This is a genomic window from Rhizobium sp. N621, assembly GCF_001664325.1.
In the GTDB taxonomy this organism is placed as follows: domain Bacteria; phylum Pseudomonadota; class Alphaproteobacteria; order Rhizobiales; family Rhizobiaceae; genus Rhizobium; species Rhizobium esperanzae.
This window is the reverse complement of sequence record NZ_CP013495.1, coordinates 683,151-797,756: the sequence shown is the minus strand read 5'-3', so window position 1 is coordinate 797,756 and position 114,606 is coordinate 683,151. Positions and strand designations below refer to the sequence as shown.

Sequence of the window (114,606 nt, the reverse complement as noted above, 5' to 3'; positions counted from 1 at the left end):
ACCGACCTTCTGGCGCGGGTTGAGCGAGCCATAGGGATTCTGGAAAACGATCTGCACCTGGCTGCGCAGGCTGCGGTCGCCGACCCGCGCCGGCTTGCCGTCGATCAGCAATTCGCCGGCCGTCGGATCCTCGATCATCGTGACCAGACGGGCAAGCGTCGACTTGCCGCAGCCGGATTCGCCGACGACGGCAAGGGTCTTGCCGGAATGGAGGCTGAAGCTGACGCCGTTCAGCGCCCTGACCGTGGCGTCGGCTTTGAAGAGACCGCGGTTGACGGTGTAGAAACGGGCGAGATCCCTGCCCTCGAGAACAGCGCCTGTCATACCAGGTCTCCTGCAGTTTCATTGGCCATGACGCCGGGGTGCCCGAGCGGCTTGCCGTCCTTCAAAGGATAGTTGCACAACGCCAGCCCAAGTTCCGGTCCCTGGCGCACCACACCGCGCTCGCATTCGACCGTTGCATAGCCGCAGCGCGGGGCGAAAAGACAGCCCGTCGGACGGCCGTGCTGGCCGGGAACGACACCGGCGATCGAGGGAAGACGCTGGCCGACCTGGGCGCGTTCCGGCAGGGCGGCGAGCAGGGCTGCCGTATAGGGGTGATGCGGATCGCGGAACAGCGCTTTCACCGGTTGCTCCTCGACCTTCTGGCCGGCATATTGCACCTGCACGCGCTCGGCGGTTTCGGCAACGACGCCCATGTCATGGGTGATCAGCACCAGCGCCATGCCCTGCTCCTTCTGCAGGCGCACGAGCAGATCGAGGATCTGCGCCTGGATCGTCACGTCGAGCGCCGTCGTCGGCTCGTCGGCGATGAGGAGCTTCGGATTGCAGGCGAGCGCCATGGCGATCATGACGCGCTGGCTCATGCCGCCCGACATCTGGTGCGGGAAGTTCGACAGGCGGTCCTCCGGCGCCGGAATGCCGACGAGGCTCAAGAGTTCGATCGAACGTTCACGGCGCTCCTTCCGGTTGAGGCCCATATGGACGCGTAGCGTCTCGCCGAGCTGGAAGCCGACCGTGAAGCACGGGTTCAGGCTCGACATCGGCTCCTGGAAAATCATCGCCATCTCCTTGCCGACGATCCGGCGGCGCCGGCGGGCGGAGATGCCGCGCAGATCCTGGCCGTCGAACTGCAGGCGGTCGGCGGTGATCCTGGCGGTCCAGGGCAGAAGACCCATCAGGGCCAGCATGGCAACGGATTTGCCCGAGCCGGATTCACCGACGACCGACAGGATTTCACCCTTGTCGCAAGTCAGCGATACGCCGTCGACGGCGCGGAAAAGACCGGATGACGTCTGGAATTCGACAGTCAGATTTTCGATTTCGAGGAGCGGCATCACGACCTCTTCAGTTTGGGGTCAAGCGCATCGCGCAGGCCATCGCCCATCAGGTTGATGGCAAGAACGGTGATGAGGATGGCAAGACCCGGAAATGTCACGACCCACCAGGCGCGCGAGATGAATTCGCGGGACTCGGCAAGCATGGTGCCCCATTCGGGTGTCGGGGGCTGAGCGCCCATACCGAGAAAGCCGAGGGCGGCGGCATCGAGGATCGCCGCCGAAAAGGCAAGCGTCGCCTGAACGATCAGGGGGCCGAGACAGTTCGGCAGGATCGTCTTGAACATCAAGCGGAGCGTTCCCGCGCCGGCGACGCGCGAGGCGATCACATATTCCTTCTCACGCTCGGAAATGACCGAGGCGCGGGTCAACCGCACGAAATGCGGTTGGTTAACCAGCGAAATCGCGATCATCGCATTGGTAAGGCCGGGACCCAGGACCGCCACCAGCACGAGCGCGAGCAGCAGCGACGGGAAGGCCAGGATGATGTCCATCAGGCGCATGATGGCGGTATCGATTCGGCCGCGGAAATAACCGGCGACGAGGCCGATCAGCACGCCGCATATGACTGAAAGCGTGACGACCACGACGCCGATGAAGAGCGAGAACCGCGCTCCATAGATCAGCCGCGAGAGGATATCGCGGCCGACGGCATCCGTCCCGAGCGGAAAGGAAGCGTGGCCTCCTTCCATCCAGGCCGGCACTGCCAAGAGCACTTCACGATTCTGCTCGTTCGGCGCATGCGGCGCAAAAACCGGTGCAAAGATCGCAACGGCGAGAATGATGACGAAAACAACGAGGCCGATGACGGCACCCTTGTTACGGGAGAAATAATGCCAGAATTCCGCAAGAGCGGATGGCTGGCCGGTTTTGACGGTGACCGTGCTCATGGACCGCTCCTAGTGACGAATGCGCGGATTGATGAAGCCGTAGAGGACGTCAACAATCAGATTGACCAGCATGATGACCCCGGCGATCAGGAGAAGGCCGCCCTGCACCACCGCGTAATCGCGCTTGAACACCGAATCGACCATCCATTTGCCGATGCCCGGCCAGGAGAAGATCGTCTCGGTGAGGATGGCGCCGGCAAGAAGGACACCGATCTGCAGGCCGATCGTGGTGATGACGGGGATCATTGCATTGCGCAGCGCATGCACGCCGACGACGCGCAGCGGCTTCAAACCTTTCGAGCGTGCGGTGCGGACATAGTCCTCGCCGAGAACCTCAAGCATGGCCGAGCGCGTCTGGCGGGCGATGACGGCGAGCGGGATGGTCGCCAGCACGATGGTCGGCAGAATGAGATAGCTGACGGCCGAGGCAAAGGCCCCTTTCTGACCTGACAGCAGGCTGTCGATCAGCATGAAGCCGGTCACCGGCTTGAAGAAATACATCAGGGAGATACGGCCGGAAACCGGCGTCCAGCCGAGATAGCCGGAGAAGAAGATGATGAGCAGCAGACCCCACCAGAAAATCGGCATGGAATAACCGACGAGGGCGACACCCATCACGCTCTGATCGAACCACGTGCCTCGCTTGACGGCGGCAAAGACGCCGGCGGGCACGCCGAGACAGACGGCAAGGATGATGGCGCAGAAGGACAGTTCCAGCGTTGCCGGAAACAATGTCAGGAATTCGCCGAGGACCGGCCGCTTGGTGACGATCGAGGTGCCGAGATCGCCCTGCAGCACTTTTCCGAGATAATCGAAATACTGCATATACATGGGCCGGTCGAAACCGAGATCGTGCATGATCTGGGCGTGCCGCTCCGGCGCCATGACGCGTTCACCCGAGAGCAGCATCACGGGATCTCCGGGCAGCAGGCGGATGAAAGAGAAGGCAATCAGGGAAACGCCGAGGAATGTCGGGATCAGCACCGCAAGGCGGCCGATGAAAAAACGCAACATGGCAGATGTCCAATAGTTTCCGGCGGTCAGGAGGGTCCTGACCGCCGGCTGTGCCCAGTACTACCGGGCATTTTTACATTATTCTTGTTATTCGGATACGTCGACGCCGTCGAAACGGTGAATGCCGAGCGGGTCCATCTTGAAGCCCGAGACTTTCTTGCTCATCGGAACGAAGACGAGCGAATGGTCGAGGGTCGCCCAAGGGCCTTCCTTCTTGAAGATCAGCTGCGCCTGCTCATAGGCCTTGGTGCGCTCGCCGACATCGGCCGTCATCTTGGCCTTCGTCATGAGGTCGTCGTATTCCTTGTTGCACCACTGGGCGCGGTTGTTGCCGCCGACGGCATCGCAGCCGAGCAGCGTATCCATGAAGTTGTCGGGATCGCCGTTGTCGCCGGTCCAGCCGAGGATGACGGCGCCATCGCGCTTCACGTCGGAGGAAAGCTTCAGGTACTCGGCCCACTCATGCGTGACGATCTCGACCTTGACCCCGACCTTGGCGAAATCGGCCTGGATCAGTTCGGCGGCGCGGCGTGCGTTCAGCATGTAGGGGCGCGACACCGGCATCGCCCAGACCTTCATGCTGAGATCCTTGACGCCGGCATCGGCGAGAGCCTTCTTGGCCGCATCCGGATCGTACTTGTCGTCCTGAACGGCGTCGTTATAGGACCACATGGTCGGCGGGATCGGGTTCTTGGCAACGGTGGCCGCGCCCTGGAAGACGGCGTCGACGATCGCCTGCTTGTTGATCGCCATGTTGAGCGCCCGGCGAACCTCCGGCTTGTCGAAGGGCGCCATCTGCGTGTTGTAGGCGAGGTAGCTGACATTGAGGCCAGCCTGCTCCTCGACAACGAGGTTCTTGTCCTTCTTCAGTTCAGGAACGTCGGCGGCATTCGGATAAGGAATCAGGTGGCACTCGCCGGCCTTCAGCTTCTGAGCGCGGACGGCGGCGTCAGAGGTGATGGCGAAAACCAGATCGTCGATCTTTTCCTTGCCCTTAAAATAGGTTTCGTTCGCCTTGTAGCGGATGACGGCATCCGGCTGATAGGCGACGAAGGTGTAGGGGCCGGTACCGAGCGGCTGCTGGTTCAGCTGCGCCATCTTGCCGTCGGCGGCCAGCTTGTCGGCATATTCCTTGGACATGATGGAAGCAAAGTCCATGGCGAGGTCGGCCAGGAACGGTGCTTCGGGATGGTTGAGCGTGAACTTCACCGTGAGGTCATCGACCTTCTCGACCGACTTGATCAGTTCCGGGAAGCCCATGCCGGCGGCGTATTCGTAAGAACCGCCCTCGACATACTTGTTCCACGGATTGTCGGACTTCAGCTGACGCTCGAAGGAGAAGACGACGTCGTCGGCGTTGAAATCGCGCGTCGGCGTGAAGAAGTCGGTGGTCTGGAACTTGACGCCGGGATGAAGTTTGAAAGTGTATTCCTTGCCGTCGTCCGAAACGCTCCAGCTGTCGGCCAAACCGGGTTCGATCTCGGTGCCGCCATGCTTGAATTCGACGAGGCGGCTGTAGACGGTGCGCGAGGACGCATCGAAGGTCGTGCCTGCCGTATAGAGGCTCGGGTCGAAGCCTTCCGGCGAACCCTCGGAGCAATAAACAAGGGTCTTGGACCAGGCCGACGTCGCCATGACCGAAATCAGGGCCGTCGCTGCCAGCATGACAGAGATCTTTTTCATAATATTGTTTCCCGGTTGTTCTTTTTTGATGTCTGGAGACCACAAAGGCATCCCGATCGACGGTCGATGGAACGACATTTATCTACTGAAAGCAACGGGCTACGGAGAAAATTTTTCCAGCTGGACAATTTTAGAAATTTTTCGTCAAAAATCAGCCTCATTCGGAAATTTTCGGATAAAAATGTCCGGCATTTCGTCGCATTTTGGATAATTGCGCCCTCTCAGCAGCGCATGCTGGACATTTCAGCATCCCTAAGCGCAACCAGAGGCCGCAAACAAAAACCGCGATTGCCGAGGCAACCGCGGTTTCATAAGTCAGACCTGTTTCTTGCAATCAGGCGGCGGGGGCAACGGCCGCCGGCTTGCGGTAGTGGTGCTCGCCGGTGATACCGAGGAGGAAATTGATCTGGGGGCGGGCCTTGACGAGGTCATCGATCGAATATTCGGAGAGCACGCCGAAGAAGGCGTTGAGCGCCTTGCGCAGCGCCGAGTTCAAGCCACAGCTGTCGACCAGCGGGCATTCGACCATGCCATCATCCTCGAAGCATTCGGCCATGGCAAAACTGTCTTCCGTGACCCGGACAACGTCGAAGAGCGTGATTTCGGCCGCCGGCTTGCCCAGGCGCACACCGCCGTTGCGGCCGCGGACCGTCTCCACCAGGCCGGCCTTGTTCAGCGGCTGGAGGATCTTGAAAAGAAAGAGTTCGGAAACCCCGTAGGCCTTGGCAATTTCCGGAATCCGGCTCAGCTGCCCTTCGTTGGCAGCACAATACATCAACATGCGAACCGCATAGTTGGTCTGCTTCGTCAACCGCATGCCGATCTCCTGACTCGTGCCTGTTCAGACGTATATAGGCGGTTTGACAGTTTTGAACAATTCCAAAATATGAAATTTGCATTCAGCTTATGAGGCCATTTGCCACAACGTCAATCCTGCTCCGTGGTCTTCCGGTTGTAGTCCAAAATGGCTGCCAACGCTCAAATGAAACGGGGGCCAAAGGGCCCCCGAATTGCAGGTCGAGTGATCGTCCAGATTACTTCATCGTCGGCATGACGAATTCTGCGCCGCTCTTGATGCCGGAAGGCCAGCGGGCGGTGACGGTCTTGGTCTTCGTCCAGAACTTGATCGAATCCGTGCCGTGCTGGTTGAGGTCGCCGAAGCTCGATGCCTTCCAGCCACCGAAAGAGTGGTAGGCGAGCGGAACCGGGATCGGAACGTTGACGCCGATCATGCCGATATTGATGCGCGAGGCAAAATCGCGGGCAGCATCGCCGTCGCGGGTGTAGATCGCGACGCCGTTGCCGTATTCGTGCTTCATCGGCAGCGACAGTGCTTCTTCATAGTTCTGGGCGCGAACGACGGAAAGGACAGGCCCGAAGATCTCGGTCTTGTAGATATCCATGTCCGGCGTGACGTGATCGAACAGGCAACCGCCGACGAAATAGCCGTCTTCATAGCCTTGGAGCTTGAAGTCGCGGCCGTCGACGACGAGCTTGGCGCCTTCCTCGATGCCGCGGTCGATCAAGCCGCGAACACGGTTATAGGCTTCCTTGGTGACGAGCGGGCCCATGTCGGCCTTCTCGTCTGTGTAAGGGCCGATGCGCAGCGATTCGATCTTCGGCGTCAGCTTCTCGACCAGGCGGTTGGCGGTCTCCTCGCCGACCGGAACGGCAACCGAGATCGCCATGCAGCGCTCGCCGGCCGAACCGTAGCCGGCGCCCATCAGCGCGTTGACGGCTTGGTCCATGTCGGCATCCGGCATGATGATCATGTGGTTCTTCGCGCCGCCGAAGCACTGGGCGCGTTTGCCGTTCATCGCCGCCGTGCCGTAGACGTAGCGGGCGATCGGCGTCGAGCCGACGAAGGAGACGGCGCCGATATCCGGATCGGTGAGGATGGCGTCGACGGCGCCCTTGTCGCCGTTGACGACATTGAGGATGCCGGCGGGAAGACCGGCTTCGATCATCAGTTCGGCAAGACGGATTGGCAGGGACGGATCACGCTCGGAGGGCTTCAGGATGAAGGCATTGCCGCAGGCGATCGCCGGCGCGAACATCCACATCGGGATCATGCCGGGGAAATTGAAAGGCGTGATGCCGGCGCCGATGCCGACCGGCTGGCGGATCGAATACATGTCGATCGCCGGACCCGCGCCCTCGGTGAATTCGCCCTTGGCGAGATGCGGGATGCCGCAGACGAATTCGCAGACTTCGAGGCCGCGAACGACGTCGCCCTTGGCGTCCTCGATCGTCTTGCCGTGTTCCTTCGAAATCAATTCGGCAAGTTCGTCCATATGCTTGTTCAGGAGCTCGACGAACTTGAAGAAGACGCGAGCGCGGCGCTGCGGGTTGGTGGCAGCCCATTTCGGCTGCGCGGCCTTGGCGTTCTCGACGGCGGCGCGAAGCTCCTCGACGCTGGCGAGGGCGACGGTCGCCTGCACTTCGCCGGTCGCCGGATTGTAGACGTTGCTCACGCGGCCGCTGGTGCCGGCGACCTGCTTGCCGCCGATGAAATGTCCGATCTCACGCATGGATGTTCCTCCTGTTTGGATGACCTACAATCGCACTTCAATTTGCACAAATCAATGCGTTGATATAAGCAACCGTTGTGCACGTTTTATAGTTTCTATGCAGGTGCTGCTGCTTCCAAACTTGGCGCGGCATGCGGACAAGTCAAACTCAGGGAGGGCCCATCGATGAGCCAAAATCCGGTCGTGCGAATGGCTGAGCTGGAGATCGCCGCCGAGAGGCTTGAAGCCTATCGCGCATTGCTTGCGGAGGAAATCGAGGCTTCGGTCGCTCTGGAAGACGGCGTCCTTTCGCTGAGCGCTGTTTCCATCCGCGAAGCTCCAAGCCGCGTTCGTATTCTCGAAGTCTACGCCGACCGGGAGGCCTATGAGGCGCACCTGCGGACACCGCATTTCCTCAAATATAAAAGCGAGACGGCCGGCATGGTGACGTCGCTGACGCTGATCGATGTCGACCCGATTGCAATGCGGACCAAGTGATGAACTGGGATGACGTTCGCATTTTCCTGGCCGTCGCCCGAACCGGACAGATCCTTGCCGCTTCGAAACGCCTGGGGCTTAACCACGCCACGCTTTCGCGCCGGCTGACGTCGCTCGAAGCGGCACTGAAGACGCGGCTCTTCGTCCGCCGCACGAACGGCTGCGAGCTGACGGCCGAAGGTGGCATCTTCCTTAATGCCGCCGAGCGGATGGAAACCGAAATGCTCGCGGCGCAGGCCAATCTCGGCCACACCGACACGGCGATCGCCGGGACGGTGCGCGTCGGCGCGCCCGATGGTTTCGGCGTCTCCTTTCTGGCACCCCGCATGGGCAGGCTGATCGAACGCCACCCGGAGCTGAAGATCCAGCTCGTGCCGGTGCCGCGCTCCTTCTCGCTGTCGCAGCGTGAGGCCGATATCGCCATCACGCTGGAACGTCCCGAACAGGGCCGGCTCGTCTCCTCCAAGCTGACGGACTATACGCTCGGCCTCTATGCCTCGCGCGACTACCTCGCCTCACACGGCAGACCGGGCGATGTCGAGGCGCTGAAGGCGCATCCGCGCATCGGCTATGTCGAGGATCTGATCTTCACCGCCTCGTTGAATTTCTCCGGCGAGGTAATGCGCAGCTGGGACGCCGGCTTCGAAATCTCGACGGCGATCGGCCAGACGGAGGCGGTGCGATCAGGCGCCGGCATCGGCATCCTGCACGATTATATCGCCCGGCAGTATACGGAGCTCGAGCGCATCCTGCCTGACATTTCGATCCGGCGCGCCTATTGGACGACCTATCACGAAACGGCGCGCGATCTCGTTCGCGTCAGAAGCGTCGTCGATTTCCTGCAGGAACTCGTCGGCGCCGAGCGCCACATCTTCCTTTAAGTCTCCGAAACGTGCTTGGCCGGCTCGTCGTTTTCATCCGGATTTGGAACAGGCGCCTCGTCCGGAAGCCGGTCCGGCTCCGGCTCGGTGATCGGCGGCACCGGTTTCCAGCCGGGTGCCGGCATCGGCGGCTGATCGGGAATGGGTTCGTTGGGCACGGACATGACCGCCTCCCTTTTATGTTTGCGATGTTTGTCGGGGCTATTTGTCCGACTTCAGCATCTCCGCGCGCAGCGGCATACTGTCGATAATGATGAAGAGCTCGCCACTGTTGATCGGCTCGCTGACCTTGAGCTTGACGGTGCCGTCCTTGCCGACAAGGAAGGCGGCGAATTCACCCGTCTCCGGCGCATCGAGATCGCAGCGGATCGCTTCGCCGTCGAGGCCATCGGCAGCGCCGAAAAGCGCCCGGACCTTGCCGCCCGAAACCTTCAGCACCACCATATCGCGTTCATCGAGCGCGCTGCGGTCGGCCAGCAGCTGGTTTTCCTGGTGCGCCGCGCGGGCATTGTCCCTGTCGGCGAAAAGAATGAAGACGCGATTCTTCCACTGGAATGCGGCCAGGCTTTCGATTGGCGAATAGCGCCGTTCGTCTCGTCGATCTTGGTCGCGCCGTAGAGCAGGGTTTTCGACATGCGTATTCTCCCGTCAGCTTGGAGAACGGTCCGAGATGGCACGGGTTCCATCTAATCGACAGGATCCTGGTTTTCGTGCCCTCACCTGCAGATTGCGCGCTGCACTTTTGCGCGACATGCGCTGATCCCGCTGCCGTGCCCACCGTTGATCGAACGAGCTACGCCCGCAACGACGTCCGTCAATATCCGCCGGAATTGACTCACGCCGTTACGTGTTCATCCTCTCCCCGGCAAAAATGTGCCGCGCGGTCCGAGCATAGATCAAGCGAACAAGAAGTCCCACGACTGCAGACTTGAAAGAGCGACATTCCTTAACGTTATGGTGTTGTCGGGATCGGCCATGATAACTGTATCATTCCCGGACTGCTCGCTTGCCGCAAAAAGCGATTCCCAATCGACGAAAATGTTGTGGTCGATCGAGATTGCGTCATGTGCGGAGCCGGTTGCCACGAAGTTGGTGATCGTATCGTGGCCCCAGTTCGACGAATAAACGAAGACATCGGCTGCCGCCCCCCCAGTGAGGGTATCGTTGCCGGCGCCACCCGTCAGTGTATTTGAACCACTGCCGCCGACGATAACGTTGTCTAGCGCATTCCCTGTTCCGGCAAAGGGCCCCGTTCCGATAAATGTGAGGTTCTCGACATTGGTCTCCAACGTGTAGGCGGCCAGTATCGTGCGAACCGTATCGGTCCCTGCGTCGGCGGCTTCGGTGACGATGTCGCCGGCATTATCGACGATGTAGGTGTCGTGGCCCGCACCACCGATCAAGGTGTCCGCACCTGCCGCGCCATTCAGCGTGTCATTGCCGGCGCCGCCGGTGATCGTGTTGGCGAGACCATTGCCGGCGCCGCTGAAGTTGGCCGATCCGGTATAGGTCAGGTTCTCGACATTGTTGCCGAGCGTATAGCCTGCCAGTGTCGTGCGAACCGTGTCGGTCCCTGCGTCGGCCGCTTCGGTGACCATGTCGCCGGCATTGTCGACGATATAGGTGTCGTCGCCTGTCCCGCCGATCAAACGATCGGCCCCGGCTCCACCATTCAGCGTATCGTTGCCGTCGCCGCCGGCAAGCGTATCGGCGGCAGCGCCACCCGTGATCGTGTTGTCGAGGCTATTGCCTATCCCGACAAAGGCTGCCGTGCCGATGTAGGTGAGATGTTCGACATCGCTGCCAAGCGTATAGCTTGCCAGGGTCGTGCGAACCGTGTCGGTCCCGGCGCTGGCGGCTTCGGTGACGATGTCGCCGGCATGATCGACGATATAGGTGTCGTCGCCCGCCCCGCCGATCAAGCGATCGGCACCGCCCCCACCATTCAGCGTATCGTTGCCGACGCCGCCGGAAAGCGTATCGGCGGCAGCGCCACCCGTGATCGTGTTGTCGAGATCATTGCCTGTTCCGACGAAGGCTGCCGTGCCGATATTGGTGAGGTTCTCGACGTCGCTGCCAAGTGTGTAGTTCGCCAGCGTCGTGCGAACCGTGTCGATCCCCTCATCGGCCGCTTCGGTGACGATGTCGCCGGCATCGTCGACGATGTAGGTGTCGTTGCCCGCACCGCCGATCAAGGTATCCGCATCTGCGCCGCCATTCAGCAGATCGTTGCCGGCGCCGCCGGTGATCGTGTTGGCGAACGCATTGCCGGTGCCGGTGAAGTTGGCGGATCCCGTATAGGTCAGGTTCTCGACATTGACCAATGCGGCGATCGAATAGGCTGCAAGCGCCGTGCGGATTTCGTCGGTGCCGGCGCCGACCGCCTCCTTGATCACGTCGCTGGCACTGTCGACCACATAGATGTCGTTGCCGGCACCACCGTCAAGCGTGTCGTTGCCGGCGCCGCCGTCCAGCGTGTCGTTGCCGGCGCCGCTGGTGATCGTGTTGGCGAGCGCATTGCCGGTGCCGGTGAAGCTGCCGGATCCCGTAAAGAGCAGGTTCTCGACATTCGCACCCAGTGTGTAGGCGGCCAGCGTCGTGCGAACCGTGTCGATACCGACGACGGCCGCTTCGGTGACGATGTCGCCGGCATTGTCGATGATATAGGTGTCGTTGCCCGCACCACCGATCAAGATGTCCGCACCAGCCGCGCCATCAAGCGTGTCATTGCCGGCGCCGCCGGTGATCGTATTGGCGAGGCTATTGCCTGTCCCGGCAAAGGCTGCCGTGCCGATAAAGCTCAGGTTCTCGACGTCGCTGCCAAGCGTATAGCTCGTCAGTGTCGTGCGAACCGTGTCGGCTCCCTCATCGGCGCTTTCAGTGACGATGTCGCCGGCATTGTCGACGATGTAGGTGTCGTCACCCTCACCGCCGATCAAGCTGTCCGTACCGGCCCCGCCATTCAGCGTGTCATTGCCGGCGTCGCCGGTGATCGTGTTGGCAAGCGCATTGCCGGTGCCGGTGAAGCTGGCGGATCCCGTGTAGGTCAGGTTCTCGACATTGACCAATGCGGCGATCGAATAGGCTTCAAGCGCCGTGCGGATTTCGTCGGTGCCGGCGCCGACCGCCTCCTTGATCACGTCGCTCGCACTGTCGACCACATAGATGTCGTTGCCAGCACCACCGTCAAGCGTGTCGTTGCCGGCGCCACCGTCCAGAAGATCGTTGCCGGCGCCGCCGGTGATCGTATTCGCGAGACCATTCCCAGTCCCAGCGAAATCACCGGTGCCGATGAAGATCAAGTTTTCGACATTATTGGTCAAAGCATAGGAAGAAAACGTCGTCTTGACCAGATCGGCTCCTTCATTCGGCCTTTCAGTGACGACGTCGCCAACGTTATCGACAAGATAGGTGTCGTTGCCCGCTCCGCCGAGCAGTATGTCTGCTCCGGCCTTCCCGTCCAGGGTGTCGGCACCTGCCGCACCCCGGATCGTATTGGCGAGGCTATTGCCCGTCCCGGTAAAGGCTGCCGTGCCGCTATAGGTGAGATTGTCGACATTGGCGGCCAGAGTGTAGCTTGCCAGCGCCGTTTGCACCGTATCGATGCCCTCATCGGCGTTTTCGGTGACGACGTCGGACGCGTTGTCAACAATGTAAGTGTCGTTGCCCGTCCCCCCGATCAGCGTGTCGGCGCCAGCCCCGCCATTCAGGGTGTCATCACCGGCACCGCCCGACAAAATATCGATGGCCGCGCCGCCGGTGATGGTGTTGTTGAGGTTGTTGCCAGTGCCGGCAAAAGAACCCGAGCCGATTTTCGTGAGGTTCTCGACGTTGGCGCTCAGTGTGTAGCTCGCAAGATACGTCTGAACCGTGTCAATGCCCTCGTCGACGTTCTCGATGATAGTGTCGCCGGCATAGTAAGCGACATAAATATCGTTGCCGGTCCCACCGATAAGCGTGTCAGCTCCCCAGCCACCGTCCAGAGTATCGTTGCCTGCCCCACCAGAGAGCGTATCGTCGCCTAACCCACTAGTGATTATATTGTCGAGGCTATTACCGGTACCAGTAAAATTGCCGTTAGCTACGAAGGATAGGTTCTCGACATTGGCGATGTCTGCAAGCGAATAAGTAGCAAGATCGGTCCGGATCTTGTCAGTGCCGCCGTCGACCGCCTCGACCACGATATCGCCGAGACTATCGACCTCATAGGTATCGTCGCCCGCGCCACCGATCAGCGTGTCGTCGCCGGCCTCCCCATCAAGCCAATCAGATCCCGTCCCGCCGGTGATCACATTGGCCGCCGCATTGCCTTCACCGATGAACGTGGTGGTGCCGGTGTAGGTCAGGTTTTCGACGTTGGTGCTGAGTGTATAAGAAAGCGTCGTCCGGACCGTATCCGTCCCCTCATTGGCATTCTCAATCACGGAGTCGCTGGCATTGTCGACGATGTAGATGTCGTCGCCGACCCCGCCCGACAGCTTGTCGATTCCGGTCCCGCCGTTGAGCGTATCATTACCGGAATCGCCGGTCAGGGAATCATTTCCGGCATTGCCCCAGAGCGTATTGTCCGCCTCGTTCCCCGTAACCGTATCGTTGCCGGAGCCGGCCTTAACATTCTCGATCAATGATGCAACATTGTCCTGATAAAGCAGGGCGTTGAAAATGTTGCCGCGGGCATAACCATTATTCGGACCTCCTCCCAGATCGGCCAACTGGCCCTGGGAAAAGACCGAGTACCCCCCTGCTCGCAAGTCGATTTTGAGGGCGGTGGTATAAGCGCTCAAATCATAGGTATCGATGCCGCCGCCGTCCCAGATTGTCGCGAAGATGCGGTTGGCAGCGGGCGTGATGGCCGCAACGCCGTTGACATAGGTGATGCCCTGGTTCGGATTCCATTTGTAGACGGTATCGCCACTGTTTGTGGTGTAGTCCGCACCATACATTTCCTGCAGGGCGGCGATGTCGAGCATCATGAAGGTTTGCGGCGCGCCATCATGCTCATACTTGTACCCACTCAAACTGTCCCCCACATACGTGTGGTAGGTCATGATCGTATATTCGAGCGAGTCGTAGGCGTTCGGAACGACCGTCGGATTGGTAACTTCCGATTCATGAGCATGTTTCAATCCGAGAGCGTGACCCAGCTCGTGCGCTAACGTATGGCCTGCATAATTGCCGAACCTCGGAAAGCGAAGATCATCTTCGGTGCCGGCATATTCCGTCCCGAACCAGACATCGCCTGCCGGCTCGCCGGCATCCGGAGTATAGGCCCATGCCGTCGGAGGCAGCCACGATTGAGCGAACCGCACCGTTGCGGTATCCGCACTTCCGGCCTCAAAGTTGGCGTTCGTAAATCCCTCTACGGAGAAGCCGTCGTTTGCCGCGCTCCCATAGGACTGCTCCATAAAGAACAAAGCGAGAGACTTCTGCTGCGACGAAATTGACGAGAAAGAATAGTTTTTCTCGCCACTATAGTCATACGATGACGGGGTCGTGGGAAACGCATAGGTTATCGTTCCGTCCCAGGCGGCGCCGCTGAAGAGCCCGTCAACTTTCTGATCCCCAGTCGAAATGACATTCTTCGTCGAAGTAATGAGGTCCGTCATAAAATCCCCGTCTGCCTATTCCATTTCGGCCGCGCTTAACGCCGATTTCCCTCTGCTCCATTTGAAGAGGAAATTCAACTAAAAGCTTTATTTCTGTTCGAGAAGGTTTTTGATCTTGGCGACTAGCGCTTATGAAGCGCTTCCTCCGCAACCTCTAACAAAGGCTAGAAGACATATTCGAGGATCCTGTGCTCTGCCCGTCCGAACCTTCGCAATTGCTCGCATGACGGCACTTAAATTGAAGTTACGGTCATCTGCTGAAATTTAATAAGGCTCCAGGCTATCGGGAAATCGAGGTCCGGATTGTTTCGGCGTCCCCGAACGTTGTCTCCGTCTCTCTTGCCGCGGGTCGGCTTCGCGGTTCGCATCTTTCGCAATTTTGTTTGCGTTGGTGGATCGTTCTGGATCGAGTGGCGGATTGTCGCAATGCGAACCTCGCTGCTGCTGCGTGCCGCATACGTAGCTCACCCAGCGGTATGGCACCATACGGACTGGTTGTGCTTCTCAAATGTTCGAGTTGATGTGGTAAATAAGCAGCAAATTCGCCGTCGGAAGCTTAGGCTCTCTTTAGGCGCCGCTCATTTTGCCTTCGGGATGTTGCTTGTTGTCAGGAGGCGCGGCTTTGTCTGCCATTCCACACGTAAAGCCCGCGCTTTTCAGCAAGACGCTCTGGCCTCGGTGCGGAAATCATTTCCAGATACGGTTAAACGTCGTACCGATGATGTTCGGCTAAATGAGGTTAGCTGAAATGATTTGCCTGACAGGGAGTTCGCGTGGAGAAATGGTACGGTTGGGGGGTCTCGAACCTCCGACCTCAGGTGCCACAAACCTGCGCTCTAACCAACTGAGCTACAACCGCATGAATCACGTTTGACGCGACGGGGGTCACATACGAGGACTTGAGGATGAATTCAAGTCCCATTCCTCGTCAATATACAAAAAGGCTGGACGCGAGGTCCAGCCTTTTGTTTCCGATCGGCATCGACCGATCAGGCGACCTTGAAGGACGCCATGGCCTTTTCGGCGGCTTCCTTGGAGGGCTTTGCGAGCTTTTCGGCAACCTGCTTGGTGGTTTCCTGCATCGACTTCGCCTGATCGACGGCAAGCTCGGCCTGCTTGCGCAGGAACGAGGTCTGCAGCTCGATGAATTCGGCGACGGACTTGACGCCGAGCAGTGCTTCCATGTGCGAGAGCGAGGTTTCGGCGTTGACGCGAAGGACGTCGATCGCCTTCAGGCCGATCTCGACGGTGCCGGCCTGCGCCGTCTGAACGGTGGCCTCGAGCGTCTTGCCGGCTTCTTCGCCAGCGGTCTTCAGCTTGGCATAGGCGTCTTTCGACTGCTGGGCGCCCTTTTCAGCGAATTCGCGGAAGGATTCAGCCAGCTTGGAGGGATCGAAAGAAGCGATTGAAAAAACGTCATCGGTCTTTATGGTAGCCATGGGTCGCATTCCTTTGGGCTAAGGCAGTTGCTGCCTGGGATCATCGAATGACATCTATATAGGGCATTCTATTGTGCATTGCAACATAAATTGTGCGGCGCACAAGTCGTTAACCCTTTCGGCTGAAAGCACCCCGCTGTTCTGGACCGGCATGCGACCTGCAGTTATTAATAAGCCGTTAATTTAGAAGGCCGACAGCGACAAGGTTCGATCATGCCCGCAGTCCAATATCCGTTCATCGATATCGCCGTGCATGCGCGGGTGCGGGAACGCTTTTCGCGCGGCGAAGCCATGGTGCTTTTTTCAGCCGATCTTGCCCGCCTGCTCTGGGCAAACGGCGCAGGTGCGGAGCTTTTCAGCCATTCAGCGGTCTATGACCTGCTCGATCAGGGCGTCGATCGCACCGACATCACCTTTCGGCAGCTGGAAACGGCGGCGCGTCAGCTCGCCGATATCGGCGACAACAGAAGCCTGATGATCCGCGTCGCCAAGGGCTTTCAGCGCGCGCAGGTGCAGGCGGCCGCCGAACTGATCCGGCTTTCATCGGGCGAGAACGCCATTCTGTTTTCCGTGCCGGTGTCGGCAAGGCCGCTGACGGCAGGCGCTGCGGCGGCCCAGATGCTGCAGGGACTCGATGATCCCGACACGCATATGGCTGTCATCGGCGCCAATGGCGAGGTGATCGCGGCCTCGCCGGGCTTTGCCTCGCTCGCCATATCAGGCGAGACCGCAAAGGCCTTGATCAACCTTGCAGGCGCACATCCCGACCGCCTGGTAAAGCGCCCGGTCGCCACCGGCAGGGGTTATCTTCCGGCCGCGGTCGGCAGGCTCAGCGACGAGCCGGCGCTCAATCTGCTTTTTGCCGTGGAAACCGCGATCGGTCATCTCGATCCGATCGATGCGCCCGTAGTCGACGAAGTCGATGCACCGCCGCAGACGGCTGACGCGCCGGCGGGGGAAGAAGGCACATCGTCATCCGAGCTTCCTCGGCAAGAGGCGGCTACGGCGACCGGCTTCGGCGAGATCGTCGATGCGGTCTCGGGGATCGAAGAGGTCGAGGAGACGCTGGAGGAGATCGCTGACGACCGGGAACATCCGGCAGAGGCGGCTCTCACATCCGCAGAGGCGGCGGTTGCCGACGAGAATCCGGCCGCAGACGAAGCGGCGGAGAACGACGGCGCGACCGAGAGCGGCATGGATGAGGCCGACCAGACGGCGGAAGCGACCGCGATGGCGGAGACACCTGCCGAGACCGGCCAACTGCCGTTCGATGAGGCGCCGGACGCCGTGCGCGAAGAGCCGGCCGTCGCAGCAATCGCAGCTTCCGACGCGCCCCCTGCCCCGTCGCTTGCGCCCGAGCCCGGGTTCGTCTTCAGGCCGAATAGCCGCGCCACCCGCTTCGTCTGGAAGATCGATGCGGAAGGCCGGTTCAACGAGGTCAGCCACGAATTTGCCGAGGCCGTCGGTCCGCATGCATCCGCCATCATCGGCTCCGCCTTCAGCGATATCGCCGCTCTCTTTAATCTCGACCCCGACGGCAAGATTTCCGAGGCCCTCGCGCGCCGCGACACATGGTCGGGCAAGACGATCCTCTGGCCGGTCGAAGGCACGAGCCTCGTCGTTCCGGTCGATCTCGCCGCACTGCCGACCTATACCCGCAACCGCGACTTCGACGGCTTCCGCGGCTTCGGCGTCGTCAGGCTTTCCGACGCGCAGGAAGATCCGCTGGCGCTCGGTCTGACGCTCGGCCCGAACGGCGTTGGCCATGATGCGGCAGGCCTCGGCCCGACGGCCGACGCTGTCAGCGAACCGGCACACGACATTGACGCCGCGCCCGAAGCGGTCCCGGCAGAAACGATCGCGGCGGACGCGATCGAGGACCACCCGCAGACCGAAGAGACGCCTTTCGAAGCGACCGGAGAAGAGGCCGGCTTCGAGCCGCCCGCCCGGGAGAGCGCCGCCGAAGAGATGCAGGAGAGCACCGGTGAAGCGCCGGCGGCCGATGCTGCAGACGAACCCCCGCCGCTTCGCATCGTGGAAACGCCCAATCGCCGTTCCACCGACAAGGTCGTACAGCTTCACAGCACAGGCGCCGCATTGACGGCCGCCGAACAGGCGAACTTCCGCGAAATCGCCAAGCGCCTGGAAGCCTTCGGCGCCCGCAGGGAAGAGCCCGACGCCCCGCCGACGGGCACTACCGCCACGGAAGCGGTGTCCTTTGAAGAAAGAGCGGCGCCCGAAGCCATCACCGGCGAAACGCCCGCCGCTACGGTCGACGCCGCTTCGGTCGAGGAGACGGCGCCGCAGGAGGCAATCTTCGAGAACGCGGTCGACCCGCTGCGCGAAGACGCCGCTGAAGAGCCCGACGCCATCGCCGAGGACGAGGCGACGGAAGGGCTCGAGGAGACGGTCAGCCAGATTGAGGTTCTCACAAGCTTCATCCCGCCGCGCGTGAAGATGATTGACGGGCTTTCGGCCGGAACGGTCGATCAATTGCCCGTCGCGGTGCTTATCCATGTCGGCGATGCGCTGATCCATGCCAATCCCGAATTCATGCGGCTGACGGGCTACCACTCGCTCGACGCGCTGCGTGAGGTCGGCGGTATCGAAGCCCTGCTGCAGCGCCGCGAACTTGAGGAAAAGGCAGCCGGTTCCGGCACCATGATGCTCGTCAAGGCCGACGACACGCTGATACCGGTGACTGCGCGGCTGCAATCGGTGCGCTGGGAAGATGCCAACGCCCTGATGCTGGCGCTGATGCCGGTGGAACGCAAGGAAGACGCCCGCGCCGAAACCGGCCGGTCGGAAGCGCGTCCGGAACGGATGGTCGAGAAGGTCGCCAAGCTTCAGGTCGAAGTGGAGGAATTGCGCTCGATCCTGGAAACGGCGACCGATGGCGTGGTCGTCATCGGCACCGAGGGTGATATCCGTTCGATGAACCGGTCGGCGAGCGCGCTGTTCAATTACGACGAGCAGGAGACGCGCGGTAAACCCTTCGTCATGCTGTTTGCCCATGAGAGCCAAAAAGCGGTCCTCGACTATCTGAACGGCCTTGCCGGCCACGGCGTGGCAAGCGTGCTGAACGACGGGCGCGAAGTGATCGGCCGCGAGGCCGGCGGCGGCTTCGTGCCGCTGTTCATGACGATGGGCCGGCTTACCTCCTCGAACGGCTATTGCGCCGTCATCCGCGATATCACCCAGTGGAAACGCACCGAGGACGAGTTGCGCAACGCCAAGGGCGCGGCTGAAACCGCCAACGCCCACAAGACCGATTTCCTCGCGCGCGTCAGCCATGAAATCCGCACGCCGCTCAACGCAATCATCGGCTTTTCCGACATGATGGCGGGTGAGCGCTTCGGTCCGATCGGCCATCCCCGTTACATCGAATATGCCAACGATATCGGCCGCTCCGGCCGGCACGTCCTCGATATTGTCAACGATCTCCTCGACATTTCGAAGATCGAGGCGGGCGAGATGGATCTTGACTTCGCCGCCGTCGGCCTCAACGAGGCGGTCTCGGAGGCCGTCGCCCTCGTCCAGCCGCAGGCGAACGGCCAGCGCGTCATCATCCGCACGGCGCTGTCGCATTCGGTGCCCGAGGTCGTAGCCGATCTGCGCTCGATCAAGCAGATCGCGCTCAACATCCTGTCGAACGCCATCCGCTTTACCCCGTCTGGCGGACAGATCGTCGTTTCCACCTCCTATGAGGTGAATGGCAGCGTGGTGTTGAGGGTCCGCGATACCGGCATCGGCATGACGCGCGCCGAACTCGATCATGCGATGAAGCCGTTCCGCCAGGTCTCCTCGACCCAGTCACGCCATCGCGGCGATGGCACCGGGCTCGGCCTGCCGCTGACCAAGGCGATGGTGGATGCCAATCGGGCGACATTCTCGATCAATTCGGCGCCGAACGAAGGCACGCTCGTCGAGATCACATTCCCGTCGCAGCGCGTGCTGGCAGGCTGATCCCTATCGACGGAGCGGAGCCGCCTGAAGGCTGATCCCTATCGACGGAGCGGAGCCGCCTGAAGGCTGGACGGCAGGCAAAAAAAAGGCAGCCAGAGGCTGCCTTGAATGGGTGCTGTTCAACAAGAGCTCAGTCGATCAACGTCATGTTTCGTAAGCCCGGAGGCTTCAGGCCGCCTCGTTCATGTGCGGCCCCCAAGTTGTTTCACCTTTGACAAAGGTTTCTTAACGAAATGTTTCCATGACAGGGCATTGCTGAATGGTGAAAGCTTGTGGTTTACGATTGTTTATCAGTCCCTCAGTTCGCTCAAATCAGCGAAGAGCCGCAGCGCTTCGGGGTTGGCGAGCGCCTCCTGGTTTTTCACCGGCCTGCCGTGAACCACCTCACGCACTGCAAGCTCGACGATCTTGCCGGATTTGGTGCGGGGTATATCGGCTACCGCGATGATCTTTGCCGGCACGTGGCGCGGCGACGCGCCGGTGCGAATACGCGTCTTGATCGCCTTGACGAGATCCTCGGTCAGCGTCACACCAGGGGCAAGGCGGACGAAGAGGATGACACGCACGTCGTCATCCCACTCCTGGCCGATGCACAGCGCCTCGGCCACCTCGTCCATCTGTTCCACCTGATTGTAGATCTCGGCCGTGCCGATGCGCACCCCGCCGGGGTTGAGCGTCGCATCCGAGCGGCCATGGATGACGAGGCCGCCATGCTCCGTCCATTCGGCAAAATCACCGTGGCACCAGACATTGTCGAACCGCTCGAAATAGGCGGCGCGATATTTGGCGCCATCTGGGTCGTTCCAGAACATGACAGGCATGGAGGGGAAGGCCTTGGTGCAGACGAGTTCGCCCTTCTCGCCGCGCACCGGCTTGCCGTCATCGTCCCAGACGTCGACCGCAAGGCCGAGACCAGGACCCTGGATCTCGCCGCGCCAGACCGGCTGCAGCGGATTGCCGAGCACGAAACAGGAAACGATATCGGTGCCGCCGGAGATCGAGGCGAGTTGCACGTCCTGCTTGATGCCCTCATAGACGAAGGTGAAACCCTCCGGTGACAGCGGCGAGCCGGTGGAGGTCATCAACCGAAGGCTTGAGAGATCGTGGCTTTTGCGCGGCGTCAGCCCGCTCTTACGCACCGCATCGATATATTTTGCCGAGGTGCCGAAAATCGCAAATTTTTCCGCCTCGGCATAGTCGAACAACACATTGCCGTCAGGTGCAAAGGGCGAGCCGTCGAACAGGCAGAGCGTGGCGCCGCTGGCGAGGCCGCTGACCAGCCAGTTCCACATCATCCAGCCGCAGGTGGTGAAGTAAAAGAGCTTCTCGCCCGCCTGCAGGCCGCAATGCAGACGGTGCTCCTTCAGATGCTGCAGCAGTGTGCCGCCGGCCGAATGCACGATGCATTTGGGTACACCCGTCGTGCCCGAGGAAAAGAGAATGTAGAGCGGATGGCCGAAAGCAAGCGGCGTGAATACGATCTCGCTGGCCTCATAGGGCGCAATGAAGGCCTCCAGCGTCGAAGCCTCTGATGTCTTGCCCGCCACCGCCTCGGCATCGCCGGCATAGTGGACGACGATCGTGGGGACACCGAGGCTTTTCGCCACTGCCGCAACCTTGGAGCCGACATCCTGCAGCTTGCCGGAGTACCAATAGGCGTCGCAGGCGATGAAGAGCCGGGGGCCGATCTGGCCGAAGCGATCGAGCACACCCTGCTCGCCGAAATCGGGAGAGCAGGATGACCAGATGGCGCCGATCGAGGCGGCGGCGAGCATGGCGGCGACGGTCTCCGGGATGTTCGGCATCATGGCGGCGATGCGGTCGCCCTTGCCGATGCCGAGTGCCGCGAAGGCCTGCTGCAGCCTCGAGACCAGCGCGCGCAACCGATCCCACGACCAACGGTCTTCGGCCTTGTCCTCGCCGCGGAAGATGATGGCGTCGGCCTCACCGCGGCCGGGCAGCAGGTTTTCGGCGAAATTCAGCGTCGCGTCGGGAAAAAAGCGGGCGCCGAGCATGCTGTCGCCGTCGACGAGGACCTCTGCGCCGCGCTCTCCCTTCACGCCGCAGAAATCCCAGACGGTCGACCAGAACTTCTCCCGCTCGGCAACCGACCAGGCATGCAGATCGTCGAAGCCCGAAAGCGAAAGCCCGAACTCGCCATTGCAGCGCTCGATGAAGGCATGGATCGGGCTTCTTGCGACCGCCTCGGCCGAGGGCACCCATAGTGGCTTATTATCCTGCATTCATTCCTCCTCCCCAATGCCGTCTTTATATCATGCTGCATTGCATTATAAAGTGCGCAACTGCCCGATCCCAAACCTAAACCGCTGGCATAAACCGGATTCATGCGACGCGGTCGGCTCTTCGTTTTATGATGTCATTGTCCCGGAACCGCTGCACGCTTCCGGGCGACATGCATTGGATTTGCATAGGCCGGATATTTCATATATCGGGCGAAATCAGCGCATAACCGGTAACCGGCGGAGATCATGGGTACGTCTAGACATCGCAGGTGGCGCAGGAAGATCGGGCCCGTTTCGCGCTGGCTTCCGGCCTTTGCCCGCATGTCGACACTGCTTCTGCTCATCGCGCTTGCACTGTTCGTGGCCCTCAGGGTCGCAGCGCCCTATCTCATCACGACCGGTTTCGTGCGCTCCGGCATCGAGGATGCGCTGTCGAAATGGACTGGCTACCATGCTGAGATCAAGGGCACTCCGGTTCTCGAATTCTGGCCGACGCCGCGCATCACGCTGAACCAGGTCACCATCCGCCAGCCGCGCGAAAGCGGCGACAAGCTGCTCGGCAGCATTGAAAGCCTGTCGGCGGATTTCAGCCTCATCGATGCGCTGAGAGGCCGGACGAGTTTCCACGAATTCCATCTGCTGCGGCCCAACCTGGCGCTGACGCGTGACGAGAATGGCCTGATAGACTGGAGTTACGCCGGCCTGCTTGCGCGCGCGATCAGCGGCGTGCGCTACGAAAACGGGGCTGAGATGCTCGATCCCGCTCTCGATGCCGAGATCGGTGCGGTGACCGTCGAGGACGGCACGCTTGCCGTCACCGATGTCAAGAGCGCCAAGACTTACAATTTCGACAGCGTCACAGCCGACATTGGCTGGCCACGGCTCTCCGGCGCGATCTCGGCTGTCGTGATCGCTCGTATCAACGGCGTGGACCTGAAGGTGGATTTCGCCTCGCGCCAGCCGCTGCTCGCCTTTGCCGGCAAGAGCGCCGAGACGCGGACATCGCTGACGTCAAACCTGCTGACGGCCCGTTTTCAAGGGATCGCCAGCATCGCCAGCCTTTCGGCGCTGTCCGGCAATATCGCCGTCAGCATTCCCGATGTGCCGGCGTTTCTGACATGGTCGGGCAGATCGCTCCCCGGCGTCGGCACGCTGAAGAGCGCCTCGCTGGAATCCGACATCATGTCGTCGGGCAGCGGGCTGCGTTTCAACGATCTCAGCCTGTCGCTGAACGAGGCGAGCGCCACTGGCGTGATGGACCTTTCGACCAGGGCCGGCAGACGGCCGAAGATCGGCGGCACGCTCGCCTTCGACCAGATGAACCTGAAGCCGTTCCTTGATGCTTTCGCCCTGAGATTGGCGGCCGGTGAGGCGGATGACATCTCCGCCGGCATCAGCGAACCGCTGCAGTTGCTCGACGTCGACGTCAGGCTTTCGGCGCGGCGCGCTGAGATGGGCCGCTTCGAGCTTTCCGATGTCGGCGCCAGCATGATCGTCACCGGCGGCGAGGCGAAGTTCGACATCGGTGACAGCGGCTTCGAAGGCGGCGAAATGACGGCGCATCTGGAGGCGACGCGGCGCGACTTCGACGGCGGCGGCAAACTGCAGCTGTCGATCCGCGATGCCGACTTCGCCGGCCTTGCCGAGCGTCTGCAGCTCAAAGGACCGCTGCCGCTTGCGACGGGATCGCTCGATCTCGACCTGCAGTCGTCGAAGGCGATTTGGACGGCCGGTCTTGCCGACGTCACCGGCAAACTGCATTTCTGGACGAGGGAAGGCACGATTGCCGGCGTTGACACCGGCGCGCTCAGGACGCAGGCCGCCGAAAAACCGTTCTTTCCGCTGAGTGCCGCAGCAGGCGGCGCCTTCGCCTTCAACCAAATGGACCTTCAAGCCGATTTCGCCAACGGCTCTGCCGAAATCCATGACGCCCATGTCATCGGGCCGACGCAGACGCTGGCGCTTTCCGGCGTGATCACCTATCAGTCGAACGGGCTGGCGCTTTCCGGTTCGCTGGAGGCAACCGATCCGGCCAAGGCGGCAGAGCTACCGCTTCTGCCGTTCTTCGTCGGCGGCTCATGGCCGAACCCGGTGATCTCGCCGGTTCCGCTTTTCGGCGGCACGCCCCACGCGCAATAAAGAGCCTTGCGCCCAATAGGACAGGGGCTCAGGCGCCGGCGGCGGCCGCCCGCTCGTCGCGCTCGCGCTGCACTTCGCGCCGCTTGGTGATCACGGATGCACAGATAACGCCGACCGCGACGATGGCGATCAGGATCGTGCAGATCGCATTGATCTCGGGCGTCACCCCAAGGCGCACCTGGCTATAGATCTTCATCGGCAGCGTGGTTGCGCCGGGGCCGGAGGTAAAGCTTGCAATCACGAGGTCGTCGAGCGACAGCGTGAAAGCCAGGATCCAGCCCGAAAACACCGCCGGCGAGATGATCGGCAGCGTGATCTCGAAAAAGGTCCGCACCGGCGGCGCGCCCAGATCCTGCGCGGCTTCCTCGATCGACTGATCGAAGCTCAAGAGCCGTGATTGCACGACGACGGCGACGAAGCACATGGTCAGCGTCGTATGCGCCAGCGTAATCGTCCAGAAGCCGCGGTCGAGGCCGATCGCCACGAAGAGCAGCAGCAGCGACAGACCGGTGATGACTTCAGGCATGACGAGGGGGGCATAGACCATGCCTGAGAAGAGCATGCGGCCGCCGAAGCGCGTGTAGCGCACCAGCGTCAGCGCCGCCATCGTGCCGAGGATAGTCGCGAAGGTGGCCGACAGCAGACCGACGCGGATCGTCACCCAGGCGGCGTCGAGCAGGGCCTGGTTCGAGAGCAGCGAGACATACCATTTGGTGGAGAAGCCGCCCCAGACGGTCACGAGCTTCGATTCGTTGAAGGAAAAGACCACCAGCAGCACGATCGGCAGGTAGAGGAAGGCAAAGCCGAGCACGACGGAGATGATGTTGAAACGGGTCCATCTCAGCACGGCTTACTTCCCCCGCTCTTCGGCCTTGGCCTGCGCATTCTGGAAGAAGACGATCGGGATCACCAGGATCATGAGCAGGATGGTTGCGACCGCCGAGGAGACCGGCCAGTCTCTGTTCGCGTTGAATTCGTTCCAGAGCGTCTTGCCGATCATCAGCGTCTGCGAACCGCCGAGAAGATCGGGAATGACGAATTCGCCGACGGCAGGGATGAAGACCAGCATGCAGCCGGCAACTACGCCGGGGATCGACAGCGGGAAGGTGACGCGCCAGAAGGCTTGAGTCGGCGTGCAGCCGAGATCCTGCGCTGCCTCGATCAGCGTGCCGTCCATCTTTTCGAGCGCCGAATAGAGCGGCAGCACCATGAAGGGCAGATAGGAATAGACGATGCCGATGTAGACGGCGGTGGTGGTATTAAGAATGATCAATGGGCTGTCGATCACATGCAGCGACAGGAGAAGCTGGTTCAGCAGCCCTTCGGGTTTCAGGATGGCGATCCAGGCGTAGACGCGGATCAGGAAGCTCGTCCAGAACGGCAGGATGACGAGCATCAAAAGCGTCGGGCGGATGCGCCGCGGGGCCTGCGCCATGCCATAGGCGATCGGATAGGCGATCAGCAGCATCAGGAAGGTCGAGACCGCCGCTATGATGACGCTCGAGAGATAAGCGTTGAAGTAGAGCGGGTCGTCTACGAGGTAGCTATAATTGTCGAAGGAGAAAGTCGCAACCTTGCTCCAGAAACCAGCCCAGCCGTCGGCAAAGGAGAAGACCGGCTCATAAGGCGGGATGGCGATCGCCGTCGTCGACAGGGAAATGCGAAAGACGATGAAGAACGGCGCCAGAAAGAAGAGCAGCAGCCAGGCATAGGGGATGATGATGACGAGGCGGTTGTAAAGGCGAGATGCGAAGGTTTCCATAGCCTCAATCCTTCAGCAGCACGCCGCCATTCTCATCGAACGAAACCCAGACGTCCTGATCATAGGTGAAAGGGTCTTCGACGGCACGCTGCGCGTTGAGGGAAGAGGCTCTGACGAATTTGCCGCTCGGCAGCTTGATGTGGAAAATGGTCATGTCGCCGAGATAGCCGATATCCCAGATCTCGCCCTTTGCGGCGTTGACCGAGGCGTTCGCAGGGGCGGTGCGCATCACCCGGATCTTCTCCGGACGAATGGCAAAACCGACCGTGCTGCCGATCGCCGGCGCCTCGGTGGCGGTAGTCCGGATGGTGAAGCCGCTTTCGACCGATATCTCGACCGCGCCGGTTGCCGACGTCGTCACCTTGCCGTCGAAGATGTTCACGTCGCCGATGAAATCGGCCACGAAGCGGGAATTCGGCGCCTCATAGATTTCGGCCGGCGTTGCCACCTGCACGACCTTGCCGTGGCTCATGACCGCGATGCGGTCGGCCATGGTCATCGCCTCTTCCTGATCGTGGGTGACCACAACGAAGGTGAGGCCGAGCGTCTGCTGCAGGTCCATCAGTTCGAACTGGGTTTCCTCGCGCAGCTTCTTGTCGAGCGCGCCGAGCGGTTCATCGAGCAGCAGCACTTTCGGGCGTTTGGCGAGCGAGCGGGCGAGCGCAACGCGCTGGCGCTGACCGCCGGAGAGCTGGTTCGGTTTGCGTGAGGCAAACTGCTCGAGCTTTACGAGCTTCAACATCTGCGTCACGCGCTCAGTCATTTCGTCCTTCGGCATGCCGTCCTGCCTAAGGCCAAAGGCGATATTCTTCTCGACGGTCATATGCGGGAAAAGCGCGTAAGACTGAAACATCATATTGACCGGCCGCTTGTAGGGCGGCGTGCCGGCGAGATCGGTGCCATCGAGGACGATTTCGCCCGAGGTCGGCTGCTCGAAGCCGGCGAGCATGCGCAGAAGCGTCGATTTTCCGCAGCCGGATGCGCCGAGCAGCGCGAAGAATTCGCGATGATAAATGTTCAGCGACAAATCATCGACGGCGGTGAAATTGCCGAAGCGCTTGGTGACATTCTTGAAGGCTATGAATGGTTTTGCAGACGGATCGGTCCAGGGTGCGAAGGCGCGGCGGATATTGCCCAAAGATTTCATAATATTCCCCGAGAATATAAGTTTCAGCCGGCCTCCGCCTAGAGCATGATGCCGAAAAGTGTGAGCGGTTTTCGGGCGACATCATGCTCTAACTCTTCAATTTAGAACAGGATTCAGGTTTTAGGCCGACCGGGCCTAAAATCATTCTGTTCTAGGCCGGCAATTGAAAGGCCCGGACGTTTCCGTCCGGGCCTGGTACCGACTTACTGGCCGGTCACGACCTTCGTCCAGATCCGCGTCGCCGTGCGCTGTGTCTTCGGGTCCCACGGCTTGACGGTGAAGAGGTTCTTCATCACCTCGTCCGTCGGATAGACGGCCGGATCTTCCAGCACTTCCTTGCTGACGAACTGCTGCGAGGCCTTGTTGCCGTTGGCATAGAAGGTGTGGTCGCTCGCCTTGGCGATCACCTCGGGCTTCATCAGGTAATTCAGGAATTCATGCGCTTCGGCCACATGCTTGGCATCGGCGGGGATCGCCATCATGTCGAACCACATCTGTGCGCCCTGCACGGGGATCGAATAATTGACCTCGACGCCGTTCTTGGCTTCGGCCGCGCGGTCGCGGGCCTGCAGCATGTCGCCGGAATAGCCGAAGGCGATGCAGATATCGCCATTGGCAAGGGCGTTGATATACTCGGAGGAGTGGAACTTGCGGATATAGGGGCGCACCGCCGCCAGCAATGCCTCGACCTTCTTGAAATCCTCGGCCTTGGTGGAGTTCGGATCGAGGCCGAGATAACGCAACGCCGTGGTCATCACGTCCTTCGGCGTGTCGAGCACGTAGATGCCGCAGTCCTTGAACTTTTCGGCGACCTTCGGGTCGAAAATCACTTCGAGACCGGGCTTGGCATCAGGCCCGAGGATTTCAGCGACCTTCTTGACGTTGTAGCCGATACCGTCGGTCCCCCACATGTAATCGACGGCATACTCGTTGCCGGGGTCATAGGAAGCGGTGCGCTGCTGGATCACGTCCCACATGTTGGAAAGGTTCGGCAGCTTCGACTTGTCGAGCTTCTGGAAGACACCCGCCTGGATCTGTCGCTGCAGGAAGTCGGCGGTGGGAACGACGACGTCATAACCGGTGCCACCGGCAAGCAGCTTGGTTTCCACCGTCTCGTTCGAATCGAATGTGTCGTAGACGACCTTGATGCCGGTTTCCTTGGTGAAATCGGCAAGAATGCTGTCGTCGATATAATCCGACCAGTTGTAGACGTTGACGACGCGCTCCTGCGCAACGGCCGGCGCGGCGGCAAGGAGCGCGGCGATGGCTGCGGCCGTCACGGTTGCGATGGTTGACCTCATGACTTCTCCTGTTTGTTCGAAGAGCCCGCATGCGCGGGCATCTCTTCCCTCTGGTTTGCCCGCAGACTAAGAAGGAATTTCTAACCCCACAAGCGCAAAAAAATGCGCCTTCAATCATTTCATGATTACTGGAAATCGAAGGCGCTGAGGCCCGCCACCATCTCGTCGAGCCCCAGCGGCCGCGTGACCGGTGGCTCGGCGCGGGAAAGGCAGCCGCGCCGCTCGCAAAGCCGGCAGGCCGGTCCGATCGCAACCGGATCGAGCGCCGCTGCCTGCCCGTAGACCACGCCGTCTGCAAGAGCGGCGTCGCAGCCGACCAGAATCGCGGTGCGTCTGATCCTTTCGCCGAATTCGACGCTCGGCCCCTCCAGGGTGCGGGCGACCGTCAGGAAGGATGCGCCATCCGGCATGACCACCGTCTCGGCGAGAATCTGGCCTGGCTGCAGGAAGGCGGCGTGGATATTGAGCTTCGGACAGCCGCCGCCGAAACGGGCCTGCGGAAAGCCCTGCGCGCCGGCTCGCCGCAGCCGGTGGCCGGCCGCGTCGATCTCGATGAGGAAGAAGGGGATGGTCGCCGCCCCGGGTCGCTGCAGCATCGTCAGACGCGTTGCCGCATGCCCGAAGGAGACGCCGAAACGCGCGCGAAGAATATCGATGTCGTAACGCGTCGCTTTGGCCGCCGACAGGAAGGCCTCGTAGGGCATTGCCAGCGCCAGGGCCGCAATGCGGGCAAGTTCGAAGCGGGCGATGCGGCGCGCCTCGGCGGAAGAAAGCGAGAGATCGTCGAGCTCGGCATCGATGGCCGGCAGCAAGGCAAGGCTCGCGACCTCGACTGAGATTTCGTGCGCACGATCGGCCGGCGACAGCCGTTCCGAAATGAAAAGCCGCATCGAATGACGATCGAAACGGCGGCGCAGATCCGGCATGACGTGCACCGGCAGGACGCGCACCGCAATGCCGCGTTCGGCGCGCAGCCAGTCCTTCAGCCCCGCCGCCATATCGAGGCCGCCGGGCAACGTCGCAGCAAAGGCTTCCGCCGCGGTCTCGATCCGTCCGAAATAGCCCGATCGGCGCTCCAGCGTCTCACGCAGCTCGTCCAGCGGCAGCCGGCCGGCGGCAACGGGCGCATGCCCTTCGGCCGCCATCAGCGCCGTCAGATCGGACAGCCGCGCAGCCTGTTCCCGATAGGCGCGATAAAGCTTGATCATGCCGCTCGCGGCATTCGGCGCCGCTTCGGCCACCTCCACCAATTCCTGGTCACCGGGCAGTTCACCTGAAAGCAGCGGGTCGGCGAAGATCTCCTTCAGCTGACCGAGGCTGCCGCCGGTCTGTCCCCGCAACTCCTCCAGATCGATCCGGTAAACGGCCGCGAGCTTCAGCAGCAGCTGCACCGTCAACGGCCGCTGGTTGCGCTCGATGAGGTTCAGGTAGGAAGGCGAAATCTCCAGCGCCTCGGCCATGGCGGTCTGCGTCAGCGCCAGCGCATTGCGGATGCGCCGCAGTTTAGGGCCTGCGAAAATTTTCCGTTCCGCCATGTCACACCTTTGACAAAGAACAGGAGCGCGCAATTTACAAACATTTACAAATTCACAGCGCCCCTCTGTCAATCCTCGTCATCTTAACCTCTTTCCGATCCAAAAATCAAAGGTTTTCCTGGCCATACCAGAGAAAATTGTCAATCTTGTCATTCACCAACACAGTGACGGTTTTCAGCGAGGAGAGCGGCATGACCGATTTTTACAAACTTGTCCGAAACGCACCAGCAGGCCGCTTCGACGGTATCGAAAGGCCCTATTCGGCCGCTGACGTGCAGCGGCTCAGAGGCTCGGTGGCGCTTAGCCATACGCTCGCCGAAATGGGGGCGGATCGCTTGTGGCAGCTCATTCATCAGGAAGACTTCGTCAATGCGCTCGGCGCGCTCTCCGGCAACCAGGCCATGCAGATGGTGCGCGCCGGGCTGAAGGCGATCTATCTCTCCGGCTGGCAGGTGGCGGCCGACGCCAATACCGCATCGGCGATGTATCCCGACCAGTCGCTTTATCCCGCCAATGCCGGGCCGGAACTTGCCAAGCGCATCAACCGCACGCTGCAGCGGGCCGATCAGATCGAGACCGCAGAGGGCAATGGCCTTTCCATCGAGACCTGGTTTGCCCCGATCGTTGCCGATGCGGAAGCCGGTTTCGGAGGACCGCTCAACGCCTTCGAGATCATGAAGGCCTACATCGAGGCGGGTGCGGCGGGCGTCCATTTCGAGGACCAGCTCGCTTCGGAGAAGAAATGCGGCCATCTCGGCGGCAAGGTGCTGATCCCGACGGCCGCCCATATCCGCAATCTCGACGCCGCCCGGCTTGCCGCCGACGTCATGGGCGTGGCGACGCTGGTCATCGCCCGCACCGATGCGGAAGCGGCAAAACTGCTGACCTCTGACATCGATGAGCGCGACCAGCCCTTCGTCGACTATGATGCCGGGCGTACGGTCGAAGGCTTCTACCAGGTCAGAAACGGCATCGAGCCCTGCATCGCCCGTGCCGTCGCCTATGCACCGCATTGCGACCTGATCTGGTGCGAGACCTCCAAGCCGGATCTGGAGCAGGCGCGGCGTTTTGCCGAGGGTGTGTACAAGGTCCATCCCGGCAAGCTGCTTGCCTATAATTGCTCGCCGTCGTTCAACTGGAAGAAGAACCTCGACGAGGCGACGATCGCGAAGTTCCAGCGCGAACTCGGCGCGATGGGCTACAAGTTCCAGTTCATCACGCTCGCCGGCTTCCACCAGCTGAATTACGGCATGTACGAGCTGGCGCGCGGCTACAAGCAGCGGCAGATGTCGGCCTATTCCGAGCTGCAGCAGGCCGAATTCGCCGCAGAGGCGAACGGCTATACCGCCACCAAGCATCAACGCGAGGTCGGCACCGGCTATTTCGACGCCGTGTCGCTCGCCATCACCGGCGGCCGGTCTTCGACCACGGCAATGCACGATTCAACCGAACATGCGCAGTTCAAACCGGCTGCGGAATGAGCAGAAGAGGAGGATAAGATCATGGCATCCATCGCACGCGTCCGGGAACGGGCCGAGGAGCAGGCATCGAGCATGAGCGAGGATCAGCAGACGACGATCCGCATGCTCGCCAACGACCTGCATCGGCTGAACCAATCCGTCATGAAGGCCGTCGAGGCCGGGGTTTCGGTCGAACTGGTGCGCTCGGCCCGTCACCACGGCGGCGACGGCAACTGGGGCGACCTGTTGATCCCGGTCGTCGTCACCAACCGGCACTGACAAAATAGGCGGCAGCCCGGGCACACCGCTCTGTCTGCCCTCGATCACAGCGTCCGCGCCTCGAAAGAATGCGCGGGCGCCTTTCAGTCTTCCGCCGTCGGCCTCAGCCGCGGCTCGGTCGCTTGCCGGCGAAGAGATCGGCATAGCTTCGGATGAGCTTGGTCATGCGGTCGGCGACAGTGCGGATCTCCGGACGGTGCCGGTCTTCGGCATTCATGACGATCCATTGACGGTGACGCAGTTCCGGCAATTCGCCGCCCTGGCGCTGCAATTCAGGATGAAGATCGCCGACGAAACAGGGAAGCACTGTTTTGCCGGCGCCGGCCCGCACCAGGTCCGGCAGTGAACGCGGCCGATTGACGGTGGCGACAATTCCGGCCGCAGCGTAGCTATGCGGCCAGCGCAGATAGGCCGAGATCGCCTCCTCCTCGCCGACCGCTATCCAGCGCTCGTCCGGCTCGGCGGCGTTGCGCCTGCTATAAACCGCATAGGCCACCTCCCCGAGCTGGCGGGCGGCAAGGTTGCCCTCCTCCGGCTCGAAGGCACGAATGCCGATATCGCTCTCGCGATAGGCAAGGCTTGCCCGCGCCTCGCCGATGGTGAGTGAAATGGCGAAGGCATCGCCCGGCATGCGGATTGCGGCGAAATTCTCCGTCAACAGCCAGGCGACCCAGGTGCCGGCGGTGATCCTGACCGTCGTGCCGCCCTCACCCGATTGCCGCCAGGCTTCCACCTTGCGTGCGGCGGCTTCCATCTCCTGAAGGTGATCGAGCAGCGCCTGGCCATCCCCAGTCAGGCGATATCCCGTCTGGCTGCGCGAAAACAATGCGCGGCCGACCTCCTGTTCGAGATCGAGCATGCGCCGGCCGATGGTCGCGGGGCTGAGCCCGCTTGCGGCACTGGCTCCCGTCAAGCCGCCGAGCCGGGCGACCTGCAGGAAAAGCTGATAGGAATCCCAGTTCGCGTTTTTCATCGGTGAAAAACATAGCTGGATTCTTCCCGTTTATGAAGAGAACTTTGAAGCCTAAATGAAGCGATGTCTAACACAGAAAGGACATCGCCATGATCGACATGATCACCATCGCCGGCGTCCACGGATACCGGCACTCCGGCAAGCCAAGCGGCTCCAAGGCAGATGAAGACCGGTTCTATGCCGAGTTCGGAGACAGCGGCATCGTTCGCTTCGCCGCCTGGCTGACCTCGCTCGACCTCATGCTCAAGCGCGCAGTGTCAAAAGCAAGGCGCCGCAAAGATGCGGCTCAATCCTGCGGCAGTCGCGGCCGGGTTCCTCAGGCGACTTTCCTTGCGCCGCGGTGAGCGGCGGCGGGCTCGGCGCCAATGCGGAAGCGTTCGATCAGCGCCATCAGCGTATCGGCCTCGCCGGCAAGCAGGCGGCTTGCCTGCGTCGTCTCGGCAACCATCGACGCGTTCTTCTGGGTCATCTGATCCATGGCGTTCACGGAACCATTGACTTCTTGCAGCGCGGCCGACTGATCACGGCTCGCGGTGGCGATGGTCTCGACATGGCCGCTGATCGCGATGATCTCCTGGCTGATCGAGGCAAGAACGCTGCCGGTCTTCTGAACGAGTTCCGAGCCGACCGTCACCGCACGGCTCGACGTCTCGATCAGTGACTTGATCTCGCGCGCCGCATCGGCCGAACGTTGGGCGAGCTCGCGGACTTCCTGGGCGACGACGGCAAAGCCCTTGCCGGCCTCGCCGGCCCGCGCCGCCTCGATGCCGGCATTCAGCGCCAGAAGATTGGTCTGGAAGGCGATGTCGTCGATCACCTCGATGATCTGTTCGATCCGCTGCGAGGCTCCTTCGATACGCTCCATGGCGGCGACGGCATCGCCGACGACGGTGCCGGAATTGTCGGCCGTCTTCTTGGTTGCGGCCACGACATTGTTGGCTTCGCGGGCACGCTCGGCGGAGGAGCGAACCGTAACAGTAATCTCCTCTACCGCGGCGGCAGTCTCCTCCAGGCTCGCCGCCTGCGCCTCGGTGCGCTTCGACAGCTCACCGGCCGATGCCGAAACGGCGCCGCTGTTGCGCTGGATCGTCGAGGCGCTGTCGCGGATGCCGGAGAGCGTATCCTGGAGCCGCAGCAGCGATGCGTTGAAATCGACGCGCAGTTGTTCCAGCCGGCCGATAAAGGGCGTGCCGATCGTTTGCGAGACATCACCCTGGGACAGGCGCCCGAGACCGGCTGCAAGCTGGCTGACGGCAAAATCGATCTGGCTGTCGAGCGAGCGCTTGTCGGCATCGTTGCGGGCGCGTTCGGCATCACTCAAGGCACGCTGTTCGGCCGCCTGCGTCTCCAGATCGCGCCTGGCGCGGGCGCTGTCGCGGAAGAGCGCCAGGGCCCGGCCGATTTCACCGAACTCATTCTGCTTCTCGGCGCATGGAATATCTCCCTCGAGATTACCCGAGGAGATCGAGTGGACGCTCGCGGTCAGCGCCTGCAGAGGCCGCACCGACAGGCGGATCGTATAATAGGCGAGAACGCCGACGAGCAGCATGACAATGAGGCCGACGCCGAGAACCAGCATCTGCAGCTCATTCAGGCGTTCGTAGTAGACTTCCATCGGGATGCCGATGAAGAGAAGGCCGACATTGGCGTTCGATGCGCTCTTGATCGGGAAATAACCGGTCATGAAGTTGCGGCCGAAAAGTTGCGCCGGACCATAATAGGCCTCGCCCTTGGCGAGAACCGGCTGGGCGGGATGATCGGCGGCGAGCTTGGTGCCGACCGCGCGCTCACCGTTTTCCTTCTTGAGATTGGTCGAGATGCGGACATAGTCGCCGCCCTGCTTCTGGAAGATCGTCGCTACGCCTGCAATCGATTGCGCCGTGCGGTCGACCAGTGAATGGTCGGCAAGGGCCGGAATGGCGTCTTCGGTGACGGCTGCGAGCTGATTGTCCTTCATCTCGATCTTTGCCGCCTGATCGGCAGCACCGTAGAGGACGGCCATCGCGCGGGTCGCGTCCCTGGCGTCGGAGACGGCCCCGCCCATCACATGGCGGCTCAGATTGTAATAGGTCACGCCGACGATGGCGGCCGTGCTGATCGCCAGCAGAAACAGCGTGATCGCAACGATCTGGCGGACGATAGATGTAGAGAAAAGGCGCAGCATCGAAACCTCCGGCGGCAACGAGGCTAAATTAAAGGAAAAGCATTAAGGAAAATTTTCCGTAAATCTGGTCCTCTGGCGGCGTCGAATGACCAAGGCAGAAATAGCCAAGATCTTGAGCCTACCGCATGACGAGATCGAAAAAATGCTGTTTGGCCTGGCTGCCGGAACGATCAACAGCCTGCTAAACTGAGCGCCCTCGATTGGTCTGATCGCTGATGCCTGAAGGCCTTCTCCTTGCTTCAATATCAACAAAACAAAACCCGCCGAGAATATCGACGGGTTTGTCAATGGTCCGAGCGCCGGAAAAACGGGCCGTTTGAAGCGTCGCCAATCAGGCGGCGCGGTAGACCTGGGCTTCGGCCGCCTCGCCGTGGATCTTGAACTGCTGGATGAGGTGGCGCAGCGCGTCGGCCTCGTCGGCCAGTTCGCGGCTGGCAGCGGTCGTCTCCTCGACCATGGCGGCGTTCTTCTGCGTCATCTGGTCCATCTGATTGACCGTCGAGTTGACGCTCTGCAGCGCGTTGGACTGGTCGTGGCTGGCGCGGGCGATCATCTCGACATGCTGGCTGATCGTGACGATCTGGGCGCTGATCTTCGCGAGCACCGTGCCGGTTTCCTGGACGAATTGCGAGCCGGAGCTGACCTCGTTGGTCGACTTGTTGATCAGACCCTTGATCTCCTGCGCGGCGGCGGCGGAGCGCTGGGCAAGTTCGCGGACTTCCATGGCGACGACCGCGAAGCCCTTGCCGGCCTCGCCGGCGCGCGCCGCTTCGATGCCGGCGTTGAGCGCCAGCAAATTGGTCTGGAAGGCAATCTCGTCGATGACGCCGATGATCTGCTCGATCTGACGCGAGGCTTCCTCGATGCGGCCCATGGCGTCGATCGCATTGCTGACGACGACGGCGGAATCGTCGGCGCTGCGCTTGGCCTGGCGGACGATCTGGTCGGCATCCTTGGCGCGTTCGGCCGACGAGCGGACGGTGACGGTGATCTGATCGACGGCAGCCGCGGTCTCTTCGAGCGAAGCGGCCTGCTGTTCCGTGCGCTTGGAAAGATCCTCGGCCGACCGGGCCATCTGGTTGCCGTTGCCCTGGATCAATTCGACGTTGTCGCGGATCTGGCTCATCGTCGCCTGCAGGCGCAGCATCGAACCGTTGAAATCCTGACGCAGCTGTTCGAGACGCCCAATGAAGGGCGTTTCGATCGTCGTCGAGATATCGCCCTGCGACATACGCTCGAGGCCGGCCGCAAGCGCGTTGACCGCGAATTCGATCTGGCGGTCCATCTCGCGCTTTTCGGCATCGTTGCGCTGGCGCTCGTGTTCGGCGGCAGCGCGCTCTTCATCGCTCTGTTCCTCGATGCGGATCTTCGAGATGGCATTTTCCTTGAAGATGCCAAGCGCCCGGGCCATGTCGCCGATTTCGTCGTGGCGCTGCTCGCCTGTTATGCTGGTATCCAGCGCGCCTTCGGCGATGCGGCGCATGGCGCCGGTGATCTGACTGATCGGGCGCTGCAGCGTCAGTACCAGGGCGATGCCGCCGAGGATCGACAGAAGGATGCCGAGGCCGGTGGTCATGACGGAGATGCTGTTTGCCTGGGTGCGCTCGGTGCCAGCCGTCTGCTTCTGCAGTTCGGCGAAATCGGTGAGCTTCTTCCAGATCCCATCGAGCTCCTGTCGCGCCGCGGCATAGGCGGTCACGCGCTCGCCGATCGTATCGACGATCTTCGAACCGCCGCCGGAGATGGCATCGAGCGCCGGCTTGATCGCGTCCGATATGCCTTCGGCAAAGCCCATACCCTTGGCGCTGGTGGTCAGCACCTCCATGTCCTTGCCGAGCGTGCCGGTCTGCTGCTGCAGACGGACGAGATTTTCCTTGCTTGAATTGGCGAGGAAATCGGAAAGGACGATCTGCAGCGCATAGACGGAGTTTTCCAGACGCCGGGTATCCTGAAGGACGGAATTGGTCTGGGCGATGCGGCCTTCAAGTTCGGCGAAACGCTGTGTCGCCTCACGCATCTTCTGCGTCGCGGTCAGCTGCGTATAGGTCGAGGTCTGGCGGAAGCGGGACACGAGACGACCGAGCTCGGTGATGTTTTCCTCCGTCGGGCTGGGCATCTCAGCGATCGTCTTGATGCTGTCGATCGTCGCAGCCAGCGAGTCGATGACATTCTTCTGGTTGGTCGGAACCGAGATGGCGATCAGGCGCTGAGATTTCATGATCTCCGGCAGCTGTTCCTTGATGTAGGCGATCTTTTCCTCAGGCGTCTGCGGCTTGCTGTAACCGCTGGCGACGCTGCCGAGGAAATCGCCGCCCTTCAGCAGACGGTCGGCCGTGCGCAGGGTGATGGTGGCGGCACCTTCGTCGCGCTGAAGCGCGGTCTGCAGTTCATCGGCCTGATAGGAGACCGTGAAGCGGGTGCTGATCAGGCTCTTCTGCGCTGCGTCGATCTGCTCGTGCAGTTTCTGCTCCTGCTCGTGCAGCGTCCAGAGCTTGTCGACGACGCCCGAAATATCCTTGGTGCGGCGCGATGCCTCGGCAAGGCTGTCACGGCCGGCGGCCTCTTCTCCGACCTGATCCAGCGTCTGGTCGAGCACGCCCTGCTGGGTCTTCAGATCCGACAGCAGCTGGTCGCGCGCCTGCGGGCTCGTGATGCGCAGGAAATCGTCCATCGAACCGTAGAGATCCTTGAACCCGCTCAGCGACTGCAGCACGCTGTTGGATATTTCCATGCGGCCCTGGAGAAGCCCGGATGCGTAAAGGCCGGTCAAGCCCACTGCCGAAATGGTGACGACAAAGGGCAGAACGAAGATCAAAACCTTGGTCTTGATCCTGAAACGGGAAAGAATCTTGTCAATCAACATGGCGTTCCGGGCCTTTCATACACTACTCCTCCCGCGGGCAGCCATAAGGCGCGCCAGCCGAGTGCACATCGAACTATTCTATTTCCATCGGGGAACCTGGAGGCCAGGCGGCAGTCATTGCCGGTTCATGTTCCAAGCAGACTTGGAAACGCCCAAATAATCGCGGCGATTGTGTCAGATTAGATATTAATTTTCAGATAAGCGGCAATGGTGACTTAAGCCAAGATGGTGAAATAATTGCAAATTATACGCCGCGCGGCCGCAGTGTCGCGATCGGGAGCCGGCAAGTTTGCTTTCAGACGGGCGGGCAGGATCAGATGAGGTGGGCGAGCAGCAGCGCCAGGCTGGCGGCAGTCGCGCCGGCTGCAAGCATCAGATATCGCAGGGTGGTCGTGCGGGCGTCGGGTTTTGTCTGGGCGATTGCGATGGCGCGGGCGCGTCGTGCGTTTCTATTCATGCTCGAAACCTCACTCTTATGACACAACAGTCCAACAAAAAGGCCTGCCGGTAAAGCTTAATTTGGGGAAAGCTTTGTGAGCCGGCAATTGAGACAGGATGGCGCACCTCTCTTAAGAAGTCTTGAATCGTTATACCGGATATTTCTATGCGCATTCGCCAGCGGCAAAACCGGAGGCCCAGGCCCATTGGAAATTATAGCCGCCGAGCCAGCCGGTGACGTCGACGCATTCACCGACGAAATAAAGGCCGGGAACGGTCTTTGTTTCCATGCTGCGGGAATCGAGCGCTGCCGTATCGATGCCGCCGAGCGTCACTTCGGCGGTACGATAACCTTCTGAGCCGGACGGTTTGACGATCCAGGTCTGGGCGCTGGCGGCCAGCCGCTGCAGCGCCTTGTCGGGCAGATCGGCCATGTTGCCGGCGATCTTTTCACGCTCGACGAGAAACTGGGCCAGCCGCTTCGGCAGGATATCGCCGAGAGCTGTCTGGGCCGACTGGCGGCCATTCAGCTGCTTTGCCGCCTTCAAATGCGCTGATATGTCGATATCCGGCTCGACCGCAACGACGATTTCATCGCCCTCCCGCCAGTAGGAGGAGATCTGCAGGATGGCGGGGCCGCTTAAGCCCCGATGGGTAAACAGCAGCGCTTCGCGGAAGGCGGTGCGGCCATGGCGGATTTCGGCCAGAGCCGAAATGCCGGCAAGCGGCGCAATGCTTGCGAGCAGGCCGGGATCGAGCGTCAGCGGCACGAGGCCGGGGCGGGTTTCGAGCACGGCCAGGCCGAACTGCTCGGCAAGGCGATAGGCAAAGCCGGTGGCGCCCATCTTCGGGATCGATTTACCACCGGTTGCCACGATGAGAGAGGATGCCTCGAAGACGCCTTCGCCCGTGGAGACGCGGAAGTCCGCCTCCCTCCGTTCGACGCCGGATATTTCGGTGCCGAGATGCAGCGCCGCGCCGGCCGCGCCCATCTCATCGAGCAGCATGCGGATGACGTCCTTGGCGCTGTCGTCGCAGAAAAGCTGGCCGAGCGTCTTTTCGTGCCAGGCAATGCCGTGTCGGTCGACCATGGCGATGAAATCGGCGGGCGTGAAACGGGCGAGCGCCGACTTGCAGAAATGCGGATTGGCGGACAGGAAATTCTTCGGTTCGGCATGGATATTGGTGAAATTGCAGCGGCCGCCGCCCGATATGCGGATCTTCTCGCCAGGCGCCTTCGCATGGTCGAGGACCACGACCGAGCGGCCGCGTTTGCCCGCGCGAATGGCCGCCATCATGCCGGCGGCTCCGGCGCCGATGACGATGACGTCGCTCTTGTGCTGCAAACTCTTTTCCCCGATCCAACCGGCGTCTTCTTTTCCATCGAAGGGTGAAAGTCAACATTCTCAACCTCTCGCCAATTGGCAAACTCCGGCTATGATGGCGCCACGATCAACCAAACCGGTGTGTCATGTCCCCAAAAAAGACGACGCTGAAGCCTGCCAGAAACGTACCCGCCTCGACCAAAACACCTCCGGACCCCGGATCCCTGCGCGGCGTTGCGAACTGGAAGGAAGCAGCGCAGTGGCTGAGGGCCAGGGGCATCGAAGACATCGAATGCATTACGCCGGACCTTGCCGGCGTTCCGCGCGGCAAGATGATGCCGAGTTCCAAATTCACCTCGAACACCTCGCTGGCCCTGCCTTCGGCGATCTACCGGCATACGATTTCGGGCGAATATCCCGAGGAGACGGAAAGCTTCCGTTACGAGCCGCGCGACAGCGACCTGAAGCTGATGCCCGATCTTTCGACGCTGTCGGTCGTGCCCTGGGAAAGCGATCCGACGGCGCAGGTGATCTGCGACATTGTCGATTCGGACGGGGGTGAAGTGCCCTATACGCCACGCAACGTCTTGAAGCGGATCATGAGCCTCTATCACGACCGCGGCTGGAAGCCGATCGTGGCGCCGGAGATCGAGTTCTATCTCGTCGCTAAGAATGACGACCCCGACTATCCGCTGCATCCGCCGAAAGGCCGGTCCGGCCGCTCCATCCTCGGCGGCCAGGGCTATTCGATCGCCGGCATCAACGAATTCGACGAACTGATCGATGACATCTACCATTTTTCCGAAAAGCAGGGGCTGGAGATCGATACGCTGATCCACGAGGAAGGGCCGGCGCAGCTCGAGATCAACCTGCGTCACGGCAATCCGATCGAGCTTGCCGACCAGGTGTTCCTGTTCAAGCGCACGATCCGGGAAGCGGCGCTGAAACACGACATCTACGCGACCTTCATGGCCAAGCCGATGCAGGGACAGCCGGGCTCGGCGATGCACATCCACCAGTCGGTAGTCAATATCGAGACCGGCAGGAACGTCTTCTCCAATGCGGACGGATCGGCGTCGAAGGAATTCTTCCATTTCATCGGCGGCATGCAGAAATTCGTGCCGAGCGCGATGGCGATGCTGGCGCCCTATGTGAATTCCTATCGGCGCCTGCAGCCCGACATGTCCTGCCCGGTCAACAACGCCTGGGGCTACGACAACCGGACGACAGCCTTCCGCGTCCCGGTTTCCGATCCGCAGGCGCGGCGGGTGGAAAACCGGCTGCCGAGCTCGGATGCCAATCCGTATCTCGCGCTCGCCGCATCGCTTGCCGCCGGCCTGCTCGGCATCATGAGGCAGATCGAGCCGACGGCGCCGACCGAGGATTCGGCCAATGAGGGCTCGATCGACCTGCCGCGCGGCCTGCTGGAAGCCGTGGCGCTGATGGAGGACGAGCCCGCCTTCGAAGAGGTGTTCGGCAAGCAGTTCATCGGCCTTTACGCCGGCGTCAAGCGCGGTGAGTTCGAGACCTTCATGCAGGTGATCAGTCCCTGGGAGCGGGAGTTTCTTCTGCTCAACGTGTGAGCGATATCATGGCATCGCAGGAGATGTGGCAGAGCCCGATTGCGCCCGGGCTATCCTGGTATCAGGCAAGCGTCGGGGAGCGGCCGACCTACGCCGCTCTCGACGGCTCGAGGACATGTGACGTCGCCATTGTCGGCGGTGGCTATACCGGCCTGCAGGCCGCCTATAATCTCGCCAAATCAGGCGTTTCCGTCGTGCTGATCGAAGCCTGGCGCTTCGGAGACGGAGCGTCGGGGCGCAATGGCGGCCAGCTCGGCACCGGCCAGCGATGGTGGCCGGAAGAGCTTGAGGAAAAGATCGGCTACGAACGCTCGAAGGCGCTGTTCGATGTCGCCGAGGCGGCCAAGCGCCATCTTCTCGATTTTGCCCGGGAACATCAGATCGAGATCGATTATGTGCCCGGTCAGCTCAACGTCGCGCACAAGGCAAGCTACGAACGCGACTATCGTGAGAATGCCGAAATCGCCGCTGAGCGTTACGACTATCCGCATTTGAGCTTCATGGATGAGAAGGAAACACAGGAGCGGCTCGGCTCGAAGCGTTTCCGCTGCGGCGTGCGCGATGTCGGCACCGGCCATATTCATCCGCTGAAGCTGCTCATCGGGCTGGCGCGGGTGGCCTCCAACGCCGGCGCTTCCATCTTCGAGATGACCCCGGCAAAGGCGATCCGCCAAAGCGGCGGCAAGGTGACGATCGAAACCGAAAAGGGCACGATCACCGCCGACCGGGCGCTGATCGCCTGCAACGGCCATATCGGCAATCTGGAGCCGGTGACGGCAAGCCATGTCATGCCGATCCGCTCCTTCATCGGCGCCACCGTTCCGCTCGACGGCTATCCCGATGTGCTGCCGGGAGGCGAAGCCGTCGCCGATTCGCGCTTCGTCGTGCGTTATTTCCGTAAATTCGAAGGCCGTCTGCTGTTCGGCGGACGCGAGGCCTATACCGCCGACAATCCGCGAGACATTTCTCAGCATATCCGCCGGCAGATCAGAGAAATCTATCCCAACCTGAAAGACATCGAGATCACCCATGCCTGGGGCGGCAGCGTCGGCATCACCATGCCGCGCCAGCTTTTCGTGCGCGAGGTGATGCCTGGTGTCACTTCGATCGGCGGTTATTCCGGCCATGGCGTCATGCTGTCAAACTACTGTGGCAAGCTCTATGCGGAAACGGTGCTTGGCAAATCCGGCGATCTCGATCTGTTCAAATCGCTCGATATTCCCGCCTTTCCCGGTGGAGCCCGGATGCGGGCGCCGTTGCTTTTCCTCGCCTTGTCGTGGTTTGCGCTTCGCGACAAGTTTTAGTCCGATTGCGGATTTCCTCTCATTGAAATTCGCTCTAAAACCGGTGCCTGACAGATTCATTGCACTGCACACTGGCTTTTTTAAATCGATTAGATTAAAAGGGCCGCCAACCAGCCTGATTGAGAGACAAGCTCATGAGCAGCCAGATCATTCCCGTTGAGCCTTTTGATTATGTCGTCTTCGGCGGCAGCGGCGACCTTGCCGAGCGGAAGCTTTTGCCTGCGCTCTATCATCGCCAGATCGAGGGTCAGTTCACGGAACCGACCCGTATCATCGGCGCCTCGCGCAGCCCGCTTTCGCATGAGGAATATCGCAAGTTCGCCAAGGACGCGTTGAAGGAACACCTGAAGAAAGCCGAATACGACGACTCGGAAGTCGAGAAGTTCTGTGCCCGCCTTTACTACGTTTCGGTCGACGCCCGCACGGACACGGGCTGGGATCAGCTGAAGAAACTGCTCGACGAAAGCAAGGACCGGGTGCGCGCCTTCTATCTGGCGGTAGCACCCGGTATCTTCGGCGACATTTCGCAAAAGATCCACGATCACAAGCTGATCACCAGGTCGACCCGCATCGTTGTCGAAAAGCCGATCGGCCGCGACCTCGCCTCGGCGCTGCAGCTCAACGACACGATCGGCCGCGCCTTCAAGGAAGAGCAGATCTTCCGCATCGACCACTATCTCGGCAAGGAGACGGTGCAGAACCTGATGGCGCTGCGTTTCGCCAATGCGCTTTACGAGCCGCTGTGGAACGCCAACTATATCGATCATGTGCAGATCACCGTGGCGGAATCGGTCGGCCTCGAAGGTCGCGCCGGCTATTACGATACGGCCGGCGCGCTGCGCGACATGGTGCAGAACCACATTCTGCAGCTGCTCTGCCTGACGGCGATGGAAGTACCCTCGTCGATGGATTCGGAAGCCGTTCGCGACGAGAAGCTGAAGGTGCTGCGCGCCCTGAAGCCGCTCGATGCCTCCAATGTCGAGCAGGCGACGGTGCGCGGCCAGTATCGCGCTGGCGCTTCGGGCAGCGGCCCGGTCAAGGGTTATCTCGAAGAGCTGGAAGGCGGCGTCTCGAACACCGAGACTTTCGTCGCCATCAAGGCCGAGATCAATAACTGGCGCTGGGCGGGCGTTCCCTTCTATATCAGAACCGGCAAGCGGCTTACCGGACGCATGTCGGAGATCGTCATCACCTTCAAGCCGATCCCGCATGCGATCTTCGACCAGGCGGCCGGACGCATCGTCGCCAACCAGCTGATCATCCGACTGCAGCCGGATGAGGGCGTCAAGCAGTCGCTGATGATCAAGGATCCGGGTCCGGGCGGCATGCGGCTGCGCAACGTATCGCTCGACATGAGCTTCGCCCAGGCTTTCAATGTCCGCAATCCGGACGCCTACGAGCGCCTGCTGATGGACGTGATCCGTTCCAACCAGACCCTGTTCATGCGCCGCGACGAAGTCGAAGCGGCATGGAAATGGGTGGACCCGATCCTCAAAGGTTGGGAAACGACCGGCCAGCAGGTGCAGGGCTATACGGCCGGCACCTGGGGCCCGAGCCAGGCTATCGCGCTGATCGAGCGCGACGGCCGCACCTGGCATGACGACATCTAGGACGACATCGATGGCATCGACCCTGCATTCCTTCGCCAGTGCCGCAGACCTCGCCGGCAGCCTCGCCGATAAGGTCGCCGATACGCTTTCGGCGGCAATCGCCGCGCGCGGTGCGGCGTCCATCGCCGTTTCCGGCGGTTCGACGCCGAAGGCCTTCTTCCAGGCGCTTTCGACCCGCGACATCGCCTGGGACAAGGTGACGATCACGCTGGTGGACGAACGTTTTGTTCCGGCGGATAATGCCCGCTCGAACCATCTGCTGGTCGATGCCAATCTCTTGCAGAACAAGGCGAAGGCGGCGCGTTTCGTGCCGCTTTACCAGCCGGCAGCCTCGGTCGAGGAGGCCGCACGGCTTGCGACGGAAAAAAGCGCCGAGATCGGCATCCCCTTCGACGTCGTCATCCTCGGCATGGGCGGCGACGGCCACACGGCCTCGTTCTTCCCCGGCGGCAGCAATCTTGCCCGGGCGCTCGACGCGTCGACGCCGCGCAGCGTCATCACCATGGAAGCGGAAGGAGCCGGCGAGCCGCGCCTGACCTTCACCTTCTCCAGTCTTCAGGATGCCGCACTCCTGGTGCTCCATATCGAGGGCGAAGGCAAAAAAGACGTTCTCGCCAAGGCGGAAGGCAGCGGTGACGAGGCAGAAATGCCGATCCGCGCCGTTCTGCGCCGGGCCACTTCCCCGGTCGAGATCTACTGGGCTCCCTGATCGGCCCCAGACCCGGATCCGGATTTCAGGCCGGAGCCGCCGAAAGAGATAGAGACAACGAACAAGGCAGGGATTTTCCATGTCCGCTCATGCACGCATTTCTGCGATCACCGATCGCATCGTCGAACGCTCGAAGCCGACCCGCGAGCGCTACCTGGAACGCCTGCGCGCCGCGGCTTCCAACGGTGTGCAGCGTTCGGTGCTCGGCTGTGCCAACCTCGCCCACGGCTTCGCGATCTGTTCCCCCGCCGATAAAGACGCGCTCGCCGGCGATCGCATCCCCAATCTCGGCATCATCACCGCCTATAACGACATGCTCTCGGCCCACCAGCCGTTCGAGACCTATCCGGCGATCATTCGTGAGGCGGCCGCCGAGGCCGGCGGCGTCGCCCAGGTCGCCGGCGGCGTGCCCGCCATGTGCGACGGCGTCACCCAGGGGCAGCCGGGCATGGAGCTGTCGCTCTTCTCGCGCGACCTGATCGCCATGGCCGCAGGCGTCGGCCTGTCGCACAATATGTTCGATGCCGCCCTCTTCCTCGGCGTCTGCGACAAGATCGTGCCGGGCCTCGTCATCGCCGCACTTTCGTTCGGACATCTTCCGTCGATCTTCGTTCCCGCCGGGCCGATGACGACAGGCCTGCCGAACGACGAGAAGTCGCGCGTGCGCCAGCTCTTTGCCGAGGGCAAGGTCGGGCGCGCCGAACTCCTGGAGGCGGAATCGAAATCCTATCACGGGCCTGGCACCTGCACCTTCTACGGCACGGCCAACTCGAACCAGATGCTGATGGAGATCATGGGCTTCCACATGCCGGGCTCCTCCTTCATCAATCCCGGTACGCCGCTGCGGGAAGCGCTGACGCGCGAAGCCGCCAAGCGAGCCTTAGCGATCACCGCGCTCGGCAACGAATTCACGCCGGCCGGCGAGATGATCGACGAGCGCTCGATCGTCAACGGCGTCGTCGGCCTGCATGCGACCGGCGGCTCGACCAACCACACGCTGCACCTCGTCGCCATGGCGCGGGCAGCCGGCATCCAGCTCACCTGGCAGGACATCGCCGAACTCTCGGAAATCGTGCCGCTGCTTGCCCGCGTCTATCCGAACGGGCTTGCCGACGTGAATCATTTCCAGGCGGCCGGCGGCATGGGTTTCCTCATCAAGGAACTCCTGAAGCACGGGCTGGTGCATGACGACGTCAGAACCGTCTTCGGCCAGGGCCTTGAAGCCTATACGGTCGATGCCCGGCTCAGCGAGAACCGCACGGTGCTGCGCGAACCGTCGCCGGATAAGAGCCACGATCCGAAGGTGCTTTCCAGCATCGAGACGCCGTTCCAGGCGAATGGCGGGCTGAAGATGCTGCGCGGCAATCTCGGCAAGGCGGTCATCAAAATCTCGGCCGTCAAGCCGGAGCGCCATATCATCGAGGCGCCGGCGATCGTCTTTCACAGCCAGCAGGAACTGCAGGACGCCTTCAAGGAAGGCAAGCTCAACCGCGATTTCGTCGCCGTCGTTCGCTTCCAGGGGCCGAAGGCGAACGGCATGCCGGAGCTGCACAAGCTGACGCCGCCGCTCGGCGTGCTGCAGGACCGCGGCTTCCGCGTGGCGCTCCTGACCGACGGGCGCATGTCCGGCGCATCCGGCAAGGTGCCGGCGGCGATCCACGTCACGCCGGAAGCGGTCGATGGCGGCCCGATCGCCCGCATCCGGGACGGCGACATCATTCGCCTCGACGCGATCAAGGGCACGCTCGAAGTGCTGGTCGACGCAGCCGACATGGCCGAGCGCGAGCCGGTGAGCATCGATCTTTCCGACAATGAATTCGGCATGGGCCGTGAACTCTTTGCACCTTTCCGCCGCGCCGTCGGCGCTTCCGATCAGGGCGCCAGCGTGCTCTTCCACTGAGCGCAAACCAGTTTGAATAAACAAAACCCGCGGGGCGCCTGAAGCATCCCGCGGGTTTTTCTATGACCGGTCCGAGACTAACCGTCAGGCGCGGATATCGAGGACGTAATCCTTGTGCGCGGGGTGCGTGCTGTAGACGAAGATCTTGTTCAGCTCCTTCTGCGTCAGCAGGCGCAGGAAGCGAACCTCGATCGTATTGTTGGCGTTGACCTTCATCAGCAGGCAGCCGACCTTGGTAATGCGGGCATCCGGAATATCCAGATAGAACTGCTTCGGCAGGCTGAACTGGGTCAGGATTGCGAGAGTCGCGCTGCTCATCGAGATACGGACAATATCGCAGCGGCGCGAAGCCGCGTGCATGACGCCCTTTTCCGTATATTCGATGCGCGCGGCGTTCATTGTGTCCTCCATCTTGAACCGCGCCTCGCGGTCATACATGAAGGATTCTTCCTTGCTCAGGAAATGAGATCTTGGCTGTGACGGATTGGAAGCGGCCACTTGCTTATCCCCCTCATAAATTGACGAGGAAAAAGTAGCAGCCGATCTTTAACAGAACGTGAGAATTCGGTCCGCCAAGTATAATTCTGGGGATGATTACCCCAAAAATGGCGATCTCATTTCCGGTAGGTGTGGCCGCTCGCATCGAAGAGATGCAGCTTCTGCCGGTCGGCGGCAAAGCGCATCCTCTGGCCCTTATGGACATCATAAATGCCGGGCAGCTTGACGACGATCGGCTCGCCGGGGACCAGGCCTTCGATGTAAAGCAGCGTCACCTCGCCGAGCGCTTCGACGATCGAGACCTCGCCCTCGAAAACATAGTCGGCGCCGTCGGCGATCCTCAGATCTTCGGGACGGACGCCGAAGCTCGCCTGCCTGCCCTTCTCGGAGGCATCGGTCGCCACGTCTAATGTCACCGACATGCCGCCGGTCAGCGTCACGGTCGTCTGGCTGCCGGTCCCGGCGATCGTCGCGGGAATGATGTTCATGGCGGGCGAGCCGATGAATTTCGCAACGAAGAGGTTAGCCGGGCGTTCGTAGAGCTCCAGCGGCGCGCCGACCTGCTCGATATTGCCGGCCGACAGGACGACGATGCGGTCGGCGAGCGTCATCGCCTCGACCTGATCGTGGGTGACGTAGATCATCGTCGTATCGGCCATCTGCTCGTTGAGACGGGCAATTTCAATACGGGTGGCGACGCGCAGCGCGGCATCGAGGTTGGACAGCGGCTCGTCGAACAGGAAGACCTTGGGATCGCGGCAAATGGCGCGGCCGATCGCCACGCGCTGGCGCTGGCCGCCGGAGAGCGCCTTCGGGAGGCGGTCGAGATATTTGGTCAACTGCAGGCTCTCGGCCGCCGCGCGGACGCGGCGGTCGATCTCCTGCTTGCTTTCGCCGGCGATCTTCATGCCGAAGGCCATGTTGTCGTAGACGGTCATGTGAGGATAGAGCGCGTAGGACTGGAAGACCATGGCGATGCCGCGCTTCGAGGGCGGCACGTCATTGACGAGCTGGCCGTCAATATACATCTCGCCGCCGGTAATCGCCTCGAGACCGGCGATCATGCGCAGAAGCGTGGACTTGCCGCAGCCGGACGGACCGACGAAGACGATGAATTCGCCCTGCTTGATATCGAGGTCGATACCATGGAGAACATCCACGGAACCGTAGGATTTGCGGATGTCCTTCAGTGTCAGTCCAGTCATTTGTCACTCCCCTCCTGATCCTTAGGCGAGACGGGCGAAATACGCCCCCCAGGCCGGAATATCGATCTTGTCGCCATAGTTGTTGCTGGTAAAGCCATGGCCCGTCAATGCCTGCCATTCTCCCGCAGGCAGAGTGACGCCGGTCTCGGCCGGGCTCATGTTGAAGACGCAGAGCAGCTTCTCATCGGCGTATTCGCGGGTGAAGACCAGGCTGTCGCCCTGCGCCTCCTCGAATTCGATCTCACCCTTGGCAAAGGCCGGGTGCAGCTTGCGGAAGGCAATGAAGCGGCGATAGTGCTCGAGCACCGAAGTCTCGTCGCCATGCTGGACGTTGACGGCGCGCAGGATGTGCTCGACCGGCACCGGCAGCCAGGGCTTGACGGTTGAAAAACCGCCCTGGGCGACGTGGCTGTCCCAGACCATCGGCGTACGGCAGCCGTCGCGGCCCTTGAACTCCGGCCAGAACTGGATGCCATAGGGATCCTGCAGATCCTGATAGGCGAGATCGGCTTCCGTCAGAGCCAGTTCCTCGCCCTGATAGAGGCAGACGGAACCGCGTAGCGTCAAGAGCAGCGAGGCATAGAGCTTGGCGAAGGCGTCGTGATCGGCGACCAGCCCACCCCAGCGGCTGACGTGACGCATGACGTCGTGATTGGAGAAGGCCCAGCAGGCCCAGCCATCGGGGGCGGCAGCTTCGAAATCCTCCATCACCTCCTCGACGCGCTCCGGCGTCAGCGGATCGGGCGCCAGGAATTCGAAGGCATAACACATGTGCATCTTGTCGTTGCCGGAGGTATATTCGCCGACGATTTCGAGGCCGCGCTGGCTGTCGCCCACCTCGCCGACGGCGGCGATCGCCGGGAATTCCTCAAGCACCGCACGAAAGCGCTTCAGGAAGGCAAGGTTCTCCGGCCGGTTCTTGTCGTAGATATGCTCCTGGAAATTATAAGGATTGACCGCAGGCGCCGTCGATGCGTTGCGCCGCTCGGGTGCGAGCGCCGGATTGTCGCGCAAGAGCGGGTCGTGGAAATAGAAATTGATGGTGTCGAGGCGGAAGCCGTCGACGCCGCGGTTGAGCCAGAAGCGCACGACATCGAGCAGACGGTCCTGTACTTCCGGATTATGCAGGTTCATATCCGGCTGCGAGGTCAGGAAATTGTGCAGGTAATATTGCATGCGCGTCGGATCCCACGCCCATGCGGAACCGCCGAAGATCGACAGCCAGTTGTTCGGCGGCGAGCCGTCGGGTTTGGCGTCGGCCCAGACATACCAGTCGGCCTTGGCATTGGTCTTGCTGGAACGGCTCTGCACGAACCAGGGGTGCTGGTCGGAGCTGTGGGAGATGACGAGGTCGATCATCACCCGGACGCCGAGGCGATGGGCTTCTGAGATCATCGTATCGAAATCCACCAGCGTGCCGAAGATCGAATCGACATTCTCGTAATCGGAAACGTCGTAACCGAAATCGCGCATCGGCGAGGTGAAAAACGGCGAGATCCAGATCGCGTCAACGCCGAGGCTTGCCACATGCGGCAGGCGGGCGGTGATGCCCTTGAGGTCGCCGATGCCGTCGCCGTTCGAATCTTGGTAGGAACGCGGATAGATCTGATAGATCACCGCGCCGCGCCACCAGTCCTTGTCGGCGGTCAAGATCGATTGGGAAGCCACGTTCATGAGATATCCTGTTCGTCACATTTCGGGGGATTGTCAGCCGCCCTTGACCGAACCCGCCAGCAGACCACGCACCAGATAACGCTGCAGTCCGAAGAAGACCAGCAGCGGCACGACGATAGTGACGAAGGCCGACGCCGTCAAAATCTCCCAATTGCCGCCGCGCGAGCCGAGCAGCGCGTTCAGCCTGCCGGTCAGCACGAGGTGATCCTGGTCGGTGCCGAGGAAGACCATGGCGACGAGCAGGTCGTTCCATACCCACAGGAACTGGAAAATGGCGAAGGAGGCGAGTGCCGGGAAGGACAAGGGCAAAACGATACGAACGAAGATCTCGAAGTCGCTTGCGCCGTCGACGCGGGCGGATTCGATGATCTCCTTCGGCAGGCCGGCGATATAGGCCCGCAGAAGAAAAATGGCCAGCGGCATGCCGAAGGCGGTATGCGCGAACCAGATACCGGGATAGGTCTTCGACGGCTGGCCGAGCATATTGCCGATCTCGTTGTAGAGGCGAAGCAGCGGAATCAGGGACATCTGCAGCGGCACGACGATGAGGCCGACGACGAGCGCAATCAGCAGCCCGCGGCCGGGAAACTCCATCCAGCTCAAGGCATAGGCGGCAAAAGCGGCAATCAGGATCGGGATGATCGTTGCCGGGATCGTCACCGTCAGCGAATTGATGAAGGACTGACCGATGCCTTCGCCGGTCAGAACCGTCTTGTAGTTCTGCAGCGTGAACTCCGGTGGCGCGGAGACGGACACGTACATGCGCCGCGGCCGCTCGTCAGGCGAAAAGGCCGTGTTCTTCATGTAGCGATAGCTGCCGTCGCTGTTGATCTGCAGGCTCTCGCCATCGCCGAGATCGGCGGTCTCACCGGCTTCAAAAGCGGCCGGCTGCTGTACGCGGTTGCCGAAGGCCTTTACGGAGCGGCCGGTCTGCCCTTCCAGTACATTGCCTGAAATGACGTAAGTGGCGCCTTCCTGCTGTTGCTGATCCGGCGTGCCCAGGCGGACGGCGATGGTCTGGGTCGAGCCGGCAAAGGCCGTCCACCAGCCGGAGACGACGATCTGGTCCTTGTCGCGCAGCGCGCTGACGAAGATGCCGAGCGTCGGGATCAGCCAGATGATGACGATCAGCAGAACGGCAAGGTGAACGAAGAGACGGGCGGGGCCGATCTTGAAGTAGCTTCCGACAGCGGTCATCTCAATGGCCCTTCAGTTCGCGGTTGGCGCGGCGCACGTTCCAGATCATGATCGGCGTGACGGCGAGCATGATGATGATGGCGATGACGGCGCTTCGGCCGGAATCGCCGCCGCCGCGGAACAGCCAGTTGAACATCAGGTTCGCCAGCACCATCGTCTGCCACTGGCCGTTGGTCATGGTCAGCACGATGTCGAAGACCTTGAGGACGAGGATGGTGATCGTCGTCCAGACGACGGCGATGGTGCCCCAGACCTGCGGCACCATGATGCGCCAGAAGATCTGCCAGCCATTGGCGCCGTCGATGACGGCGGCCTCGATCGTCTCCTCGGGGATGCCGCGTAGCGCCGCCGACAGGATAACCATGGCAAAACCGGTCTGGATCCAGATCAGGATGATCATCAAGAAGAAATTGTTCCAGAAGGGTACCGAAATCCAGACTTCGGGCGTGCCGCCGAACAACTGGACGATTGCGTTCAACAGGCCGATCTGGACGTCGTTACCGCCGCGATATTCATAGATGAATTTCCAGATGACCGAGGCGCCGACGAAAGAGATCGCCATCGGCATGAAGACGATGCTCTTGGCAATATTGCCCCACCAGATGCGATCGGTCATCACGGCGATGACCAGGCCGAAGAAGGTGCAGGCGGCCGGTACGACGGCGAGCCAGAGGATGTTGTTGAAGATCGACTGGCGGAATTCGCGGTCGCCGATCGCCCATTTGTAATTGGCCACGCCGACGAATTGCTGGCCGGTGCGGTCGTAGAAGGAGAGAATGAAGGTGGCGACGACGGGGTAGACGAGATAGACGAAAAGCAGGAAGAGCGCCGGGCCGAGAAACAGCCATGGCCGGATGACCGCGCGCCGGTTGAGATTGCGCGAGGCGGCGCGGATGTCGCCATCCTTGACCGGCAGAGCGAAGTCCAGGATCTTGTTCGAAAAATAGAAATAGGCCGAGCACGCGACAACGGCGGCGACCACGACGCCCAAAGCGGACACTATCTGCAACAGCATTACGTCCCTCCCCTGCTTCCCCTGATCTTATTCCGGCCGGTTTTCATTCTGACGGGTCAAGGCCGATCACCGGCAATATGCTTAGTCACAATATACCCGCGATGGCCGGGCTCTTTGCGAACCCGGCCAGTCATGCAGGCCATGCCGCCGGCAAACCGGCGGCATATCTGAACGATTACTTGATGCCGTCCCAGGCGCTCTGGATTTCGCCGGCAGCTTCTTCTGCGGACTTGCCGCCGACGAAATCGACCATGCCCGTCCAGAAGGCGCCGGCGCCGATTTTGCCCGGCATCAGGTCGGAACCGTCAAAGCGGAAGGTGGTGGCGGACGTCAGGATCTCGCCTTCCTTCTTCATCTGCGGATTGGCATAGGCGTCGGTGCTGACGCCCTTGTACGGCGTCAGGAAGCTCGACTGCGCCATCCAGACCTCATGCGCGATCGGGGTCTTCAGGAAGTCGATGAAGGCACGGGCCGCCTTCGAATCCTTGGTGATCGAGACGAGCGTGCCGGCGCCGAGAACCGGCTTGCCGAGGTCGGCATGCGAGGCGTAGGTCGGCATATAGAAGAAGTCGGCATCCTGGCCGAGCTTCGTGCCTTCGGGGAAGAAGGACGGGATGAACGAGGCCTGATGGTGCATGTAGCACTTCGGCGGAACGGCGAAGAGGCCCTTCGGGCTGTCGCGGAAATCGGTCGAAGCCACGGCCGCGACGCCGCCATCGACGTATTTCTCGTTCTTGGCGAACTTGCCGAACTCGTCGATCGCGGCAACGACGGCCGGATCGGTGAACTTCAGCTCGTTGGTCGTCCACTTGTCGTAGGCTTCCGGCGGCTGGGTACGCAGCATGATGTCTTCGACCCAGTCGGTCGCCGGCCAGCCGGTGGCGCCGCCGGAACCGAGACCGATGCACCAGGGAACGCCGCCGTCCTTGACGATCTGATCGGTCAGGGCATGCAACTCTTCCATGGTCGTCGGGATCTTGTAACCAGCTTCCTCGAAGTTCTCCGGCACATACCAGACAAGCGACTTGACGTCAGCCTTGTAAGGGAAGGCGTAGAAGGCTTCCTTGCCGTCCTTGCCCTTGTAGGTGCCGTAACCGACCCAACTGTCGCCGGCGCCGTAATTGTCCTTGATCCACTTGGAATTGTCGTCGCCGAGCGGCGTCAGGAAGCCCTTGCCGGCGAGATCGGCCAGAAGGCCCGGCTGCGGCAGAACGGCGATATTCGGGGGCGAGCCCGCCTGCGTGTCGATGACAATCTGCTGTTCGTAGTTTTCCGAAGAGGAGTATTTCGCGTCGATGCCGGTCGCTTCGGTGAAATAGGCGAGAACGCTCCTGAAGAACGCCTCGTCCTCGCCGCGCCACGGCCCGAAGATCGTCAGCGGCTGACCCTTCAGATCCGCGTGCGCGGCCTTGAATTCGTCATAGCTCTTCCAGTTGAACTTGGAATCCTGTCCCGGGGCAAATTTCAGATCGGCCGCGGACGCAGCACCGGCAAACAGCGCCGCAACGGCAACGCCCATCAAAAATGACTTTTTCATGTGATCAACCTCCCATCACAATCCCAACCGCGCCGAATTCCTCGCAAAAAGAAATTTCAAAGCGCTTTGACACCCAACTCATTTCACTTTCAGTGGAACGGAGTCAAGTCATTTCACGAAAATCCCCTGTGAGCTGGGGGAATATCGCGGCGCCGCGGCGCCTACCGGGGAAATATGGAGCGATTTTTCTTGAGTCAAGCGCGCGAGATGATACATAATTAAAAGCGCTTTGGACGCCATTTGGAGGCAGGAGGCCTTTTAGAGCGGCTGACGGCGGGCCGGGAGGAAGCATAGCAGGTGAATCTCAAACAGCTATCGGAATTGCTTGGGCTTTCGCAGACGACGGTAAGCCGGGCGCTCAACGGCTATCCCGAGGTCAACGAAGCGACCCGGGAGCGCGTGCTTCAGGCCGTCAAAGAAACCGGGTACCGGCCGAACAAGGCTGCCCAGCGGCTTGCGACCGGCAAGGCAGGCTCCATCGGCCTCGTCATGCCGACGGCGCCTGGCCATCAGTCCGATGTGCATTTCGGCGAATTTCTGGCCGGACTCGGCGAGGAGGCCGTGCGCCACGATTTCCATTTCGTCATCATGCCTTCCGATCCGGATGACGAGGTGGCGGCGCTCCGGCGGCTTGCGATCAGCGGCAATGTCGACGCGCTGTTCATTGCCTATATGCGCGGTCACGACCCGCGGCTCGCCATGCTGAAATCGCTCTCCATGCCCTATGTCGTGCACGGCCGCTCCTTCGGCGCGGAGCCGGATTATCCCTATCTTGACATCGACAATGAAGGGGCCTTCTACGACGCGACGCGGCTCTTGCTGCAGCTCGGCCATACGCGTTTTGCCTTGATGAACGGACCGATGCATCTCGATTTCGCCATCCGCAGAAGGAACGGCGTCATCTCAGCCCTTGCCGAACGCGGCCTCACGCTCGAGGAGGACTGCATGAGCCACGCGCTGATGACAGACGAACAGGGCCTGCTGGCGATGGAACGGTTCCTGCACCTGCCGGAACGGCCGACGGCGATCCTCTGCTCCAGCACGGTGATGGCGCTCGGGGCGATCCGCGCGGTTAACCAGGCGGGATTGCGGCTCGGCGAGGATATTTCGCTGATCGCCCATGACGACGTGCTGCCGCTCTTGAAGCCGGAAAACTTCTCGGTGCCGCTGACGACGACACGCTCCTCGCTGCGGGCGGCGGGTGTGCGCATCGCCCAGCGGCTGATCGGCACGGTGAAGCAGGCCGGCCCCTTCCCCGAACAGGAGCTGTGGAAAACCGAACTGATCGTCAGGGCCTCGACCGGGCCTGCCCCGCAGCAATCATAATCAGAACTGCGGCGGCGTTTGCCCTGCAGCGCGATGAGCGGCGATGACGGTGTTGGCCATCAGCATGGCGATGGTCATCGGACCGACGCCGCCGGGAACGGGGGTAATGGTGCTGGCGATCTCGGAGACTTCGCGGAAGGCGACGTCGCCGACCAGCCGGGTCTTGCCCTCGCCCTTCTCAGGAGCCGGCACACGATTGATGCCGACGTCGATGACCGTCGCCCCTGGCTTCACCCAATCGGCCTTGACCATCTCCGGCCGGCCGACGGCGGCGACCAGAATATCGGCATTGCGGCAGACCTCGGCGAGGTTCTTGGTTCTGGAGTGAGCCATCGTCACCGTCGCATTGGCATTGAGCAGCAATTGCGCCATCGGCTTGCCGAACAGGTTGGAACGGCCGATGACGACAGCATTGAGCCCGGAGAGATCCTCGCCGTGGGTGCGGCGGACGAAGACCATGGCGCCGGCCGGCGTGCACGAGACCAGACCGGTCTTCAGGTCGCCGGTGGCGAGCTTGCCGGCATTGACGACGCTGAGGCCGTCGACATCCTTTTCCGGCAGGATCGACTGGATGATCGGTTCGCTGTCGAGCGGCTTCGGCAAGGGCAATTGCACCAGGATTCCGTGGATCGACGGATCGGCGTTGAGGGTGGCGACGAGGCCTGCCAGTTCCTCCTGCGTCGTTTCGGCCGGCAGCGTGTGCTGCACGGATTTGAAACCGCATTCCTTGGCCATCCGGCTCTTGGAGCCGACATAGGCGTGGCTTGCCGGATCGTCGCCGACGATGATGACCGCAAGGCCGGTCGTGACGCCGCTCGCCTTTTCCAGCGCTGCCGTCGCACTCTTGACCGTCTGAATTACCGATGCAGCTACGTTCTTGCCGTCGATTACTGTCGCCACGCGTCTCTCCGCCCTGTTTCGCGTCAATCTATGGATAGTTGACGAGCGTCAAATGCCCGCTAACGCCCTATCCTGTCGGAAAGCGGCAAGGCAATATCAAATTTGCAAGGAAATGTTCGTTCAGCGCCGCGGTTGCCGCGTTTCCATCACGTGAACACGAAGCCGATCCCGCAGGCCCGAGATTTCGGAGCGCAGCAGCTCGATCTCGTCGACCGCCGCCGGGGCCGGCACGGGCGATGGCGGCGGAGAAGCAACGGGCGGAGACGCCAGCAATTCCGTTGCCGGAGACGCGACGGATTTGCGCAAAGACAGCAGGAAAGCCAGGGCAAGACCGATTGCCAGGCCTGTGGCGGCGCCGGCAAGCGCGCGGCCGGTCAGACCGTCCGTTGCCGATATCGCCGACGCCAGCGGCGGCTTCAGCGTGGTCATATGACCGTCGTCGGCTGCCCCCGATGCGGACGCCGCCTCTTCCAGCCGCGAGCGCGCAGCATTCGCCTTCTCGCGCAGCTCGGTCAGCCGCGACAGATCGACGCCGGTATCCCGGCTTTGGGCGATCAGAGTGTTGCGGCGATCGTTCAGGCCCTTGCGCGCATCGACCGCGGCCTTGGCGGCGGCATTGGCAGCCTGGGCGAGCCGGGCAAGCTCCTTGCCCATATTCTCCTTGAGGCCGTCGGTTTCGGCCTGCTGCTGCAGCAGGCGCGGATGGCGGGGCCCGAGTTCGGCGGAAAGCTGGGCAAGCGCCGTCCTGGCGAGGGCATATTTGTCGCGCCAGTCCTGCAACGCGGGCGAAATCATATCGGAGGAGAGCGAACCATCGAGCACATCGGCAAGTTTTGCGGCCTTGAGCTGGTCGGCCTTCGCCTTGGCGGCAAGGATGCTCTCCTCGGCCTCTTTCAGATCGGCATCGAGCCGGTCGATCTGGCGGCGAAGTTCGATTGCCACCTTGACGTTGCCTTCGCCGCTCTTTGCCGTGAAGGCGGCAAGCTCCGCCTGAGCCTCGTCATAGGCCTTGCGCAAAACCGCGTCGGATTCGGGGTTGCCGCCTCGTGCGTCTCCGCCCGCTGCCTCGGCAAGCCTTGCGGCGATGCGGGTGGATTTGGCACCGTCGCCGGTCGTCACCCGCACCCGGATCGTGCCGGCGGCCGCATCGGGCACGATCTCGACTGCATGTTTCAGCGCCGCCTCGGCGCGCGAGGTCGGATCGGCGGCAGTACCGGTCGCCGAGAGAAGATCGAACACAACGGCGAACGCATTGGCGCCCGTGCCGACGAATTCGGGATCGCGATCAAGCTTCAGGGTGGCGACCGTCGACGCAACCACGCGCGCCGACACCAGTCCCTTCGCCGCAGCCTGCGTGAGAGCGGCGCGGCTTGCGGCGTCCGTTTTCACGGCAAGCGTCGTTTCGGCGCGGTAGAGGGCAGGCGCAGCCTGCATCAGCATCGGCAGACCGGCGCCCAGGATCGTTGCGGCAGCGACCGTTGCCGCAAAGCCGGCCTTTCCCGCGCGGCGTTCCGGCGCTGCCGGCCGGGGCTCGAGCGGTTCCTGATGAATTACGGTGAGCGGTTCGACCGAAATCGCCGGGACGCCGGCGGAAGCCACCGGCTCCTCATATCGCGCTGGTTCCGGCGGAAGACGGTGACCGACATCATTGGCAGCCCGGAGGCGGTTGCCGAGAATGGTTTCGATGCGGTCGACGAGCGGCGCCTCGGGCACCGCCTTCATGCGCTGCTCTTCCAGCACACGGCCGATGGCGCGCAGCAGGTCGGCTTCGGGCGGGGCGATATCCGGTCCGCTCAATCGGGGCTGCCGATAGGGATCGTCATCTGCGCGCGGCCTTGCGGCTACCCGATCAAGAAAACTGATTCTGGCCCTGCTATCGTACATTGCGCCACATCTCATGCACATGTTGGCCAAATTCGCTCATCCGCAGGAAAGCAGATGATTAAGCCACTCTAAATTTTCATGGCAAAGAAATGGTTAACCGCCGCCGGCAAGAATTGCGGTCCGTTCCTCGATAGGCTGCTTACGCGTCGAACCGCGGACGCTGCAGGCTCAACTCGCCTTCCTACGGTCGACCGGCGGCTGCACGACGCTGCGGGGCTCTTCCGGTTGGCCGAGAATTCTTTCGCGCCGGCGGAAGCGGTAGCGCAGGACATGAAATAGGAAGACCGGAATGCCGACGATGTAGCGCCGCCAGAGGCGTGCGGGCTCCTGTATCAGGCGATAGGCCCATTCCAGACGCATCATCCGCACGGTCTTCGGCGCTCGCGGCACGGCGCCGGAAATGAAGTCGAAGAGAGCGCCCACCGTCAGCACCAGGCGCGCATGGTCGGCACGGATATTGTCGTGAACCCATTTCTCCTGCAGCGGCGTTCCCATGCCGACGATCAGAATGTCGAGTTTCTGGCGCTCGACCTCCAAGATGACATCAGTGGAGTCGACCTTGTCGAAAAAGCCGTCGGAAATAACGACAAATTCATGCCAGGGCGTGTGCTTGCGGAAATTTTCCGCCGCCGCCTCGATGACCGAGCGCTTGCCGCCGATCAGGCCGATGCGGCGTGGGGCCTCCATGAAGGTGAGGAAGGCCGGTACGAAATCCGTGCCGTTCAAGTTGGCGGGAAACGGCGCGCCATGGGCGATCTTTGAAGCGATGTTGAGGCCGATGCCATCAGGCAGCACCAGATTGTGCGACATGATCCGGTAATATTCATCGTCCCGCAGCGCCGTCAGCATGTTATGGGCGTTGACGAAGCAAACCACGGTCTGACCGACGGGAATGGAGGCGAGCTCGTTGATGAAAACGAGGGCATCGTCCCAGCCGAGGTCGCAGACCGGCAGATCGAAGATCGTCCGCCGGGACGCAAGCACCGCGAAGTTTGCAATCAAATTCATTCCTACCTCCTGCCGAGGGTGCGTCATGTGCCCGACATCCCGGAAAATAAGCCCATATTCCGCACCCCGGAGGTCTCGAAAGGACCGGTCGCGTCACGCATGGAACAACCTCGCCCCGATCGCGGAAACGACGCATGCCAAGCTGTGCCACCTGATATAACAGGACGGTTTCAAACAACCCTTAGGAAAATTCTTTGGATTTTGATGCTCGTATAAGTAGTTTATTAACCAAAGGCGGCCCAACGACAAACGGCGCCCGAAGGCGCCGTTGCTGCATCGATAATCCGTTGTTTCAATGGGCGGCCGGGGCCGGTGCTCCCTCGGCTGGTGCGCCTTCGATGATCTTGACCGGTGCGCCGAGCTTCTTCGGTTGACCGGCAGAGTTTTCCTTAACCTCTTCCTTGGAGAGATAATCGAGCTGCTCCAGCATCACGTCGGCGACATACTCGCCGCCGAGGCGCTCGTTCATGCCCTTCCTGATCTCCTCGCGAAAGGCTTTCGGGTCGAAAGATTTGATGTGGGCAAGATCGACCATCTTGTTGCCGACGAGCAGGCTGAAAAGTTCGTCGGTCGTCATCTCGGTCAGCGGCAACGTCACGCCCTTCAGCATGTCCTTGTTCATCATGAAGGAAATGCGGCCGAGAAAATAACCGGTGATCGCACCGTCGCCGATGACCGGCACAGTGATCGTTTCGCCCTTCACCAGTTCGAGCGCGCTCTGCTTGGAATCCGTTGCCGCGGGTGCCGGCGCCGTCGCCAGGTACACCGAAAAATAGACCGATGCCAGGGTGATGGCGCAAACCCAGATACCGGTGAGGACGAGCTTGACCATCAGTTTCCACGCGCGGCGAATTGTTCCTGGGAATAGGTGCCGTCGGCGTCGGCGTCCTGAACCGCATTCTTCAGGAGGTCGGCCACGGCACGAACCGCTTCGAGATGCGCCTCGACACGCCGGGCGTTCAGAACCAGCTTCTTTTTCAGGCCGTGCAGCTGATCGAGATGGGCAGCGGCAAGCTCGGCCGGATCGGTATCGCGGAAAAGCATCGACAGCTCGTAGAGGCAACGGCTCTTATGGGCGTTGGAGACCTTGAGGTCGAACTGCGGATCGTTGCCGATCCGGGTGTTCTCATTGTCGATGATCATCTCGAGGCGTCCGAGAACGGATTTGATCCTGTATTCGTTCGAAACTATTTCCATTGTGCCCTCGGTTATGTGTCGCTTAGAGCATGATGCCGAAAAGTGTGCGTGGTTTTCGGACGACATCATGCTCTAACTAATAATTGAGAACAGGATTCAGATTTTAGGCCAACAGGCCCAAATCATCCTGTTCTATCGGTCTTGGAGTCGGCGGTCGGCGTGCCGAAAGTCCTGCGCTGGAAGTCATCGATCATGCTGAGCGCAGTGTTGCGGTCGCGATCATCGGTCGCGGCATTGACGATCTTGCCTTCCTGGCGGCGCAGCTGCTCGCTGTACATCTGCTTGGCGATGCCGATGCCATCGCCCTTGGCCATGGTGTTGCCGAGCTGCTCGGCCATCATGCCCTTCCAGATATCGCCGGTCGCGCCCTTGCCGTAGACGTCCTCGCTCTCGCTCGGCAGCATCGACTTGACGAAGTTCTGCAGCACCATGGCCTCGAACTTCCGGTAGCTTTCCGGAACCTCCTCGGTCTTGGTGCGGTTCTGGATGTTGGAGAGGCCGCTCTTCTGGCCGACATGATCGAGAACGTCGACCGTATTGGAGAAGCCCTTGCCATTCTCGGCGAGGCTCGTCGCGGCAAAGGCCGCACGATTTGCCTTCAATTTTTCCTGGGCTGCTTGAACCTCCATGGGGTCGGCAGCTTTGACCACGTCCAGGACCAGATCACTGGGGGGCGAAATAGCCACGTTACAATCCTCTGAATTAAGATCGCAACGATTATGGTTTTTGAAGCTTGCTGGAGGCTGGCGTTGCGAATTGCTGATCGATTACATCGTAAACGGCATTGTCGTCGGCCTCGCGGCGCTCGGCGTCCAAGGCCTCTTTCATGCCCTCTTCCAGCCGATCGGCCTTGGCGCGTTCGCGCGACAGCCGCATCTCGTGGATCTGCTGCATGCCGGTCAGCTGCTGATCCTTGATGGTGAGCCTGCCGAATCGATCGGCATAATTCTGTGAGAAAGCGTGGTGGACGGGATCCATCGAGCCGAGCGCGACGATGACGTCGTCCATCGCCGCATTGACCTCGATGCGTTGACGGCTGGTTTCGGCGAGATCGTTTTCCGCCATCCTTTCGATATGCCGCTGCACCGACAGGAGGCGCTTGAGCTTCTGGGAACGGCTCTTCTCGATCATGACAGCCTCATCGCCCGATGTAGATCGAACTGAAAGCCTGGCCGAACTGGCTGATCAGCGCCGCAATCGAGATGTAAAGCAGGAAGAGCCCGCCCATCAGGAGATAGGGCGTGGAAATGAAATAGACCGGGATCTGCGGCGCCAGCTTGTTGATGAAGCCGATCGAGACGTTAAAGATCATGCCGTAGATCAGAAAGGGGCTCGACAGCCGCAGCATGATGTAGGTCGTCTGCTCGAGCGTGTCGGTGAAGGAAATCAGCGTCGCTCGCATCTGCGTCAATCCGCCGAAGGGCATGGTCGTGTAGGAATCGATCAGCGCGCGGAAGACGATGTGATGGAAATCCATGATGAAGAGAATCATGATGCCGGCAAAGGTGATGAAGGCGGAAAGGCTGGTCTCGGGCGTGTCTTCGATGACATCGGCCGAACCCGGTTGGGTATAACCGACCATCATGGCGAGGATCGTCGCGGCGAATTGCATGCCGAGCGTATAGAGCCTGGCCAGCATGCCGTACATCACGCCGATCAGTGATTCGCTGAAGATCAGGCCGATATAGGTTCCTGATCCCGTGTGGACGGCGGGATAAACAGTGTCCCAGAGCAGCGGCATGACGGCGATCGACAGCGCGAGAGCAATGAAGACGCGCAGCTGCTCGGGCACGCGCGCCGAGGAAAAACCCGGAAGAACCAGCACACAGCCGCCGATCCGGCAGAAAACCAGAAACAGCGCAAGAACCGTCCCTTGCGGGTCTGTTATCATGAAATCGAGCCCAAAATCTTTATCTCGATGCCCTTGGCCAATTCGACATGCGACAGGACCGGGAGCGTGGCGAACAGCCGTTCGATGATCATGCGCACATAGGAGCGTGTTTCCGGCGACGTGACAAGGGCGAATGGCAGGCCGCGGTCCATGAACTCACGGATAACTTTGCTGGCCTGCTCGCTGAACTCCTCCAGGCTGCGCGGATCGATGTCGAATTCGATTACCTCGCCCTTGGCATCGCGCTTCAGCGCCTGGTGGAAGGCGAGATCCCACTTGCTGCCGAGCCTGAGCACACGCAGGACCCCATTGTCGGCGAGATCGCCGCAGAGCTGCTGGGCCATGCGGATGCGGACATGCTCGACGATCTGCTCGGTCTTCCTGACATGCGGGGCGAGCTCGGCCACCGCTTCGAGGATGAGATGCAGGTTGCGGATCGACACGCGCTCGGCAAGCAGGAGCTTGAGCACCGCCTGCAGGCCGGAATAGGACATGTGCGACGAGCAGATCTCGTCGGCGAGCTTCTTGTATTCCGGGTCGAGGCGATCGATTAGCACCTTGACGTCCTTATAGGACAGAAGCTGAGGCAGGTTGTTGCGAATGACCTCGCTCATGTGGGTCAGCACCACCGAGACGTTGTCGATCGGCTGGAAACCCTCACGTTTCAGATCGTCGGCGAAGTTTTCGAGGATCGAGACCGCCGGCATGCCGAAAGCGGGTTCGCGGATTTCATCACCCGGAATGCTGGGCTTGCGACCGGCGCCGGTGACGACCAGGACTTCCCCGACACGCAGCAGATTGGATGCGACCGTCGTGCCGTGGATGCGGATCTGATAGGATTTCTCGGCGATGGCGATGTCGTCCGTGACCTTGATTTCCGGCACGACGAAACCGTATTGGGTGGCGAACTTCTTGCGCATCTTGCCGACGCGGAACGCCAGTTCCTGGTGAGCGCCGAGCAGGCGGGTCGAGACCATCTTGCCGAGCGCGAGCTCGATTTCGGAGGTGCGCAGCACTGACTTGACCGAATCCTTCTCCAGCTCCTTGCTCTGGACGACCTTCTTTTCCTCCTGTTCGCGGCGAAGCTTGTTTTCAGCCTCGACCTGCCGCGGAATGAACCAGGCGCCGAAGGCGAGAAGACCGCCGAGGACGGTGAAGGGAATGGTAGGCAGGCCCGGCATCAGCCCGAGAACGAACATCAAGACGGCCGAGACGGAGAGCGCGCGGGGATAGCCGCTCAGCTGGTTGACGACGGCCTGGTCGGTGGAGCCGGTCGTGCCGCCGCGCGACACCAGAAGGCCGGCCGCGAGCGAAACGATGAGGGCCGGCATCTGCGAGACGAGGCCGTCGCCGACGGAGAGCTTGACGAAAACGTCGGCCGCTTCGCCGATCGGCATACCGTGGCGGAAATAGCCGATGATGATGCCGCCGAAGACGTTGATCGCGGTGATGATGAGACCGGCGACGGCATCGCCGCGCACGAATTTCGACGCACCGTCCATCGCGCCGAAGAAGGAACTTTCCTCCTCGAGCTCCTTGCGCCGGCGCTGGGCTTCCTTTTCGTCGATAATGCCGGCCGAGAGATCCGCATCGATCGACATCTGCTTGCCAGGGATGGCGTCCAGGGTGAAACGCGCGCCGACTTCGGCGATACGCGTGGCACCCTTGGTGATGACGATGAAGTTGATGGTGATGAGGATCAGGAAGACGATCAGACCGATAACGAAGTCGCCGGACATGACGAGACTGGCGAAACCGGCAATGACGCCGCCGGCCGCATCGTGGCCCTCGTTGCCGTGGGACAGGATGACGCGGGTCGTCGCGATGTTGAGCGCCAACCGTGTCATCGTCGCGATCAGCAGAATGGTCGGAAAGGACGAGAAGTCGAGCGGCTTCTGGATCCACAGCGCGACCATCAGGATCAGCACCGAGAAGGCGATCGAGAAGGCCAGCCCCATATCGATCAGGAACGGCGGGATCGGCAGGAAGAGAATGCAGATGATGCCGATGATGCCGAGGGCAAAACCGATATCGCGCAGGCTCGGGGCGACTTTCGGAAGGGGAAGTGCAGGTGGTTGCGCCATGACGATTCCGTCTCTTCATGAGAGGAGGCGGACATGGGTCCGCCCAATTCGGATCGAGAATTAAATGGCGAAGCTTGCGCGAAGGTGGCTGAGAAGCGGTTCAGCTTTTCGTGGAGGCGTAGAACCGCTGCGCACTTTTGCAGGAATGCTCTAGAAGCCGGACTGGATGCGCGAAAAGACGAGATTGGTGAAAATGGAGATCTGCGAGCCGACGAAGGGGGCAGTGATTCCGACCACGACGAGCACCGCGACGATCTTCGGCACGAAGGTCAGTGTCGCTTCCTGCACCTGGGTCAGCGCCTGGATCAAGGCAATGACGAGACCCACCACCATCGCGGCGAGAACCGCCGGACCGGAGGCAATCAGGACCGTCCAGATTGCGGCCTGGAACAGATCCAATGCGTCAGCTTCATTCATCTGAAGGCAACCTCATATCGCCTCGAAGCAGCCCCGCCATAACAGGGCTGCGATTGATCTGGTTTGTCGGGCGCGCTGGCAGCCCCTTGCGTCAGGAGCTGCTGCTCGGCGCCTCGTCGGCAACAGTGATTCCCGCCTGCACGAGTATCTTATCGCCATCCGTGGTCGTCGCAATGATGCCGTCGGAATAAACTTTGACGGAATCGATGACGCCTTTGACGGTGCCGTCGGCGCTTTCCATATATTTGCCGACATAGCTGCTGGCCTGGGTCAGGCTCGAGCTTGCCAGAAGCGTATCCAGTTTGGTGTTGGTCTGGATCGTCTGCTCGACCTGCGAGAAGGTCGCAAGCTGAGCGACCTGCTCGCTTGCATCCATCGGATCGGTCGGATCCTGGTTCTTCATCTGCGCGATGAGCAGCTGAAGGAAATTGTCGTAGTTCAGCGTCGCCTTGCTCTGAGACGAGCTCGAGCTCGTCGAGGTCGAACTCGTCACGCTTGACGTTGCGTCTACCGCCATGGTGCGATCTCCCTGCGAATCTGCTCGACCATCGTTGGCGGCAGTTCGTGATTGTTGAGGATATTGTCTTCGATCGCGTAAAGACCGCGGATCGCCTTCAAGGCATCGAAGGCGCGGCCGGTCGACACAAGCGCGTCGATCCGCTTCAGCTCAGCGAGGATCTCTTCGTTCTTGAAGCAGGTGAGCAGCATGGTGATCGACTTGCGGAACATCGCCGTCGAGTGGTCCTTGCCCTCGGGATTGATGAGGATCATCTGCGCGATGAAATAGAGCTGGCGCAGGGGCGTCGTTGCGCCTTCCGGCTGGAGAACGTGATTCTCGAGAAGGAACGTCACATCGTTCAGGAATTCCAGCGCGACCTTGCGGTCGACACGCAGGACGGCGCCGTTGATGAAGATTCTTTCTCCGGCTTTCAGAGAAATTCGAAGTGTACTTTTCATTTAAGTCCATCCCTGATGATGGTGGTAACGTCGATGATGCCCTGGTAGTTATTAGACAGACGTTTTCTGATCCTGTCGCATTCCTTCAATATCCAGATCGCAATCGAGATGAGGTTGGCCCTGAGCTGGATGTCCAGCTGGTTTTCCGGATGTTTCAGATCCTCGATAAAGCTGATCCACACCCGGCGCGTATAAAACAGGGCTTCGATGGCTTCCCGACCGTATTTTTCCTTGTCGCGCGCCAACGCCAGCAGTTCTATGGACCGGTCAAGAACCTGCCATTCCCGCTCTTTCGCGTCGGCCACCGAGTCCTGCATGACTTCGGCATACGAGAACTGATACATTCATGCATCCTTCTTTATATTGCGCGCCTTTGCTCATCAAAGGTAGTTCACGAGACTCAACTGCTGGATCTTCGAGACGATCGTGTAAGCGGTTTCAAGCTGCGTTTCCAAAGTCTTGACGAGAGTCGAGGCTTCGTACGGGTCGACGCCCTGAAGATCGACCAGCTTATTCTTGATAATGTTCGACTGGGCATCGAGAGCGTCGTTGGACTTCTTGACGCGCTCCTGGGAGAGGCCGAGCTGGCTTGCCTGTGTCACCAGACCGCTTGTGGCCTTGGCCGTGTAGCTGATGGCCTGCTTGGACACCGTCGTCATTGCATCGGTGCTGAGGTCCTGCCCGAGCAGCGCGGTGGTCATGACCGAGGCAAGCGCCATATAACGCATGCCTTCGGAATTGGCATTGGTCGAGGATTCGATCACTTCCGAGTTGCTGATGCGGCTCGTCATGTTCTGGCTCGATGCCTGCGACCAGCCGGTCGTCGTGTTGGTCCAGTTCGCTTCGCTGAACATCGGCTCGACCGTCGACGTGATGAAGGTCTCCATTTCATCGCCGGTGAGGTCGCTGACGCCCTTGCCGAGGCCGGTCGCATAAGTGTTCAGCGCAGTCACGATGGCGGCGCTCGTAGCGGTCGTCTTGTCGGTGAGCGGCTGGACGTCGGTATTAATGCCGGAAAACAGATATTCCCCGTTCACCATGGTGTTGGCCGTGTCCATCATGGTCGAAAGTGCGCTGGTCGCCGACTGAATGGCGACGGTGATACTGCCCGGGTCGTGGCTGCCCTGCAGCGCCGTCAGCTTCGAAACGAGGCCGTCGCCGACGTCCTTCATCTTGGAAAGGCCGAGCTGCGAGGATTCCATGCGTGCGCTGACAAGCGAATTGCTTGATTTGATCGAGTCTATCCTGTCGGTCTCGCGGGTGAAATCCACGCTTCTGGCCGCATTGCCACCGAGCGAGACGCCGATATCCGCATAGACTCCCGTCGTCGCTTCCATCGTCGCCTTCGTCATCTGGTTCTGCGCCTGACGGATCGTCAACCGCATCGCATTCTGAATGGCCGAACTTGAAATAAATGAGCTCTTCATGGCTTAACTCGCGATATCCAGCAATGACTTCAACATTTCGTCTACGGCGTTCAGAATCTTGGTCGCCGCTTTGTAGGACTGCTCGATATCGAGGAGCAGCGTCAGCTCCTCGTCGAGATTGACGCCGGTCTCATTGGAATAGGCTTCGTCGGAGCGGGACAGTGCCGCCGAGGTGTTTTCGGCCGCCGTCGTTGCGTTGCTGCGGTACTGCTCGAGCCAGCCGAGGGAATTCGTGGCATATTCCATGATGCTGACGTTGGAATCGATGCCCGTTGTGGCGTCGAAACCGACCGTGGTTCCCGTTGGGTCGAAATCCATGTCGGATGTCAGCGCCGTATAGAGGCGATCGAGTTCGTCCGTATAACCGCTGACACCTGACGTGTTCTTGACGACGCCGGTGACGTTGATGCCGCCATCGCGCAGGCGCATCGGGTCGCCGCCCTGCGAGGTGATCACACGGGTGCTGACTGTGATGGTCGACGCCATGCCGGCAACCGCGGTCGTGCCGGTATCGACCGTGCCGCCGCTCCAGGTGAAGAGGCCGGGCACATAGGCCGGGGTGCCCGACGTGTTGTCTTCCTTGAAGAGCGAGACCAGGCCGCGGGCGATTTCGTCGAGCTGCTTCTGAAAATTGGGAGCGATCTCGTCGCGGACCTGCAGGAGCGATTGAAGGCTCCCCTGCCCGGTCGTCGTCGATCCGCTGCCACGCGGAAGCGCGACGCCGTCGACATAGACCGAATTGCCGACCGTTGTGGCGGTATAGACATCCTGGGACTTGAACGTCACCTTGCGCGGGATCGTCTCGAAGAGGATCGTCCCGTCAGACGTGCTCAGCACCATGTCGTTATTGTCGCGCGTCGTCGCGCTGACGCCGACAATCTGCGAAATCTGCTTCAGGACTTTCTCGCGTTCATCGAGGGCGCCGGATGCATCCGCACCTGTGGCTGTCGCGGTCTTGACCGCATTGTTGGCCTTTTCGAACTCGCTGAGAAGCGTATTCAGCGTATCGACCGCGGTGGCGATTTCCTTGTCGGCGTTGGCGCGAACATCCTGGACGGATTGCGAGGCATTGTTTAGCGAGTTGGCGACGTCCTGGGCGGCGGTGATAGCCCCCTGGGCGGCGACGGTGCTGCCCGGCGAGGTTCTGAAAGCCTGCAGTTTCTGCTGGAAAACGCCGAGATAGGTGGAGGGCGACGTTTCGTAGTCGTTGCCGCCCATGATCGATTTGAGATCTTCAAGGCCGCTCAGCAGGGTCTGCTGAGCGCTGTCCTGAGAGGACGACTTCAGATACTGGCGCAGCAGGGCGTCTTCCTGAGCCCGATCGATCTTGACGACCTGCGCGCCGTTCAGGGACGTGGTAAGCATTGCCTGCCGGCGCACGTAGTCCTTGTTGCCGGCGTTCGAGATATTGTTCGATACGACGCTGCTCTGAGTGCCGGTATTGTTGAATATGCTCTGCGCGGTATTAAGTGCGGACGTGAGCGACATGGCTTACCCGTTACCTTACTTATCTCTTGAGGTTGACGAGGACGTCCATGATGTCGGACCCCGTCTGGAACACTTTCGAATTGGCGGTGTAGCTGCGCTGCGCTTCGATCATCTCGGTCAGTTCGCCGGCAAGATCGACGTTCGAGCCTTCGAGAGCGCCCGACTTGATCGTGCCGAGGCCGTTGGTCTGCGGGAAGCCGGTGACGGTGACGCCCGACTGGCCGTTGGCGCTGTAGACGTTGCCACTCATCAGCGTCAACTTGTCCGGACTTGCGACATTGGCGAGCGGAATGCGATAGAGCGGCTTGGTGCTGCCGTCTTCATACTTGGCGTAGACGATGCCATCGCCGTCGATGGTGACGTCCTTGACCGGGCTTGCTGCCTGACCGTTCGGCGTACCGGTGCCGGCAAAGGCGGCGCCGAGCTGGGTGAAGCCCGAGAGATCCATGTCGATTGACAGGCCAGTCACCGGATCGGCGATCGTAACGGCACCCGTCGAGTTGGTGACCTTGCCGGTGGAGTCAAAGTCGAGCGTGGTCAAGCCGACGGTGCCGCCGGACGTGGTGTAGGGGAAGGAGGTCGTGCCGCCAGTCGCCGCATCGGCGTTGCGGAAGATCGCAACCTCCCAGGTGCTGGCGGTACCGGTCGCCGGCGGCGGCGTGATAACCGAGGTCTTGGTGAAGTAGAAGTCGTACATCACCTTGTTGCCGAGAGTGTCGTAGGCAACCATCGAGAACTTCTTGGTATCGGTTGTCGGGGTGCCGGTAGCGCCGTTGTCGCTCGGAAGCGTCGCAGGAGCGACCGGAGCAACGTTAGCGTTGGAATCGAGGTTGCCCTCGAAGACGCCCGAGGTCGAAGCGATGGCGGTCAACCCTTTCTGATTGACGTTAACAGGAACGAGACCATCGAAGCCGTTGACGACGACGGCAGGAGCGCCGGAGTCATAGGAATAGCCCATCAGCTGGAAGCCGGCAGCGTTGACGAGATTGCCTTCATCGTCCTTCTGGAAGTCGCCGGCGCGGGTCAGGACCGGCGTGCCGTCGGCACCTTGGACGATGAAGAAGCCGTCGCCCGAGATCGCAAGATCGGTGGTCGACGTGGTGTAGGAAATATCACCTTGTTCGGAGACGGCCTGGCGCACGGAGGTCTGAACGCCGCCGGAATTGTAGTTGCCGCCCGAGGAGGGAAGAACCAACGAGGAGAAGCTCGTCGATACGGCCTTGTAACCGGTCGTGTTCACGTTGGCGATGTTGTCGGAGACGGTGCTGAGGCGGTTTGCCTGCGCGTTCATGCCCGACACTGCCGTCTTCATGCTGCCGAAAATGCTCATCTGAAAACCTCGTTTTACCTGTTAAAGTCGAGAGTATTTGTCGGGCCTTGCGTGAAGCTGTCTGTCATGGCGAGCAGCAGGGCCAATATCGAGGTTCAGCCGGGCGCTGCCACCCGGCCGGAAAAATCAGGCCCAGTCGATGCAGTAGCCGAGGAAGCGCTTGGAATCGACCGGATCGACGCCGAGCTTCTTGCGCAGCTTCTTGCGCAGCTTCGAGATGTGGCTTTCGACGACGTTCTCCTCGACCTCCTCATCGAAGATGCCGTAAATGGCGTTGAAGATCTGGGTCTTGGTGACCCGGCGACCGCGGTTGGCGATCAAATATTCGAGGATGCGGCGCTCGCGCCGGGGAAGCGCAAAGACCTCGCCGTTGATCTCGGGGTCACGGCCATCCGAGAAGACGCGGATGCCACCGATATCGGTGTAGTTGGCGATCGCCTTCAGCCGGCGCCGGATCGCGGCCGCTCTGGCGAGAATTTCGCGCGGATGGACCGGTTTGCGCACTACGTCGTCGACGCCGCAATCGAACAGCGCAAGGGTGTTTTCGAGCGAGGGCTGGTCGCTGACCGCGATCACCGGCGCCATCGAGCGGTCCCGGATCGCCCGGGGCAGTTCGAAGCTGCGCTGGCCCTGCCCGATCAGGAAGGCCTCGACCGCCGCAATATCCGAATCCGCGGCGGTCTGCACCCACTCGCCGAATTCCGATGGATCAAAGCCGGTGGAGGGAATGCCCTCCCGGCCAAACAGGGATGTGTATCCGTCTTTTACGAGCTCACGCTCATCAACCACTACGATCATTCGTCCGCCTCCGAATCAGTGTGGCACTTCGATGATCTATGGGTACGAATCGCACGAATCGGCGACAACTCGTTAAAGTGAATGGCGGAAATTAATAATTGATTAAGGTCTGCGTGGCGATTTGATCTACATGTAGTGGCTGCGCCTGAATATCCACACAAAAGTTTCGTGGAAAAGTTAACGAGCAGTTAAATGTGACTTGCACACCGATTTGGCGCCGGATTCCTGCCACATTATGACACAGTTTCGTCATAATTCGGCACTTCCCTCTTTGGTTGAATTAATTTTGGCAGAAGTTACTCGCATTGGGAGTCCACTTGCCATAACCGGTGGCCACCAAATTGGCGATGACGCGGCAGACATATTGCTTCTGCGCCGGGTTGTTGTTCGGCCCTGCATGGTATCTCGCTACCGCCATCGTCCACGTCTCATGACGGTCATGCAGGTTGCGAAGAAACTTCGCCGCATATTCGACGTTGCGATGCGGATCGAACATATCTTCGGCGGAGGCGAAATTCTCGCCGTGATAATAATGATTGATCTGCATGCAGCCGATGTCGATGAGCTTCGCCCCGCTTCTGCGGGCGACATCGAACTGCCTCATCGCATCCTCTTCCGAAGGCGGAAAAATCGCCCTGCCTTCGACGTTCATGGCAAACGGATAGAGTGAGCCCTTGCGACCGGTCTCCGTCAGACCGACCGAATAAAGGATGCCTTCCGGGATACCGTATTTGACCGCAGCCGACTGGATTTCGCGTTCGCAGGCACCGGTGGAAGCGGCCCCCTCAGAGGTAAACGCCGCCAGCGCCGCTGCTGCGAGCACCGCCAGCAGAGACGTCTTCGATACCGGTCTCGCCTGCGCCATTGAAGCCTCCATCCATCCGCTGCGCCATCTGATTGTGGCGCTCGCGCGCCTCGCCGCCCTGCCCTTGCTGAGGGAGCGACTGCTGCTGGGAGGCCTGCCCCTGGCTGCCGGCCTGGTTGCCGGCGTCGGCTCGCTCGACAGGGGCCATGCTGATGGTGACGTTGTCGACCGCATAGCCCTGGCTGCGAAGCGCTTCGAGAATCTTGCCGTGATCTTCCTTCAGCTGCCGGTAGGCGGCGCCGGTTTCGACCTTGAGGTCGACGTTCAGAGCGTCGCCGGCCAGGCGCATGGTCGCCGTCACCAGGCCGAGATCGATCGGGTTCATCTGGATCTTCAGCGTATTGACCACCTTGCCGGTGCTCGTCCATTCCGCCGCGTTGGAGAGCGCCGAACTCGGCTGCATGGCGCGCGCCCATTCGGAATCACCGGCGAGAGCGGCGGTGACCACAGCGGAATTGGTATTCTGCGCCAGGCCGATATAGCGGCGCGATTCGAGGACCGAGACGTTCTCGAGATCGGTCTTCTTCGCACCGTCCTTGGACCCGGCCTGTTCCGCGCCGAGGTGAACGTCCATCGACACGCCGCGGCCATCGGCGCGGCTGATCCGGAACGTCCGGCCGTCGGCGGCTTCGGTGGTCTCGGTGCCGGGAACCTTGATATCATCAGCCTTGACGCTTTCGACATTGCCGCTGACGACCGCCAGGGCGTCGGATGCGTGCCCGCTCGTTTTGGCGTCGATACCAGTGGCAGTCTTCTCGGCAGATCCGGCCTCGCCGGTCTTGGTGACGGCTTGATGGGCGGCTGCGGCGGCCGGCAAAGCGACCGTGCCATCGGCGGGCTCCTGCTTCAGCAGGCCGAGCACATCGGAAACGCCGCCGTCCTCGGCCTCACCATCCGAATCCGCATCTGTTTTCGAGATGTCCGTCTTGACGCGCTTGACGCCCTTGGCCGCCTGCGCGGCCTCGTCGGCGGACTGATCCTTGGCATCGGGCTTGCCGACGCCGGCCGGCAATTTGAGCCCATCCTTCGCAGGCTTTGCGGCGACCTTTTCGACATTGGCGACCGTTTCCGGCTGCACCTCGGCCTGTGCCTGCAGCGCGGCGTTGCCGAGATCGATCAGCGGTTTGGCGCTGCTGCGGCTGCGGATCGTCCGCGCCACTTTCGCTGTATCGCCATCGGCGACACCCTGATCCGGCTGTGCATCGTCGGGCGCGTCGTCGCCGGCGCTGCCGCCTGTTTTGGCAAGCACATCGGAGAAGCCGCCCTGCTGACCGGCGGGATCGCCCTTTCCAGCCTTAGCGGATTTCGCGGCCGCAGCCGCCTCCGCACCAGAGGCTCCGCCCGAGACGCTCAGATCCATCATTGTTCGTTGCCTTCCTGCGCCAGAAGACCATCGATCTCGTCGAGCTTGGATCGGCTGGTCGTCACAAATGCGTTGAATGAGGAGTCGGTATCCTGGCTCTGGCCAGTCGATGCCACACCTCCCGGAACAGGCTCGGGAGGCGCGCCTGGCGTCCCCGGTTGCGTGGCTATCGCCGCAGCCTTTTCAGAAGTGATTTCTTGATGAGAAGTGTTAGGATTCGATGCTTGCGTCAAGCTTGCCGGATCCGGCGCACGCAGGATCTGCTCGGCAACGGACCGCGCCGCGGCCTGCAGCGCCTGATCCCGCGGCGAAAGCGTTTCGCCGTCGATGCCGCTGACATTCTTCGCCGCCTGGTCGATATCGTCCGTGGGAAGGCCGGCCATGCCGCCATAAAAATCCGCGAGCGGGCCGAAGGCATTGTCGGTGCCCGCGCCAAGCAACTGCACATGTTCGACCGCCATGCGCGCCAGCTCCGGCTTGCCCGCTATCGCGGCGGCGCGGGCGATGCGCAGATAGACCTCGCGCTGGCGCGGGGCATCCATGAAGGAGAGGATATCGACGACATCCTGCGGTTTCACGTCGTGATCATGGGCGACGACAAGCTTGACGAAAAGATCGGCGAACTGGCTGGCATAGGGCGAATGCAGGAAGCGTCTGGCATAACGCTGCGAATAGGCGAGTCCCTTGTCGAGCATTCCCTTGTCGACGCAGATGGCGAGGGAACGGCGCAAGGCCGCCTCCTCGACGATCGTGCCCGGCGCGGCAAGACGTGCCTGGTCGTAGAGATCAAGCGCATCTGTCGGTTTCGTGGCGATCATCACGTTGCCGCCGATCAGCGCCAGATATGGACCGATCTTCTTGTCGCGATATTCCCTGGCGGTTTCCTCCAGTGTCTTGGCGACGAGCAGCCCCTTGCCGGTCAGATATTTGCGCAGCACATCGGTGACGCGATTGTCGAAATAGCCGTTGACGTCATGGGCGATCAGATATTCGAGCGTCTGTGGATTGCCGCCGCTCATCGTATAGATCAGCGCCGCATCGACATTGCGGTCGTCATCGAAGATCTTTGTGTCGGCCGTCCGCAGCCGCTCGTCGATGGTGCCCAGCATGAAGCGCTGCATTTCGCCGGCCGAATGATCGCCGGCGACGACGGAATCCTGCACGAACTGCAGCGACCGCAGCATCTTGTACGGCGCAAGATCGTCCGGATCCTGCGCTTTGCCCGCGGCAGGCGAAAGCATCGCCAGGCCCAGGGCCATAAATCCGACGTAGCGATGCTGCCGACGCGCCATCCGACTATCCCTATTCCGCCTGCACCAGGATCTCGATCCGTCGGTTGGCCGCGTTGAACGGGTCGGCGGGGAGCTTCAGCCGACGATCGGCGAAACCGGAGACCTGAGAGACGCGCGTCTCGTCCAACCCGCCGCGCACGAGCATGTAATAGGCGCTCTGGGCGCGATCCATCGAAAGCCGCCAGTTCTCGTTCTGCCCACCCTTGTATTGGCGCCCGTCCGTGTGGCCGCGGATGGCGACCGCGCCCCCCCTCTCCTTCAGGATCGTCCCGATCTTTTCCATGGCGAGCACCATCCCCTGGCGCGGAACAGCCGAACCGATATTGAACATCGAATCGTCGTTCTGGTCGGAGATGCTGACCAGCAGGCCACCTTCGGCTGCCGTCACTGTCAGGCCTTCGGCGAGCTTGCCGGCAACACCGCCGATCTGTTGCGCGATCTGCGCCTGAAGCTGTTCAGCTTCCTTCTGCTGCTGCTCGGCCCCAGCTGCGCTCTTGTCGGCTTCCTTCTGATGCTCGGCATCCTTCCGCGCTTCCGGCTTCTTCTCCTCGGGCGCTTTGCCATTCGTCGCCTTGCCGTCGTTGGCCTCGGCGGCGCCGGTCGTTTCCCTGGTCTCCTTGGCTTCTTTGGCGGGGGCTTCCTTAGCGGGCTTCTGATCGGTCGCCAAAGGCACCGGCTTCATATCCTCGGCCTTGGCGATCTCCGTCGTCTCGCTCTCGGTCGCCTGCTGTTCGCTCTTGCCGGGCGGCAGGGGTTTTCCGGCCGTTGTCACCTCGACCTGCTTTGTCCAGAAATCCGGATCGAAGGGATCGCGATAGGCTTGCCCGCCATCGGCGCCGGTGGCAGGGCCGGAATCGGCGGCGCCGCCATCGCCCTTGGCGCTGACATTGGCCTGCTGGCCGACCTCCTGGGCGATCTCGGCGAGAACCGAATAGGGATTCTCGAAGAAATCGGCCTCGGAATAATTGGTCTGGTCGCCTGAGGTCGATGTCTGGTCGTCACCATCGGCGGCCGACTTGCCCTCGGTCGGATTATCTTCCTTCTGTTTCGACTTTTCTTTCTTCTCCTCGCCTTCGGCATGGTCGACAGGCTTCTTCAGGCCTTTCTCGGTCGGCTTTTCGTCGGCGAGCTTGATCGGATTGAAATAGGTCGCGACCGCGGCCTTGGTCTCCTCGTTGGCGGCGTTGACCAGCCACATGACCAGGAAGAATGCCATCATCGCCGTCATGAAGTCGGCATAGGCAATTTTCCACGCACCGCCATGGGCACCATCGTGATCACCGCCGCCATGCCGCTTGACGATAATGATCTCGTTTCTGCCGTGGTGATGGTTTTCGCCGTCGCTCATTCGAGAACTTTCTTCAAGCTGGCCGCCCAGGCGGACATACGGGTGACGATGACGGATTCACCGATTTCGACGGCTAGATCGACATCGTCGGCCTCGATGTGCCGAACCGCCGCGGCATGTTCGCCGAGCTCGGCTTTCAATATGCCGAAGAGGCTGATCGGCCCCCTGACGACGATCGGTCCGGCCGCGCCTTCGAGAATCGCTTCACGCAGCAAAGCGGCGAGACTTTCGGCAGCCTTGGCCGCAAGCGCTTCCGTCATGACGGGCGCAATGGCCGTGGCTGCGCCGGCGCTGACCAGCTGAGCGACTTCTTCGGCGATATCGAGGACGCGGGATGCAATGACCGCCGCCGCCTCCACTTCGTAGCGAATCTTCAGTTCCTCGAGCGCGCGCGCATGGGCCTCTGCCAGAGCGCGCGCCTCACTTTCGTATCTCTCGGTCAAATCAGCGGTCGCCGCGGCATGGCCTTGCGCATAGGCCTCGCGCCGCTCCGCCTCGATGTCGACCGGTGGTTCGCTCGGTGTCTCCGGAAAAACATCTCCGGCCAAATCGTCGATATCGATGATCGGCGCTGACGGCTTCGGTTCGCCGAAGTCCTTCAAATACCGAGAAAGCGAAATGCTCATAGAAACCATCCAGCGTCCGGGAGACGTGCGACATGCCCGCCCCCGTTCAAAATGACCTTGCGCGCGACATGTCCTTCGCAGCGAACAAGGGCTTGACCTTGCGCCGGCACGATTTTCGGACGATGCCTTCATGCCGGAAACTAGGAAGTCAAACTTGCGCGAGGATGAATGGCGCCGCCGCCATCGGTGATCGCGCTCAGCTCTACTCCAGCAGAATGAGGATCTTGCTTGCAGCCGTGTTGAGGATCGAGATCGCTTCGACGGCCATCTGCTTTTGGGTTTCAATCGCCTTCTGGCGGATCGAAGCCTCATCCATATCGGTATCGACGAGCGCGCCGACGCTCTTGTCGATCGAATCCGACAGATCGGCCGCGTAGTCGATCTGATCGTCGATACGCGTCTTCATAACACCGATGGAGGCGGCCGTCGTCGTCAGCGAGGAGAACAGCGCGTCGGTCACATCGAGCATATCGACAAGCTGGGCGTCGGTAGTGTTCTCGTCGATCGCGATCTCGCTGCCAGTCGCCGGCGTGGTCGAACCGGCGTCCAGCAGGTAATAGTTCCGCGGTCCGGTGCCGCTGTTGTTGATCGCCTGGGCATCAATCGCCTTGGTGAACAGGCCACCGCTCGCATTGTTCTTGTCGATGAGGATGGTCTGCGACGAAGGGAAGTCGATCGTCTGGGCCTGGTATTCGCCCGTCGAGGCCCGCACGAAGCCGGAAATGACCGACCATGTCGGCGGCGCGGCCTTGTCACTGTTGAGCAACCAGTTCTCGCCTGCAAACGACGTCGATTCGACGACGCTCTTCAGCTGCTCCTTATATTCGCTGATCTCGGCATTGATCTTGTCCTTGTCGGTGCCGGGCTCTCTTGCCGCAACCAGCTTGGCGCGGATCTGGCTGACGAGATCGATCGCCGAATTCATCGCCGTGTAGGTCGCATCCACCTTGGCAGCGCCGAGACCGAGCGCATCGCCGATCGTGCCGAGATTGGTGCTGTCCGAGCGCATGACGGTGGCGACCGACCAGTAGGAGGCATCGTCTGCCGCCGTCTCGATCCGATAGCCCGAAGAAACTTGCTGCTGGGTCTGACTGGCTTCTTTGTTGATGCTGCGCAGCACCGCAAGTGCATTCACCGCGGCCGCGCTGGTAATCTTAACGGTCATCGACAGGTCTCGGAATAAGATGAAAAGGGCAGGCCGGATTGCCGGCGGCGACAAAAGTGGCCTCATGCCTCCGGCGAAATTTTCACCGGCGCGTCGCAAAAGCAAATCAACTCAAGACGACGTTAACTCGATATCAACTTGTTGGGCAAGAGCGGCGGCTCGAGTGCGACACGCGGATTGACTCGCAAGTCAAGCTATTGATATGAAACCAAGAACCGCGCCGTTTCGGGCGCGGTCCGGAAGGTTTCCTGCTTGCGGCCGAACGGCGGCGCAAGATTCGGGCCAGCTTCAGCGGCTGATTTAGCTGCGGAACAGCGTCAGGATGTTCTGGGCGCTGGAGTTGGCGATCGACAGCGACTGGATCGCCAGCTGCTGCTGGGTTTGCAACGCCGTCAGCTTGCTCGATTCCTCTTCCATGTCAGCATCGACGAGGCGGCCGACGCCCGAGTCGATCGAATCGCTGAGCGCTCCGACGAAGTTTTCCTGCAATTCGATACGGGTGGAAATCGAACCGAGCTGCGAGGCAGCCTTGGTCATTGCTTCAAGGCCGGCCTCAATTGACGTCAGCGCCATGGAGATCTCCGCCGAACCGAAGGTGCTGATGTCCATAGAGTAGATCGAACCGATCGTGCCGTAGGACGTGCCGATGATGCCGGAGGTCGTCTCGATCGAACCAACCGAGTTCATGCCAAAGAGAACGTTGCCCACAGATGTCGTGTCCAGGACGTAGTCCGTCGTCTTGACCGAAACATTGCCGTTGCCATCGCGGACGAAAGTGGAAACGACGCTCTTGGTGCCATCAGCGCCGGCCACCCAGTTTTCGCCGGAGAAAGACGCCGATTGCGCAATGCTCAGGAGCTGCTGCTGCAGTTGGCCGATTTCTTCCTGGACCTTGGTCTTGTCCACACCCTTTTCCGTCGCGGCGACGATCTTCGCCTTGATCTCGCTGATCACGTCGATGGCGCTGTCCATGGCGGAGTAAGCCGTATCGACCTTTGCGGCGCCGAGGCCGAGAGCGTCGGAAACGGCGGAGAGAGCCTTGTTATCCGAGCGCATGGTGGTTGCGATCGACCAGTAAGCGGCGTTGTCGGACGCCTTTTCGACGCGGTAACCCGATGATACGCGGTTCTGCGTGCCTTCCAGACTATCGTTGATTCCGCGGAGAGTCTGAAGAGCGGCCATGGCCGCAACGTTCGTCAAAATGCTGGTCATGAAATGATTGCCCCTCGTTGGCAAATGGGAAAAAGGGACATTCCGGAATGTTACCGGGAACGGGGATCAGCCTCATGCCTGTTAACCGCTTCTTCAATTTGGTTAACTCGCCGTCTCGTTGGCCTGAGAAGACAGCATTATGGTTAATCAACAGTTAACGAAAACAAAAAAGCCGCGCTCCATCGAAGCGCGGCTCGATTCCGAGATGCCCGCCGGAGGCCGGCGGGCCGATGTTTTCGGCTGACTATTAGCCGCGGAACAGCGTGAGAATGGTCTGCGAAGAGGAGTTCGCGATCGACAGCGACTGGACGGCCAGCTGCTGCTGGGTCTGCAAGGCGCTGAGCTTGGAGGATTCTTCTTCCATGTCGGCGTCGACGAGACGGCCGACACCTGAGTCGATCGAGTCGCTGAGCGCGGAGACGAAGTTTTCCTGCAGTTCGATGCGCTTGGAGATCGAGCCGAGCGCGGCGCCGGCGCTGGTCATGGCCTTCAGAGCCGATTCGACGTTGGTCAGCGCGTTCTGGATATCACCGAGGGTGAAGTTGGTGATGTCCATCGCGTAGACGGAACCGACCGTACCGTTCGAGGTGCCGAGGATACCCGTGGAGGTTTCAACCGCGCCGTTGCTCATGCCGAACAGAACGTTGCCCAGCGAACCGCTCGAGAGAACGTAGTCGGTCATCACCACCGAAACAGCGTTGGAGCCGTCGCGGACGAAGGAGGCGACGACGTTCTTGGTGCCGTCGGCGCCGGCAACCCAGTTTTCACCGGAGAAGGAAGCCGACTGAGCGATGCTCAGGAGCTGCTGCTGCAGCTGACCGATTTCTTCCTGGACCTTTGACTTGTCGACGCCGTTTTCAGTCGCGGCAACGAGCTTGGCCTTGATGTCGCCGACCACGTCGATGGCGCTGTCCATGGCGGAATAAGCGGTGTCGACCTTGGCGGCGCCGAGGCCGAGGGCGTCGGAAACAGCGGACAGAGCCTTGTTGTCCGAACGCATCGTGGTAGCGATCGACCAGTAGGCAGCGTTGTCGGCAGCCTTGCCGACGCGATAACCGGACGACACGTGCGACTGCGTTGTCTGGAGACCCTGATTGATGCCGCGGAGAGTCTGGAGAGCTGCCATTGCAGCGTTATTGGTATTGATGCTCGTCATAGTTTGCTTGCCCCTTGTTGGCAGATTTTAAGAAGGGACATTCCGGATTTTCGACCGGCCCACAGCGATCAGCATCATGCCTGTTAACCATCTCTGTTAGGGTTAACTCGCCGTTTCGATGGGCCTAGAAAACAGCAAGATGGTTAAGGAAAGCTAAATCGAAATTGAAAATAACGTAAAAATATCTGACACTTAGAAAGATTTTCATTAACCTTATATTAAAACATTTCGCGGCCGGGAATGACCCGGCCGCGAAACTTGGAAGCCTGTAATGACCGGTCTTAGCGGAACAGCGACAGGATGTTCTGCGAAGAGGAGTTCGCGATCGACAGCGACTGGATCGCCAGCTGCTGCTGGGTCTGCAAGGCGCTGAGCTTGGAGGATTCTTCTTCCATGTCGGCGTCGACGAGACGGCCGACACCGGAGTCGATCGAGTCGCTGAGCGCGTTGACGAAGTCGTCCTGGTTGTCGATGCGCTTGGAGAGCGAGCCGAGAGCAGCGCCGGCGCTGGTCATCGCCTTCAGAGCCGTTTCAACGTTGGTCAGAGCCGTCTGGATCTGGCCGGAGGTGAAGTTGGTGATGTCCATCGAGTAGATCGAGCCGACCGTACCAGTCGAAGTACCGAGGATACCCGTGGAGGTTTCGACGATGCCGCCGCTCATGCCGAACAGGACGTTGCCTGTGGTGCTGCTATCCAGAGCGTAGTCGGTCGTGGTAACCGAAACAGCGTTGGAGCCGTCACGGACGAAGGACGAAACGACGCTCACGGTACCCGTAGCCCCGGCAACCCAGTTTTCGCCGTTGAAGGAAGCCGACTGAGCGATGCTCAGGAGCTGCTGCTGCAGCTGACCGATTTCTTCCTGGACCTTGGCTTTGTCGACGCCGTTTTCAGTCGCGGCGACCAGTTTGGCCTTGATGTCGCCGACGACGTCGATGGCGCTGTCCATTGCGGTGTAAGCGGTATCGACCTTGGCAGCACCCATGCCGAGTGCGTCGGAAACGGCGGAGAGAGCCTTGTTGTCCGAACGCATGGTCGTTGCGATCGACCAGTAAGCAGCGTTGTCGGAGGCCTTTTCAACGCGGTAACCGGATGAAACGTGGTTCTGCGTCTGGTTGAGGCCCTTGTTCACGCTGCGCAGCGTCTGAAGAGCGGCCTGTGCGGAAGAATTCGTGTTAATGCTTGTCATAAATCTGTCCCCTGGAAACTAGATACAAAAAGGAGGACATACCGGACTGTAATACCGGCGATGACGGACCAGCTTCATGCTACTCGGCGCCTGCTTGTTTGGCCCAAACCCGTCATGTCCAGGGCAATCTCGCAGCCAATGCTTGCCAACTTCTTAAAGATGAGGGTCCCGCGCCTGCTCCTCGAACCGCATAGTTAATGCCCCCTCACGCGTCGTAGTTAATGCCTGCTGAATACACCATTCAGATTCGCCGCGGGCGGCAAGGGTTCTCTCCGAAAAGCGGACTTCCCCGGGGCAGACCTTCATTAACCCACCGGTTTCAAGCAAGCTTCGAATGCCAGTGTGGCAGATGCCGGGATCGCATCATCGGATCGATTCTCCATTCGGGGAGGACTGTCCGTGCGCGTCTCGGCGACCGACAGTCATGCCAGAACATTTCCTCACGGAGTTGGGTTTTGAACAGCAAAGTTTCGTTCTCTGCGGCGTCCAGGGATTACCAGATGGGCCGCTACACACAGTCCCTGGCAACGCTCAACCAGCTCATGGATATCCAGCAGGACGGCAAGACCTATGCTCTGCTGGCCAAGAATCTCGTGCAGCTCGGGTTCAAGGCCGATGCCGCGAAAGCATATGGGCTTGCTGCCGGCTGTGAGGGACCGAATTCCTACGAATACGCCAAGCAGGCGGCCAAGCTGCATTACGAGACCGGCAACGAGGACGAGGCGCTGCTGATCGCGATGCGAAATCTGACCAAGGCTCAGGAAGACGCCGAGCTTGCCTTCATCATCACCGCGATCTACCTGAAACGGCAGCAACGGGATATTATCCGCCCGTTCAAGACAGTGCTCTCGCAGAGCTCCAATCCGGATCACTTGCGCTTGGCGGCCATGCTCCTGAGCGACGACCTGAACGACGCAACCAACCAGAACCTGTCGCGCAACCTCTTCAAGCGTTTTCCCGGAAATCTGGCAATCCGTTTCCTCTATCTCGTCTTCGCCCGCGAATTCAATGATTTCGAAGAGGCCGCCAAACATCAGGCAGTGATCGATGATGGCCTCGCAAAGGGCGACGTCGAAATCCTGCGCAAGGACAACCCGTTCTATCACCTACACTGGTGCGGCAACGAGAATTTCAATCGGTATGCCACGATCGGAACCACACCGCTCAATCCCGAACGGGTGGCCTTCCGCCGCAACCAGCCGCACACGTGGTCTGACAAGATCCGGATCGGCTACATGTCCTCGGACTTCTGGGACCGCCATGCGACAATGAAGCTGTTGCAGCGCATCCTGGAACTGCACGACAAGGACCGGTTCGAGGTGGTGCTCTTCTGCCACACAGGCCCCGAATACCTGAAGCACAACGACACCGACCGCAGCCGCTGGGGCAGGATCGTCGACGTTCACGGCTTCTCCGACCAGGCGATGCTGGAAGCGGTGCGAGAGCATAATATCGATATCATGGTCGATCTGAAGGGTCATACGTCAGGCAGCCGCGCGACGGCTTTCAACCTGCCGCTCGCACCGGTGCATGTCGGATGGCTCGGTTTTCCCGGAAGCACCGTCAACATCGATCTCGACTATGTCATCGGCGACCACTCCGTGCTCCCGGATATCGCCAAGCCGTTCTACCACGAGAAATTCTGCCGGCTGCCGGAAAGTTACCAGCCGAACGATCCGATGCATCGTCCGAAGCCGCGTCCGGTCACCCGCGAGGAGCTCGGCCTGCCGGAAGAGGCCTTCATCTTCGCCTCCTTCAACGGCAACCGCAAGATCACGCCTGATGTGGTCAACAGCTGGTGCCGGATCCTCAAACGGGCGCCGAACAGCGTGCTGTGGCTGATGGCCAATTCGCCGCGCAACCAGGCGAACCTGCTGAAACATTTTCAGACCGCCGGCATTTCGCCCAAGCGCATCATCTTCTGCCCGCGCGCGCCCTACGAAGACCACATCAGCCGCCAGCAAGCGGCCGATCTCGGCATCGACACCTTCCCGGTCAACGGCCACACCACCACTTCGGAGCAGCTCTGGGGCGGCCTGCCGGTTTTGACCGTCAAGGGCACCAACTTCGCCTCGCGCGTCAGCGAAAGCCTGCTCAGGGCGATCGATCTGCCTGATCTCGTCGCCGCCGACCTCCAGGCTTATGAGGACCTTGCCGTCGAACTGGCGCAGAACCCGGGACGGATCGCCGAATACAAGGCACACCTCAAGGAGAGGCGCTATATCGCGCCGCTCTTCGACGCCGAACGCTTCTGCCATCACCTCGAACAGGCCTATGAAATCATGGCAGAGCGCGCCAAGCAGGGTCTCGCACCCGACCACATGGATATTGCGGCGCTGCCGCCGCGCACGGCACCGTTCGCGGCCGAGTGATGTTTTCCGAGACGGAATACCCGCTGAAGCGATCCTATTCGCCTCAGCGGGTATTTACCTCTTTGCGATCAGTTCACGCCCGATGCGTTTCGGCGGCTCTCTGCGCAGAACGATGGCCGTCGTGACCGAGCCATAGCGCGCAATGGCATCGACGATGCTTTCAAGGTCGCCCGGCGTGGGAACAATGACTTTCAGGTGAAAACAATCCTCTCCTGTCAGCCTTAGAACCTCAATGATCTGCGGCATCTCGGAAAATTGCTTCAAGCATGTCTTGATATGCTCGTGCGTGGTGCGCAGGCGAATGACGGCCATCATACCAAGCCCAACTGCGGCGGGGTCGACGACGGCTCTGTACGCCTCGATGATGCCGCGTTCTTCAAGCCGTTTGAGACGCTCCGACGTGGCCGGCTGGGAAAGACCGACTTTCCTTCCGAGCTCGGAGACGCTGATGCGTCCATCATCCTGCAAGACTTCGATGATGGCGATGTCGGTTGGATCAAGATCTGGACTACTATCGATGCGCTTTGCCATCAACCTTCAATCTATCGGATTATCCGGTACTTTTCCGATAGATGCCAATTTGGTTCGCAGGTGTAAACCGCCATACTTCCGCTGAAACGAAGAAGAGGCGAGATATGACCGAATTCATTCATTTGCCGGGCATCGGCAATTCCGGAAACACACACTGGCAGAGCCTTTGGGAGAATGCCAATCCAGCCATACGCCGTTTTGCACCGACGAGCTGGGATCAGCCGGATCTTTCCGACTGGATCGAAGCCTTGGAGCAAGCGGTGCGCAGAGCGAAAACGCCACCTGTTCTCGTGGCGCATAGCCTCTCCTGCCTGCTTGTAGCACATTGGCATCAGCGGACCCCTTTGCCGATCAAGGGAGCGTTCCTCGCCGCCGTGCCAGACCCTCTTTCTCCGAGCTTTCCTGCGGACGCTGCAGGCTTTGCAGATGTGCCGCAAGCGCAGTTCGGCTTTCGATCGCTGATCGTCGCAAGCACCAGCGATCCCTATGGTTCGCTGCCCTACGCCGAAACGCGAGCAAAGCAATGGGGTAGCGAGTTGAAAATCATCGGCGCTGCCGGCCACATCAATGGCCAAAGCGATCTGGGTGACTGGCCGGAAGGTCTGGCATTGCTGATGGATTTCGTGAGCCGCGCGTAGCAGGCACCGCTCGATCGAGGAACCGAGGTTCCTCATCGCCGCAGCCGATCAGCTGAACGAGCGTACCAGGCTGCCGACGAGCAGGTTCCAGCCGTCGATCAGTACGAAGAAGAGAATCTTGAAAGGCAGCGAGATCGAAGTCGGCGGCAGCATCATCATGCCCATCGCCATGGTGATGGTTGCGACGATGAGGTCGATGACGAGGAACGGCAGCACGACGAGAAAGCCGATCTCGAAACCGCGGCGGATCTCGGAAATCATGAAGGCCGGGATCAGCACGCGGTAGTCGATCGGATCTGATGTCTGGATATTCTGGCCGCGTTCACGCGCCAGATCGACGAAGAGCGCCAGATCCTTGTCGCGGGTATTGGCCGCCATGAAGGTGCGGAAGGGTTCGGCGATGCGCTGGACCGCCTCAGTCTCGTTGATCTGGTTGGCAAGCAGCGGCTGCACGCCGTTCTGCCAAGCCTGATCGAAGGTCGGCGACATGACGTAGAAGGTCATGAACAGCGACAGCGACAGGAGGATCATGTTGGAAGGCGTCGAGGAGAGGCCCATCCCTGAACGCAGGATCGAGAAGGCGATGACGAAGCGCGGGAAGCTCGTCACCATGATCAGGATGCCCGGCGCGACCGAAAGAACGGTCAGCAGGCCGAAGGTGCGGATGATCCAGGCGGCAACGGAGCCATCGACCGGCACATTCAATAAATCGGTCGGCAGCTGCTGTGCCACCGCCAGTTCCGGTACCGCCATCATGGCGGCAAGGAAAACTATGAAACGAATCATTCGATGACAAAGGTCCTGAACATGACCTTCGATACCCGCCCTTGCGAGCGCAGGTCAACACGTTCCTGGATGTCATCCTTGAGATATTGAAAGCCCCGCGGCCCCTCGATCTGCTGCAGGGAAACCGTTCTGATATAGGCGAGGATATCCTGGTGAATGTCCTCGGCGACCTTGACGTCGGGCGGCCCGTTGAACAGCAGCGCGACTTCGAGTCGGACCCAGTTTTCCGAAGGGTAGGCGAGGTTCGATGTAATCGGCTCGAGCTGGACGACGTTGTTGGCCTCGGTCGAGATGCGCGCCAGACCTTCCTCGGCCTTCTTCTTGGCATCGGCTTCCTTGGCCTGCTCCACCTCCTTGGCGCCCTTGATTTCGGGCGCGACGATCGTGCCGACCGCCCAGCCGCCGCCGGCGCCGAGGAGCGTCAGGACGGCGATGCCGATGATCGTCACCAGCGGGCCGGATTTCTTCTTCGATTGACCTGCGCTTACGTCTTCGTCTGCCATCGTCGTTCGGCCTCAAAGCGGCGAGAAAAGATCGACGGCCTGCTGGCCGCGCGGAGGCTGCTGCACTTCCATCAAGCGACCGCGGCCGCCATAGGAGATGCGGGCTTCGGCGATCTTGTCGTAGGAGATCTGGTTGTCGGCGTTGACGTCCTGCGGACGCACGATACCGGCGACGTTCAGGATGCGCAGCTCCTGGTTCAGACGGACTTCCTGCGAACCCGAGATGACGAGGTTACCGTTTTCGAGAATGCCGGTGACGACGGCCGCAACGAGAAGGGTGAGCTTGTCGGTGCGCTCGATCTTGCCCTTGCCGTCGGTGCTGGTGTCGGAGCCATAGGTCAGATCGGTCTTGGATTCGGGCGTCCAGCCGAAGATCTGAGCATTGACGTCCCAGTTCATGCCGCTCGAATTTTTGCGGCTGCGGTTGGTCTCGTTGTCGAAGGAGGCCTTGTCGTTGATCTGGATGTCGACGGTCAGGATGTCGCCGACGTTCAACGCGCGTGCATCCTTGAAGAGCGCGGCCTGCGAATCGCTCCAGAGCGAATAGCCCTGCGCCACGGCGCGCGGCTGCTTCGGATAGAGCGCCATCTGCGGGGTCTGGCCGTAGGCGAGGCCGCTGCCGATCGGGCTCATGGCGGGCGCACGGCCGATCTCGCTGACTGCCGTCGGGGACTGGCAGCCCGCAAGGAGTGCGAGGGCGGCGATCGCGGCCGGGAAACGCATATTCATGAAGGATCCTTCGACGTATTGGGATCGGACGCACTGGCGATGACGCTGGCGATGGCCGCGGCCTTCTTCGAGTCCATCTCGTTGAGGATGAGGCTCGACTGGCGCGGGCCGAGCCGCATGATCACGGCCGACGCCACTTCGATGTTCATATCCTGCAGCTGCAGTGCTGCCGCATCCGGCTTCATCTTCTTGTAGATATCGGTGAGGCCGGCTTCCGCCTGCTTCAGGAAATCGTCGCGCCGCTTCAGCCAGTCCTGATATTCGGCCTTGCGCCTGTCCATCTCTTCCATGCGAGCGTCGATGTCGGCGCGGAGCCTTTCCAGCTCCTGTTTCTGCAGCAGGTAGCGCTGGTCGCGGGCGGGATCGGCGATGTTGGTGCAGAATTGCTTGATCTCGTCCTGAGACGTGATGTCTCCCTCCGGATGCTCCTGTGCGAAGGCGCCCGGGATCGACAGAAGGACGAGGCCGGCTGCCGGCAGCGCCAGGCGGCGCAGCAGCTGCAGCACGGTCATGTCAAGATTGAGGATCGTCATCATTGCAGCACAAGCTCCGCCTGCAGGGCGCCCGCCGACTTGATGCCCTGGAGAATGGCGATGATCCCATCCGGTTTCACGCCGATATTGTTGAGGCCGGCGACAAGGGTCCTGAGGTCGGGACCGTCGATGATGGCAACGCGCCCACCGGTTTGCTCAGCCGCGATATCGGTCTGCGGCTGGACGGCGGTCCGCCCGCGCGAGAAGGGTTCGGGCTGGATGATCTGCGGCGTCTCGGTGACCTGAACCGTCAGAGTGCCGTAGCTGACGGCAACCGGCGAGACGCGGACATCGGAGCCGATGACGATCGTTCCGGTGCGCTCGTTGATAACAACCTTGGCCGGCGTATCGGTTTCGACGATGAGGTTTTCGACGTCGGCCATCAGCCGGGTGAGATCGGCCGTGCGCGGTTTCTGGATCACCACTTCCTGCGAATCCTTGGCTTCGGCGACCGGGCCGCCGAAGCGCGCGGAGGCATAGCCATTGACGATGTCGGCAATGCGGATGGCCGTCGAGAAGTCGGGATTGCGCAGCTGCAGGACGAGATTGACCGAATCCTTGAAGTGGGATGGCAGTTCGCGTTCGATGATCGCGCCGCCGGGCACGCGGCCGGCGGTGGTGACGCCTTCGGTCACCGTCGCCGCCTGGCCCTGCGCCTGAAAGCCGGAGACGATAACGGAGCCCTGGGCGACAGCGTAGATCTGGCCGTCGGCGCCGGAAAGCGAGGTCATGACGAGCGTGCCGCCACGCAACGAGGTCGCATCGCCGAGCGAGCTCACCGTAACATCGAGACGGCTGCCGGGGCTTGCGAAGGGCGGCAGGTTGGCGGTGACCATCACGGCCGCGGTGTTCTTCGCGTTGGACTGGCCGCCCTGTGTCGAGATACCGAGATTCTGGAGCATTGCCCGCATCGACTGCTCGGTGAAGGGCGAGGAACGGAAGCCGTCGCCGGTTCCCTGCAGGCCGACGATGAGGCCGTACCCGATCAGCTGGTTATCGCGGCCGGCCTGAAGCGAAGCGATATCCTTGATGCGGGACGTCAGCGCCCAGGCGGGCGCCACCTCGGCCAAACTCATGGCGACGACCGCAACAAAGGTGACGATACGGAAGAACAATTTCATTTCGCCCTCACATGGATCGTGCCGTCCGCAAGCACCGTGCCGCTGACGATGACGCCGGAATCCATATTACGTGCACGGACCACCTGCCCCGTCGCACCGTCTTCGAGCGGCGTGCCGGCGGCGGAGATCGTCATTGCGCCGAGAGAGAAGACCAGGCGGATCGAAGAGCCGCGCGTCACCGTATAGGGCTCGCGCAGAGCTGAAACCGAGATCGTGCGGCCCGGCAACAGCGTGCGTTTGGAAACCAGACCTTCGACCTGCGAAATCGATTTGGCATAATCACCGGCGAGGTTGGGGTTGGTGACCTCGACCTCCTGAAGCTGGCTGCCCGACAATGTGTCGCCGGGGTAGATGATCGTCGTCGGGACGACGGCATAACCCATGCCGGCATCCGCGTTCACGGGCAAGATGATGCCCGCGAGTGCGATCGTGGCTGCCGCCACCCATCCTGAGATGTGTCCTGCCCGGCAAAACATCATGTTTCGGCCCTTCCCTTTACTTCAGGTTCTTGCTGACGATGGAGGCCATTTCATCAGCTGTCGTGATCACCTTGGAATTCATTTCGTAAGCACGCTGAGCCGATATCAGCTCGGTGATTTCCTTCACCGGGTCGACGTTCGAGGATTCCAGATAACCCTGCTTCATATAGGCAAAGCCTTCCTCGTCAGGGTTGCCGACGACCGCCTCGCCCGAGGCCGGCGTTTCCTGGAAGAGATTGTCGCCAATCGGCTGAAGACCGGCTTCATTGACGAAATCGGCAAGCGTCAGCTGTCCAAGAACGGTCGGATCGGTCTGGCCCGGCAGCTTGGCCGAGACCTCGCCGGAGCGGCTGATGGTCAGTTCGGTCGAACCCTGAGGGATGGTGATACCAGGCAGGACCTCATAGCCGTCGATGGTGACGAGCTGGCCCTGGTCATTCTTGTTGAAAGCGCCGGCCCGGGTATAGAGCGTGGTGCCATCGGTCGACTGGATCTGGAAGAAGCCCTTGCCGATCAGCGCCACGTCGAGGTCGTTGCCGGTCTGCGTCAGTTCGCCCTGGAGATGCAGATTGCGGACCGCGGAGGTCTGGACGCCGAGGCCGATATTGGCGCCTTCAGGAACAACGGCCTGGTTGGCCCGGTTGGCGACGCCCTTGGCGCGTTCGGTCTGGTAGAGAAGGTCGGTGAACTCGGCGCGGGCCCGCTTGAAGCCTGTCGTGTTGATGTTCGCAATATTGTTGGCGATGACTTCCAGATTGGTCTGCTGGGCATCCATGCCCGTTGCTGCGATGGCGAGCGCTCTCATGTGTTCGTCCTCAAATCAGTTACATCTGCATCTTGGTGACTTCGAGAAAGGCCGAAACGACCTTGTCGCGGATGGCAATCGCCGTCTGCAGCGTCTGCTCGGCCTGGAGCATGGAATCGACGACTTCACGGGTCGTCGCCGTGCCCTTGATGCCGGCGAAGGACATGCTTTCGGCACCCTTCAGGCTGCTGACCGCATCGGACGCCATGCCGCCCAGGACCGAGGCGAAGCTCAGGCCATTGGCAGCACCTGCGGTGCCCGGCATGGTCGTTGCGGCGGACGAGGCGGAATTTTCGGTGTCGACGGCGCCGAGTGCGCGGGTCATCGAAAGATTGCTGACATTCTGGACGCTGCTGATCATTGATTATTGGCTCTTCAGAAGATCGATCGTGGACGAGATGAGGTCGCGGGTCTGCTTGATGGTCTGCAGATTGGCATCATAGGAGCGATTGGCTTCACGCATGTCGGCCATCTCGACCAGGATGTTGACGTTCGGCAATTTGACGACGCCCTTGGCGTCCGCCGCCGGATTGCTGGGGTCGAACTCGGTGCTGAAGTCGCCTTCGTCGACGCCGACCTTCTTGACGTTGACGGTCTCGACACCGCTGGTGCGATCCATCTGCTGGCCGAAGGTGATCGTCTTGCGGCGATAGGGGTCGGCGCCGGGCGTGTCACCGGTCGAGCGGGCGTTGGCAATGTTTTCCGAGACGATGCGCAGGCGCGTCGATTGCGCCTCGAGCCCCGAACCGGCGATTTTCATAGCTGCGGAAAGCGGATCCATGACAATTACTTCCTGACGGTCATCAGCATCATGCGGTTGAAGGAGCTGACCAGCGAGGTGTTCAGATCGTACTGGCGCTTGATGTCACCCGACTTGGAAAGCTCCTCGGCCAAACCGACGGTGTTGCCGGATTCTTGAATGCCGATCTCCTGGTCGAGGGCCGCTTCCTTGACGTCGATATCGCCGCTGTCGCTGAAATCGTTGCCGCTGAAGTGCGCCGGATTGGTGCGCGCCATGGTGATGTCGGATCTGTCCAGCACGGCATCGAAGGGCGTGACGTCCTTGGCGCGGAATTTCGGCGTATTGGCATTCGCGATGTTGCCGGCAACAACCTGCTGACGGATCGTCAGCCATTCCGCCTGTCGCGAAGCCAAGTCGAAAAGTTGGATCGGTTGCATGAGAACTCTCCGTTTTTACTATCCGGAACCTAGAGCGGTAATCTTGCGTGGGACTTACGGGAATTCGGGCTTCGAGGCGCTTCGCCGAAGGCCGCCATAGAAAAGGGCTCCTGCCGGTTTGTGGCGGAGCCCCTCTTGTCTTCGGCCTTTGCGAAGAGGTTCAATCGTTCTTGTAGATATCGCCCTTGGAGGTGATGATCACCCATTTGCCCTCGCGCTGCTCGATCATCGCCAGGCGGCTTTCGTCGGGCAGGACCGAGCCGATGCGCACCACATACATGCCCGAGGGATCCTCGATCAGCGCCCGGCCGTTGGACACGTGCAGAAGGCGGAAGGAAGACTTGCCCGGGAAAGGCTGGTCTTCCAGCATCGCGCCGCCGTCACGCTGCTTGCCGAGATCGGAGACCGTCGCCGTCGTCAGCGGATCGACCGGCGGAGCCTTCTTGGTCGCCTCGTTCTTGTTGACCATGGCCAGCGGTGAGACGCTGAAGACGTTGCGGGCGGGCCAATCCGGCAGTTCGCGCGAATTGCTGCTGGTGGCGACATTGATGCCGAACTTGTCCGCATTGAAGAAAACGTACCAGGGGAAAAAGGCGGAGGCGCCGGCAAGCGCCAGGCCGGCGAAGGTGAGAAACCGATCCAGAGTGGCGGTCTTCTTGCGCTGCGTCAGGGAAGCGATGCGTTCATCGTCGAAATCAGCCACGACTATCTCCTCTGCATGGGTGCGCCCTGATTGCCCATGCCGGCCGCAGCCTTGAGCGCGCCGGCGAGATCGGCAAAAGCATCGACCGAGTCGCGATCGCCTGGGGACTGTTTCAGGACGTCGTAAATGATGGGGACCTGCTTGACCGCCATGTCGAGATCGGGATCGGCGCCCTGGCGATAACCGCCGATCAGCCGCAGGTCCCTCGTTTCCTCAAAGCGGTGGATCAATACCTTCAAGCGCGACACCAGCTTTTCCTGATCCGGCGTCCAGGCCTTGCGGGCAAGACGCGAGATCGAGGCGAGCGGATCGATCGGAGGATAGCGCCCTTCTTCGGCGAGACTGCGCTGCAGGACGATATGGCCGTCGAGAATGCCGCGCGTCGAATCGGCGATCGGGTCGTTGTGGTTGTCGCCATCGACGAGGATCGAGATGATGGCGGTGATCGTGCCAGCGCCCTCCGGGCCAGGACCGGCGCGTTCGAGCAGGCGCGGCAGCTCGGTGAAGACAGAGGCGGGATAGCCGCGGGCGATCGGCGGTTCGCCGGAGGCGGTGGCCACCTCGCGGATCGCATGGGCAAAACGGGTGACGCTGTCGACGATAAAGAGCACGTTCTCGCCCTTGTCGCGGAAATGCTCGGCAATGGTGACCGCCGTCAGCGGCGCCATCTTGCGCAGCATCGGGCTTTCGTCGCTGGTCGCGACGACGGCAATCGCCTTCTTCATATTGCTGCCGAGCGTATCCTCGATGAACTCGCGCACCTCGCGGCCGCGTTCGCCGACGAGCGCGATCACCACCTTGTCGAAGGCATCGGCGCGGGCAAGCATGGACAGAAGCGTCGACTTGCCGACGCCGGAGCCGGCAAAGATGCCGAGACGCTGGCCGAGGCAAAGCGGAGAGAAGATATCGATCGCGCGTACGCCGGTCTTGAAGCCCGTCGCCACGCGCTGGCGCGTCATCGAGGGTGGCGCGGTGTTGGAAATCGAGCGACGATCGAGTCCCGCGGCGATCGGACCCAGCCCGTCGATCGGCTCACAAAGCGAATTGACCGTGCGCCCGCACCAGCTGTCGGACGGCGAAATGCGGAAGGCGCCCTTGCGAATGACCGTGTCATGGATGCCGATCGGCTCACCCGGTTCGATCGGGCAGACATAGATCAGGTCCGGCTCGACACGCACGACCTCGCCGAGATGGATGCCGGTCGCCGATTTATGGGCGACGAATTCGCCGAGACGAACGTGACGGGAGAGACCGCGGACCGTGTAGTGGCCGGCAGCGATGGTCTGGACGCGACCGCCATGAGCGACGGCGAATTCCGGCGATGCGTATCGGTCGACGAGACCCGCCAGATGCACCAGCTTCGGGGAAAGACCGTCTTGGGACAGTAGCGTGGTGCTCATTACTTAGCGGCTGCCCCCCAGCGTCTGTACGGCCTGCTTGAACGAATCCTCGCTGTCGCGCATCAGCGAGGAGATGCTTTCGAAGGCGCGGTTGACTTCGATCAGCTGAGTGATCTCGCGCATGGCGTTAACGTTGGAATTTTCCAGATAACCCTGCTCGACGCCGACATTGAAGCGGTCGACGACGGCGCGCGGCTGGTCGGTAGTCATGATGCCGCTGTTTTCGTAGCGCAGGTAACCCTTGCTGATATCGGCCTCGAACAGGCCAAGCGAGCCGACCTGGCGATCGCCCTGATAGATGATGCCATCGCTGCCGACCGCCGGCTCGCCCGCCTTCGTATCCAGCTGAATGGGCGCGCCGCCGGCATCGAGAACGGGATATCCCCGGATCGAGACGAGTTCGCCGGTTTCCTTGATCGTGAAACGGCCGTCCCTCGTAAGCACACGGCCGGCTGGCGTATCGAGCGCAAACCAGGCATCGCCCTTGATGGCGAAATCGAGCATGTTGCCGGTGTGCTGCAACTCACCGTTCTCCTCGTTCAGGTAGTCATTGCCCTGGGAAACGAAGGCGACCTTGGTGTTCAGCTTGTTCTTGGTGGCCGCCACCATCTCGTCGAACTTCACCTCGGTGGCGCGAAAACCGGTGGTGTTCACGTTCGCCATGTTGTCGGCGATGGTGTTCAGGCGCTTTTCAAGCGCCATCTGCGACGACAGAGAAACGTAAAGACCGGATTGCATGTCTGTAAGCTCCAAGCATTGGCGATGAACTGTACGAAAAGCCGGGCGTCGTCTGATCTGGTTCGGCCGGAATTTCGCTGAGGCGGCATCTCAGAAACGGGCGCGAGCGCCCATTCGTCTCCTTTAGATTGGCGGCAGATGCTTGCGCGAAGCTGGCACGTGGAAATGCCCAGGACCGACCCTTTCATCAGCCTCACGCAAGGCAGAAACCCTATCCGTCTCGAAGAAAAGCAACGTTCAGATTGGGCTGACGATGAATATCATTATCGGATTTATTGTTGTCTGCGGCTGCATCGTCGGCAGCTTCATGGCGATGGGCGGCGAAGTGGATGCGCTGTTCCAGCCCTTCGAATTTCTCATCATCGGCGGCGCCGGCCTCGGCAGCTTCATCATGGCGAACCCGATGAAGGTGGTGAAAGATTCCGGCAAGGCGCTTGCAGAGGCCTTCAAGCACGCCGTGCCGAAGGAGCGCAATTATCTCGATACGCTCGGCGTACTCTACTCGCTGATGCGCGACCTGCGCACCAAGTCGCGAAACGAAATCGAAGCCCATATCGACAATCCTGCCGAATCGACGATCTTCCAGCAGGCTCCGACGGTTCTGAAGAACAAGGAACTGACGGCCTTCATCTGCGATTACGTGCGGCTGATCATTATCGGCAACGCGCGCAGCCACGAAATCGAGGCGCTGATGGACGAAGAGCTCAACACCATCATGCACGACAAGATGAAGCCCTATCACGCGATCCAGATCATGGGCGATTCCTTCCCGGCGATCGGTATCGTCGCGGCCGTTCTCGGCGTCATCAAGGCGATGGCCCACATCAACGATTCGCCCGAGGTGCTCGGCCATCTGATCGGTTCGGCGCTCGTCGGCACCTTCCTCGGCATTCTCCTGTCCTACTGCGTCTGCTCGCCGCTGGTCTCTCAGATCAAGGTCGTCCGCAACAAGCAGCATCGCCTCTACGTCATCGTCAAGCAGACGCTGCTTGCCTATATGAACGGCTCGGTGCCCCAGGTCGCTCTCGAATACGGCCGCAAGACCATCTCGGCCTACGAACGTCCTTCCATCGATGCAGTCGAACAGGAAATGATGAACCCAGGCGGCGAGAACAAGGCGGCTTAAATGACCATGAGCGATGCTTCGCATGACAAACCGGCAATGGATCCCGCCCTTCTCGCCAAGCTGACCGGCGGGCTCGGAGACAGAGGCAGGGTCGCCAAGATCTGCAGCGCCTTCGGGGATGTCTACAGCGAGTTCTTTCCCGACGTCATCAAAAGCGAGACCGGCCTCGACGTGACCGTCAGCTATCTCGGCTGCGAAATCGGCTACAAGAACCACCTGGTGGACGACCTCAGCCACAACGTCACGCTCGTCGACGCGACGCTGCGCAACTGGTCTCAGAACGTCGCGCTTGCCTGCGGCAACGGTTTCATCATTACGCTGATGGAACACCTGCTCGGTGCCACCGCCGATACGATCGAGGAGCCGGCCGAGCGGCTGCTCTCGGTCATCGAACTCGATCTGGCGGTCATGGTCTTCGACAAGATCGCCAAGGTGCTGCGCTCGGCGGTAAATGCACCGGGTGGTTTCGAGCCCAGTCTTTCGGCCCCGCACGCTCATGACGCCCGCCCCCGGCCGGCGGAGGACAAGTCGGACGAATTTGCTGCCGCCATCAATATGTCGATCACGCTCGCCGGCATTGTTTCGGAATTCTCACTGATCATTCCACAGACGGCGCTGCTGAAGACCAAGGTGACGCCGCCGAAGCCGAAGCGTCAGGCTGCCGGCGCCTCGCCTGAATGGAGCGAACAGCTCGGCGACCAGGTGCGCCGCTCGCATGTCACGCTCGAGGCCAGGATCAGGCTGCAGGATCTGACGCTGCGGACGATATCGAAGCTGATGGTCGGCGACGTCATCCCCTTCCGCGACAGCGGCGACGTGCGCGTCGAGGTCAGCGCCAACAGCAAGGAATTGTATGTCTGCGAGTTCGGCCGCTCAGGCGAAAACTACATGGTTCGCGTCAAGGATACGATGAACTCGGATGACGAACTCATCCGTCATTTAATGAATTGATCGGTTCTCTGGCTTCTGGGCTGCAAAGGCAGTTTGAGGCAAGTTTCAACTGGAATAGTGATTTCATGGCAACGAAGAAAACACAGCAGAACAGTGACCTCTCCCTGGATATGCCGGGCAGCGAAGCCGATCTCGACCAGGCGATCGACGATCTGCGCGGCGTGCTGAAGAATGCCGATAGCGACCTGTCGCAGTTTGGCGGCGAGCTGGAGAATGACGGCTTCGCGGCAGGAACGGATCTGGCCGCCTTCGGTGGCGAGATTTCGGATTCCCCTTTCGGCGGCGATGATTTCGGCGGCGATTTCGGCGCCGGCAATGCCAGCCCAGCCGCAGGCATGGATTTCGGCGGCAGCTCTTCGTTCGAGGCGTCATCGGCGCCGCTCGGCAGCGCGCTGACCTCGAACTTCGAGCTTATCATGGACATTCCGATCGATGTCCAGATCATGCTCGGCACCAGCCGGATGCAGGTCTCCAGCCTGATGAACCTCAACGAAGGAGCGACGATCGCTCTCGACAAGAGAATCGGCGAACCCGTCGAGATCATGGTGAACGGCCGCAGAATTGCACGCGGCGAGATTACGGTTCTTGATAACGACGACACCCGATTCGGCGTGAAGCTGATAGAAGTTTTGAGTACGAAAAAAGCCTGATCCCTGTGGGGACGGAGAGGTTAGACCATGATGGACTTTGACGATTTCGGCGGCGCGCTAGCCGGGAAACCGTTGACCCAGGCTGAAAAGGCGGCGGCGGTCCTTCTCGCCATGGGAAAGGGTGTCGCCGGCCGCCTGTTGAAATATTTCACCCAGGCCGAGCTGCAGACTATTATCGCATCTGCCCAGTCGCTGCGCGCCATTCCGCCGGACGAGCTCCTGTCGCTCGTCTCCGAGTTCGAGGACCTCTTTACCGAGGGCGCCGGACTGATGGACAATGCCAAAGCGATCGAGGCCATTCTGGAAGAAGGCCTGACTCCCGACGAGGTGGACAGCCTGCTCGGCCGCCGCACGGCCTTCCAGGCCTACGAGACCTCGATCTGGGATCGCCTCAGCGAAGCCGAGCCGGCATTCGTCGCACAGTTCCTGCTGCGCGAACATCCGCAGACCGTCGCCTATATCCTTTCGATGATGCCCTCCTCCTTCGGCGCCAAGGTGCTGCTGCAGCTTCCCGACAACCGCCGCGCCGACATCATGAACCGGACGGTCAATATGAAGGCCGTCAGCCCGAAGGCGGCGCAGATCATCGAGAACCAGGTGATGACGCTGCTTGCCGAAATCGAGGCAGAGCGCAACGCTGCCGGCTCGACGAAGGTCGCCGATCTCATGAACGAGCTCGACAAGCCGCAGGTCGACACGCTGCTCACCTCGCTCGAATCGATCAGCCGCGAATCGGTCAACAAGGTTCGGCCGAAGATCTTCCTCTTCGAGGACCTTATGTATATGCCCCAGCGCAGCCGCGTCCTGCTGCTCAACGACATTTCGACCGACGTGCTCACCGTATCGTTGCGCGGCTCGCCGGCCGAGATCCGCGAATCGGTTCTGTCCGCCATCAGTCCGCGCCAGCGCCGCATGATCGAATCGGATCTGCAGAGCGGCATGGGCGGCGTCAATCCGCGTGAGATCGCGATTGCGCGCCGTGCCGTGGCGCAGGAAGCGATTCGCCTGGCCAACTCAGGCCAGATCGAGCTCAAGGAGAAAGAAGGCGAAGCTTCGGCCGCCGCCTGACCTTCTGAGACTGTTGACAAATCCGGCCGGCAAACAGCCCGCTGTTGATCGCCGCGCCACAGGCGACTACCCTTCATCGATAGGCCGCGCTCTATGGCGTGTCGCAGAACACTCGGTTTCTGCGGCGCGCCTCAGGTTTTTGTTTTGACGCATCTCGTCATCCCAAAATCGCTGCCCGGTTCGGGGTGGCATGCATGAGCTGCGGCCTGTTTTTTGACGGAGGGCCGCGACTTGGCAGATGATGACAAGGACAGCAAAACAGAAGCCCCGACCGCGAAAAAGCAAACGGATGCCGCGGAAAAAGGCAATGTGCCGTTTTCGCGCGAGCTGTCGATCTTCGCGACCATCCTCGCCACTTTCATCTATCTGGTGTTCTTCCTTCCCGATAGCGTCGGCCGCATGGGCGAAACGCTGCGCGACATTTTCGAGCAGCCCGACCAATGGAAAATCGAGACAGGCCCGGACATTCTGGCGCTCTTCGTCCGGCTCGGCTGGGCGAGCGCGGCGCTGCTGGCACCCGCCTTCATCCTGTTCATGGTCTTCGGCATCGCCTCCTCGATATTCCAGAACCTGCCGACGCCTGTGCTCGAACGGATCAGGCCGCAGGCCTCTCGCATCTCTCCGGTCAAGGGCTGGTCACGGCTCTTCAGCCTGCCCGGCCTCGTCGAGTTCGGAAAGTCACTGTTCAAGGTGGTCGTCGTCGGCGTCGTCCTGTTCTTCGTGCTCAGGAGCGAATATTTCGGCTCGATCGACGCCATGTTCTCCGATCCGCAGACCATCCTCGTGCGGATGATGACGGCGATGCGCAAGATCATCATCGTCATGCTGATCGCCACCGCGATCGTGGCGATCGCCGATCTTTTCTGGACGCGCCATCACTGGTTCACCGAACTCAAGATGACGCGCCACGAGGTGAAGGAAGAAAACAAGCAGGCGCAGGGCGACCCCTTCGTCAAAAGCCGGCAGCGCTCGCTGATGCGCGACCGCGCCCGCCGGCGCATGATCGCCAACGTGCACCGCGCCACGCTTGTCATCGCCAACCCGACGCACTACGCCGTGGCGTTGCGCTATGCGCGTGAAGAGAACGACGCGCCGGTGGTTCTGGCCAAGGGCCAGGACCTGATTGCGCTCAAAATCAGGGAGATCGCCGAGCAGAACGGCATCCCGGTGTTCGAGGACCCGCCGCTCGCGCGCTCCATGTTTGCGCAAGTCTCGGTCGATAGTGTCATACCGTCAGTCTTCTATAAGGCCGTTGCGGAGCTCATACACAGGGTTTACGCCGCAGACGCCAAGAACAAACGGGTAAGATAAGCCGAATGAAAAAATGCCCTCACTCTGCCCAGCGTGAAAAGATCCTCGCAGACGCGATCAGCCCGGTCGCAACCGAACTGCGCCTTCTGGATGCCTCTGACCTCATTTCACTGCTGCGCTTCGAGTATTACGGCAATCTGGCCGATCTCGTCGCTTCAGCGGCGGAGCTTTTCTTTCATCCGGGCACGGTCAATTTCGGCCTCGGCGGAAACTATACGCTGGAATGGGGCGGCAAGCCCGAAGTCGTTCTCGACCTGGAAATCAAGCCGCGCGGCGTCACCGTCTATGCCCAGCTCACCCTTGCCGACAATCATGCCGGCATCGAAATCAACCACATCGCCTTCGAGGACCCCTCCTCCGATCCCGACGAGAACACGGCCTTTCTGGAAAAGAGCCTTCGGCGATCCCGCTACAGCGTGAAACCGCCGCATGCGCTCGCCAGCTGATTTGCCTCAGGGCAATTTCGCCGTCTTACACAAGAAGAGTGCAAGGCGCCGGTTCAGCTAATGTAGCCGAGCCGGATCGCCTTGGCGATCGCCTGGATGCGATTGACGGAATCGAGCTTGATGGTCGCCGAGCCGAGATAGGCATTGACCGTGTGCACGGACAGGCCGAGCTTTTCGGCGATCTCTTCGCTGATGCGGCCATCGCCGGCAAGCTGGAGACAGGCGATTTCTCGTTCGCTCAGCGCTTCGGCGGCGGCCGAGCGGCGTTCGTCGAGCGAGAGCAGATCCATCATGACGTGGCAGCAGCGACCATGCAGCTCGACGATCGTTTCGCTTGAAGGATCGATATCATCGCCGGTGAAAAGGATGAAGCCATTGCCGAGGGCGCCGAGCCGCACCGGGAAGGCAAGGCCGGAGAAAGGCAGAATTCCATCCTTCAGGCGCGTCATGAAGGGCGAGAAATCCGCCGGACCGGGAGCCGCCCGGTCATGAGCGCCGGCCCATGAAACCGGCAGCAGCGACTTTTCGATATGATCAAGAAGAATATCGCCATAGGCATCCGTGAAGGCCTTGGCAAAACCGGCATTCGAAGGTCCCCAGTTCTCGAGCTCACAGACAAGGCGCTGCTTTGCCGGCAGTCCCGAGCCGCTGACACGGTAGATCGCGAAGCCTTGCGCGTCAGCGAGCTTCTGCATCGCGATCAGCCGCGGATAAAGATCCGAACGGCTGGAAATCCTGTTCACCCGAACCATGCGCAGCGGATCGGCGCCGTTCATCGCCCTGCTTGATGGATGTGCCATGGATTCCCCTATACGAGATTGTTGCGGACCGCGAAGGCAATGGCCTCCGACCGGGTCTTGGTCGCCGTCTTGCGCATCACGCTGGTGATGTAATTGTTGATGGTATTGCGGGATATTCCGAGAATCATCGCGATCTCATCGCTGGTCTTGCCCTCGGCGATCCAGAACAGGCATTCCAGCTCGCGGTCAGTCAGTTCGAAATCGCGGTCGACCTTTGCGCCGCCGCAGCGAAGGAAGCTTGCGACGTAGCCGGCAAGCAGTCCCACATCCCGCAGGCGCTCCGGCGACAGGATGAAGCCTTCGCCGAACAGGAACATCAAGGCGAGCCGCGAGCGGCCGACATTGAAGGTCAATGAGCAATATTGGCGGCTGGCACCCTCCGGCACATCGGCGCCTTCGGGCAGAAGCGCGAAATTCGGCTGGAAAACCTGCATGCATTTTTCCAGCTCGGTCGAACGGGCATAGGTGCTGACGAGATCATTGGCGACTTCCTTGACCAGATCGAAGGGCCAGTCGGAGGAAACGATGAAATCCAGGCCGCTTTCCTGGATGAGATCACAACGCGCCAGAAGATAGTGCGAGGCACCGACATATTCCGTCAGTGCACGCAGGCCGGACTGCAACCTGCCAGTGCTGGCGACCCCGTGCAGGCGCTGGATCAGCTCGTCACGCGGCAACAGAGCCGGCGCCACTGCGCTTGCGAAACTCATCATCTGCCTCTCGCCTTTGCTCGCCAGAGCTATGTTCATATCCATCGGCAACGTCCTGCGGCTGAGAAGCGATCACACTCGGTGCAACTGCACTTTTTCTGCAAAGGATTCAATTCGGTCCCGCGAATCCTATTTCGAATCACCTAAGGGTAAGCCAGCCGATGTAAAGTACCATCTCCGACTTCTAGGGATTTACTTTCGCCGCCGTACATGCCTTGATTCGAATGCCGATTATGCGCCTCGACATATATAGGCGAGGCTAAGGTGATTCTGGCTGTGCCGCAACGTTATTCGCGTTTTACGCGAGTGAACCACACAGTTTAATTCGCCTCTGCTGAAGCCCGCCGTGACCCTTGAGGCCCAGCCGGCGCCTTGCCGGGATCGACACTGTTCCGTTGCCCGACAAAGCCTGGCGCCGACACGAAAAGGGCCGGTTTCCCGGCCCTTTCTCATGCTGCGTCGTCGATCGCCCATTTCCTGAGGATTTTGGCGGCGCGCTCCTCGTTGATCTCGACCATGCGGGCAAGCTTTCGTTCCGGGCCCTCCTTGACGCGGCGGTTGAAGTTGCCGTCGTCGTCGCCGAGGCTGAGCAGATCCTCGGTGCTGTCGAAGCCGAAGTCGGATCCGAAGCCGTCCATGAGAGCGCCTCCGGGCGCTCCTGCCGCAGGTGCGAAGTCCGGGAGCTCGAGACCGGCCGCTTCGGGCGTGGCGTCGCCGATAACCGCGCCGTTGCCGCTGACGCTGCGTACCAGCGGCCGCAGCCCCATCCAGACCACCACGAAGGCGACCGCGACGAAGGCGAGGGAGTTGATGATGCCGGCAAGGTTGCGGCTCAGCATATCCATGACGCGGACACCGCCGGTGGCGTCTTCCAGCAGCTGGTTCTCGAGGAAGTCCATCGCCGTGACGGTGACGACGTCGCCGCGCTTGGCGTCGATGCCGGCCGCCGATGCGACGATCTTCTGCATTTCGGCGAGATAAGCGTCGATCTTGGCCTGGTCGGCGGGCTCGCCGACCATCTTGGCGATGCGGCCCTTGTTGACCACGACGGCGATCGAAAGCTTCTCGACCTGATAGCTGTTGCGGGTCGTCGCCGTCGTCTTGCTGTTGATTTCGTAGTTGGTCTGCTCTTCGCGCTTATCCGACTTGTCCTGTGATTCCGGGCCGCCGGAGCCGCCGGCATCAGGGGCCGCCTGGGGAATGTTCTGTTCGACAGTCGTCGCGTTGTCGGACTGCCTCTGCTGCGACTGCTGGGCTTCCTTCGTCGAACGAACCGAACGTTCGACCTTGGATTCGGGATCGTAAACCGTCTCCTGGATCTGTTGAGCATCGGTGTTGAGGTCGGCGGTGACGCTGGAGCGGAAGTTGTCCATGCCGAGGAAAGGCGCTAAGGCCTTGTCGATGTTGGATTCGACTTCCTGCTGAACATTCTGGACGATGTCGAGCGAACGGTTCAGCGAGCTGTTGCTCGCTTCGTCGCCGGACGCGAGCAGCTGGCCGGCAGAATCAAGAATCGTGACGTCATCGACATCAAGCCCCGGCACGGCCGAGGCGACGAGGTGACGGATCGAGGTCGCCGCGCCGCGCCCGGTGGCGGCGCTGGCGCGAATCATCACGGAGGCGGTCGGTTTCTGCTCCGCCTTCCGGAAGTTTCCGACCTCCGGCATGACGATATGGACGCGCGCGGCCGTTATGCCCGAGATCGACTGGATGGTGCGTGCGATTTCGCCTTCCAGCGCTCGAACCCGCGTCACTTCCTGCATGAAGGAGGTCAGGCCGAGGGAGCCGACGTTGTCGAAGAGTTCATAGCCGGCATTGGCGCTGTTCGGCAGACCACGCTCGGCAAGCATCAGGCGGGCCTTGCCGGTCATGCCAGCCGGAACCGTGATGCTGGCGCCGTCCGTGCCGACCTGGAAATTGATGTTGGCTTCGGCAAGCGCCGTGCTGATCTGGTTGAGATCGGGAGCGTCGAGACCGACATAGAGCGTTTCTTGGGCCGGTTTGTTGACGAAAAGGGCAGCCGCAAGGATGATTGCGATGGAAACGGCGCCGACGCCTCCGAGAATCATCAGGCGTGTCCGGCCCAGGGCGCCAAAGTTCTTAAAGATCTGAACTAATTGATTTAACAGATTCATTCTGTTCTCGCACGATCCGTCAAAGACAAAGGAGGCTTATTGCCTCATCCGACGAATAATCGGCGAAACTTGTGCGAGCGTTTCGTAAGGAGCGCGCGAGAGCGAAAGGCTGAAGCATGTCGCGCAGCGATTTTGCGAGAACGACGTGCGTGAAAGGGACCTGAGGCGCGAGAAGCGGCGTTGAAAAACTGCGCGCTTCAGAAGAAGTCGAAGTCGCCGGCGGCCTTGCTCAGCGGCTGCGAATGACCGTGGCGCGTCGAGCCGCCCAGCGCCTTCTGCATCTCCGCCAGCTTGACGAGGCTGAGGGCGGTCGCGACGTCGACCGTCCAGCCGAGCGGGATTTCGCCGGTGATGGTGTCGATGAATTCGGCAAGGCCGCGTGACTTCTGCACGGCCAGATCGATGCCCTGCATGACCTTCATGGCGTCAGGCGAATTCAGAATTTCAGCGCCGCCTAGTTCGAGAAGCTGCGGTTCGATGCGCTCGATCAGGTAGGCCACATCGTGGAGTTCCGAAACGATGCGCATCAGGATGTCGCTCAGCGCTTCGACAGGCGCGGGCGGCTCCATCACCGGAGTAAATGTCATATGAAAATCCTCGCCATCAAAAAAATTCGATACTGGTTTCGGCGGGCTTCTGCGGAGCGGCGGGACGCTGCTGCTCGAGAGCGACGGTTCTCTGCGTTTCGGCGCCGGTCAACGGGTATTGCCGGGCCCGACCGGAGACCGGCCAATATTCGAGCTTGCGCCCGTGCTCTCCGCCTGTGGAGGAGCCGACCACCGGAATGCCTTCATCCCTCAGGAACTGCATGGCGAAGGTCGCATTCTGCTCACCGACATTGGAGAAAGTCGAGATCGTCTTTGCGCCGCCGAAGATCTTTGCCTCCAGCCGGTCGCGCCGGGCGCCCTGCTTCAGGAGACCGTTGATCAGCAGTTCCATCAGATGCACGCCGTAGCGTGTGGCATCGCCGCCTGATGTCGGCGACGTCGCCGAACCGGGCAGCAGAAAGTGGTTCATGCCGCCGACACCGGCGACGGGATCTCTGAGGCATGCAGCCACGCACGAGCCGAGAATGGTCGAGAGGACCGCATTCGGATCGCTCAGAACCTTGTACTCGCCTTGAATGATGTGCACGCGGCGGGCTGCCCCCTCAACGATCATTTCAAAGCTCCAAACACGGCTTCAATGGCCGCTTTCATCTTCTCGATCGTAAACGGCTTGGCGAGCACGTTGTTGGCGCCGAGCTGAGCCGCCTTCTGCACCAGCGCGCGATCGCCCTGGGCGGTGAGGATAATGAAGGCCGCCTTCTTGGTGTTTGGATTGGTGCGCACGGCCTGAAGGAAGCCGATGCCATCCATCTTCGGCATGTTGAAATCGGAGATCACCAGGTGGTGCGGCTGCTCGGTCATGATCTTCATGCCCTGCTCGCCGTCGCCTGCGGATGTGATCTGCTTGAAACCGAGCTGGGTCAGCGCGTCGCTGAGCAGCAACCGGCTCGTTACCTGATCATCGACGATCAGAACTTTGATTTTCTCCGCGATCGACATTATTCGGTCCCTTCCTTTCGGGCGGCTGTCAATTTCAATATTTCTTCACCGATGGCAGTCAGTGGCAGCTGCTGCTCGACGGCGCCAAGTTCGTGAGCAACCCTTGGCATTCCGTAAACGACGCAGGTTTTTTCGTTCTGGCCGAGTGTTCTGGCGCCCGCGTGGCGCATTTTCAACAATCCGGCGGCGCCATCGCGGCCCATTCCGGTCAGAATCACGCCGACGGCGTTGCGGCCTGCGAGTTCCGCGACCGAATCAAAGAGCACGTCCACGGACGGGCGGTGACCGTTGACCGGCGCCCGGTCGACGAGACGGCAGCACGGCGCGGAGCCGCCGCTGACCTGGAGATGACGTTCGCCGCCCGGCGCCAGGTAGATCTTGCCGATCTCGAGACGGGCGCCATCGGTCGCTTCCTGCACCACCGGCGCGCAGAGACGGTTCAGCCGTTCGGCGAAACTCTTGGTGAAGGTCGGCGGCATATGCTGAGTGATGACGGTCGGCGGGCAATTTGCCGGGAATTTCTGCAGCACGGCGATCAGCGCTTCGACGCCGCCGGTCGACGAGCCGATCGCGACGATCTTGCGGCCGACGCGGAAATCGGCGACGGAGGGCGGGGGCGTGACAGCGGCGGCCGGTTGGGAGAACTGACGCTGCGTGCGCGCGGCCGCCTTGACCTTCTCGGCGAGATCGCCGAACGGCCTGGGTTCGCCGGGACCGGGCTTGCCGACGCAATCGAAGGCGCCGATCTCAAGCGCCGCAAGCGTCGCTTCGGCGCCGCGATGCGTCATCGTCGACACCATGATCACCGGCATCGGCCGCAGCGTCATGATCTTTTCAAGGAAATCGAGGCCGTTCATATTCGGCATCTCGATGTCGAGCGTCACGACGTCCGGATTCAGCCGCTTGATCGCCTCGCGCGCTTCCAGTGCATCGCCGGCCTGGCCGATGACGCTGACTTCCGGGTCGGAGCTCAGCACTGCGGTAATCAGACCCCGCATGGTCGGCGAGTCGTCAACAACGAGAACTCTTGCCGGAGCGCTCATGCCTTCCTCCCGAGACCCTTGGTCGTGTAGCGATAGGTCGTGATGCCGATATTGTCGAAGACGTGCTTCGCCTCACCGGAGACGCGCTCGGAATGGCCGATATAGAGATGGCCGCCCTCCGGCAGCAGGCCGGCGAAACGCTGCCAGATCTTCATCTGCGTCGGCTCGTCGAAATAGATGACGACGTTGCGGCAGAAGATGACGTCGAACTTGCCCTTGAACGGCCACTGCGCCATCAGGTTCAGCTCATTGTAGGTGATCAGCCGCTTGACGCGGTCGTCGACCTGGAACTTGCGCCGGCCCTGCACCTCGACTTCGCTGAACCATTGCTTGCGCATGGCGGGCGACACGGTTTCGAGCGCGCTCTCGTCATAGGCACCGGCCCGGGCGATGGCGAGGATTTTCGGGTCGATGTCGGTCGCCAGGATCTTAAAGTCGTAATCGGCGACATTCGGCATCAGCGACAGCACGGTGAGCGCGATCGAATAGGGTTCCTGCCCGTCGGAGGAAGCGGCCGACCAGATGCGCACCCTGCCGCCCGCTCTCGCCCGCTGCAGCAGCTCCGGCAGCACATGATCGCGCAGATGCTCGAAATGATGGTTTTCCCGGAAGAAGCGGGTGAAATTGGTCGTCAGATGCGACAGCATTTCGCGGCGCGGCGCCGCCCCCGCCGGCGACGCGACGAGGTCGCAATATTCCCGGAAGCCGGAAAGGCCGAGATTGCGGATATGTTTCGACAGACGCGAATAGACGAGCGAAGCCTTCGTCTCGTTGAGGAAGATGCCGGCATCCGAGTAGATCATGGCGGCGATTTCCGTGAGGTCGCGGCGGGTCAGCGGATATTCTCCGCTCGCCAGCACCTCGTCGGCTCCCAGCCTCTGATCCTTTGCACCCATTGCACTCATGCGGCTTCGCTTTCGGTCTCGGAAAAGAGGGCTTCAAGTTCGATCAGGCAGATCATGCGCTTGTCGATGGCAAGAATGCCTCGGGCAAATTGGCGCTCGAGGTCGGAGGAGATTTCCGGCGTCGGCTGAATGATCTCGTCAGTCACTGTCAGAATGTCGGAGACGGCATCGACCAGGAGGCCGACGACCTTGCGACGGACCTGGGCGACGATGATGACATGACGAGCTGTGGGATCGGCCGGCTTCATGCCGAGGCGGGCGGCGAGATCGATGATCGGCAGCACCGCGCCGCGCAGGTTGATGACACCAAGCATATAGGCAGGCGAGTGCGGCATCGCGGTCGCCGGGGTCCAGCCCCGGATTTCGCGAACCGACATGATGTTCACGCAAAATTCCTGATCGCCGATGCGGAACGCGATCAGCTCGCGGTTCCCTTCGTTCAGACTTTTCACGGAATACGACATTGCCTTATCCTACCGCTGCCAATGACATTTCCGCTTTGAGCGACTGGCCGCGCGAAGCGCCGACAACCGCGTCGACGTCCAGGATGAGAGCGACGCGCCCGTCGCCGAGGATGGTGGCGGCGGCAATGCCCGGCACGTGGGTGTAGTTGGCTTCCAGGCTCTTGATGACCACCTGGCGCTGTCCCTGGATGGCATCGACCATCAGGGCGCGCTGGCCGCCGCCTTCGGATTCGACCAGAAGCGCCACACCCTCGACCGGATTGGCCTGAGTCGCGCGGAAATTCAGGATGCGGCCGACGTCGACCAGCGGGCAGAAAGAGTTGCGGATCGAGATCAGCCGGTGGTTGGCGCCGAAGGAATGGATCGCGGAGGCTTCCGGCTGCAGGGTTTCGACGATCGCGGTCAGCGGCACGACCAGCGTCTGGCCGGCGACGGTGACCACCATGCCGTCGAGAACGGCGAGCGTCAGCGGCAGGCTCATGGTGAAGACCGAGCCGTGGCCCGGCTTGGAGGTGATGTTGATGCGGCCGCCGAGCGCCTGGATCGAGCGCTTGACGACGTCCATGCCGACGCCGCGGCCCGATATGTCGGAGATCTTGTCTGCCGTCGAGAAGCCCGGAAGGAAGATCAGGTTATCGATTTCCTCATCCGACAGGTTGGCGTCGGCCGGGATGAGATCGTTGTCGATCGCTTTCTGGCGGACCTTCTCGCGGTTGATGCCGGCGCCGTCGTCGGCAAGCTCGATCAGGATGCGGCCCGAACGGTGCTTGGCGGTGAGGCGAACCGTGCCTTCGGTGTTCTTGCCGGCGGCGGCGCGCTTTTCCGGTGTTTCGATGCCGTGGTCGACGGCATTGCGGATCATGTGGGTCAGCGGCTCGGCCAGCTTGTCGATAACCGTCTTGTCGACTTCGGTATTCTCACCTTCGGTGATCAGGCGGATCGACTTGCCGGTCATGTCGGCGATTTCGCGGACGATACGCGACATGCGCTGGAAGACCGGCTTCACCGGTTGCGCGCGGATCGCCATGACCGAGTCCTGGATCTCACGGGTGAGCTGCTGCAGCTCTTCCAGGCCCATGTTGATCGAGGAGGTGCCGGTCGTATCGTTTTCGATGACGCTCTGCGACAGCATCGCCTGGTTGATGACCAATTCGCCGACGAGATTGATCAGCCGGTCGACGCGGTCGAGATCGACGCGGATCGTCTGGCCGGCGCCGGCAGCATTGTTCTGGGCGGCGGCATTGGCCGCGGCGGCTGCAGCCGATTCCTTCTTCTCGACGCGGGAGGCGGCGGCCGCCATCTGCGTGACGTTGGAAGCAGTTTCGGCGGCGGCAACGGCAGCGGCCGTGTCTTCGGACCGTGCAGCGGAAACGCCTTCCGTTGCGTCGGTCTCGTCCAGGATCGACAGGTCGAAGGGAACCGGCACCATCGGCAGTTCCTCGTTGCTCGAAACGTCGCCACCGGTCTCCTCGACCGGCTTCACCGTCAGTTCGCAATCCCACTCGGCGAATTCGAAGACGGCACGGATGGCATCCTCGCCCTTGTCGGTCTTGAGCGTGACGTTCCAGAAGAAATAGGCAGCCTCCGGATCGAGTTCCTCGAGGCCCGGCAGCTCATCCGTATTGCAATAAATGGTCATTTCACCGAGGCGCGAAAGGTCGCGCAGCAGCAGGGTGGCGTCATTACCCTTCGAATAGAGTTCGTGGCGCGGCTTGAAGGTGATCTCGTAGGCCGGCAGGCCGGTCTCTGCGCCGTCCTCATCACCGAAATCGTCGAAGGAAAAGGGGATTGGCTGGAAGCCGCTGTCGTCGGTCGGCTTGGGGGCCGACGCCGGAGCGGCCGGAGCCGCCTTTGCGGCGGCCTTGGGCGCAGGCGCTTCAGCCGAAGGAGACGGCAGCTCACCATTGGCCAGCGCTTCCAGCTCCTTGACGAGGCCGCGGCTGCGGCTCTCATCGACGCTGCCGCCGTCGCGTGCGGCATTGGTCAGGTCGGCGAGCACGTCGGCCGACTTCAGCATCACCTTCAGGACGTCCTGGTTCGGCTCGAGCTTGTTGGAACGAACGCAATCGAGAGTGGTCTCGAACACATGGGCGAAGGCAACCAGATCATCAAGGCCGAAGGCGCCGGCGCCCCCCTTGATCGAATGCACGGCACGGAATACCGCATTGACGGTTTCCGGGTCGCGATCGCCATCGTTCATTTTCAGAAGACCGGATTCCAGCTCGGCGAGCTGTTCCTCGCACTCCTGGAAAAAGATCTCTTTGATTTCGTTCATATCCATAGGAGCAAATCCTGGGTTTAAGCGGTTACACGCTCAATTGCATCGATCAGCTTGGCCGGGTCGAAAGGCTTGACGATCCAGCCGGTGGCGCCGGCCTGGCGGGCGCGGTTCTTCTTTTCCGCGTCGCTCTCGGTCGTCAGGACCAGGATCGGGATCGCCCGATATTTTTCGTTGCGGCGGACACCTTCGATGAAGCCGAAACCGTCGAGGCGCGGCATGTTGATGTCGGTTACGATGACGTCAGGATTGGACTCTTCGAGAACCTCGAGACCCTCGACGCCGTCTTCCGCCTGGATCGTCTCGAAGCCGGCATTGTTCAGCGTCACGAGCAGCATGTTTCGGATGGTGCGGGAATCATCCACGGTCAGTACTTTTTTCTTCATTGCCGAATCTCCTTGGCAAGCAGGTGGTCAATATTGACGCCAACCAGCTGCATGGTTTTGTGAAATGCGTCGGACACCTTGGAGAAGGTGAACGGCTGCTTGTCTTGCTCCCAGGTCTTCTCGGCGGACATCAGGACCTGAGCGCAAAGAGCCCCGATCCGCTCAACGCCCGATGCGTCGATCGAAAGACCGCTGCCCCTCAGAGAAATGAGTTTTTCACGCAAGGCGGAAGCCTCGTTGAGATCGAGCACCGCTGTCAAATTCAGCGTCTTGCCACTCTTCTTTGCCACCATCAGCTTGTCCTTGTCCCCTTGTCCCCGGCTCGAAAAGATGAGCTGCGGCGATCATCCGATAGGTTAGTAAACATTCCGCCCACCTCCGACGCTTGCGAGCGACCGCGGAAGGCCAAAATCGTCATTTTCGTATTCGTCTTCGACCGCAGGACGGGCAACCGCTTCGATCGCGCGGGACGGCGTTGCGCGAACCGAGCCCAGGCGCCCGGAATGCGCATTTTCCCTGGCGATGCGGAATTCGCGAATCGTCTGGCCGAGCTCGAGAATGACAGTATGCAGGTGGTCGGCGCCTTCGGCGGAACGTTCGGCCAAACCGGCACTGTCCGCCACCTCTGCGCCGAGACCCTTGACGTCGGCCGCCAGGCCGTCGAGGCTTGCGGCATGCTCGCCGGTCCTGGTGGCGACGCCTGATATGGCGGCGTTGATGTCGGTGACCTGCCGCACGATGCTGCCGATCGATTCCTGTGTACGTGCGACCATCTGCACGCCGGCGTCGACCTGCGCCTTGGTCGTTGTCACCAGCGTCTTGATCTCGCGGGCGGCGTCGGCCGAGCGCTGGGCAAGCGCACGGACTTCCTGGGCGACGACGGCAAAGCCGCGGCCTGAATCGCCGGCTCGAGCCGCCTCGATGCCGGCATTCAGCGCCAGAAGATTGGTCTGGAAGGCGATCTCGTCGATCGCGCCGATGATCTGGCCGATCTTCTCGGCCGACTGCTCGATATCGGCCATGGCGCTGATCGCGCGGCCGACGACTTCGCCGCTTTGCTCGACCGCAGCGCGGGTCGAGGCGGCCGCCTGTTCGGCGGCGCGGCTGTCGGCGGCGCCGTCGCGCACGCTGCCGGCAATGCCGACAAGGGCGGCGGCGGAAAGCTGCAGCCGGTCGGCCTGGCCGGACGCCGTGCCGGCGAACTGCCGCGACAGGTCGGCAAGCGAAACCGTTGCCGCTTCAGCCTTATCTGTGCGTCCGGTTACGGCGGCGAATTCTGCCTGGAGGCCGTCCAAGGCGCCGTTCAGGGCGGCGGCGATCCCGGCATAGGCGCCGTCGGGGTCGACAGGCGCGCGTCGCGTCAGGTCGCGGGCGGCGAGGCCCTCGATGACCTCACCGAAGATCCGCGCGATTTCCGCTTCACTTCCGGCGCGCTGATCAGCGAGCGCACGGCTCTGGGCGGCTCGCAGCGCATTGAAGCGAAGCGAAACGGCGATTTCCACGTCGACCATGACGATGCGGATGATCGCGGTCATCAGATCGGACATTTCGCGGGCGCGGCGCCTGGCCGAGGGCAGCAGGGGCCGACCGGCGATCTCCTCGACGAGGCCGGAAAGGACATGCTCCAGCATGACGCCGTGGCCGGCCACGTGCCAGCGCGGGTCGAGGCCCATTTTGCTTTCGGTGTCGGCGAGAACCTTGACGCGCTCGGCATAGAGGCTGTCGAAGCGCGCATCCGTCAGCACGTCCCAATGCGAGGACTGCAGATCATGCAGACGATCGACCTGTCTGTCGCTCTCGAAATTGCGCGCAGCGTCGGGATAGGACTGGAACCTGTGGAAGAGATCGCGCAGACCGGCTTTCAGACGCGCTTCGAGGGCCGGCCGGTTACGGCGCACCAGTTCGCACTGATCGGCATCGAGACCGGCAAAACGCAGGCGGTCGCGCAAGCTGCCTGCCTGCGCTCCACGAGCCTGATCTGATGGCATGTCCTGCCTCAACGCCTGTCCCCGACCCACTTTCCAGGCGAATGCCCGGCAAAAAACTTTTGCAGCATTCGATGAACGCAAGCGCGGAGCCGGTCTTCACCACCGGCGACGACCGGCAGGTAAAAGCCCTTGATCAGCTATGTTTCGAAGCTGTCTGAAGAGATGGATACCGGATCGACCCGGTACGGCGGTACGGCGTCATGCCTGCTGGGAACGAGCACATCTTCCCATTCCGACGTGTAACCCAATGTTTATGGTAAATTCCTTGCCCGAAGGTTAATACGCCTTTCCAGGAGCAGGCTTTTGGAGCAATTCAAGGCAGTTCGCAGGAAATACTTCCACGGAGTTGCACGGCTGCTACAAGGCACACGCAAGCTCCGTGTTATAGGCCGGTCGACAACCAAGACATGACGTCGACAAGGACAGAGCAATGATTGTTCTCGGATTGGGTTCCTGCTTGATCGCAATGGGCGTACTTGCCGCCATCGCCCGTCTCGATTTCCTCGCGGCAAACCGCGACATCCGCATGCTTCGGGTGTTCTGAAGCCCCTCTGGCTCCAAGCCGATCCATTCCATTCCCCGTTGGCAGTCCGGCGCCTTTGGTGTAATCGCACTCGCGCCTTTCATGTCAGCGGAACACTCGGTTCATGTCCCCCAGATCTGGTCTCCTCATCGTTTTCGGCTTCACGCTCTGGCGTGTCGTCACGCTGCATTTCGATGCCACAGACCTGTTTGTCGACGAGGCACAGTACTGGTTCTGGTCGCAGAATCTCGATCTCGGCTACTATTCGAAACCGCCGATGATCGCCTGGGTGATCCGGGCGATGACGGAGCTTTCCGGCTCCAACGCCATCTATTTCATCAGGCTTCTCGGACCGCTGATCCACATGGCGGCGGCACTGGTGCTGATGAAGGTGGCAAAGCGTTTCGTCGGGCCTGAGATCGAAGGCTGGACGGGCGCCACCTACATTACGCTTCCCGGCGTAGCACTTTCTTCGGTGTTCTTCTCGACCGACGTGATCCTGCTGTTCTTCATCGCGATCACCTTGCTCGCCTATTTCGGCCTGACGCAGCGGCGCTCCGTCGGGCTGGCGCTCGTCATGGGCCTCGGCGTCGGCCTCGCCTTCCTGACGAAATATGCCGTGCTGTTCGTCGTACCGGGCGGCGCAATCGCCCTCCTGCTCATTCCGTCGGCGCGCATCGCGGTTCGGGACTTCATCATCGCTGTCGCGGTCGCGGCTGTCGTCGCCTTGCCGAACCTCTGGTGGAACCTGCAACACGACAATACGACGGTGCGCCATACGCAGGATATCGCCCATTGGAGCGACCTCGGCATCAATCTGCGCCGCGGGCTCGAATTCTTCTCCGCCCAATTCGGCGTGGTCGGACCGATCATTTTCTTCGCAATGCTCTGGGCGGTCTATCGTATGATCAAGGGCCGGAGCGACGACCGCGAAAAGATGCTGATCTGGCTGTCGATGCCGGTGGTGGTGCTGATCACGCTGCAGGCGACGGTCGCGAAAGCCTATGCCAACTGGGCCGTAACCGCCTATGTCGCCGGAACCATTCTTGCCGTCTGGCTGCTTTACCGCATGTGGCCGAAGGGGCTTAGGCTGTCGCTCACCATCAACGGCATCGCAAGCCTGCTCTTTCCGCTGGCGACCATCTTTCCGCAGCAATTGCTGCTGCCGAACGGCGACGAATTGATGAAGCGCTATCTCGGCCGCGCCGAGGTCAGCCGCGAGGCGGGAGCCCTTGCAGCTCAGGCCGGCACCGATATCATCGTCACCAATAATCGCGACATGGTCGCCGATCTCTTCTATACGCTGCGCGACGCACCCTACCGGATCTACGCCCGAGCTCCCGCGGGACTTCCGGAGAGCTATTACGAGCAGGAGTTCGCGCTGCCCGCCGACGCCACAGGCAAGGTGCTTTTCCTGACGGACGCCCCCCTCACCTGTGCCACGGAAACGCCGGAGGTCCTGAAGAGCTGGCAGCCGACCGCGGGCTATTACAAGGGCAAGGCGCTTTACATCTACAAAGTCTCCGCCGGCTGCCTGGCGCCCTGAGCCGGCTTCGGCCTGTTCAATTGGGCAGGCAGAGGCCGGTGCCTGCCCCTTCGATCTCGACGAACCTGACACCACCCCTTTCGAAAGCGAGACGCAGCTGCGCCTCCGTCGCGCGGTGGATGTCGTGGTGGCGCCCCTCGTAATCGCGGATGGTGCTGCGCGAGACGGCGGCTCTTTCAGCCAGATCGGCCTGGGTCCAATCCAGCAGGCCGCGCGCCGCGCGGCAGAGAGCCGGGGTGAGAATTGTTTCCCTTGCGCCTTGACCCATGATTTCATGTTACCCATATTGGTCGAGATAGACCATATATGTCACATTGCAAACAGGATTTCCAGATCGGGAGACAGCAATGCCGCACGATACGCCCTTGATTTCGACAATCGTCGGCGGCCTCGTGCTGGCTTTCATCTTCGGCGCGCTTGCTCATCGGCTGCGCATGCCGCCGCTCGTCGGCTATCTCATCGCCGGCGTGCTGGTGGGGCCGCACACGCCGGGTTACGTGGCGGATCAAAGCCTTGCGCCGGAGCTTGCCGAAATCGGCGTCATCCTGCTGATGTTCGGCGTCGGGCTGCATTTCTCTCTCAAAGACCTGCTGTCGGTACGCGGCATCGCCCTGCCCGGCGCGGTCGCGCAGATCGGCTTTGCGACTTTGCTCGGCTGGGGCCTCGGCGCCTTGATGGGCTGGCCGACCGGCGGCGGCCTGGTCTTCGGCCTGGCGCTTTCGGTCGCTTCTACTGTCGTGCTGCTGAAGGCGCTGCAGGAGCGCCGGCTGGTGGAGACGGAGCGCGGCAGGATCGCCGTCGGCTGGCTGATCGTCGAAGACCTCGCCATGGTGCTGGCGCTGGTGCTGATCCCGGCGGCAGCCAGCATCGGCGGCGGCCATGGCCCGGTCGAGCCGCTGTCGGCGGGTCTGAACAGCCTGCTCGGCCTCGATCTCGGCATCGGCGGTATGATCGCCATGACGCTGGTCAAGGTGGCGCTGTTCGTGGCGCTGATGCTGGTCTTCGGCCGCAAGCTCATTCCCTGGATGATGCACCGCATCGCCCACGCCGGCTCGCGCGAGCTCTTCCGGCTCGGCGTGCTCGCCATCGCGCTTGGCGTTGCCTTCGGCGCGGCGAAGCTGTTCGGCGTGTCCTTGGCGCTCGGCGCCTTCTTTGCCGGCATGGTGCTGGCCGAAAGCGAACTCAGCCACCGCGCCGCCCAGGAAAGCCTGCCACTGCGGGACGCCTTTGCCGTGCTCTTCTTCGTCTCCGTCGGCATGCTGTTCGATCCGAACATCCTGCTCGACAGGCCGCTGCCGATCCTCGCCACCGTCTTCATCATCGTCATCGGCAAGTCCGTCGCCGCCTTTCTGATCGTGCTCGCCTTCAGGAAGCCGGCCGGCACGGCGCTGACGATTTCAGCAAGCCTCGGTCAGATCGGCGAATTCTCCTTCATCCTCGCCGCTCTCGGCGTCGAACTCGGGCTGTTGCCGGAGGAGGGCCACGACCTGATCCTTGCCGGCGCCATCATCTCGATCATCCTCAATCCGCTGCTGTTCTTCCTCTGCGACCGCATGCGGCCTGTTCTCGAAGGTGCAAGGCGCGAGGAAGCTGTAGCCGACCCCGC

General features: G+C 61.2%; 104 protein-coding genes, 1 tRNA gene and 1 pseudogene (2 of these 106 running past the window's edge). 23 read left to right on the top strand and 83 right to left on the bottom strand.

The annotated features are described in order from the left end of the window. The 7 genes from AMK00_RS03875 to AMK00_RS03845 all read right to left on the bottom strand — a co-directional run. On the bottom strand, positions 1-324 hold the start of the coding sequence (locus AMK00_RS03875; RefSeq protein WP_064800742.1) for a peptide ABC transporter ATP-binding protein. It extends 630 nt beyond the left edge of the window; only the first 324 of its 954 coding nucleotides appear in the window; the start codon lies at positions 322-324; its stop codon lies off the left edge, out of view. Continuing rightward, complete coding sequence (locus AMK00_RS03870; protein ID WP_064809628.1) at positions 321-1,337, bottom strand: ABC transporter ATP-binding protein; 1,017 nt, start codon at positions 1,335-1,337, stop codon at positions 321-323. The genes AMK00_RS03875 and AMK00_RS03870 overlap by 4 nt, the downstream gene beginning before the upstream one ends. Then, on the bottom strand, positions 1,337-2,227 hold the full coding sequence (locus AMK00_RS03865) for an ABC transporter permease subunit (protein ID WP_064809627.1): 891 nt from the start codon (positions 2,225-2,227) through the stop codon (positions 1,337-1,339). Before AMK00_RS03865 ends, AMK00_RS03870 begins: the two co-directional genes overlap by 1 nt. A gap of 9 nt (positions 2,228-2,236) precedes the next feature. Then, positions 2,237-3,241: an ABC transporter permease subunit gene (locus AMK00_RS03860; RefSeq protein WP_038686996.1), complete on the bottom strand. Its 1,005-nt coding sequence runs from the start codon at positions 3,239-3,241 to the stop codon at positions 2,237-2,239. 87 nt (positions 3,242-3,328) lie between these two features. After that, positions 3,329-4,924 (bottom strand): ABC transporter substrate-binding protein, encoded by a 1,596-nt coding sequence (locus AMK00_RS03855; RefSeq protein WP_064800738.1) that lies wholly within the window; start codon positions 4,922-4,924, stop codon positions 3,329-3,331. Positions 4,925-5,258: 334 nt separating this feature from the next. Further along, on the bottom strand, positions 5,259-5,741 hold the full coding sequence (rirA, locus tag AMK00_RS03850; RefSeq protein ID WP_064800737.1) for an iron-responsive transcriptional regulator RirA: 483 nt from the start codon (positions 5,739-5,741) through the stop codon (positions 5,259-5,261). Positions 5,742-5,958: 217 nt separating this feature from the next. Beyond that, positions 5,959-7,455 (bottom strand): CoA-acylating methylmalonate-semialdehyde dehydrogenase, encoded by a 1,497-nt coding sequence (locus AMK00_RS03845; RefSeq protein ID WP_064800736.1) that lies wholly within the window; start codon positions 7,453-7,455, stop codon positions 5,959-5,961. Between the two features lie 165 nt (positions 7,456-7,620). Here AMK00_RS03845 and AMK00_RS03840 point away from each other — a divergent pair, with 165 nt between their 5' ends. Together AMK00_RS03840 and AMK00_RS03835 are read left to right on the top strand one after the other, a co-directional pair. Then, positions 7,621-7,932 carry a putative quinol monooxygenase gene (locus AMK00_RS03840; protein ID WP_064809626.1) on the top strand — a complete coding sequence of 104 codons (312 nt, stop codon included), beginning with the start codon at positions 7,621-7,623 and terminating at the stop codon, positions 7,930-7,932. Next, positions 7,932-8,813, top strand: coding sequence for a LysR family transcriptional regulator (locus AMK00_RS03835; RefSeq protein ID WP_064800734.1), 882 nt, complete (start codon positions 7,932-7,934; stop codon positions 8,811-8,813). The genes AMK00_RS03840 and AMK00_RS03835 overlap by 1 nt, the downstream gene beginning before the upstream one ends. Here the strand turns inward: AMK00_RS03835 and AMK00_RS32390 are convergent. The 5 genes and pseudogenes from AMK00_RS32390 to AMK00_RS03815 all read right to left on the bottom strand — a co-directional run bounded on the left by AMK00_RS32390 (position 8,810) and on the right by AMK00_RS03815 (position 15,858). Then, the gene (locus tag AMK00_RS32390) at positions 8,810-8,977 is read right to left on the bottom strand and encodes a hypothetical protein (protein ID WP_088395265.1); all 168 of its coding nucleotides are present in this window, start codon (positions 8,975-8,977) and stop codon (positions 8,810-8,812) included. The genes AMK00_RS03835 and AMK00_RS32390 overlap by 4 nt on opposite strands. Positions 8,978-9,014: 37 nt before the next feature. Next, positions 9,015-9,448 (bottom strand): annotated as a pseudogene (locus AMK00_RS03830) (DUF4174 domain-containing protein). A 261-nt stretch (positions 9,449-9,709) separates the two neighbouring features. Further along, entirely contained in the window at positions 9,710-14,419 is a 4,710-nt protein-coding gene (locus AMK00_RS33520) for a M10 family metallopeptidase C-terminal domain-containing protein (protein ID WP_064809625.1), read from the bottom strand. 782 nt (positions 14,420-15,201) lie between these two features. Beyond that, positions 15,202-15,278: transfer RNA gene (locus AMK00_RS03820), tRNA-His, on the bottom strand. A 130-nt stretch (positions 15,279-15,408) separates the two neighbouring features. Further along, positions 15,409-15,858 carry a phasin gene (locus tag AMK00_RS03815; RefSeq protein ID WP_011424084.1) on the bottom strand — a complete coding sequence of 150 codons (450 nt, stop codon included), beginning with the start codon at positions 15,856-15,858 and terminating at the stop codon, positions 15,409-15,411. A gap of 213 nt (positions 15,859-16,071) precedes the next feature. Here AMK00_RS03815 and AMK00_RS03810 point away from each other — a divergent pair, with 213 nt between their 5' ends. Then, positions 16,072-19,824: an ATP-binding protein gene (locus tag AMK00_RS03810; protein WP_064809624.1), complete on the top strand. Its 3,753-nt coding sequence runs from the start codon at positions 16,072-16,074 to the stop codon at positions 19,822-19,824. Positions 19,825-20,114: 290 nt separating this feature from the next. Here AMK00_RS03810 and AMK00_RS03805 read toward each other — a convergent pair whose 3' ends face one another. Next, positions 20,115-22,067: an acetoacetate--CoA ligase gene (locus AMK00_RS03805; RefSeq protein ID WP_064809623.1), complete on the bottom strand. Its 1,953-nt coding sequence runs from the start codon at positions 22,065-22,067 to the stop codon at positions 20,115-20,117. Positions 22,068-22,313: 246 nt separating this feature from the next. Between AMK00_RS03805 and AMK00_RS03800 the strand changes: the two genes are divergently transcribed. Then, entirely contained in the window at positions 22,314-24,206 is a 1,893-nt protein-coding gene (locus tag AMK00_RS03800; protein WP_064809622.1) for an AsmA family protein, read from the top strand. A 28-nt stretch (positions 24,207-24,234) separates the two neighbouring features. Here AMK00_RS03800 and AMK00_RS03795 read toward each other — a convergent pair whose 3' ends face one another. The 5 genes from AMK00_RS03795 to AMK00_RS03775 all read right to left on the bottom strand — a co-directional run bounded on the left by AMK00_RS03795 (position 24,235) and on the right by AMK00_RS03775 (position 29,951). Beyond that, a complete protein-coding gene (locus AMK00_RS03795) occupies positions 24,235-25,053 on the bottom strand; it encodes an ABC transporter permease (RefSeq protein ID WP_064809621.1) in 819 nt (272 codons plus the stop codon). A 3-nt stretch (positions 25,054-25,056) separates the two neighbouring features. Further along, entirely contained in the window at positions 25,057-25,968 is a 912-nt protein-coding gene (locus AMK00_RS03790; RefSeq protein ID WP_064809620.1) for an ABC transporter permease subunit, read from the bottom strand. 4 nt (positions 25,969-25,972) lie between these two features. Next, the gene (locus AMK00_RS03785) at positions 25,973-27,115 is read right to left on the bottom strand and encodes an ABC transporter ATP-binding protein (RefSeq protein ID WP_064809619.1); all 1,143 of its coding nucleotides are present in this window, start codon (positions 27,113-27,115) and stop codon (positions 25,973-25,975) included. 203 nt (positions 27,116-27,318) lie between these two features. Then, entirely contained in the window at positions 27,319-28,416 is a 1,098-nt protein-coding gene (locus AMK00_RS03780) for a polyamine ABC transporter substrate-binding protein (protein ID WP_064809618.1), read from the bottom strand. 125 nt (positions 28,417-28,541) lie between these two features. Beyond that, complete coding sequence (locus AMK00_RS03775; RefSeq protein ID WP_064809617.1) at positions 28,542-29,951, bottom strand: helix-turn-helix domain-containing protein; 1,410 nt, start codon at positions 29,949-29,951, stop codon at positions 28,542-28,544. Positions 29,952-30,142: 191 nt separating this feature from the next. Between AMK00_RS03775 and aceA the strand changes: the two genes are divergently transcribed. Both aceA and AMK00_RS03765 read left to right on the top strand, forming a co-directional pair. After that, positions 30,143-31,432 (top strand): isocitrate lyase, encoded by a 1,290-nt coding sequence (gene aceA / locus AMK00_RS03770; protein WP_064800723.1) that lies wholly within the window; start codon positions 30,143-30,145, stop codon positions 31,430-31,432. Between the two features lie 21 nt (positions 31,433-31,453). Beyond that, a complete protein-coding gene (locus AMK00_RS03765) occupies positions 31,454-31,690 on the top strand; it encodes an SMc00767 family acetate metabolism repressor (protein ID WP_064800722.1) in 237 nt (78 codons plus the stop codon). 103 nt (positions 31,691-31,793) lie between these two features. Here AMK00_RS03765 and AMK00_RS03760 read toward each other — a convergent pair whose 3' ends face one another. After that, entirely contained in the window at positions 31,794-32,663 is an 870-nt protein-coding gene (locus AMK00_RS03760) for a LysR family transcriptional regulator (protein WP_064809616.1), read from the bottom strand. Between the two features lie 89 nt (positions 32,664-32,752). Between AMK00_RS03760 and AMK00_RS03755 the strand changes: the two genes are divergently transcribed. Next, the gene (locus AMK00_RS03755) at positions 32,753-33,007 is read left to right on the top strand and encodes a hypothetical protein (protein ID WP_064809615.1); all 255 of its coding nucleotides are present in this window, start codon (positions 32,753-32,755) and stop codon (positions 33,005-33,007) included. On the opposite strand, the gene AMK00_RS03750 is transcribed toward AMK00_RS03755, so the two are convergent. From AMK00_RS03750 to AMK00_RS03740, 4 genes are all read right to left on the bottom strand, one after another. Next, the gene (locus AMK00_RS03750; protein ID WP_064811634.1) at positions 32,980-34,827 is read right to left on the bottom strand and encodes a methyl-accepting chemotaxis protein; all 1,848 of its coding nucleotides are present in this window, start codon (positions 34,825-34,827) and stop codon (positions 32,980-32,982) included. The genes AMK00_RS03755 and AMK00_RS03750 overlap by 28 nt on opposite strands. A 331-nt stretch (positions 34,828-35,158) precedes the next feature. Further along, positions 35,159-37,690 carry a methyl-accepting chemotaxis protein gene (locus AMK00_RS03745; RefSeq protein ID WP_064800719.1) on the bottom strand — a complete coding sequence of 844 codons (2,532 nt, stop codon included), beginning with the start codon at positions 37,688-37,690 and terminating at the stop codon, positions 35,159-35,161. A 313-nt stretch (positions 37,691-38,003) separates the two neighbouring features. Then, positions 38,004-38,147, bottom strand: coding sequence for a hypothetical protein (locus tag AMK00_RS32385; protein WP_164517756.1), 144 nt, complete (start codon positions 38,145-38,147; stop codon positions 38,004-38,006). Between the two features lie 145 nt (positions 38,148-38,292). After that, the gene (locus AMK00_RS03740; RefSeq protein ID WP_064809614.1) at positions 38,293-39,474 is read right to left on the bottom strand and encodes an NAD(P)/FAD-dependent oxidoreductase; all 1,182 of its coding nucleotides are present in this window, start codon (positions 39,472-39,474) and stop codon (positions 38,293-38,295) included. A gap of 125 nt (positions 39,475-39,599) precedes the next feature. On the opposite strand from AMK00_RS03740, the gene AMK00_RS03735 reads away from it, so the two are divergent. The 5 genes from AMK00_RS03735 to edd all read left to right on the top strand — a co-directional run bounded on the left by AMK00_RS03735 (position 39,600) and on the right by edd (position 46,559). After that, positions 39,600-41,036: a glutamine synthetase family protein gene (locus AMK00_RS03735; RefSeq protein WP_064809613.1), complete on the top strand. Its 1,437-nt coding sequence runs from the start codon at positions 39,600-39,602 to the stop codon at positions 41,034-41,036. 8 nt (positions 41,037-41,044) lie between these two features. Then, positions 41,045-42,340, top strand: a complete 1,296-nt coding sequence (locus AMK00_RS03730; RefSeq protein WP_064811633.1) for an NAD(P)/FAD-dependent oxidoreductase — start codon at positions 41,045-41,047, stop codon at positions 42,338-42,340. A 134-nt stretch (positions 42,341-42,474) separates the two neighbouring features. After that, positions 42,475-43,950, top strand: coding sequence for a glucose-6-phosphate dehydrogenase (zwf, locus tag AMK00_RS03725; RefSeq protein WP_064809612.1), 1,476 nt, complete (start codon positions 42,475-42,477; stop codon positions 43,948-43,950). A gap of 10 nt (positions 43,951-43,960) precedes the next feature. After that, complete coding sequence (gene pgl, locus AMK00_RS03720; RefSeq protein ID WP_064809611.1) at positions 43,961-44,659, top strand: 6-phosphogluconolactonase; 699 nt, start codon at positions 43,961-43,963, stop codon at positions 44,657-44,659. A gap of 79 nt (positions 44,660-44,738) precedes the next feature. After that, complete coding sequence (edd, locus tag AMK00_RS03715) at positions 44,739-46,559, top strand: phosphogluconate dehydratase (protein ID WP_064809610.1); 1,821 nt, start codon at positions 44,739-44,741, stop codon at positions 46,557-46,559. An 84-nt stretch (positions 46,560-46,643) separates the two neighbouring features. Here edd and AMK00_RS03710 read toward each other — a convergent pair whose 3' ends face one another. The 6 genes from AMK00_RS03710 to AMK00_RS03685 form a co-directional block, all read right to left on the bottom strand. Then, positions 46,644-46,997 carry a hypothetical protein gene (locus AMK00_RS03710; RefSeq protein ID WP_020920408.1) on the bottom strand — a complete coding sequence of 118 codons (354 nt, stop codon included), beginning with the start codon at positions 46,995-46,997 and terminating at the stop codon, positions 46,644-46,646. 176 nt (positions 46,998-47,173) lie between these two features. After that, positions 47,174-48,262: an ABC transporter ATP-binding protein gene (locus AMK00_RS03705; RefSeq protein ID WP_064809609.1), complete on the bottom strand. Its 1,089-nt coding sequence runs from the start codon at positions 48,260-48,262 to the stop codon at positions 47,174-47,176. 21 nt (positions 48,263-48,283) lie between these two features. Next, the gene (gene bglA, locus AMK00_RS03700) at positions 48,284-49,936 is read right to left on the bottom strand and encodes a beta-galactosidase BglA (RefSeq protein ID WP_064809608.1); all 1,653 of its coding nucleotides are present in this window, start codon (positions 49,934-49,936) and stop codon (positions 48,284-48,286) included. 33 nt (positions 49,937-49,969) lie between these two features. Beyond that, the gene (locus AMK00_RS03695) at positions 49,970-51,133 is read right to left on the bottom strand and encodes a carbohydrate ABC transporter permease (RefSeq protein WP_064800711.1); all 1,164 of its coding nucleotides are present in this window, start codon (positions 51,131-51,133) and stop codon (positions 49,970-49,972) included. A gap of 1 nt (position 51,134) precedes the next feature. Then, the gene (locus AMK00_RS03690) at positions 51,135-52,148 is read right to left on the bottom strand and encodes a carbohydrate ABC transporter permease (protein ID WP_064809607.1); all 1,014 of its coding nucleotides are present in this window, start codon (positions 52,146-52,148) and stop codon (positions 51,135-51,137) included. 175 nt (positions 52,149-52,323) lie between these two features. Then, on the bottom strand, positions 52,324-53,685 hold the full coding sequence (locus AMK00_RS03685) for an ABC transporter substrate-binding protein (protein WP_064800709.1): 1,362 nt from the start codon (positions 53,683-53,685) through the stop codon (positions 52,324-52,326). Positions 53,686-53,982: 297 nt separating this feature from the next. Between AMK00_RS03685 and AMK00_RS03680 the strand changes: the two genes are divergently transcribed. Next, positions 53,983-55,011 carry a LacI family DNA-binding transcriptional regulator gene (locus tag AMK00_RS03680; RefSeq protein ID WP_064809606.1) on the top strand — a complete coding sequence of 343 codons (1,029 nt, stop codon included), beginning with the start codon at positions 53,983-53,985 and terminating at the stop codon, positions 55,009-55,011. Here AMK00_RS03680 and folD read toward each other — a convergent pair whose 3' ends face one another. The 26 genes from folD to AMK00_RS03550 all read right to left on the bottom strand — a co-directional run bounded on the left by folD (position 55,012) and on the right by AMK00_RS03550 (position 80,606). Further along, positions 55,012-55,911, bottom strand: coding sequence for a bifunctional methylenetetrahydrofolate dehydrogenase/methenyltetrahydrofolate cyclohydrolase FolD (gene folD, locus AMK00_RS03675; protein WP_064800707.1), 900 nt, complete (start codon positions 55,909-55,911; stop codon positions 55,012-55,014). Positions 55,912-56,031: 120 nt separating this feature from the next. After that, positions 56,032-57,795: a hypothetical protein gene (locus AMK00_RS03670; protein WP_064809605.1), complete on the bottom strand. Its 1,764-nt coding sequence runs from the start codon at positions 57,793-57,795 to the stop codon at positions 56,032-56,034. A 168-nt stretch (positions 57,796-57,963) separates the two neighbouring features. Next, on the bottom strand, positions 57,964-58,803 hold the full coding sequence (locus AMK00_RS03665) for a WecB/TagA/CpsF family glycosyltransferase (RefSeq protein WP_064809604.1): 840 nt from the start codon (positions 58,801-58,803) through the stop codon (positions 57,964-57,966). Between the two features lie 292 nt (positions 58,804-59,095). Next, complete coding sequence (locus tag AMK00_RS03660; protein WP_064800704.1) at positions 59,096-59,635, bottom strand: hypothetical protein; 540 nt, start codon at positions 59,633-59,635, stop codon at positions 59,096-59,098. Beyond that, a complete protein-coding gene (locus AMK00_RS03655) occupies positions 59,635-60,000 on the bottom strand; it encodes a hypothetical protein (protein WP_003556590.1) in 366 nt (121 codons plus the stop codon). Before AMK00_RS03655 ends, AMK00_RS03660 begins: the two co-directional genes overlap by 1 nt. A gap of 122 nt (positions 60,001-60,122) precedes the next feature. Beyond that, complete coding sequence (locus tag AMK00_RS03650; protein WP_064800703.1) at positions 60,123-60,686, bottom strand: rod-binding protein; 564 nt, start codon at positions 60,684-60,686, stop codon at positions 60,123-60,125. Between the two features lie 31 nt (positions 60,687-60,717). Then, positions 60,718-61,131, bottom strand: coding sequence for a hypothetical protein (locus tag AMK00_RS03645; RefSeq protein ID WP_064800702.1), 414 nt, complete (start codon positions 61,129-61,131; stop codon positions 60,718-60,720). 7 nt (positions 61,132-61,138) lie between these two features. Continuing rightward, positions 61,139-61,891: a flagellar biosynthetic protein FliR gene (gene fliR / locus AMK00_RS03640; RefSeq protein ID WP_064800701.1), complete on the bottom strand. Its 753-nt coding sequence runs from the start codon at positions 61,889-61,891 to the stop codon at positions 61,139-61,141. Beyond that, a complete protein-coding gene (gene flhA / locus AMK00_RS03635; RefSeq protein WP_064809603.1) occupies positions 61,888-63,975 on the bottom strand; it encodes a flagellar biosynthesis protein FlhA in 2,088 nt (695 codons plus the stop codon). Before flhA ends, fliR begins: the two co-directional genes overlap by 4 nt. Positions 63,976-64,125: 150 nt before the next feature. Continuing rightward, entirely contained in the window at positions 64,126-64,392 is a 267-nt protein-coding gene (gene fliQ / locus AMK00_RS03630) for a flagellar biosynthesis protein FliQ (protein ID WP_011424049.1), read from the bottom strand. A gap of 91 nt (positions 64,393-64,483) precedes the next feature. Further along, complete coding sequence (flgD, locus tag AMK00_RS03625) at positions 64,484-64,909, bottom strand: flagellar hook assembly protein FlgD (protein WP_064809602.1); 426 nt, start codon at positions 64,907-64,909, stop codon at positions 64,484-64,486. Then, a complete protein-coding gene (gene flbT / locus AMK00_RS03620; protein ID WP_012482697.1) occupies positions 64,900-65,349 on the bottom strand; it encodes a flagellar biosynthesis repressor FlbT in 450 nt (149 codons plus the stop codon). The genes flgD and flbT overlap by 10 nt, the downstream gene beginning before the upstream one ends. Continuing rightward, on the bottom strand, positions 65,346-65,693 hold the full coding sequence (flaF, locus tag AMK00_RS03615; protein ID WP_064800698.1) for a flagellar biosynthesis regulator FlaF: 348 nt from the start codon (positions 65,691-65,693) through the stop codon (positions 65,346-65,348). The genes flbT and flaF overlap by 4 nt, the downstream gene beginning before the upstream one ends. A gap of 36 nt (positions 65,694-65,729) precedes the next feature. Further along, positions 65,730-66,776, bottom strand: a complete 1,047-nt coding sequence (locus AMK00_RS03610; protein WP_064800697.1) for a flagellar hook-associated family protein — start codon at positions 66,774-66,776, stop codon at positions 65,730-65,732. A gap of 3 nt (positions 66,777-66,779) precedes the next feature. Continuing rightward, the gene (gene flgK / locus AMK00_RS03605) at positions 66,780-68,264 is read right to left on the bottom strand and encodes a flagellar hook-associated protein FlgK (protein ID WP_064800696.1); all 1,485 of its coding nucleotides are present in this window, start codon (positions 68,262-68,264) and stop codon (positions 66,780-66,782) included. Between the two features lie 19 nt (positions 68,265-68,283). Next, a complete protein-coding gene (locus AMK00_RS03600; protein ID WP_064800695.1) occupies positions 68,284-69,594 on the bottom strand; it encodes a flagellar hook protein FlgE in 1,311 nt (436 codons plus the stop codon). Positions 69,595-69,720: 126 nt separating this feature from the next. Then, complete coding sequence (gene rem / locus AMK00_RS03595; protein WP_064709879.1) at positions 69,721-70,392, bottom strand: transcriptional activator Rem; 672 nt, start codon at positions 70,390-70,392, stop codon at positions 69,721-69,723. A gap of 280 nt (positions 70,393-70,672) precedes the next feature. Continuing rightward, positions 70,673-71,257, bottom strand: a complete 585-nt coding sequence (locus tag AMK00_RS03590) for a lytic transglycosylase domain-containing protein (protein ID WP_064800694.1) — start codon at positions 71,255-71,257, stop codon at positions 70,673-70,675. Next, on the bottom strand, positions 71,178-72,620 hold the full coding sequence (fliK, locus tag AMK00_RS03585) for a flagellar hook-length control protein FliK (RefSeq protein WP_064800693.1): 1,443 nt from the start codon (positions 72,618-72,620) through the stop codon (positions 71,178-71,180). The genes AMK00_RS03590 and fliK overlap by 80 nt, the downstream gene beginning before the upstream one ends. After that, complete coding sequence (motC, locus tag AMK00_RS03580; RefSeq protein WP_064800692.1) at positions 72,617-73,912, bottom strand: chemotaxis protein MotC; 1,296 nt, start codon at positions 73,910-73,912, stop codon at positions 72,617-72,619. The genes fliK and motC overlap by 4 nt, the downstream gene beginning before the upstream one ends. Positions 73,913-73,922: 10 nt before the next feature. Next, on the bottom strand, positions 73,923-75,260 hold the full coding sequence (locus AMK00_RS03575; RefSeq protein WP_064809601.1) for a MotB family protein: 1,338 nt from the start codon (positions 75,258-75,260) through the stop codon (positions 73,923-73,925). Beyond that, on the bottom strand, positions 75,257-75,886 hold the full coding sequence (locus AMK00_RS03570; protein ID WP_064800690.1) for a hypothetical protein: 630 nt from the start codon (positions 75,884-75,886) through the stop codon (positions 75,257-75,259). The genes AMK00_RS03575 and AMK00_RS03570 overlap by 4 nt, the downstream gene beginning before the upstream one ends. A gap of 202 nt (positions 75,887-76,088) precedes the next feature. After that, entirely contained in the window at positions 76,089-77,051 is a 963-nt protein-coding gene (locus AMK00_RS03565) for a flagellin N-terminal helical domain-containing protein (RefSeq protein WP_064805905.1), read from the bottom strand. 300 nt (positions 77,052-77,351) lie between these two features. Then, positions 77,352-78,263: a flagellin N-terminal helical domain-containing protein gene (locus AMK00_RS03560; protein WP_064800689.1), complete on the bottom strand. Its 912-nt coding sequence runs from the start codon at positions 78,261-78,263 to the stop codon at positions 77,352-77,354. Positions 78,264-78,510: 247 nt separating this feature from the next. Continuing rightward, positions 78,511-79,419, bottom strand: coding sequence for a flagellin N-terminal helical domain-containing protein (locus AMK00_RS03555; protein ID WP_064800688.1), 909 nt, complete (start codon positions 79,417-79,419; stop codon positions 78,511-78,513). 281 nt (positions 79,420-79,700) lie between these two features. Next, positions 79,701-80,606, bottom strand: coding sequence for a flagellin N-terminal helical domain-containing protein (locus tag AMK00_RS03550; protein ID WP_064800687.1), 906 nt, complete (start codon positions 80,604-80,606; stop codon positions 79,701-79,703). Positions 80,607-81,061: 455 nt separating this feature from the next. On the opposite strand from AMK00_RS03550, the gene AMK00_RS03545 reads away from it, so the two are divergent. Then, positions 81,062-82,978 (top strand): O-linked N-acetylglucosamine transferase, SPINDLY family protein, encoded by a 1,917-nt coding sequence (locus AMK00_RS03545; protein ID WP_064800686.1) that lies wholly within the window; start codon positions 81,062-81,064, stop codon positions 82,976-82,978. 54 nt (positions 82,979-83,032) lie between these two features. Here AMK00_RS03545 and AMK00_RS03540 read toward each other — a convergent pair whose 3' ends face one another. Further along, a complete protein-coding gene (locus tag AMK00_RS03540; RefSeq protein WP_064809600.1) occupies positions 83,033-83,509 on the bottom strand; it encodes an Lrp/AsnC family transcriptional regulator in 477 nt (158 codons plus the stop codon). 104 nt (positions 83,510-83,613) lie between these two features. Here AMK00_RS03540 and AMK00_RS03535 point away from each other — a divergent pair, with 104 nt between their 5' ends. Continuing rightward, complete coding sequence (locus tag AMK00_RS03535) at positions 83,614-84,147, top strand: RBBP9/YdeN family alpha/beta hydrolase (RefSeq protein WP_064800684.1); 534 nt, start codon at positions 83,614-83,616, stop codon at positions 84,145-84,147. A gap of 48 nt (positions 84,148-84,195) precedes the next feature. Here the strand turns inward: AMK00_RS03535 and fliP are convergent, their stop codons facing one another. The 13 genes from fliP to flgF form a co-directional block, all read right to left on the bottom strand. Further along, positions 84,196-84,933, bottom strand: coding sequence for a flagellar type III secretion system pore protein FliP (gene fliP / locus AMK00_RS03530; RefSeq protein WP_064800683.1), 738 nt, complete (start codon positions 84,931-84,933; stop codon positions 84,196-84,198). Beyond that, on the bottom strand, positions 84,930-85,436 hold the full coding sequence (locus tag AMK00_RS03525; protein WP_064800682.1) for a flagellar basal body-associated FliL family protein: 507 nt from the start codon (positions 85,434-85,436) through the stop codon (positions 84,930-84,932). The genes fliP and AMK00_RS03525 overlap by 4 nt, the downstream gene beginning before the upstream one ends. Positions 85,437-85,448: 12 nt before the next feature. Then, complete coding sequence (gene flgH, locus AMK00_RS03520; RefSeq protein ID WP_064800681.1) at positions 85,449-86,165, bottom strand: flagellar basal body L-ring protein FlgH; 717 nt, start codon at positions 86,163-86,165, stop codon at positions 85,449-85,451. Further along, positions 86,162-86,701, bottom strand: a complete 540-nt coding sequence (locus tag AMK00_RS03515) for a MotE family protein (protein WP_064809599.1) — start codon at positions 86,699-86,701, stop codon at positions 86,162-86,164. The genes flgH and AMK00_RS03515 overlap by 4 nt, the downstream gene beginning before the upstream one ends. Continuing rightward, positions 86,698-87,819 carry a flagellar basal body P-ring protein FlgI gene (locus tag AMK00_RS03510; protein WP_064800679.1) on the bottom strand — a complete coding sequence of 374 codons (1,122 nt, stop codon included), beginning with the start codon at positions 87,817-87,819 and terminating at the stop codon, positions 86,698-86,700. The genes AMK00_RS03515 and AMK00_RS03510 overlap by 4 nt, the downstream gene beginning before the upstream one ends. Continuing rightward, positions 87,816-88,298 carry a flagellar basal body P-ring formation chaperone FlgA gene (gene flgA / locus AMK00_RS03505; RefSeq protein ID WP_064800678.1) on the bottom strand — a complete coding sequence of 161 codons (483 nt, stop codon included), beginning with the start codon at positions 88,296-88,298 and terminating at the stop codon, positions 87,816-87,818. Before flgA ends, AMK00_RS03510 begins: the two co-directional genes overlap by 4 nt. A 16-nt stretch (positions 88,299-88,314) precedes the next feature. Further along, complete coding sequence (gene flgG, locus AMK00_RS03500; RefSeq protein ID WP_011424026.1) at positions 88,315-89,103, bottom strand: flagellar basal-body rod protein FlgG; 789 nt, start codon at positions 89,101-89,103, stop codon at positions 88,315-88,317. A gap of 19 nt (positions 89,104-89,122) precedes the next feature. Next, positions 89,123-89,464, bottom strand: a complete 342-nt coding sequence (locus AMK00_RS03495) for a flagellar hook-basal body complex protein FliE (RefSeq protein WP_064800677.1) — start codon at positions 89,462-89,464, stop codon at positions 89,123-89,125. A 3-nt stretch (positions 89,465-89,467) separates the two neighbouring features. Further along, entirely contained in the window at positions 89,468-89,884 is a 417-nt protein-coding gene (gene flgC / locus AMK00_RS03490; RefSeq protein ID WP_064693821.1) for a flagellar basal body rod protein FlgC, read from the bottom strand. Positions 89,885-89,889: 5 nt separating this feature from the next. Beyond that, positions 89,890-90,282 carry a flagellar basal body rod protein FlgB gene (gene flgB, locus AMK00_RS03485; RefSeq protein ID WP_011424023.1) on the bottom strand — a complete coding sequence of 131 codons (393 nt, stop codon included), beginning with the start codon at positions 90,280-90,282 and terminating at the stop codon, positions 89,890-89,892. 160 nt (positions 90,283-90,442) lie between these two features. Continuing rightward, positions 90,443-90,985 (bottom strand): hypothetical protein, encoded by a 543-nt coding sequence (locus tag AMK00_RS03480; protein ID WP_064800676.1) that lies wholly within the window; start codon positions 90,983-90,985, stop codon positions 90,443-90,445. Between the two features lie 2 nt (positions 90,986-90,987). After that, positions 90,988-92,385: a flagellar protein export ATPase FliI gene (gene fliI / locus AMK00_RS03475; protein WP_064800675.1), complete on the bottom strand. Its 1,398-nt coding sequence runs from the start codon at positions 92,383-92,385 to the stop codon at positions 90,988-90,990. A gap of 3 nt (positions 92,386-92,388) precedes the next feature. Further along, complete coding sequence (gene flgF / locus AMK00_RS03470) at positions 92,389-93,123, bottom strand: flagellar basal-body rod protein FlgF (RefSeq protein WP_064800674.1); 735 nt, start codon at positions 93,121-93,123, stop codon at positions 92,389-92,391. Positions 93,124-93,376: 253 nt separating this feature from the next. On the opposite strand from flgF, the gene motA reads away from it, so the two are divergent. The 6 genes from motA (at position 93,377) to AMK00_RS03440 (ending at position 98,675) form a co-directional block, all read left to right on the top strand. Next, positions 93,377-94,249, top strand: coding sequence for a flagellar motor stator protein MotA (motA, locus tag AMK00_RS03465; RefSeq protein ID WP_020920386.1), 873 nt, complete (start codon positions 93,377-93,379; stop codon positions 94,247-94,249). Further along, complete coding sequence (locus AMK00_RS03460) at positions 94,250-95,200, top strand: FliM/FliN family flagellar motor switch protein (RefSeq protein WP_064800673.1); 951 nt, start codon at positions 94,250-94,252, stop codon at positions 95,198-95,200. A gap of 65 nt (positions 95,201-95,265) precedes the next feature. Then, positions 95,266-95,850, top strand: coding sequence for a flagellar motor switch protein FliN (gene fliN, locus AMK00_RS03455; protein ID WP_064800672.1), 585 nt, complete (start codon positions 95,266-95,268; stop codon positions 95,848-95,850). Positions 95,851-95,877: 27 nt separating this feature from the next. Further along, positions 95,878-96,918: a flagellar motor switch protein FliG gene (fliG, locus tag AMK00_RS03450; protein ID WP_064800671.1), complete on the top strand. Its 1,041-nt coding sequence runs from the start codon at positions 95,878-95,880 to the stop codon at positions 96,916-96,918. Positions 96,919-97,149: 231 nt separating this feature from the next. Then, complete coding sequence (gene flhB / locus AMK00_RS03445; protein ID WP_064800670.1) at positions 97,150-98,229, top strand: flagellar biosynthesis protein FlhB; 1,080 nt, start codon at positions 97,150-97,152, stop codon at positions 98,227-98,229. 5 nt (positions 98,230-98,234) lie between these two features. Next, positions 98,235-98,675, top strand: coding sequence for a hypothetical protein (locus tag AMK00_RS03440; protein WP_064800669.1), 441 nt, complete (start codon positions 98,235-98,237; stop codon positions 98,673-98,675). A 53-nt stretch (positions 98,676-98,728) separates the two neighbouring features. Here AMK00_RS03440 and visR read toward each other — a convergent pair whose 3' ends face one another. From visR to AMK00_RS03375, 13 genes are all read right to left on the bottom strand, one after another. Then, positions 98,729-99,475 carry a transcriptional regulator VisR gene (gene visR, locus AMK00_RS03435; RefSeq protein WP_064809598.1) on the bottom strand — a complete coding sequence of 249 codons (747 nt, stop codon included), beginning with the start codon at positions 99,473-99,475 and terminating at the stop codon, positions 98,729-98,731. A gap of 8 nt (positions 99,476-99,483) precedes the next feature. Further along, positions 99,484-100,230, bottom strand: a complete 747-nt coding sequence (gene visN, locus AMK00_RS03430) for a transcriptional regulator VisN (RefSeq protein WP_064800667.1) — start codon at positions 100,228-100,230, stop codon at positions 99,484-99,486. 404 nt (positions 100,231-100,634) lie between these two features. Next, positions 100,635-102,320: a flagellar basal-body MS-ring/collar protein FliF gene (gene fliF / locus AMK00_RS03425; protein WP_064809597.1), complete on the bottom strand. Its 1,686-nt coding sequence runs from the start codon at positions 102,318-102,320 to the stop codon at positions 100,635-100,637. Between the two features lie 197 nt (positions 102,321-102,517). Continuing rightward, positions 102,518-102,907: a chemotaxis protein CheT gene (cheT, locus tag AMK00_RS03420; RefSeq protein ID WP_064800665.1), complete on the bottom strand. Its 390-nt coding sequence runs from the start codon at positions 102,905-102,907 to the stop codon at positions 102,518-102,520. Positions 102,908-102,923: 16 nt separating this feature from the next. After that, complete coding sequence (gene cheD / locus AMK00_RS03415; RefSeq protein ID WP_064800664.1) at positions 102,924-103,481, bottom strand: chemoreceptor glutamine deamidase CheD; 558 nt, start codon at positions 103,479-103,481, stop codon at positions 102,924-102,926. Then, positions 103,478-103,867, bottom strand: coding sequence for a response regulator (locus AMK00_RS03410; RefSeq protein WP_004672258.1), 390 nt, complete (start codon positions 103,865-103,867; stop codon positions 103,478-103,480). Before AMK00_RS03410 ends, cheD begins: the two co-directional genes overlap by 4 nt. After that, positions 103,867-104,910 carry a protein-glutamate O-methylesterase CheB gene (gene cheB / locus AMK00_RS03405; protein WP_064800663.1) on the bottom strand — a complete coding sequence of 348 codons (1,044 nt, stop codon included), beginning with the start codon at positions 104,908-104,910 and terminating at the stop codon, positions 103,867-103,869. Before cheB ends, AMK00_RS03410 begins: the two co-directional genes overlap by 1 nt. Then, complete coding sequence (cheR, locus tag AMK00_RS03400; RefSeq protein ID WP_064800662.1) at positions 104,907-105,815, bottom strand: protein-glutamate O-methyltransferase CheR; 909 nt, start codon at positions 105,813-105,815, stop codon at positions 104,907-104,909. The genes cheB and cheR overlap by 4 nt, the downstream gene beginning before the upstream one ends. Continuing rightward, positions 105,812-106,279, bottom strand: coding sequence for a chemotaxis protein CheW (locus AMK00_RS03395; RefSeq protein ID WP_064800661.1), 468 nt, complete (start codon positions 106,277-106,279; stop codon positions 105,812-105,814). The genes cheR and AMK00_RS03395 overlap by 4 nt, the downstream gene beginning before the upstream one ends. A 4-nt stretch (positions 106,280-106,283) precedes the next feature. Then, positions 106,284-108,560: a chemotaxis protein CheA gene (locus tag AMK00_RS03390; protein ID WP_064800660.1), complete on the bottom strand. Its 2,277-nt coding sequence runs from the start codon at positions 108,558-108,560 to the stop codon at positions 106,284-106,286. Positions 108,561-108,577: 17 nt separating this feature from the next. Beyond that, a complete protein-coding gene (cheY1, locus tag AMK00_RS03385) occupies positions 108,578-108,943 on the bottom strand; it encodes a chemotaxis response regulator CheY1 (RefSeq protein WP_003570362.1) in 366 nt (121 codons plus the stop codon). Next, positions 108,940-109,236 (bottom strand): STAS domain-containing protein, encoded by a 297-nt coding sequence (locus tag AMK00_RS03380; protein WP_064809596.1) that lies wholly within the window; start codon positions 109,234-109,236, stop codon positions 108,940-108,942. The genes cheY1 and AMK00_RS03380 overlap by 4 nt, the downstream gene beginning before the upstream one ends. Before the next feature lie 63 nt (positions 109,237-109,299). Beyond that, entirely contained in the window at positions 109,300-110,931 is a 1,632-nt protein-coding gene (locus AMK00_RS03375) for a globin-coupled sensor protein (RefSeq protein ID WP_064809595.1), read from the bottom strand. Positions 110,932-111,578: 647 nt separating this feature from the next. On the opposite strand from AMK00_RS03375, the gene AMK00_RS03370 reads away from it, so the two are divergent. After that, on the top strand, positions 111,579-113,000 hold the full coding sequence (locus tag AMK00_RS03370; protein ID WP_064809594.1) for an ArnT family glycosyltransferase: 1,422 nt from the start codon (positions 111,579-111,581) through the stop codon (positions 112,998-113,000). Between the two features lie 16 nt (positions 113,001-113,016). On the opposite strand, the gene AMK00_RS03365 is transcribed toward AMK00_RS03370, so the two are convergent. Then, entirely contained in the window at positions 113,017-113,268 is a 252-nt protein-coding gene (locus tag AMK00_RS03365; protein WP_064805903.1) for a helix-turn-helix transcriptional regulator, read from the bottom strand. Positions 113,269-113,347: 79 nt separating this feature from the next. Between AMK00_RS03365 and ybaL the strand changes: the two genes are divergently transcribed. Next, positions 113,348-114,606, top strand: the 5' portion of a protein-coding gene (gene ybaL, locus AMK00_RS03360) for a YbaL family putative K(+) efflux transporter (RefSeq protein ID WP_064809593.1). It continues 559 nt past the right edge of the window; the window shows 1,259 of its 1,818 coding nt (coding positions 1-1,259); it begins with the start codon at positions 113,348-113,350; the stop codon falls past the right edge of the window.

Excerpts from the sequence above, each read along its gene's own strand:
- AMK00_RS03870 (WP_064809628.1), bottom strand. The coding sequence starts at position 1,337 with ATGCCGCTCCTCGAAATCGAAAATCTGACTGTCGAATTCCAGACGTCA.
- AMK00_RS03865 (WP_064809627.1), bottom strand. The coding sequence starts at position 2,227 with ATGAGCACGGTCACCGTCAAAACCGGCCAGCCATCCGCTCTTGCGGAA.
- AMK00_RS03860 (WP_038686996.1), bottom strand. The coding sequence starts at position 3,241 with ATGTTGCGTTTTTTCATCGGCCGCCTTGCGGTGCTGATCCCGACATTC.
- AMK00_RS03855 (WP_064800738.1), bottom strand. The coding sequence starts at position 4,924 with ATGAAAAAGATCTCTGTCATGCTGGCAGCGACGGCCCTGATTTCGGTC.
- rirA (WP_064800737.1), bottom strand. The coding sequence starts at position 5,741 with ATGCGGTTGACGAAGCAGACCAACTATGCGGTTCGCATGTTGATGTAT.
- AMK00_RS03845 (WP_064800736.1), bottom strand. The coding sequence starts at position 7,455 with ATGCGTGAGATCGGACATTTCATCGGCGGCAAGCAGGTCGCCGGCACC.
- AMK00_RS03840 (WP_064809626.1), top strand. The coding sequence starts at position 7,621 with ATGAGCCAAAATCCGGTCGTGCGAATGGCTGAGCTGGAGATCGCCGCC.
- AMK00_RS03835 (WP_064800734.1), top strand. The coding sequence starts at position 7,932 with ATGAACTGGGATGACGTTCGCATTTTCCTGGCCGTCGCCCGAACCGGA.
- AMK00_RS32390 (WP_088395265.1), bottom strand. The coding sequence starts at position 8,977 with ATGTCCGTGCCCAACGAACCCATTCCCGATCAGCCGCCGATGCCGGCA.
- AMK00_RS33520 (WP_064809625.1), bottom strand. The coding sequence starts at position 14,419 with ATGACGGACCTCATTACTTCGACGAAGAATGTCATTTCGACTGGGGAT.
- AMK00_RS03815 (WP_011424084.1), bottom strand. The coding sequence starts at position 15,858 with ATGGCTACCATAAAGACCGATGACGTTTTTTCAATCGCTTCTTTCGAT.
- AMK00_RS03810 (WP_064809624.1), top strand. The coding sequence starts at position 16,072 with ATGCCCGCAGTCCAATATCCGTTCATCGATATCGCCGTGCATGCGCGG.
- AMK00_RS03805 (WP_064809623.1), bottom strand. The coding sequence starts at position 22,067 with ATGCAGGATAATAAGCCACTATGGGTGCCCTCGGCCGAGGCGGTCGCA.
- AMK00_RS03800 (WP_064809622.1), top strand. The coding sequence starts at position 22,314 with ATGGGTACGTCTAGACATCGCAGGTGGCGCAGGAAGATCGGGCCCGTT.
- AMK00_RS03790 (WP_064809620.1), bottom strand. The coding sequence starts at position 25,968 with ATGGAAACCTTCGCATCTCGCCTTTACAACCGCCTCGTCATCATCATC.
- AMK00_RS03785 (WP_064809619.1), bottom strand. The coding sequence starts at position 27,115 with ATGAAATCTTTGGGCAATATCCGCCGCGCCTTCGCACCCTGGACCGAT.
- AMK00_RS03780 (WP_064809618.1), bottom strand. The coding sequence starts at position 28,416 with ATGAGGTCAACCATCGCAACCGTGACGGCCGCAGCCATCGCCGCGCTC.
- AMK00_RS03775 (WP_064809617.1), bottom strand. The coding sequence starts at position 29,951 with ATGGCGGAACGGAAAATTTTCGCAGGCCCTAAACTGCGGCGCATCCGC.
- aceA (WP_064800723.1), top strand. The coding sequence starts at position 30,143 with ATGACCGATTTTTACAAACTTGTCCGAAACGCACCAGCAGGCCGCTTC.
- AMK00_RS03765 (WP_064800722.1), top strand. The coding sequence starts at position 31,454 with ATGGCATCCATCGCACGCGTCCGGGAACGGGCCGAGGAGCAGGCATCG.
- AMK00_RS03760 (WP_064809616.1), bottom strand. The coding sequence starts at position 32,663 with ATGAAAAACGCGAACTGGGATTCCTATCAGCTTTTCCTGCAGGTCGCC.
- AMK00_RS03755 (WP_064809615.1), top strand. The coding sequence starts at position 32,753 with ATGATCGACATGATCACCATCGCCGGCGTCCACGGATACCGGCACTCC.
- AMK00_RS03750 (WP_064811634.1), bottom strand. The coding sequence starts at position 34,827 with ATGCTGCGCCTTTTCTCTACATCTATCGTCCGCCAGATCGTTGCGATC.
- AMK00_RS03745 (WP_064800719.1), bottom strand. The coding sequence starts at position 37,690 with ATGTTGATTGACAAGATTCTTTCCCGTTTCAGGATCAAGACCAAGGTT.
- AMK00_RS32385 (WP_164517756.1), bottom strand. The coding sequence starts at position 38,147 with ATGAATAGAAACGCACGACGCGCCCGCGCCATCGCAATCGCCCAGACA.
- AMK00_RS03735 (WP_064809613.1), top strand. The coding sequence starts at position 39,600 with ATGTCCCCAAAAAAGACGACGCTGAAGCCTGCCAGAAACGTACCCGCC.
- AMK00_RS03730 (WP_064811633.1), top strand. The coding sequence starts at position 41,045 with ATGGCATCGCAGGAGATGTGGCAGAGCCCGATTGCGCCCGGGCTATCC.
- zwf (WP_064809612.1), top strand. The coding sequence starts at position 42,475 with ATGAGCAGCCAGATCATTCCCGTTGAGCCTTTTGATTATGTCGTCTTC.
- pgl (WP_064809611.1), top strand. The coding sequence starts at position 43,961 with ATGGCATCGACCCTGCATTCCTTCGCCAGTGCCGCAGACCTCGCCGGC.
- edd (WP_064809610.1), top strand. The coding sequence starts at position 44,739 with ATGTCCGCTCATGCACGCATTTCTGCGATCACCGATCGCATCGTCGAA.
- AMK00_RS03710 (WP_020920408.1), bottom strand. The coding sequence starts at position 46,997 with ATGTATGACCGCGAGGCGCGGTTCAAGATGGAGGACACAATGAACGCC.
- AMK00_RS03705 (WP_064809609.1), bottom strand. The coding sequence starts at position 48,262 with ATGACTGGACTGACACTGAAGGACATCCGCAAATCCTACGGTTCCGTG.
- bglA (WP_064809608.1), bottom strand. The coding sequence starts at position 49,936 with ATGAACGTGGCTTCCCAATCGATCTTGACCGCCGACAAGGACTGGTGG.
- AMK00_RS03695 (WP_064800711.1), bottom strand. The coding sequence starts at position 51,133 with ATGACCGCTGTCGGAAGCTACTTCAAGATCGGCCCCGCCCGTCTCTTC.
- AMK00_RS03690 (WP_064809607.1), bottom strand. The coding sequence starts at position 52,148 with ATGCTGTTGCAGATAGTGTCCGCTTTGGGCGTCGTGGTCGCCGCCGTT.
- AMK00_RS03685 (WP_064800709.1), bottom strand. The coding sequence starts at position 53,685 with ATGAAAAAGTCATTTTTGATGGGCGTTGCCGTTGCGGCGCTGTTTGCC.
- AMK00_RS03670 (WP_064809605.1), bottom strand. The coding sequence starts at position 57,795 with ATGTACGATAGCAGGGCCAGAATCAGTTTTCTTGATCGGGTAGCCGCA.
- AMK00_RS03665 (WP_064809604.1), bottom strand. The coding sequence starts at position 58,803 with ATGAATTTGATTGCAAACTTCGCGGTGCTTGCGTCCCGGCGGACGATC.
- AMK00_RS03660 (WP_064800704.1), bottom strand. The coding sequence starts at position 59,635 with ATGGTCAAGCTCGTCCTCACCGGTATCTGGGTTTGCGCCATCACCCTG.
- AMK00_RS03655 (WP_003556590.1), bottom strand. The coding sequence starts at position 60,000 with ATGGAAATAGTTTCGAACGAATACAGGATCAAATCCGTTCTCGGACGC.
- AMK00_RS03645 (WP_064800702.1), bottom strand. The coding sequence starts at position 61,131 with ATGATCGAGAAGAGCCGTTCCCAGAAGCTCAAGCGCCTCCTGTCGGTG.
- fliR (WP_064800701.1), bottom strand. The coding sequence starts at position 61,891 with ATGATAACAGACCCGCAAGGGACGGTTCTTGCGCTGTTTCTGGTTTTC.
- flhA (WP_064809603.1), bottom strand. The coding sequence starts at position 63,975 with ATGGCGCAACCACCTGCACTTCCCCTTCCGAAAGTCGCCCCGAGCCTG.
- fliQ (WP_011424049.1), bottom strand. The coding sequence starts at position 64,392 with ATGAATGAAGCTGACGCATTGGATCTGTTCCAGGCCGCAATCTGGACG.
- flgD (WP_064809602.1), bottom strand. The coding sequence starts at position 64,909 with ATGGCGGTAGACGCAACGTCAAGCGTGACGAGTTCGACCTCGACGAGC.
- flbT (WP_012482697.1), bottom strand. The coding sequence starts at position 65,349 with ATGAAAAGTACACTTCGAATTTCTCTGAAAGCCGGAGAAAGAATCTTC.
- flaF (WP_064800698.1), bottom strand. The coding sequence starts at position 65,693 with ATGTATCAGTTCTCGTATGCCGAAGTCATGCAGGACTCGGTGGCCGAC.
- AMK00_RS03610 (WP_064800697.1), bottom strand. The coding sequence starts at position 66,776 with ATGAAGAGCTCATTTATTTCAAGTTCGGCCATTCAGAATGCGATGCGG.
- flgK (WP_064800696.1), bottom strand. The coding sequence starts at position 68,264 with ATGTCGCTCACGTCCGCACTTAATACCGCGCAGAGCATATTCAACAAT.
- AMK00_RS03600 (WP_064800695.1), bottom strand. The coding sequence starts at position 69,594 with ATGAGCATTTTCGGCAGCATGAAGACGGCAGTGTCGGGCATGAACGCG.
- rem (WP_064709879.1), bottom strand. The coding sequence starts at position 70,392 with ATGATCGTAGTGGTTGATGAGCGTGAGCTCGTAAAAGACGGATACACA.
- AMK00_RS03590 (WP_064800694.1), bottom strand. The coding sequence starts at position 71,257 with ATGGCGCAGGCGAGACCGGTATCGAAGACGTCTCTGCTGGCGGTGCTC.
- fliK (WP_064800693.1), bottom strand. The coding sequence starts at position 72,620 with ATGATGGATCTGAGCGTCTCGGGCGGAGCCTCTGGTGCGGAGGCGGCT.
- motC (WP_064800692.1), bottom strand. The coding sequence starts at position 73,912 with ATGGCGCGTCGGCAGCATCGCTACGTCGGATTTATGGCCCTGGGCCTG.
- AMK00_RS03575 (WP_064809601.1), bottom strand. The coding sequence starts at position 75,260 with ATGAGCGACGGCGAAAACCATCACCACGGCAGAAACGAGATCATTATC.
- AMK00_RS03570 (WP_064800690.1), bottom strand. The coding sequence starts at position 75,886 with ATGAGCATTTCGCTTTCTCGGTATTTGAAGGACTTCGGCGAACCGAAG.
- AMK00_RS03565 (WP_064805905.1), bottom strand. The coding sequence starts at position 77,051 with ATGACCGTTAAGATTACCAGCGCGGCCGCGGTGAATGCACTTGCGGTG.
- AMK00_RS03560 (WP_064800689.1), bottom strand. The coding sequence starts at position 78,263 with ATGACCAGCATTTTGACGAACGTTGCGGCCATGGCCGCTCTTCAGACT.
- AMK00_RS03555 (WP_064800688.1), bottom strand. The coding sequence starts at position 79,419 with ATGACGAGCATCAATACCAATAACGCTGCAATGGCAGCTCTCCAGACT.
- AMK00_RS03550 (WP_064800687.1), bottom strand. The coding sequence starts at position 80,606 with ATGACAAGCATTAACACGAATTCTTCCGCACAGGCCGCTCTTCAGACG.
- AMK00_RS03540 (WP_064809600.1), bottom strand. The coding sequence starts at position 83,509 with ATGGCAAAGCGCATCGATAGTAGTCCAGATCTTGATCCAACCGACATC.
- AMK00_RS03535 (WP_064800684.1), top strand. The coding sequence starts at position 83,614 with ATGACCGAATTCATTCATTTGCCGGGCATCGGCAATTCCGGAAACACA.
- fliP (WP_064800683.1), bottom strand. The coding sequence starts at position 84,933 with ATGATTCGTTTCATAGTTTTCCTTGCCGCCATGATGGCGGTACCGGAA.
- AMK00_RS03525 (WP_064800682.1), bottom strand. The coding sequence starts at position 85,436 with ATGGCAGACGAAGACGTAAGCGCAGGTCAATCGAAGAAGAAATCCGGC.
- flgH (WP_064800681.1), bottom strand. The coding sequence starts at position 86,165 with ATGAATATGCGTTTCCCGGCCGCGATCGCCGCCCTCGCACTCCTTGCG.
- AMK00_RS03515 (WP_064809599.1), bottom strand. The coding sequence starts at position 86,701 with ATGATGACGATCCTCAATCTTGACATGACCGTGCTGCAGCTGCTGCGC.
- AMK00_RS03510 (WP_064800679.1), bottom strand. The coding sequence starts at position 87,819 with ATGAAATTGTTCTTCCGTATCGTCACCTTTGTTGCGGTCGTCGCCATG.
- flgA (WP_064800678.1), bottom strand. The coding sequence starts at position 88,298 with ATGATGTTTTGCCGGGCAGGACACATCTCAGGATGGGTGGCGGCAGCC.
- flgG (WP_011424026.1), bottom strand. The coding sequence starts at position 89,103 with ATGAGAGCGCTCGCCATCGCAGCAACGGGCATGGATGCCCAGCAGACC.
- AMK00_RS03495 (WP_064800677.1), bottom strand. The coding sequence starts at position 89,464 with ATGATCAGCAGCGTCCAGAATGTCAGCAATCTTTCGATGACCCGCGCA.
- flgC (WP_064693821.1), bottom strand. The coding sequence starts at position 89,884 with ATGGATCCGCTTTCCGCAGCTATGAAAATCGCCGGTTCGGGGCTCGAG.
- flgB (WP_011424023.1), bottom strand. The coding sequence starts at position 90,282 with ATGCAACCGATCCAACTTTTCGACTTGGCTTCGCGACAGGCGGAATGG.
- fliI (WP_064800675.1), bottom strand. The coding sequence starts at position 92,385 with ATGAGCACCACGCTACTGTCCCAAGACGGTCTTTCCCCGAAGCTGGTG.
- flgF (WP_064800674.1), bottom strand. The coding sequence starts at position 93,123 with ATGCAATCCGGTCTTTACGTTTCTCTGTCGTCGCAGATGGCGCTTGAA.
- motA (WP_020920386.1), top strand. The coding sequence starts at position 93,377 with ATGAATATCATTATCGGATTTATTGTTGTCTGCGGCTGCATCGTCGGC.
- AMK00_RS03460 (WP_064800673.1), top strand. The coding sequence starts at position 94,250 with ATGACCATGAGCGATGCTTCGCATGACAAACCGGCAATGGATCCCGCC.
- fliN (WP_064800672.1), top strand. The coding sequence starts at position 95,266 with ATGGCAACGAAGAAAACACAGCAGAACAGTGACCTCTCCCTGGATATG.
- fliG (WP_064800671.1), top strand. The coding sequence starts at position 95,878 with ATGATGGACTTTGACGATTTCGGCGGCGCGCTAGCCGGGAAACCGTTG.
- AMK00_RS03440 (WP_064800669.1), top strand. The coding sequence starts at position 98,235 with ATGAAAAAATGCCCTCACTCTGCCCAGCGTGAAAAGATCCTCGCAGAC.
- visR (WP_064809598.1), bottom strand. The coding sequence starts at position 99,475 with ATGGCACATCCATCAAGCAGGGCGATGAACGGCGCCGATCCGCTGCGC.
- visN (WP_064800667.1), bottom strand. The coding sequence starts at position 100,230 with ATGGATATGAACATAGCTCTGGCGAGCAAAGGCGAGAGGCAGATGATG.
- fliF (WP_064809597.1), bottom strand. The coding sequence starts at position 102,320 with ATGAATCTGTTAAATCAATTAGTTCAGATCTTTAAGAACTTTGGCGCC.
- cheT (WP_064800665.1), bottom strand. The coding sequence starts at position 102,907 with ATGACATTTACTCCGGTGATGGAGCCGCCCGCGCCTGTCGAAGCGCTG.
- cheD (WP_064800664.1), bottom strand. The coding sequence starts at position 103,481 with ATGATCGTTGAGGGGGCAGCCCGCCGCGTGCACATCATTCAAGGCGAG.
- AMK00_RS03410 (WP_004672258.1), bottom strand. The coding sequence starts at position 103,867 with ATGTCGATCGCGGAGAAAATCAAAGTTCTGATCGTCGATGATCAGGTA.
- cheB (WP_064800663.1), bottom strand. The coding sequence starts at position 104,910 with ATGAGCGCTCCGGCAAGAGTTCTCGTTGTTGACGACTCGCCGACCATG.
- cheR (WP_064800662.1), bottom strand. The coding sequence starts at position 105,815 with ATGAGTGCAATGGGTGCAAAGGATCAGAGGCTGGGAGCCGACGAGGTG.
- AMK00_RS03395 (WP_064800661.1), bottom strand. The coding sequence starts at position 106,279 with ATGTCGTATTCCGTGAAAAGTCTGAACGAAGGGAACCGCGAGCTGATC.
- AMK00_RS03390 (WP_064800660.1), bottom strand. The coding sequence starts at position 108,560 with ATGGATATGAACGAAATCAAAGAGATCTTTTTCCAGGAGTGCGAGGAA.
- cheY1 (WP_003570362.1), bottom strand. The coding sequence starts at position 108,943 with ATGAAGAAAAAAGTACTGACCGTGGATGATTCCCGCACCATCCGAAAC.
- AMK00_RS03380 (WP_064809596.1), bottom strand. The coding sequence starts at position 109,236 with ATGGTGGCAAAGAAGAGTGGCAAGACGCTGAATTTGACAGCGGTGCTC.
- AMK00_RS03375 (WP_064809595.1), bottom strand. The coding sequence starts at position 110,931 with ATGCCATCAGATCAGGCTCGTGGAGCGCAGGCAGGCAGCTTGCGCGAC.
- AMK00_RS03370 (WP_064809594.1), top strand. The coding sequence starts at position 111,579 with ATGTCCCCCAGATCTGGTCTCCTCATCGTTTTCGGCTTCACGCTCTGG.
- AMK00_RS03365 (WP_064805903.1), bottom strand. The coding sequence starts at position 113,268 with ATGGGTCAAGGCGCAAGGGAAACAATTCTCACCCCGGCTCTCTGCCGC.